Below are 115,343 nucleotides of genomic sequence, written 5' to 3'. Positions count from 1 at the left end.
GGCTGTGAGAAATCGGTGAGTTCATCGCAGCTTAAACAGTGAAACATCTGCGATGCGTCCTGAAAGTGCATGCCGCACAAGCAGCCACAAAACGGGCAGCACTCTTCAAGCTCGAGGTTGCTCCAGTCCCAGACGCCGAGATATTCAGGTGAGCCGTCACGATCGTGACCGACGACTTCAAAGGCATCTGCATTCCTTTTCGACGAAACCCTTGATGCCCGCGCGTTTCAGATCCTCGAGAATGTCGGCGGGTTGAAGGTAGAACCACTCTCTCGCGCTACTCCCTCCATGCCGGCCAATGTTATGCGCTGCATATTTCTCGTGGAGCCGCCTTTCCGTTTCGGCCTCATTCTCCGCTTCGATCCACCCCACTACCTTTAGCGGGCGCGAGCTGCCGGTCTGTAAGGCACCTCGACGACCTCTAAGGTTCGTCGCGCGACCGATCTTCATCCGCCAATCGGCGTTATTCTCCTCGAGGATGAAATAAAGGGGCATCGCTAATCGCCTCCCATGTCAAACAAGCTACGCGGCTCTTACGCACTCACATGTTAGACGTTAAGGTAGAATTTTCGTGCGCCCCGAAAATCGGCGGGGTATGCCCATCCTCTATCCGGCCGCCGCGCTTCACCATTCAATAGGCCGCACTGCAGGGGTCAGCGTGTAGGGTGTGCGCAGATATTGCATCCTGACTGCGAGATCCAACGATTTATGATAGTATTCCCGAAACGTCGCTGGCGGGCCGGGGAATGAGTTATGACTACGATGAGCGTAAGTGGTTTTTTGAACGCCGTACTGACAAGACGATAATTAGTAAACGTATTCCTGGAATGGCTCCCGGCCAGCATCTGCGTATCGCTACACACATCGTAGAAGGAGAGGCCGGCCTCGTATTTGGAACGATAAAGGACGAAGTCGTCCTCCGCCGAACGCCGGCCGGAAGATACGAGCTAAAGGCCACGTTCCTTGAGGACGATCGATCGATCTCATCGCTGACTATTCAGAAACATCTTAGTCGGACAGGACCGCACGATAAGCAGCATTTCACGCTGGTCGGGCCGGAGATCAACACGCTGATCGGGTTCCCCGCAGGCCTTGAGACCATACCGCTCGACGACGCGTCAAAGGTTCACGTATCGGATGATGTGGTGCGCGACCTGGTGCTTAACCAGGCGCAAGCACGTCGCATCTTCGAGAAGAATTCCGACGTTTTCCTCGAACTGGCCCAGAACGAGGAAGTGGCAAGAGATTTGGTTGCACTCGGATATCGCCGAAAGCAGCTCGCTCACTTCGATCGACTGCTTAACGACAACGCATTCTTCTCCGCAGAACGGCAACGGCTCGGGTGCCGACCGGAAGACGTGTGGCAACGCTTCTTCGAGGCCAACACATGGATATTTGGGCACGGCCTGTCGTACCAGTTTCTTTCTTAGCTTAACGAGAGGAAACTGGAACAGATTGTGCGCGGTAACACGCTTGATGGCGCTGGAAAACGCGTCGATGGATTAATGAAGACCCGCGGCATTATCGGTTCACTGTGTTTTGTGGAGATCAAGCGGCACGACACGCCGCTTCTGGCTTCTTCGCGCTATCGCCCGGATACTTGGCAGCCTTCGTCCGAGCTTACCGGTGGCGTTGCACAGATGCAGGCAACGGTTCATGGTGCCGTCGAGCAGCTGGGATCTCTTTTGACGCCCAGCTCCGCGGACGGCGACCCGACCGGTGAAGCGCTATCAACATCGAGCCGCGATCCTGTCTCGTCATCGGTTCGCTGGCCGAATTTCAATTTGATCGTGGGACGAATCTCCCGAAGTTTCGCTCATTCGAGCTTCACCGGCGCCACACCAATCGCCCAGAAATTGTCACGTTCGATGAGTTGTTGGAGCGCGCGAGGTTCATCGTGGAACATGGTCCAGAGCAGATGGATCAAGGTTGATTGTCAACAGGGATGCTGCGTGTAGTGCAGGCCTCCGCTCACCGCGCTTGACTACCCATAATCCGACCTACCCGTGGTCGCCTGCTGACGCGCAACTTTTGGCTGTTAGAAGCCGACACGCCAGCTCAGGCCCACCCCATCGCGTTGCGAATGTCTCGGATACTTCAAACCAGCTGCCGTCATTGCCTGCACCATGGTTCTCGACCATGCAGGAACATTCGCAATCGTGCCCAGTTGCGTTGAGGCAAGCAGGGGAACATTTCTCCTGCTCGCGGTACGGCTGAATAATGTAAACGCTGCGGTAGCGTACAAGCGCGCGATCGACGAAATCATTTAGCCAGGCTTTCGGCAAGTCCCAGCAACGCAGCTCCTCGATCCATTCCGGGCGATGCCGGCGTTCATTGCGCAGCCACTTGCGATTGCCTTCTCCGTAGGGCAACCGCACCCGTAATTTCTCGCCCTTACCGATGCGTCGCAAGATGACCGGGATGGCTTCTTGATTCCACACCCGCTTCAGCTGCGCGTCGTCGAACAAAAGGTCCATGTCATCTTTCCCCGAGCGGCCGTTATAGTACGCGTTCGTTGTGCCGCAAGCGAGGTCGCCCTGGCTGGCCTTGCGCCTTGCAGGAACGCGATGCGGTCGTCGAGCGCTGGCCTCGCGAGGAGGTCGCGCCGACCTATGGCCGCGTGAGGGCCGATCCAAGCTGCGGCATCGCTGCCGCTGACGCGCTCGCGGACCATGTGAAACCGCGCGAAGTCATCCTTTTGCCCGAGACCCGACACCCTCATTGCCGAATGCGGTGCAGCCGAAAAAGCTTCTCGAAGAAATCCGTGATCCTCGCCTCGGCACCGCTACCGACCAGTTCATTCGCGCCGAACCGGTAGACCTCATATCCTGCAAGGCGCAGTTCACGGTCAGCCGACACCATGTCGGCATAGACATTCAATGATGGGAGGTCGTTTTCCGAGAAATGGTGCTTGCCATCGACCTCGATCACGATGCGTTGACGGTTGCGAAGTAACATAAGGAAGTCCATGCGCTGACGCGGCAGAGGCAGTCGATGACGCAGGGTCTTCACCACTGCAGGGTCATAGTGAAGATAGACTTGCGGCAGGAGTGCGGGCAACTCCTCGCCGAGGGCGGAGCGATAGGACTTGAAGTAGGTCGCGAAAAGCTTGCGTTCCGCGTCCGAGGCCAGCGATTCCTGAAGGCGCGCCCCGAGTTTTGCGGCATCTGCTCCCGGCGCAACCTCGCCCCACCAGGCGACGAGCTCCGACCACAGAAGTCCGCTCGCGCCGATCGGCCGGTCGTAAACAAGGCAGCTCTCTTCGCCGGACAGTATGACGATGTCGTTGTTGATCGCATCGGCGAAGCCGATCTCCGGCTTTGGTCCCCGCGAGGCAAAGATCAGGTTCTTCGGCCTGCCACCGACCCCGCGCACAACAGAGCGAAAACTGAAGAGCGGATGACCGGAGATTTCGCCATCCTGGGCCAGCTCATATCCATCCCGCGAAAGGACCTTGTTCAGGGCATGGACCGTCTTCGCCTGCTCATCGCCAGATCGGGAAAGGGGGTGAACAGCCTGTTCGAGCAAAGCGCCGAACCTGGCCCTTGAACAATCGAAGGCCCCGATCTTTCCAAAAAGGTCTTCCACCGACCAGTCGCCGGGATGTTGATCCATGTGCCGGATGATCTGGTCGCGCAAGCTCGGGCCCTTGCTTCCGAAGAAGGCTTCAAATGGAGAGGAAAGCGGGAAGTAGACCTCGATCACTTCAACGGTGCTGCGCTCGCCAGCGAGATCGTCGCCGAGGATCCGCGCAACGTCTCGCCGTGTGATCTGCGTCAACGGCGGCTCGGCCGCCTCGAGCACCTTGCGGCCCGCTTCATCGAGCGGGATGTCATCGCGGGCCGCAGCGAATTTGAGCGCCAGCTGAGCCAACTCTTCCTGCGTGAGCTTCTCGAGCGCAGCTTCGACACGCTGCCGCTTCGAGTAGCCCTCCGGAGCTGGCACGACCAGCCCGGCGATCCGTTCCGGCTCTTCGCTCGATTGCGTGTGGCCCATCCCGTGCAGAAGCCCGAAGACAAGCCCGTAGAGGTCATCCGCCACGCCCCGTCCCCTTCAGGATAACGCGCACGAATGCAAACATCCGCGTAAACAGGTAATCGACATGATCCGGAGAGATCAGCACCTCCTGCGTCGTCTCGGAATGACGAATGCGGAAGCTGTTCCCGATCGTCGTCAGCTCGGCAGCCTCCCGGCCAAGAGCGTTCCGGAACCCAGAGTCCTGAGTGGCGACGCGGTCCAGCAGCGCATCGGCCTGGGCGCGCTTATTGGCGCCGGGTTCCAGCGTCTTCAGCCGTTCAAAAGCATCCCACAGCTTCTCCAGCGCGTCCTGCCGGTTCTCGGGCTTTGGCGAGAGAAACCGTTGCCGAGCGGCTTCGAGCAGCCGGTCGGTTTCCGCATCGCCCGTCTGAAACATCGCCCAACCGAGCGCATTGGCGATCGGCTGGGGGAGGAGGCGGCGAGCCTGCCCGATCGGTGTTAGCTCATAAGCGACCGCGTTGCGACGAAACAGGAGATTCACGTCCGCCACAAATCGCGTGAGGCCAGCATCGCGGTTCCAGCTCAAGTGATGGTGGCCGAAGTAGGAGTGATAACTGCCCTTGATCGGTTCGCCCACGGCGCTGGCGCAAAACTCGAGCAGATCGAGGATCACCGGCGTATCGGGCACTTCGTTTGCGGAGAGCGGCCACAGAATCCACGGCACCTCGGCGCCCAGCACCCGGCTGAAGGCCTGAGCATCACATCCGTACGGACCGTTGCCGTCGGGACACTTTTCCGGAAAGCGCAGGCCAAACGAGCCGTCGCCGATCCTCGTCTGGATCAAGCTGTAAAGGCCAGCCCACAGACGCGCATCAATAACGTAAATGGTTGCGGGACGTGCTCCGTATTCCCGATCGGTAAAATAGGTCGACACCCTTTCCCCCATCATCGCTTCTCAGCACGGTTCTCCTCCTGGCAATGTCTGCGCATCGCTTGATCGGCGTCTCGAAGGCTCCGCGTGGTCCAGCAGCAGGCCGCTCCCCACCTCAGGAGGAAATTGCGAGGCGGTATTGTTAATTAACAGCAGTTGGAGTCAGCAGATCATTACGCTCTGCTCTCGATCTACAAAGGATGCGCATGTTTCACAAGCGGACAGGAAGCGCGGCGCGTGATGAAAGGCTTCAGCTTTGAATTCCAACCGGCCACCCGTAGAGAAACAACGGCGTTGAGCATTAACGGGCCTGCCCGAACGGCTGATTTTCCCCAAAGGCTGTCGTCGATAGATCGATGGGGTCGCCTGCCGAAGGGCATCTATCGGCTGGGCACGTCCTATAACCGGACAGTCCACTTGCGGCCCCAATCATACCGCCCCCACGGCCAGGGCATGGCATGCTGGACGGAAAGTCACTCTCGTTTGCTCCAGCCGATTGCGATGTTGCCACTGTTTGGCTCTCGGTTCGGTGCTCGTGCAAATTTGCAGCGGTTATTTTCGCTCTGTTTCCTGACGGACGTTGTCGACCACCACGACTGATTGGTCAGTTCTCGTGCGCAACCAACCCCTCCGCCGCTCGTTGGTTCGTTGCTTTGCGAGAATCTCCCCTTGGCCGTTCAATACCGTCGACCTCGATACGCAAGTTCGACTATGACCGTAACAACAGGGTACTCTCGGTTTGGTTTGTCGCCAGCGGGAAGCACTACGAGTTCTCGGACGTACCGCCTGAGATCTTTACCGCGTTCAAATCTGCCTTCGCCAAAGCCGTTATTTCAACGAGCACATCCGCAATCACTTCCGGCACCGCTTAGTCGGACCTGCGAGTTTCAAGGATTAGGGGCTTCTCGCCGCTGCGCGAGGCGCTAAATCGCCTGCAGGCCGAGCGGCTGGTGACGACGGAATCGCTGCGCGGTTTTCGCGTGGTGCCACTCTCTCTCGACGAGTTGCGCGATGCTATGTCGGTGCGCATGATGGTCGAGACGCAGGCGCTGCGCGCTGCGATCCGCAATGACGACGATGCCTGGGCGACGGGGATCGTCTCGTCGCTCTACGCCCTCAACGTCCAGGCTGGACGCACCGGACCTGAGGCTGACATCTGGACTCTCGAGGCGAGGCATTACGCGTTCCACCGCGCCCTGTTGGCGGCGTGCAAATTACCGTGGACGTTGGAATTCGCTTCGACCGCCTCCACGCGGCGACGGAGCGCTACCGCATCCCGATCCTTTTGGCCGCCTCGCACCCGGCCGGCCGCGACGTGCAAGCCGAACACAGCGCCCTAAGAAGAACTGGCTTAATCTTCTCGACGTGATTTCAAACCCCAGCGCATCCAGCACAAACTGTATCGATCGGAGCAAAGGCCGCGCCGCCTTTATCCAGTGATGGCTTACCGTGATTGCCGCCTCTGGCGCATCTGCAAACGGATGAAGGGGCGTGTGGTGAGCAATACGGTGTCCTCTCGATCGACTGACAATGCAGACCTCGATAGGCTCGAAGGCGAGGCCCGTTTGGCCGAAGCTAGAGCCAAGTTGCTCACGGCGGAACATGTAACGCAGGATGGCAACAAAAAGACATGGTGGAAGAATGGGCAACTCAACCTGTCAATCATTGGTGGTATCGTGACGATCATGGGCAATCTCGGGGTTGCCGCCTACAACGGTTATAAACGCGCTCTGAAGATAGATTGAAGGCCGTTAACGATCTCGACTTGCAGCGTGAAACGGCAAAGTCAGACCTGCTGTTAAGTGCCATGCGGACCAACGATTCGAAGGCGGCGCAACAGAACAACCTGTTTTTTATTGATTCTGGACTTATTGCAGACCCGGGCGACAAATTGAAAAAAGCAGTCACGAAGTACTTTCCGGTTTTGCCTGCCCCCAGCGGTGCTGTGCCATCCTTCCTCGACCCTTCTGACTACGCGCAAGCCTTCTGGCAGGTTTCCCTAGACGCCAGCCAGATGTCCATGATCGACAACGAAGCCAACAAGATCACGGCCGGGCGCCAGACATTCAAAACCGTAGCCAAAGCAACCCATGCCCCTTGGTACGTCGTGGGCGTTGTATGGATGTTGGAGACCGGAGGCGATTTCAGCACTCACCTTCACAACGGCGATCCGCTCACGGCCCAAACAGTTCATGTCCCCGCCGGACGACCGCTCCAGGGGCAGCCTCCGTTTACGTGGGAGGCAAGCGCGATCGACGCGATCAAGCTTTACAAATTGGACAACGCTGACACGCTCGACCTAGGCGACATGCTAGATCGGCTCGAGGGATACAATGGCTATGGCTACCGTCGCCATCAGGTGTCGTCGCCGTTCCTTTGGGCTTTCACGAGTGGCTACGCTGGTGGATCGTACGTGGCAGACGGCGTCTTTGCGTCAGATGTGAAATGGGCAAGACCGGGAGCCGTTGCCTTGCTGCGCCGTCTCCAGGATCGCAGAGCGATTAACTTGAAGGGGACAAACTAGACTGGCTAGCTGCTTCGCGCCGCTTATCCACACCGACATCAGCTTCGCGAGACAGTGTATTGGGCCTGTTGTCCTATTTGCATAGGGGCTGATTGAAATTGGCGGGTGGGATTACCGGCGTATGCGTGTTGTAGAGCCGGACTGACGAGATGGAAGAAGAAGCAAGGATGACGACCGGCCAGATTTGCATCGATGGAAACCACTCCCGTGGTGCTCATCAATCACCTTGCATGTTGCGCTGACATTGGGCCGCGCGGCCGACCTGTTTCAGGACAACGCCTGACGAGCAGGTATCGGTCTAGCCATCTTTCAGAATTTCGCCCCGATGGGACCTCTATGGTACCGAGGATCATCAGAAACGCAGATGCGGCACCCGATCGAAGTAGCAAGCCGAATATTACCCGAAAAAGCCTAAGCGAACGCGGATACCATGCTTTAAGAAAATTTGACTTGTGCATCGACCCGTAGCTGTCAAATCGAGCAATTGCTGTTATCAGAGTGTAGGCTAGGAAGATCGCGATCGGGGGAGGCGATGCCAACTGTAATTGTACCCGGCGCCAGCACTGAGGTTCGAACTCGGGTAGAGTCCCTCTTGGCCTCCCTCTTTGAGCAGGCATTAGGAATTGAGAGTCTAATCCTCAGCCCGATATGCGCCCACGTCCTGCTCGAATGCGCGAGGTATTTGCCGGAGAAGGTCAGAGAACGCGAAATACTTTCCACGTCGACTGTATTTTTGACAACCCTCCTTATGGCCCGCAGGCTTGCCACTACTGTTTCTGACGATGCCGAACGGTTGAGCGACGAGTTCGATCAATTACGCCGTTGGGGCGAGCTCGTTCGGGGGGGCTTCTCCAGTCGCCTCGACGCCGCGGCCGAGAGTTTCTTTCAAAAAATCCCTGTACCGGACATTGAGTTGTTCAGGGGGATCGCGCCGGCAACTAGCCTCGTGGGCGTCCGCCTTGGTCCCGGGTTGACACATGTCTTCCAGGCCTGCGGCAGCAAGCGAGAAGTAAGGCTAACGGATATCGTCCTGCGAAGTCTCGATGACCCGGAAGCTCGCCTGCCGACGCGTATCGAAGAATGGCAGTTGGGTGCCCTGGTGAGGGGGATGAAGGGAGTCGCGAAGACTAAGGCGGGGCGCATCCCAAGGATGGTCAGGGAGGCAGATGACAAAGAGTTGTCGCTTTTCGTTCAAGATTACGCAGAAGCTCTGGCAACAATCCTGCGCAGCGCTGAGGACGAATTCACTTTTGCCCTCTTTGGGCCATGGGGCAGCGGAAAGACCACGCTCACGCGGCTGCTGAAGCCTTTGCTAGAATCCCCGGAAGACTTCGTCACACAGACTGGAGCACCCCAACAACCGTTTGCTAAGCTGCGCTACGAGGTCGTAGGCCACAATGCCTGGAAGTACCGTCAGGCGCCTGAAGCATGGGTGTACCTCTACAAGAGCCTCGTCGAGCGTGCGGGGGCCAGCCTGCGCAGTTTCGATAGGATGGCTCTGGCGGCCAGAGCGTCCCATTTTCGCTATGGGCCATGGCCGCTCGTCGGCGCGCTGATGTCGCTCGCCCTATTGGCGATCCCTCTCAGCGCAACTTTGCAACTCGCAGCTGTACTGGGAGCCCTGATCGGGACAGGCGCGCTCGCTCACATGGCCGTAATCGCTCCCAAGGTGCAAACCAAGGTCAGAGCCATTTTCGCGAAGAACGCCAGGCTGAGCACTGGGCCGGAGCGGCTCGGTATGCTGGCATTGGTCGGGGAGGACGTGAAAGCGTTGCTGTCGGCTTGGACGAAGAAACCGCCCGACGTTCCGTCGGAGGGTGACGGAAGGAGCGAGTTTCCATCGACCAACGGGCAGAGGCGGTCCGTGCGGACCACGCTGGTGTTCCCCCTACTGATATTGGCAGCCGTGGCAGTTGGCTGGGCCTACGGTCTGTGCACATCGCCCCAGCCCCGAGAGGGTGGCTTTCTCATCCGGAGCCTTGAGGCGATCGCCCAAATCCTCGACGGCGGCGTTGGCGAAGGATTGCATAATGAAACCGTGGGGCCCAAAAGCGCGCACAACCAGAAATCCGAAGAGCGTGCGGCAACCAATCCGGAAAACTGGATACTCTTGGCCTGGATTGGACTTGTCTTGGTCACCATCCTGGGCCCCTGGTGGATTTCCGCGCCCGGACCAGACCGTGTGCTGTTGATCGTCGACGACCTAGACCGATGCAGCCCAGACGACATGCTGACTGTAATTGAGAACATGAAATTGTTGGTCGACGACCCGGTTCTCAGGAACAGATTGCAGGTGCTGATGCTGGTCGACGAACGGGTTCTGGCGTTTGCTATTGCCAAGCACTACACGGACATGATCGACGAACGCGCCGCCGACATTGTCGGAGCTAGTGCCGCTAACGCCAGGCTGATTGCGAAGCAAGAGATCGTTGCCGAGCAGAACGAAAAGCTGTTTGCCTGCCACCTCCGCTTCCCGGCGCTGAGTGATCGCGACGTAGCGGCCTTAGCCGTGAAGCTTTCCTCGCGCGAGCTTGAGGAAAGCGAAGAGCAGGAAAAGCAGGACGCGGAAGGGCGGCGAATTGACGAGCTGCAAAGGGCGGAAAGGGTTCTGCAAAATGCGGTAGCCGCCAAAGCCAGTGCGAAGTCGACCATCGAACTTGTGCGTGAAGGGCAGAAACGACCATTTGTCGATATCGATGCACCATCCTCAAAGCCGGTGCCAAAGCACTTGCGGGATATGGGATTGGCGGATGCCTTCTTTCCCCCATCGGAGCAAGAAAAGACCGTCAGGATGCGACAGAACGCAGCGGCCGAGGAGTTTAACCGCAAGCTCGAAGCCCTGTCGGCTGAAGAGCGACTTGCCCAGAACCCCGACGTGATCAAGCGCTACGATCAGACCGTCGCGATGGAGGAGCAGGCCCGAGCGGACCTGGAACGGGTTCGGAAACGATCGGCTCAGGCCGAAACCATTCAGGCAGACGCGCCGACGTTTCCCTTCAACGAGGGCGATGTCCGCTTCACAAAGGATGAGGTCGGCGAGCTGGGGCAACTTGTGCCAGGCTACTTCCGAGCGATCAACAGGCGCCCGTCACCACGTGCTATCCGCAACCTGCTCTTCAAGATCCAGCTCTTCCGTTTGTTGCTGCAGGTCCGCACGCCGAATCTGCCATTGGAAAGTCTCTCGATTGTTAGCATTTTGGACGCGTTCAAGCAGGCGGCGCAGATCGAGCCGACGGCAACGCAAGACGAAGAGACCGTCTCGATCGCGAGCCAGGTAATCTAATGCGACAATACCGCAGATCCCGTGCTCGCGGCCGTGCCTCCCGCCACTAACGACCCATCAGCCGAACCGGACGGCTTGCGCTTCCGTGCCCGTGCTGCGGCGGACGCATGATCATCATCGCGATGTTCGAACGGGGAGGCAGTTGCTCAGACCGCCACACCATTTTGTGATGCGATCTTTCAAAGAACGGCAAGTTGAAGCGCCATAGCCGACGCCTCCCGCGAGATTCTGACCTTCCTATGCATTGCACCCACAGGTGAAGAGACCGTCGAGATGGATCTTTCGTTCAGAAGGAAACTGCCATGCGAACCACCGAACGTGATCGACCGCCTTCCGGCTGGTTTGTGGTCGACGTGATGCGCCGCGAAGCCCGGAAGTGGGACTGGACGGCGCTTATGACCGATACGCATCCTGATGACGATCTAGAAGCTCGGATCTTTGCGAAGCAGTGCTGGGTCCGCATTCCCGGCAAGCACCGAAACCGAGATGAGGCTTGGGATATGTTCGAGGCGATGTCAGCCACGCGGCACTGACTGACTTTCATTCCGCAGAAGAGAAACGAACAGCCCGCTGCCGCTGGTGGCGGTGTTTCATGTCGCCTTTCATGTCGCGCACCATTAAAAACCGTTGAAAACCAAGGATACTCAGTTGCAACATGAAACGCGGACATTTCTGCATTTGAGGGTGCGTTAAGATGCTAAATTCACTACAGAAAGAGTTGTGACCAGAGGCAAATGAGGAAATATGTCTGTGCCTTCAGGTGTTACCACTCTCAAAGAAACCAAGAAATACAACAATATATTTCTGTGGCTTATTTCATTCCTCCCGGAATGTCCGACTGATTTGGTCCGACAGCGGCTTCACAAAATAGGAAAGCGCCGTACGCTCGCCCGTCTGGACCATCGCTTCGGCCGGCATGCCGGGCACGAGCGTCAGGTCCTTGAGCTTCGTCAGTTCCGCATGCGGAACCGATAGACGCACCAGGTAATACGAAATGCCGTTTTTTTCGTCCGTCGCCAGATCTGCTGCGATCCGGCTGACATATCCGTTCAATTCCGGCGTGGTTCTCAGATTGAAGGCTGACATCCGCAGCACGGCCTTGTGACCAAGCTGGATTTGGTCGATGTCCTTCGGGGTGATCCGTACTTCCAGCGCAAGATCGTCGCCTTTCGGCACGATTAGCATGATCGGATCGGCGGGCGTAATCACTCCGCCGACCGTATGAACTGCGAGTTGTTGAATGGTGCCTGACTGCGGCGCGACGATATCGATCCGTCGCAGTTCCTGTTCAGCCGCCACCTTGCGCTCACCATACTCCCCGATCTGCGCCTGAACCTCTCTGAGCTCCTGGCCGACTTCGGTCTTGAAATCCTGATCGATCTGCGGGATCTGCAGGCGCGTTTCGGCTATGCGGGCTGCTGTCTGTGCCTGATGTGCGATCTTCTCACCGCGTTCACCACCGAAAGTGGCAACCTGGATCTTCAGGCTGTTCAACCGTTGGTCCGAGACAATGCCTTGGTCGCGCAGCCCACTCAGAACAGCAATTTCCTTTAGGAGAACCTCGATCCTTTTTTCACAGGCAATTTCCTGCGCCTCGAATCCTTCGATCTCGTGGTGATATTGAGTAATGTGTTCCGCCAGTTGCGCCTGCTTTCCGTCGCGGGATTGTCTGCGGAATTCGAACAGCAGCGTCTCGCTATGTATTGCCGAAGCTACGTCCGGAACATCTCTTCGGGCGAGCAGCCAGTCCGGGAAGGCGATCTCCGCGAGATCGTCACGTTCAGCATCGAGTCTTGCCTGGTAGGCGGCGAGCTCATCGAGCCGCTTGGTGACTATGGCGAGATTGGCGCGCGTCTGGGTGGCATCGAGCCGCATGAGGATGTCGCCGGCTTTCACTTTATCGCCTTCGCGCACCAGGATTTCTCCCACCACCCCGCCGGTCGGGTGCTGCACCTTCTTGACATAGGAATCGACGACAAAGTGTCCGGACGCGACAACCGCACCGGAGAGATTCGTGAAGGCCGCCCAGGCTCCGGCTCCTCCCACAAAGATTACGCTCGCCAGAAGGCCCGCCACCAGGTGGCGGCGAATGGAGCTGGAAACGTCATTGTTCTGATGAATGCCGGACACCGGGATCCTCCATGCCAGCGCGCTCTCCCAGGTGATCCTGTGTAGACTCGATAGCGTTGACGCCAGCGCCTCGTGCCATCGCTGTCCCCTTCAGGACTTTGGAAAGCGCTTCATCACGCGCACCGAATGCTCGCTGCCGTCCACCTTCCATCACCAACACCAAATCCACGGCGCGGATGGCGCTGGGCCGATGGGCGACGACAACCGCAATGCCCTTGCGCTCGCGCACGGAGGCGATCGCCTTAATGACCGCAGCCTCGCCTTCCGAATCGAGATTGGCATTGGGTTCATCCAGCACAACAAGGAAAGGGTCTCGATAAAGAGCACGGGCAAGACCGATACGCTGGCGCTGCCCGGCGGAAAGTGCCGATCCGGCCTCACCGATCGGAGTTTCGTAGCCGTGCTCAAATCGGAGGATCAGTTCGTGCGTGCCCGCTGCTTTCGCCGCGGCGACAATAGCCTCAGGGTCAGGATTATCTTCAAAACGAGCAATGTTTTCGGCAATGGTGCCGTCGAACAGTTCAACACCTTGCGGCAGATAGCCGATATGACGGCCTAGTGCTTCCCGGTCCCATTGATCGAGGCTTGCGCTGTCGATGCGAACTTTTCCGGCGACCGGCGCCCATGCGCCGACGATGGCGCGCGAGAGTGTCGACTTGCCCGAGCCCGATGCACCGATGATCCCGAGTGCGCTTCCCGCCTGAATGGCAAACGCAAGGCCGGTCACGGTCGGCTTCCTTGCGCCGGGCGGAACGATTGTCACGCCTTCGAGGCGCAGTTCGCGTTCAGGTGCAGGCATTGGCATAACGGCAGCGGATTCAGGAACCTTTTCCAGGAGTTCCTCCAGCCGCGCCCAACCCTGGCGCGCCATGAGGAAAGGTTTCCAGCTTGAAATGGCCAGATCGACCGGAGCCAGCGCGCGCCCCATCATGATCGAACTGGCAATCATAACCCCGGCCGTAGCCTCCTGTCTGATGACAAGGTACGCGCCGACGGCAAGAATGGCCGATTGCAGCAGCACGCGCAGCGATTTTGAAATGGCACCCAGCCCACCTGCCACGTCCCCAGCTTTCCGGTTGGCGGCCAGAAACTTGGCATTGGCCTTTTGCCATCGGGCAGCGATCCGCTTTCCAAGACCGAGAGCTTGCACGACCTCGGCATTGCAACGCGCTGCTTGCAGCAGACCATTGCGTGCCATGTTGTGGGAAACGGTATCGCTTATCGGCCGTTGCGAGAGAGTGTTGGCAAGGAGTGTCAGAGATGTGAGGCCGACCGCCCCGATAAGTGCCGTCATGCCGATCCAGAAATGAAGGAGGAAGCAAATGCCAAGATAGAGCAGCATCCATGGCAGATCGAAGAACGCTGTCGGACCGTTTCCACCTAAGAAGCCGCGAACATTGTCGAGATCGCGAAGCGGCTGTAAGCCGTCGCCCGGCATGCGCGTTGAAAGCGGAAGGCGAACGATCGCATTGTGAACGCGTCCGGAAAACTCTCCATCGAAACGCTCGCCAATCCGCAGCAGCACGCGGGCGCGCAAAATGTCGAGCAAGCATTGGAACGCATAAAGCCCCGCAGCAAGCACCACGAGCCCCACCAGCGTCGATACGCTGCCACTTGCCAGAACGCGGTCATAGACTTGAAGCATGAACAGCGGCGAGATCAGCGCAAGCACGTTGACCACGCCGCTGATCAACAGAATTCCCCAAATAGCGGAAGTCAGAGGGAAAGGTCTCAAAGCTGAATCCTTCAAGGAATGGTTACTCACGTAGGTCTCCGTGAGGATCTGGCGACCCAGCTCCCTATATTGCTCCCCGAGCGGCAACCGACTCGCTGATTCAGGATCAGTGCTCCCGCCGAATATGTTTGGTTTGGCATCTAATGGAGCGGGTCAACAACAACACCGTCCGGCTGAAGGTTTGGAAGGGATTCATCGTGGCCGGCCGCAAGGGCCCGAACAGACGCCTTCAGGGAGGTTTCGGTGTACGACCAGCGCGACGTGCAGGGCTTCGTCAAGCTGTACACGCTGCGACTGCTCCCGGCGCCCCGGCCCATCGCAAGTAGCGGAGACGGAAAGCGCCCGCCCAGGGGGCGGGGCGCTGTTCCGTATCGTTTTTCTGGATCAAACGAAGGTGAAGTCCGACGCGGTCAGGCCTAGGTCGGCCACGGTGACCACACCGCCCAGGTGGGCGAACTCGTGCGCGCTGCCGTCGGCGGTGACATAGGCCAGAGTTGCGACTCTGTCGGTGTAGCTGCTTTGGTAGACAATGATGTCGCCGGCGTGCTCGCCGGAGATCGCACTCGCTGCCTCATTAGCAGAGTTGAAAGATTCGCCAGTGATTACCACGACATGTTCGCCGTTCGCACCCGAGGCCGCGCCACTGTAGAAGCTGCTCACCGGGTAGCCGGACTGTATGCTGGCGTTGTTGACGAAGTTCGCGCCAAAACCGTCGTTGTAGAGGCCCACCGCATCGAAGGCGAACTTGTCCTCCGCCGGGTTGAAATCGGTGATAGTGGTAATGTCCGGCTTCGACCCGACACTCGGATCGACCCCAGGCACCGGATTGTGGAACTGGAACACGAACGTGTCATTGTCGGTGCCCCCGGTCAACGTATCCTGGCCGTCACCCACGTAGAGGACATCCTGGCCGGGACCGCCGCTGAGCCTGTCATTGTCCTCACCGGAGACGCGCGCGTTGAAGCGGCCGTTGTCGCCGGAGAGATCGTCCCAGCCATCTCCGCCGAAGATGCGGTCGTTACCCTCGCCGCCAAGGGCTCGGTCACTGCCCGGGCCAGCCGAGATCTCGTCGTTGCCGCCACGACCGTCAATCCAGTCACCGCCCTGGAAACCCTCCATCCAATCTTCACCCTTGGTGCCGAGGAGTGTTTCGGCATCCGGGCTACCCTCGATAATGTTTGCCATCGAAAAATACTCCTAATGATGCACCCTGCCTGACGCGTTCATATTGCTCATCGGGTAATTAGAGAAATCGATTGCTTGGATAGACACACATTTACGAAATGGATGCATTCACGTTCACTTCGCCCTTCCGCTGAGCAGGGCTCGCAGGCGGCGGGGACGCGCCCAGACGATCGACCCGAACATTCACACTCAAGCGGACGAGGAGAACTTGGTAACCGGCCGCCCTGGTTGGGCCCAAACCTCTCTCTGTTTGCTCGACGCCGGCATACCCGCACCGTAAGCGCTGGACGTGGACAAGTGGCGGCGGGTACGGCGCGGCTCAGCGATGAATGGGGGCCGGAGACGGTTCCTTCCCCGACACGCATGCTGCTACCGCGCAACAAGGGGAGGGCAATTTGCCGCCAATGGTCTCGTGATAGCGCCTTTCGCCGACAGGCTGTCGAAGTTGACCGAAGCCGAGCTGAAACGACAACTGACGGGTCCTCACAGCTGCGTTACGCATTCGCTCACCGTCAAGCCGGCCTCGGAAGAACAGGCATAGGGCTGTGTTGCCGAGTATCTCGCCAGCACTGCCCATTGCGAGCAATGGAACATTAGGGAGCGCGTTCGCGCGAGCCGAGAGTTCAAGGATCTCGGAACGACAGCTTCCGCACGTCGGCCGCACGGGCTCTACGCGACGCGGCCTACGCCAAGCTAACAGAATTACTTTCATTACTCGTGGAATGCCCCGACTGATTTGGTCCGACAGCGGCTTCACAAAATAGGAAAGCGCCGTACGCTCGCCCGTCTGGACCATCGCTTCGGCCGGCATGCCGGGCACGAGCGTCAGGTCCTTGAGCTTCGTCAGTTCCGCATGCGGAACCGATAGACGCACCAGGTAATACGAAATGCCGTTTTTTTCGTCCGTCGCAAGATCTGCTGCGATCCGGCTGACATATCCGTTCCGGCGTGGTTCTCAGATTGAAGGCTGACATCCGCAGCACGGCCTTGTGACCAAGCTGGATTTGGTCGATGTCCTTCGGGGTGATCCGTACTTCCAGCGCAAGATCGTCGCCTTTCGGCACGATTAGCATGATCGGATCGGCGGGCGTAATCACTCCGCCGACCGTATGAACTGCGAGTTGTTGAATGGTGCCTGACTGCGGCGCGACGATATCGATCCGTCGCAGTTCCTGTTCAGCCGCCACCTTGCGCTCACCATACTCCCCGACCTGCGCCTCGCTGGACGAGGACAAGTTCCGCTGGGCGCGGGTGGAGAACGGCGTGATCCGGCTTGCCGCGCCCAACTGATGGCGCTCGTCGAAGGCATGGACTGGCGCGCTTAAGCCGAACGGAGACGGCGTCCGACGTCGGCCGGATAGGCCGTGGCGAAGTGACTCAGGCGCAAAAGGCGGGCCTCTGGCCGTGCAAAATAAGCTTTTGTCGGCGTCATGAAGAGAAGCGCTTTGGCCCGTCTCCACGAAATCGTTCCGCTCAAGGCGATATTCGTCCCCATGGCGGCGGAGAAGGCCGAACTGCAACAACTCCGGAGCGAACACTCAAGGCCGAGATCGTCCGGATGGCGACACTCAACGAGCGTGCCCAGGAGAGGCTCGCCGACCTTCAGGGATCGTCAAGCAGCTGGAGCGCGGCGCTTCGGTCGCAGCTCCGAGAAGCTCGAACGTGCCCAGCAGGCCTTCGCCTTCGAATCCAGACCGGGCTCGGCGCGATTGAGTCCGAACTCGAGGCCGCAAGGCCGCAAGACCGACAGGCGAGCCGCGACGTGCTGCGCGACCGCGCAAGGCGTTCCCGGTGCATCTGGAGCGGGTCGAGATCGTCATCCGGCTCGACCCATGGGGGAAGAAGCGCTCCCGCAGCCAATCGTCCAGTCCGTCAAACGCCGTCGGCCGCACGGGCTTGCGAAACGGAACAGTCCCGCCCTCGCTTAGATGCCGATGCACGGTGTTGCGCGCGCACCCGAATTCCTTCGCCCGTCGGTTCCCCGCCAACCTCATGCCGCCGCTGCATCGCTGCCACCTCTTCAGGCTGAAGGATCTGCTCTCCCTGCATCGTTCTCGACAATGCAGGAATCGCCCAATCCCAATCGCCATCCATGCCTCCTCCCATAACCGAGGGGTCAGTTTCTCAATTCGGCCGACAACTGAGACGTCCGGTGCTCTTAGGCAGGGCAATCATACGAGATGCCTCCTGCAACATCATTTCCCGCATCCATAGGCTTGCCGGATCATTATTGTGAAGCGCAGGCCATTGGACGGCCTCCGTGAATGCGGCAGGAAGTGGCGGCGGAAGTTCGACAATCCGCAAGGGTGTTAATTTCGCGAAATGCTGCGCCAGCCGCAACGGCATGGTCCCGATGCGGCTGGTGCCTGATAGAAGGGGCGGGATCATGCTAAAGCCGTGTACGACGACCTCGATACGTCTCTCGAAACCGTTCTCGAGCAAATACCATTCCTCGATGGAGGGCTGCCGGGTGTCCCCGAATTTAAGCACAACCTGCCCCATCGACAAGTATCGGTCGAATGTAAGTGGCTCTGACAGCTGCTTGTTCGTGCCGCAGCCTACGCATACGAGCATATCTTCGAACAGGGCTGCGCGAGGATGTTTCGACATGAACACTTCCGGCATAATCAGAAAATCAACGTCGCCGCGCCGGAGAAGCTCCTCCGGGTCGTCGGAAATAGGCAGACATTCGAAGCGGACGGCGGGAGCTTCCCGCGCAGCACGCTTTACGATTTTCTTAAAAAATACGAGTGTGAGGTAATCGGAAAGGATGATGCGGAAGCGACGATCCGATCCGACCGGGTTAAAGGGGTCCCAGGAAATAATCGACAGCTGGATGTGCAGCAATGCCTCCCGGACTGCTGTGGCGAGCCCCTCCGCGCGCGGTGTCAAAATGAGTTCGCGGCCGTTCATCGTAAATAGCTCATCGCTGAAATAGGCGCGTAACCGACCGACGGCGGCGCTCATGGCCGGCTGACTCAGGTTAATACTGCGGGCTGCGGCGGTGACTTTACGCTCCCTGATCAAAGCGTCCAGCACAACGAGGAGATTTAGATCGAGTCCCTTAAAACGCATGCATTGACCTATCCGACGCGTGGATGGGTATCGCCCAAACAATCAATTTCACGAATGGTGACAGCGTCAACGCATCAGCCGACGACGAAACAGAGCAACCGATAGGAAGAACGGCAAAACCGTGTATATGCAAAGCGCGCCGATATGCAGGCCCATGCTGCCGGCGGGACGGCCAAGCATCGCCGGACGAATGAGGTCAATTGCATGTGCGAGCGGCAACAAGGAGGCGATGTCCTGAAAAGCGCCGGGCAATTGGTTGACCGGAAACATCGCGCCGCAAAGGAACAGCATGGGTGTTATAACAAGCGTATTATAAAATATGAAATATTCATAACTGGGCGCAAGCGCCGTGACGACCATCGCTAGACTCGCGAAGGCGAGGCCACTGAGAGCGATGACTGGCAGCAAGCAGAGGATGGATGGCCACGATGCGTAGCCTAGCGTGGTCGCAACAATAGTGATTGCTGTGCCCGCCATCAGGGCCTTGGTGGCTGCCCACGCCAATTCGCCGAGTAAGATATCGCCGAGCGTCAGCTGAGTGCATAGCATTCCTTCCCAGGTGCGCTGGTCGCCCATGCGGCCGAAACTCCCGTAAACCGTTTCAGCGGTCGCCGATGCCATCGCGCTTGTGGCAACCATGCCAGCCGCGAGAAACGCAATGTACGAAGTGCCCTCAACAGGACCTATCATTGTTCCGATTCCAAAGCCGAGACCGAACAGATAGATCATCGGATCGGCGAGGTTGCCGAGCACCGATGCAAGCCCGATTTTCTTCCATCCAAGATAGTTGCGGCGCCAAACCGCGACCCAATTCCACGCATTGGCGGGCATGCCCGCCGCATAACGTTCGCCCATTGTTCAGTCCTCCATCTCGCGCCCGGTTAGCCGCAAAAACACATCCTCGAGATTGGGAGGACGCTGCAGAAGGCGTAGACCCGCGCGCCCGCGTAGCTGCGCCAGCACCTGCTCCGGATCGGGTGCATAGCAAAAAAGCGTCTCACCGCTCACCTCAATGCGCTGTGCGTACGGCCGGATCAGCGCACCCAGTTCATGCGGATTGCCGCCGTAGACCTCGACCACGTCACAGCCGATCTGCTCGTCAATGAGTGCGGACGGGCGGCCTTCGGCGATCTTGCGCCCCTCCTCCATAACGCACAGCCGATCGCACAGCCGCTCGGCCTCTTCCATGAAATGGGTAGTCAAAAGAATAGTCTTGCCCCGCGCCAGCAGCGATCGCAGCCGTTCCCAGATCAGGTGGCGGGCCTGCGGATCGAGGCCGGTGGTCGGCTCGTCCATCACCAGCAAGTGCGGGTCATTGATCAGCGCACGCGCGAGCGTCAGGCGCCGCTTCATGCCGCCGGACAGTTCGGCGACGCGCGCATCCGCTTTGTTCTCGAGGCGGGCGAACTCAAGCAGCGATGGTATGACCGCATCGATCTGGCGTCTGCTCATCCGGAAGTAGCGCCCGAACACCAACAGGTTCTCGCGTACAGTGAACGCGGTATCAAGATTGTCGAACTGCGGGACCACGCCGATGCGCATACGTGCCAAACGCGCGCGCGCCGGCACTGGAACGCCGAGCACAGTAATCTTCCCCGCATCGGGCGATGTCATGCCGAGGACCATACGCGCAATCGTGCTTTTGCCCGCGCCGTTCGGTCCCAAGAGCCCGAAGCATTCCCCCGCCGCAACGCGGAACGACAGTCTGTCGACAACGAGCTTGTCATAAGTTTTGCTTACGTCAGTAAGATCGATCGCTACCATGGACATGGGTTCATTTTACCGAGAGGGACGCCAAGACTGGCGGTTGCTTGGTTGCCTGCCGGACCTGAAACTGTGACTCGTCTTCGCCATCCCAGCCGTCGATAACGAACTGATCGACATCACAAGGATTTAGCCCCTGTTCCGGTAAAGCGGCGACAATTGCGTAGAGATTATCGATGGCTTGGTAACGCGGATCGTTGTGCCGCTTTTCCTGGTCAACGCAGAAGACGAGCCGTCCATCCTCGACCAGGGCGATCGCCCCATCATGGGTCAGCTTGATACCAAAGATGCGCATAGTGTCTCCAGGTTAACGGCGATAGATTCGATTCATCAGGAAGCGGAAAGCGGGTTTCGGAAACGCACGAGCAAGCAGTCTTCGTTGACCGACTCGCCCCGACACTCAAGACGCTCTACCTCGATCAACGTTTCGTTCAGCATGGCGATGACCGGCTCAGCACCAGCGGCGTGGCCCCAGCGACGGCAATTAGCATCCCTTGCCGATCCGAAGATCAGATGCCCGCCAGGCGCAAGCACCCGCACCAGGTTTTTGACGGCCGCGCGCATCTCGGCTATGTCTTCGAGATAGTAGAGGACCTCCGCCACAACGATCAGGTCAAACAACTCGTCGGTCGAAAACTGTTGAACATCGGAGACTATCCAGTTGATGCGCGACGGCTCGTTTATCCGTTGACGTGCTCGAGCAATCGCTTGCGCCACGACATCGATGACGGTGAGCCCTTGGCAGTAGGGGGCTAGTTTTTCCGTGAATGCGCCGGCAGCGCACCCGACTTCGAGGGCATTTGAAATGGAGCCTTGGGCAAGCGCCAGCTGGAGCATTTGCGTGTGGCGCTTCCGCTCGAACGGATTGCCGTCGAGAAGCCACGGATCGTCTGCGGCCAATTCCCGATCAAGCAACTGATGATTCACGTTCTGGGTCAAACTCGTGCACCTCTCGTCCACTAGGTAATTAGCGATCACTCGTCGCCGCAAATGTTGCCCGACAGCACTAATTCCGAAGAATCCCGCGCAAGATTGAGCCTGCGAAGCGGAGCCGCATGCGGCGAGAATTCTGCCCTGCTGGAACCAGTGATCGGAGTTTGGGTGGGGGCCTGTTTTCCCCCAGTGTTCGATGTAGCGACAGCAGAGCCTCGCGACAGCCAATCGCTATTGCTCAATGTACACAGCGCGTAGGCTTTCAACGGAAGCAAGAGAAAGATGTTGATGAACGTGTGCAGCGAAAAGCCCAAAAATCGAAACTGTCGGGCACGAAATGCTACCACGCTGCATCGGAGCATGGTCATGGACACAATCATCAGTCCTGTCCACCAAGGCACAGAGCCTGTCAGTGCGAAATGTGCGAGGCCCGTTAATACCGATACGGCGAGGAGTAGCGCGCCGAGATTCTGTCCGACCACGTCCAATGTGAGATAGCTATTCAGGCTGGGCAGCAAGCGCAGCCCAAGCAGCGTGTCCCGGAATGTGCTTCGTGCCCAACGGAGTTGTTGGCGCAGATACGGTCCTAGTCTGTTCGGGACGACTGTGGCCGCGATGGCGCTCGGAACGTACTCGGTTCGAAAGCCTGCTTTCAGCATCAGGATAGTAAGATGGCGATCCTCACCGAAGTCACTTGGCTTGCCCCGAAAAAACTGCGACTCATACTGGTCCAGTAACAAAAGGAGCGCAGACCGGCGGTACATGGCACATGGGCCGCAACAGCACATAACGGCACCGAAGCGAGCCTGCGCCGCGCGCTCCTCGTTGCAAGCCAGCCAGTACTCCATGTCTATCAGCCTGGTCAGCCAGCTCTCGGTCCGGTTACTGGCCGTCAACTGACCCATGACTGCGCCGACCGCTGAATCTCGCATCTTCGGTACAAGCTTGGCAATGACGTCGGACGCGAGTAACGTGTCTGAATCAACGTTAAGCACCAGATCCCCTGATGAGCGGCGTATCGCGGCGATCTGCGCCTTGCGCTTTCCAACATTCTCGGGAAGCAAAATGATGTCGAACCTAGGGTCGCGCGCGTAGGCTTCGTGGACAGTTCCTAAGGCTTCGCGATTTCCAGAACCGTCATCAACCACATAGACCCGAAGTCTTCCGGCGTATTCTTGGTCGGCAATGGAAGCCAGGCACTCTGAAAGCGTGCGCGGATCCTCGTTGAAGCAGGGGACGATGACATCCACGCTGGGCAGTTGATCGGAGCCGACGAGAACCTCCAACGCCGATGAGTCGTTTGTCGGCAGAGCATAAAGCCCCTGCATGCTCTTATAAGCAGTCGAGAGCAGCGCATAAAGCGATATGGCCACAGTGCTGGTTGTACCAAGAAGAGTCATGGGATCTCGTTTGTTCAGTGATGTTGAGGAAGTGAGCGGATTACAAATCCGCGCTCACGCAATGCTGGAATCAGCCGGGACAGCGCCGTGACCGTCTGGTCGCGCAGACCGGCGTGAGCGCCCCGGCCCAACTCGCCGGGAGGGCATCCGTCGTGCAAGAGTACGATTGCGCCCGGCCGGACAGAGGCGAGCACTTTATCGATAATCGCGTCGACCCCAGGGCGAGACCAATCTCGAGGGTCGACGGACCAATGGAGGGCCGCCAGCCCGGCGATCTGTGACGCTGTGAAGACTTCTTCACTCCAGGCGCCGTAGGGCGCGCGAACATAGCGCACCGAGGCCTGCGGGCACGCTCTCATGATGGCGTCGTTCGCTTCAAAGACCTCACGTTGCACTTCGCCGAAACCGCATTGGTACAGATCCGGATGAGACATCGTGTGGTTGCCTACCTCGTGCCCTTCTGCGATCATCCGTTGGATTAGATCTGGGTGCTCTAAGGCGTAGGCGCCGATGACGAAGAAAGTCGCCGGCACCCGCTGCTCTGCCAGCACATCGAGAATCTCCGGTGTGAAAAGTCGATTGGGACCGTCGTCAAACGTCAGATAAACGCTGCGACGGCCGGTGCCGTCAGAGCACTCACGGCGCACTTCGTACAAGCAATCGGGACGGCTCATAGCTCTGGTCCGTTCCGATCTATCATCGTGCCCGTGGGCCATTCGCTGATCGGCCGTCCAACCGGCAGAACAATGGTGAGTGCGTCATCGATGCGTGTGGGCGGCAGGTCGAGGCGGGCCTCTGGTCGGGTCGAGCGCACGCGAATTCCCGACAAAACGGCCAAAGGCCTGTATCGCCGCCCGAACCTCTCAACATGATTCCGCAGCGCGTCCCGGACCGTTCCGAAAGCGAATGGAACGCCAAGCTCCTGCAGTATTGGAAGCATGACATGGATTGAATGGGCGATTCCGAGACCCTCAAGGTCCGGGCGTACCCCGTACAGGCCCAGCTCAGCCACCAACAGGTCGACCGCGTCAACCTTGATGAAACGGCGCAGTATGCCCATGTGAGCCGCTACACCACTTGAATCATAGGCGATCACGCGGAGTTCAGGCCTGGCTCCGGCCCAGCTTCGACTACCTTCGAACGGTTCTGCGTTGGACGCCCCAGTCGGCCCGTACGTATCACGAAAGAACTCGGCGAGCTCAACGTGATCGGAGAGCTGCAATTCGTTTTCCCAGCACAACTTCCACTGCACCTGATGGCGCATTCAGGACCTCTCTTCATATTAGTTTTTTGCGGCCGCATTACCCGACCAAAGCGGCGCTGTTGGCTGCATTCAGCCGTTGTCGTTGGCGAAGGTGAGCCAGACGCTCTCTCGAAGTTCCGGCCCGTGTCGTCGATTTGAGCTTGACGTCGCTCATTAACGTTCCTCTAATGCATGGCTCGTAAATTCGTAAAATTGATTGTTTGAATGATACGCATCCACGCGTTGGATAGAACATGACATGCGTTTCAAGGGACTCGATCTAAATCTCCTCGTTGTGCTGGACGCTCTGATGAGGGAGCGTAAAGTCACTGCCGCGGCTCGCAGTATCAACCTGAGCCAGCCGGCCATGAGCGCCGCCGTTGCTCGGTTACGCGCCTATTTCAACGATGAGCTATTTACGATGAACGGCCGCGAGCTCATTTTGACACCGCGCGCCGACGGGCTCGCCACAGCAGTCCGGGAGGCATTGCTGCACATCCAGCTATCGATTATTTCCTCCGACGCTTTCAACCCGGCCCAATCGGATCGTCTCTTCCGAATGATGCTTTCCGATTACATCACGCTCGTATTTTTTAAGAAGATCGTAGAGCGTGCTGCGCGGGAAGCTCCCGCCGTTCGCTTTGAATGTCTGCCTATTTGCGACGACCCCGAGGAGCTTCTCCGGCGCGGCGACCTTGATTTTCTGATTATGCCCGAAGTGTTCATGTCGAAACATCCTCGCGCAGTCCTGTTCGAAGATATGCTCGTATGCGTAGGCTGCGGCACGAACAAGCAGCTGTCAGAGCCACTTACATTCGAGCGATACTTGTCCATGGGGCATGTCGTGCTCAAATTCAGGCACACCCGGCAGCCCACCATGGAGGAATGGTATTTGCTCGAGCACGGTTTCGAGAGACGTGTCGAGGTCGTCGTACAGGGCTTTAGCCTGATCGCGCCCGTCCTGTCAGGCAGCAACCGCATCGGGACCATGCCCTTACGGCTGGCGCAGCATTTCGCAAAAACAACACCCCTGCGGATTGTCCAACTTCCGCCGCCACTTCCTCCTCCCGCATTCACGGAGGCCGTCCAGTGGCCTGAGCTTCACAATACTGATCCGGCAAGCATGTGGATGCGGGAAATGATGTTGCAGGAGGCATCTCGCCTGGCGCCTTTGCCTGAAATCAATGAGCGTCTCGGGCACGCCGATCCGACCTTGCGGTTGTTGGTACCGACTGCCACCTCGATTTCGCGTGCGAAGTCCCGGAAGATGTTAAGCCCCACTTAAACACCGGGCCTTTGCCCAGCAGAGCGGCGCAGTTGCTCGTCAAGTGAGAGGGCCAGGAACGAGCAGAACACACGCCCGGGGTAGCTACTGAATTGACTGCCGCCTCCGATTTTGCTTGCGGAGTCCCAGAAGATGCTCGGCCCCACTTAATTGCCAACGTCGCAGGCCTTGCCGCGGCTTTTCACGCGCGGCCAGGCGAGGAGATGGCGGCCGACGTGGTCGATCCAATCTGTGCCAGCCTCGCTCGGCTACTGGCGTCGACCACAGTCCCCTGCACCGAGAAAGTCGGGCACTTGGCAATGAAGCCGGTCGAGCTTGACGCCGCGGACCCAGGCAATTGACCCCGCGCTTCTGCCTGAACGCGTGGCCGATCCGTTCATCTAATCGGCGCTACATTCTGCCCGGCTGAGGTCCGTGGGTGCGGCCACCCCGCGGGATGGGATCATCATTCAACTTTCTCTCGTTTATGAAAGGAAACTCCCGCTCACGATAGAGTCCATGAGTTTCATATATTTTCCGGCAGATGGATGTCGAACGGGAGAAATGTCTGTCCGGGTGTTTCAGCGGTGCCGGTCTCGATAGCCCGCGTCATCAGCGTTATCAGCTCCCGGCAAAGTCGGCGCATTGGCGTGGCGACCGCCATCGTGACGATATTATCTGCGAGCGCCGCCCGAGACTCCGGCGTTATTTCATTCACGATCGCGACGAGATCGCGACTTTTGCCCTCTTCTCGGAGCGCGGAGATGGCGCCCTCCATGCCGCCGCCGGCGACATAGAAGCCGACGAGCTCGGGCTCTCGCTGCATGAGATCAAGCGTTGCCTCGTAGGTGATCTGCCGTTTCTCGAGGTTCATGACAGGATCCAGCACCTCGAACGTGGGCGCGTTCTCACGGCAATAGGAGCGAAAGCCGACGTCACGGAGCTCGTGCCCCTGGAAACGATGGCTGCCGACAAAAACCGCCACTTTGCCGGGCCGTTTTGCGACCTTCGACACCATCCAAGCGGCCGTGCGCCCCACCTTGCGGTTGTTAAGGCCGATATACCCCTGTCGCACGCCGGCGGCGAAGTCGGAAAGCAGCGAGAAAACCGGAATGCCTTTGGCCTTGAGGTCCTCAACCGCTGCTGTAATTTTCGGGTGGTCCGGTGCCACCATCGCGATCGCATGGCAGCGTGCGCCCAAATCCTTGAGCCGCGCGATCAGGTCGCTCGGCATATGTGACGGGGCGAATTCGACGAGCGGAATGCCGTGGAAGGACTGGGCCAAATTGACCGATGCTTCGACCTCGCGCGCAAAATCTTGGTAGAAATGCTGGGCCGGTTTTCTCAAGATGAAGCCCAGACGGTAGTGCGGTAGGTCTCGCCGCAAGCGCTGCTTGATTAGCCCGGCAGCATGATAGCCGATCGCGTGGGCGGCGTCGTGGACCCGCCGCGCGGTCTCCTCGCGCACCGGATGGCGGGCGTTCAGAACCCGATCGATCGTTGCTACGCTGACTCGGGCTTCGCGGGCGAGATCGGCAATTGTGGGGCGCTTGGTCATAGGTCCTATTCTGATCGGTTTTTGACGCGGGCCGGATCTCTGTCGCCTAACGCGTTTCGGTTTCGGGTGGCAAAGTGAAAACGTCCCATACGAATGGCCAACAGCGTGTTGGACGAACATCATTCCAGACGTAAACCGGCCGGGTATACTGGAAGGCTCATTCGCTTAAAGGGCGGTGACGGTTTGCACTCACACATTTAGCGCTTCGGCTACATGGTCCGTGAGGAGCCGTTTAGAGGCTGCGGGTCGGTCGTTCAGTTCATGTGACCAGCTAGGCGACTTAACAGGTCGTGGGCCGCCCACCTTATTGGGAGGAGGGTAGCCGGTTTGATGCCTCGGCAAGCTGATGACCGCAGAAGGCGGCTTTCATCTGTGCTCGGTCCAATTCTCCTTCCCAGCGGGCGACGACGAGGGATGCCACTGCGTTGCCGACGCAATTCGTCAGCGCCCGGCATTCGGACATGAAGCGGTCGATGCCGAGTATCAGTGCCATCCCAGCAACGGGAACACTCGGTACTACGGCGAGCGTAGCCGCCAGGGTGATGAAGCCCGCGCCTGTGACACCTGCAGCGCCCTTGGAGGAAAGCATTGCTACGAGCAGCAGCAGCACCTGATCGCCGATGGACAGATCCGTGTTCGTCGCCTGCGCGATGAAGAGGGCCGCCAGCGTCATGTAGATATTCGTGCCGTCCAGATTGAATGAGTATCCGGCCGGGATGACGAGACCCACAACCGAACGCCTGGCGCCCGCCTTCTCCATTTTCTGCATCAGCGAAGGGAGCGCCGCCTCCGAGGAGGACGTTGCGAGGACAAGCAGCAGCTCTTCCTTGATGTAGCGAATGAGAGAACAGATCGAGAAGCCGTTGTAGCGACAGACCGCGCCGAGAACCCCGAACACGAAGAGGAAGGCGGTGAAATAGAACGTCGCGACCAGCATCGCGAGGTTGACCACCGAACCGATGCCATATCTGCCGATGGTGAAGGCCATTGCGCCAAAAGCGCCGATCGGCGCGGCCTTCATCAGAATTCCAACGAGCTTGAAGACAGGCGCGATGAGCGCCTGAAGGAAGCAAACGACAGGCTTGCCCGGCTCTCCGGCCATCGCAAGCGCCATGCCGAACAGAACCGAGAAGAACAGCACCTGCAGGATGTCGCCTTCCGCGAAGGCACCGACGATCGTTGGCGGGATGATGTTCATCAGAAAGCCGGTGACCGACTGCTCGCTGGCTTTTGCGGCATAGGTATTCACGGCCTGGACATCGAGCGAGGCCGGATCAATGTTGAGGCCGGCGCCAGGCTGGACGACATTGGCGACGATGAGGCCGACGATCAGCGCGAGCGTCGAGAAGGTGAGGAAATAGACCATTGCTTTACCGGCGACCCGGCCGACCTTATGAAGATCGTTCATGCCGGCAATGCCGGTGGCAATTGTCAGGAAGATGACAGGCGCGATGATCATCTTGACCAGCTTGATGAAGGCATCACCCAGCGGCTTCAGGCTCTCGCCGGTCTCCGGATAAAAATAGCCAATTGCGACGCCGAGCGCGATGGCGGCAAGCACCTGGGCGTAGAGCTTGGTGTAGAAGGGTTTGCGGGGCGCGGGACTCGCGCCGCGAACTTGTGCAGCTGACACTGTTTCTCTCTCCCTGACCGGATCGAGGTGGCGTGACTTCTCCCGGGCTTCTCCCTATCGCGGCGCTCCGGTCGAACGCTGCACCAACGCCGCCGCAATACCCATGCCAGATGAATCCGCATGACCTGAACTGACGTGGGCTCGCCAATGCTGGAGGAATGCGGTGTCAGACCAGCGGGATAGGCCGCGGTCCGGCACGCCCTTGATGGTCTCTGGCAGAGTGCTGCCGGTCGATCCCTCTGGCTAGCGGTTTTGCTGCACAGAGCGTGCTGGGTTCCTCGTTTTAGCCGGCTTTGGACCGCGCCGCATCGCTGGCGCCAGCGCGTACCAAATAGGTCGCCTGTTCATAAGCCCTTCCAGATGACAGGCTAACTTACCCCTGGAAGCGCTCGTTTCTTGACAGCCTACGACTATGCAGCCACTGCAATGCACAGAATAATTTGGATGGGCCTTTGGACGACCCATTTTGGCAAATCAACGCCCGCAGCAGGGGCAGCCGCTTCCAAGCGGTCCCATCGTAATCTGTTCAGACTTTTCGATACGCTCATTGAGTGTGCCGATTTCGGCGCCAGGCCGGGTGATCCGTGTTACAAACTCTTTCCGATCACCCAGAGACAACTTCGTATATCCCCGGATAACCTTGCGCAGTTCATCGTTCATCATCTTCTCCTTATTTAGTTTCCGCCGCAAACGGCGCATTTCTTTTTTGGCCACCAACGCAAACGTCGAGAAATGGGGATTTCGTTACACACCGCACATAACCTTCGATACTCGATCAGCCCGTTTCGCATGCCTAGGTTCTTTTCTTCGGACGTTATGTCCTTCTCGATGTCATGGGAATCTATGATTTTTTGTTGATCGGTCCGCATCCTGAATTCGAGAGCGATATCGTCGACTCGACTTTCGCCGATTGCACGCCAGGCCTCCTCCATTTCATATGAATCGCGCATGGCACGTGAGCTATAGGCCAGATCGTCGTCCCATCGGCTGAAGACTGCCCAAAGAGCGAAAAGCAGTTGGATTACCGCGGCCACCGCGAGACCAATCTTAAGCACCGTCAGGTAAGTCGCTGGCAGTCCGAATGCGTCTGAGCCCGCAATAGCGCCAAGAATGATGGGAATTGCGAACGCCCAGAAATCGCGCAGCCTCGTAAGAAGCTTAAGTCGCCTCAGACGGCGCGAAAAAACGGTATATGTGCCATGGCAGTTCAGCGCAGAATTCCACGCTTTTGTGCGCATCTCAGCTTCAGTGATCATGTCGGCTCGATGACAAAACATTAACTCAGTGGGAACTGCCGGTCGGCCGCCTCGAATAACATGTGGAAGTGAAGCACGGTAGGTTGTGAATGGAAAAAATATCCGTACTTTACTGCTATTCACAGAGGATAAATCTTCATGACAAAGAAGCCTGACAGAACGGTTTATCAGCGCCCTGCCGACAAAAAGTGGGTAGACAGACGAAATGACGCCGATCGCGGCTTCGTGCATGATACGCAGAAGGACGCAATTCAATCCGCCAAGGAAAAGATCACCAATCAGGGCGGTGGCGAACTGACGGTGAAGGGCCGCGACGGAAAAATTCGTAGCAAGGACTCGGTCGGCGGCGGTAACGATCCCAATCCTCCGAAAGACAAAGAACATTGATGCCTTCCACGCTGCGACGCCGCAGGCCTAATATGGTTGCTTTTCCAGGTCGCCTGCCTGCACGGCAGGTGAGCATCATATTTGCCTGAATTGGCACTACGCCAATTCGCTTGGCGGGTATAGGTTTTCAGCATCGACGCATCCTGCCCTTGCGTGTTCCTCAGGCACTTCCGTTCCGGCCATTCCGCCGCGGTTGTGACCACGGCTCTAGGGAACCCCTGACGGGCTTCCGGACATCGTGTGACAATCCCTTTTGTAAGAGGCGAGTTCCTCTCGCCGGAACGCCTGCGCCACATGGCGCAAATCCGTTCGTCTAGAGGAGGCCGAGAGCTTCGCTTTCCCTGACTAGCCGTGGCACCCATGATGGGATGAATGCGCTGGCACAAGGCGGGAATGACGAGGGTCCAGCACGACCCGTTGATGTTCACTGACAGAGTGCTGCCGGTCGATCCCTCTGGCTCGCGGTTTCATCGGTGGCATCAGAGCGGAGAATTGCTGTGCTCTTTGCAGCGCTCCCGCTGCATGAAAGCGACGTCGAGACGTAGAGCTTGACGCCGCTGGTGATGACCACGACGATGTGATTCAGAAATTGCGAGCACCGCCTACGAAGCCGTACTCGACGCCAGCTTCGCGCCTTCACACGCGACACCGCCGCCGCATGATCAACTCGAGAAAAATGGCGGTTGCCGCAACCGACCAGTGTCGTTGGCGGTTATTGTCGCTCCAGCCCCTCCTTCGCAGGCGCTGGTGAATGCACGGCCCGGCATTTACACTCGGCGCGGTCAGCCGCTCGGGCACCGCATCGCCGGCGCAAGTATTTCCGTCGTTCAACGGCAAAAACAGAATTGATGTATTCTATCATATGCCGCGAGGTTTCCTTTCACGAATGAAAGAAAGCTCGATTGACTATCCCGCCTCGCTCCAGTCTGTTGAAAACAACGTGTGGTTGCCTTGGTGCAAGCCGAGACCATGGCCAAGCTTCGTGGAGGGGAGAGCCAAGCGATGCATCAGGGTTCGATCCGCTTCGCACTCGACCAAACGGCGGCACGAGTTCACGTCGGAGTATTTTCGGGCCTGCTCGCGACGCCGCGGGCGCACATGCCGCCGGCTTACGTTTGATGGCGCGAGATCGAGGATCACATGCACCACAACATTCGCAAATCAGAACAAAATGCCAGCGAGTGCGGCATATCGCTGCCGGATGCGATAAGAGGTTGTCCAACGTCCGAGACGAATCCTGCGAATGGGGTATTGCACGAGCGCGCCCTCATCGGAATCTTCGAAATATCGAAAATACTCACCGGTCCCGCCCGGCTCGAACTCACGTTGGCCAAGGTCGTTGATCTCCTGCACTCGTTAGTGCAGATGCGGCACGGCATCATCACTCTCTGCGATGCCGAGGCCGGACTGGACATCACCGTGGCCAGCGACTGCGACACGAACAGCAATGAGCCCTCCCGGTCGCGCGTGCCGCGCAACGCCATCGATCAGATTGTGACGACGGACACGCCGCTCATCGCCGAGGACATAGCGATGCATCCGGCCTTCACTGCCGCTGACATCGAGGTGCTTGGGGCCTCCGATACCGTGTCCTTCATCGGCGTTCCCATTCGTGTTGATGGGAACGCCGTAGGCGCGCTGACTATGGACAGGGCTTTGGAAAGCAGGTCAAGCTATCGGCTCGATTACGATGTCCGACTGCTCACCATGATTGCCAACATGGTGGGACAGACAGTCAAGTTGCACCGCTTCTCCGCGGGGGACCGCGAGCGACCGCCGGAGTTGGAAGACCGGCTGCAAACGAAATTTTCAGATGTTAAGCACCCTGCACCCCGGCGCAAAAAAGTTCATGTCGAGGGGATGATTGGTGACAGTCCGGCGATAAGCGCGCTGCTGGAGAAGATCGCGGTCGTAGCCAAGGCAAAAACCACGGTTCTGTTGCGAGGCGAGTCCGGCACCGGGAAGGAGCTGGCTGCCAAGGCAATTCACGAGTTGTCGCCGCGCGCCAAGCGGCCCTTCGTTAAACTCAATTGTGCAGCGCTCCCAGAGACAGTCCTGGAATCCGAATTGTTCGGTCATGAGAAGGGTGCCTTCACAAGCGCGTTCAATTCCCGCAAGGGGCGCTTTGAGCTCGCTGACAAGGGGACGTTGTTTCTGGATGAGATTGGCGAGATCTCGGCCTCGTTCCAGGCAAAGCTACTGCGCGTGCTGCAGGAGCAGGAGTTTGAGCGCGTCGGCAGCAATCAGACCATTAAGGTCGATGTTCGCGTGATTGCCGCCACGAACAGGAACCTGGAAGAGGCGGTTGCAAGGAATGAGTTCCGCGCCGACCTATACTACCGCATCAACGTGGTTCCCTTGCTGGTACCAGCATTGCGCCAGAGGCGCAGCGATATTCCGCTGCTCGCAGCTGAGTTTCTCAAGAAGTTCAACGACGAGAACGGCTGTACGCTTACCTTCGATCCATGTGCGATTGAAGTGCTGATGAAATGTGAGTTTCCCGGCAACATTCGCGAGCTTGAAAATTGCGTGCACCGGACAGCGATCCTGGCCGAGGGCCTATCAATCGGGAGAAACGACTTTGCCTGCTCGCAAGGCCAATGCTTTGCCGAGGCGCTGTGGAAGTGCAGATCGGGCAAGGCCGCGCTGCAACCAGCGCCGATCCTGCCGGAGTCAGTGAATCCGGCCACGCCGCCGGATGCGGCAGCCTGTTCGGCCGCGACCACAGTCCCGCGTGCCGGCGCAACACACCCAATTGGCGCGAGGACCCCCGACATAGAGCGCGTCATTGCTGCCATGGAAAGATGTGGCTGGGTGCAGGCAAAGGCAGCGCGCCTCCTTGGACTGACCCCGCGCCAGATTGGCTACGTGCTGAGGAAATACGGCGTCGAGATCAAGCGTATCTGAAACCGAGGAGATGAGCTGAGCTGCATAGCGCCTTGCGGCAGCGATGCAGATCCGCGTCCGCGTCCACTCGATTCACCGAGGACAGCCTGGCCGAATTCCCGTGTCTGCGTTGCGACCATCGTGTGAGAGGCAACGCTTCCATCGTCAATCCTGTCCGCCATGTTGCTTTCGTTGCGAGCTCATACGGATCCCCCTGACTGAAACGGAGTTAAAATATGTCCGATGCAAAACTGCAAACTGTGCTTTCGGCTCTTCCGCCAGTGACGCGACAGTTAGATCCTCTGCCGTCCAACGGACCAGCGCCGGACGGAAATTTTGTCAAGCTGAATACGAATGAGAACCCGTTTCCGTTGCCGCCAATCATAATGCAAAGTGCAGTAGCGGCCCTCAAGTGCCAGTATCTATATCCGGATGACGATAACATCAGCTTGAGGGAAGCGGCGTCCAGCACCTATGGCGTTTCCAAGGATCAGGTCATCGCAGGCAACGGGTCGTCTGAACTGCTCGGACTCATCTACAGAGCTTTCCTCGCGCCTGGCGACAAGGTTGCGATGATGTCGCCAGGGTTTTCGTTCAACCGCAAACTTGCCATGATTCAGGGCGCCGAGTTTCTCGAAATCGGATGTCAAGCTCATTCCCTGCCAATGGAGCAATTGCTTTCCGGTCCGGCAAAAGACGCCAAGTTCATTATGTTGGCCAATCCAAACAATCCGACCGGAACATTCCTCCCGATAAGCGATATCGAACGCCTCGTAGCACAATCGGACCGCTTGGTTGTCCTTGATGAAGCCTACGTCGACTTTGCACCCGATCATGGCCTGCGCCTCATCAACCAGTATCCGAACGTTCTGATCTTGAGGTCATTCTCGAAAAGCTATGCCGCCGCCGGCATTCGCGTCGGTTTCGGTTTCGGTCACCCTGAAATTATTGGCAGGCTGCGAAACATCCAGAACGTCTTCAACATGAACGTCATCGGGCATGCCGTTGGTATCAGCGTGCTTGCGCATCGCGGCGCCTACGCAGAGAACCACAAGCACATCAAGGATGAACGAGAGCGAGTGACAGTCGCGCTGTCGCAACTCGGATTTTCCGTAACGCCCTCCCGCGCAAATTTCTTGCTGGCCCGTGTGCCCGCGGGACAGGACGGCTCATGGTGGCAAGCAGCATTGGAAAGGCAAAAGATACTTGTCGCGTTTTTTCCGGACAAAGGCTTGGAACACTGCATCCGCGTCAGCATCGGCACAAAAGAGCAGATGGATGCATTTCTTGCTGCCGCTGGCGACATTGCTGGAAGCTTAACGGTGCCAAGCTCCAAGGGCAGGGAAGCGTCAGGCTCTGCTTCTTCGTTACGCTGACGCTAATCGGCGATCACACACATCTCTTCCGACTTGCTTGGTCATCCCAGCAAGAGAACAGCCTGCTTTTAAAATCGGGGACTTATCGAGTGACAAACGTCTTTCCTTCAAACCTAGCTTTCGGCATCTTCGATCATCTGGACGAGGATGGCCGCGACATCGGTCGGCAGTACGAAGATCGCCTGATATTAGCAGAGGCGTGCGATCAGCTAGGGTTCTATGCCTATCATCTCGCAGAACACCACTGTACTCCCCATGGGAGAGGTCCATCGCCGAATCTGTTCTTATCGAGCGTCGCCCAGCGCACCCGGCGCTTGCGTCTCGGACCCTTGGTGATGCTGCTTGCGCTTTATCATCCGCTGCGTGCGTTCGAAGAGATCTGTATGCTGGACCAGTTGAGCGGTGGCAGGCTCGAACTGGGCATAGGGCGCGGTGCTCTCCCGATCGAATTGGGCTACTTCGGGATTGGTGCGGACGCGGTGCCGGGCCGTTATGCCGAAGCCAGCGAAATCCTCATGGAAATACTTGTTAATCCGATGAAGGTCGGCACGCTATGCTATCAAGGCCGCCATTTTGATCTCAATGACGTTCCTTTGACGCTAAGACCTCATCAGCGTCCACATCCGCCGACATGGGTCGCTGCCAATCGACCCGAGTCCGCAGCTTGGGCGGCTGCGAATGGAACAAATATCGCGTGTGTAGGACCTTCCTCTTCTGTTCGCAAAACTACTGATGCGTTCCGCGCCTATCGAGAGGACAACGCTGGCGCGGGGGATCAGGCGCAATTTATCGGATTGCTCCGCATGGTCGTGGTTGGGCGTTGTGACACACATGCCTATTCGCTCGCGGCACCTGCTTACGAACGCTGGCTCAAGAGCTTCCAATTCCTTTACGAGCTTAACGCTATCCCCACTCCACCAAACCTGCCGCTGACCTTCGATGCGGCAGTCGAGAGTGAATTGTGCGTGGTAGGATCAGCAGAATCTGTGCGAAAAGCTCTGTTAGGTCAGTTGGAAGAGGCAGGTGCCAACTACCTGCTTTGTCAACTGGCATTTGGAAATCTGCCGCTAGATGCTTCCCTGTACACTGCGACGACCATTCAATCCGAAATCATGGCTCGATTTGGCTGACCATGAAATTCGCGGTCTGAGGTTGAATCGTTGTACAGCGCTCCCTCACATCCACGTGCTCGAGCGTGCACGTGATGGGGACGGGCAATCGGGAGGGAGGCCAAACTGACGACGAGCCGGCGGCACAGAATACCAGGTTTGTGCGTTGGCTGGCGTCCGGGCCATCTTGTGAACCTGCATGATCCTAAGGAGATGATGGCCGAGCGCGTCACGATGCAGGCACGCGTCTGCTCGTCGCGCTCGCGCTACCCGTTGCCCATAGCCCGCCGCAGAGGTTCTTCTCGCCCGGGGCGGCGTCGGTGCGGCGCCTCCAGCTTCATCAGCGGCCCGGCGGTAGCAAAGCCGCCACTCGCTACGGCGCTGTTGAGGGCGCGCTCGCGAGCGGCTTTGCTACGCCCAGCCACCAACGGGAGCGAGCTCGCCCGATGATGGGGTGCACCGCGGTCGGGATACGATGCTGGAGGAAATCGTTCGCAGCCGGTCTTCACGAACTGCGAGGAGTGCTTGTCCTTGAATGCTGCCTGCTGGCCGTCTGCGGTGCCTGAGTGGTCCGCCGACGCGCCCGAAAGTCAACGCCACTACCACAAGGCCGCCAAAAAGTCAGGTCTGGGAGCCAGCTTGCACGGTGGTCTCGTGTTCGGGGATGTCGTCGAAGGAGGCGTAGTTGAGATAGTAGAGTTTGGAATACAGTCCGCCCATGGCTATTAGCTCATCGTGGTTGCCAGTCGCAACAACTTGGCCATTCTGAAGCACGATGATGCGGTCGGCCCCCCGGATCGTGGCGAGACGGTGGGCGATGACGAGGCCAGTCCGCCCTTCAAGCAGCTTGATCAGAGCCTTCTGAATCTGCAATTCCGTGTAGCTGTCGATGTTGGCGGTAGCTTCGTCGAGCACGAGGATCTTGGCGTCAGCGACGAGGGCGCGGGCGAAACTGATAAGCTGGCGCTGGCCGAGAGATAAGTTGTCGCCGCGTTCGCCAAGTTGGGTCTCATACCCGTCGGCGAGGCTCATGACGAAGTCATGCGCGCCGACCGCCATCGCCGCCTCGATCACCTTGTCGCGCGTGGCTTCCGTCTTCTGGTATCGAATGTTCTCGAAGACCGTCCCGGTGAACAGGAATGGCTCCTGCAGCACCATGGCGACCTGTCGGCCGAGCGATTCTTGGGTGAGGTCGCGCACATCATGCCCGCCGACCAGCACCTGACCCTGCTGAACATCATAGAAGCGGTGGACCAGGGCCATCGCACTCGATTTGCCAGAACCGCTCGGTCCGACCAGTGCGACCGTCTCGCCGGGGTTGACCCTGAAGGAGACATTTTTCAGAACCGAACGGTTCGGATCGTAGCCGAATGTGACGTCCCTAAACTCAACCGAGCCGTCCATTTCGGGCGAAAGTACCTCGGCATTGGGTTTGTCCTGAACATCGATCTTGACATCGAGCACATCGGTCAGGCGCTTGCCTGAGGCCATGGCGCGCTGCATGATCGAATATTGCAGGGTGAGTGAGCGGATCGGGTCAAAGAAGCGCTGGATGTAAAACAGGTAGGCTACCAACACGCCCACATCTATACGGCTATTCACGACCATCGAGCCGCCGACCACAATAACGGCGGCCAAGGCGAGGCCGGTGAGGCCATCGACGATAGGCACCATGACCAGTGCATATCTGGCAGCGATCAGTTGGGTCCTGAGGTTGGCATGGGCCCGGTCGTCGAAAAGAATGAAATTCACCTGCTGGCGATCCATTGACTGTATGGTCCGCACGCCGTGAATGGCTTCGGCCAGCGCGCCATTGACGACGGAATTGGTTTCGTGTGCAGCCATGAAGGCGTCGCGGGCACGCGGCAGCCAGACAATGCGGACGATCACCAGGATCGGCAGAACCGACAGCGTCAGGAGGCCGAGGCGAAAGTCGAGCCACAGCATTACGAAAACGATGCCGAAGAGAAGCGCAACATCACCTAGGGAATATACCGAGGTTTCCAGGAACTCCTGTATGGAGTTAACGTCGCCTTGCAGCCGCGACATCAGGCGTCCGACCTCAGTCTTGTCCATGAAAGAGAGCGAAACCTTTTGCAGATGGCCAAACATGGCGCGGCGGATGTCGAACAGGACAGTTTCGGCAATTTTCCCATCCAAGGTTTCCTGCATGTAACCGGCGGCGAAATTGACCAAAATCGCCGAAAGGAACGCGCCGACGGCCGCAAGCTGGGCTGAGCGATCGCTCGCTGCCGGGTTCATGCCCTGGTCGACCGCGTAGCGGATGATCAAGGGGATGAGAAGCTGCGTCCCGGTGAAGATCAACATCGCGACAATCGTGACAACTACCTTTGCCCGATAGGGATGGACGAAGCCCCAGATCCGGCGGAGGATGCTCTTGTCGAAAGCCCGGCCGAACATCTCCTCCTCGATCCGGTGCGAGCCGACGACCGCGCGCGGAGGGCGTCTGCCGTCGTCACGTTCGGCTTCGAGTTCGCCGGGGCCCTGGTCCATCAGCGGGCGCCCCCATACTGGGTCATATGCTATCACCTGGGCGCGTCTGGAGATCGTAAAGGGCCCTGTAGCGTCCCCGCTTCGCCAGAAGCTCTTCATGCGTGCCGCGTTCTACGATTTCGCCGTTATCGACAAAAAGGATCTGATCGGCATGCATAAGCGCACTCAGCCGGTGCGCGATGATGATCGTCACCCGATCCTTGGCGAAGCGCCGCGTCGCCGCGCGAATGCGCTGCTCGGTGCCGGCATCGATCGCGGCCATCGAGTCGTCGAAAACGACGACAGAGGGGCGCAGCATCATGGTGCGAGCAATCGTGAGACGCTGGCGCTGGCCGCCAGAGAGAGAGACGCCGCGTTCGCCCACGACCGTCTCATACCCTGCTGGGAGCCCGAGGATGTAGTCGTGGAGCTGGGCGAATTCGCCAGCGCGTTCAATTCGCTGTCTCTTCGCCCAGGGGTCGCCATAAGCGATGTTGTTCTCAATCGTGGTGGTGAACAGGAACGCATCCTGCTGTACAACAGCAACCGCCTTGCGAAGGCTCTCGAGGGTGACATTGCGTATGTCCTGGCCGTCCAACGTGATGGCGCCACCGGTCACGTCGTAAAAGCGGGGGATCAGATGAGCCATCGTCGATTTGCCGGAACCCTGCGGACCGACGATCGCGATCGTCTCGCCTCTCCGGGCCTCAAAGCTGAGGTTCTTCAGAATGGCGCGGTTTTCGACATTGGGGTACGCAAATGAGACATTGTGGAAGCGCAGAGTGCCGTCGCTTATCTCAAGCGGTCTGGCCTCGAGAGCATCCCTGATCGTGATCTCCTGATCGAGGAGACCGAAAAGCCGCGAACCGCAGCTGGAAGCGCGGGCAAAGGCATTGACCATGAGGCCGATCTGGCGGACTGGCATTTGCAGGATGGTCATGAAGGTCAGGAAGGTCGCCATCGTTCCGACGCTGATCTCGCCAGCGATGAGCTTGTTGCCACCGATCCAAAGCACCAATCCCATTGCGAAAAAGAAGGACAAGGTCATCGCCGACGTGCTGGGTACGTAGATGTCAACGAGATCGTTGGCGAGGCCGAGCGCGGTCTTGGAAGCGCTGTCGAACTTCAGCATCTCATAGGATTGAGCCGCAAAAGCGCGGACCACGCGGATGCCTGCGAGATTTTCCTTCATCACGCGGCTTAGTACCGAAAGGCGCTCATAGAGGTCGAGCCAGGTGGCGCGCAGCCTAAGCTGTGTGGTCGATGAGCGCCAGGCGACAAAAGGCACGAAGCTCAGCGCGACCAGGCCGAGCATGAGATCGATCGAGATCATCATGTAGGCGCCGATCCCGATCAGCATGGTGAGCAGGACCACGCGAACGAGCGCGGTGGAAAAATACATCCGCACGCCTTGGAGATCGAGCATTCCGATGGTGATCAGATCGCCTGAATGGACCCGATCGTGAAAGGAAAAGCTGAGACGCTGGATCTTGTCGTAGTAGGCGAGCCGCAGTTCGTACGCGACATGATGCCCGACGGCTTCGGCAAAATAGTTCTGCGCCATCGTGAAAAGGCCGCGTAGCGCGCTGACGGCGAGCAGCAGGAGAGCCGGGGTCCAGAGCGCTTGTCCTGCCGCGCTCCCGGCGACACCGCCCCCGATGGCTGTCTGGGCCTGGTCGACAGCCCGGCCGAGAAGCTGGGGAATGAGCAACTGGAGGATTGCCGCCATGACCGTCGAGCCCATAGCGAAGGCGACCTGCCAGGGATGCCGAAAATTCATGCGCGTTATGCGCAACAGCGTACTCAAATCCCGGCCCCAGCGCGCCGCTTCAACATGGGTCAACGAATTCAGAGCGTTCGTTGCGCTGCCGACAGCATCACTGTTCACGGGTGTATTCCCGACTGCATTTTGCGCCTTCGAGGAAAGCCGAAGGACGCATCATCAAAGGCGACCGCCATTTTAATCCTGTCCACAACCTGCAGCCTTGCCCGTTCCCAGAAGCCGAGCCGCCGCTTGACTAAGTGGCATGTCGATCACCGTGATTCCGCTTGCCGCAAGGAAACGCGCTTCGTTTCTGGTCAGGGTTTCCGCGTCCATTACGGTGCAATAGGGACCGCGGGAGCGCTTCATGATCTGTCTGGCGTAGGTGCGCAGCATCTGATCGTTGAAGCGGCAGCCAACGAAGAAAAATCCACGGGTGATGCGCCGTTCCTTCACCACGTCAGGAATAGGTGTCTGGATATCAATTTCGGTCAGGACTTCGACATAGTCGGAATCTGCGACGAGAAAGTTTTGCGAGGGCCTACTACTCCCGTGAGGTGCATAGAGGACCGTCTTTGCCCCCGATCGGGCGTCGAGCTCCCTCCCGGACAAATCGTAGGTTTTTGTCCAAATGTTGCCGATTTCGTTCGCCCGCGTGACGCCTTGTATCTCAACGACGTCCGTTCGGCCGGTCTCCACGAGAGCCGTGCGCATCGCGCTGTCATACCAGCTGTCGATGATGAGGGAGAGCGGCAGCCTTGCGAGCCAGGCGTGGAGGAGGGTTGGCCTCACCGGCGCTGCGAATATCTCGGTCATCCAAGCTTGAAGCGTCCGGCGATGCCGGCGCTGTTCGATGAACTGCGCAACCGACCACATATTGGTGCGGATCCTGGAAGGGGCGGGCGCCCGTGCATTGAGTGCCGCGGCAACGACCTCCGGAGTATGCGGCACAGGCGGTTCCGCACAGTTGAACCCAAGAAGACCCGGACCGAGATAGGGGATCACCTCATCGGCGGCGAGCGCTGCCTTCGCCAGGTCAAGCAGCTTATCGGCAAAACTGTCCCGCACTATGACAAGGTGGCCCGATGTCAGGATCGTATTCATGCTCGTTTCCTCGCGACGCACTTAGCGGCAGCATCAGTCCTCTTCGGAAACCTTCCTTGCCTCGACAGTGATCGGCAGACGCGTATCCCGTGGGAGATCGGGTAAGACGAGCCGCCACCCGTTCCGGAGCGTGATAGTTCCGCCCCACAACTCTTCCTTCTCGAGCTTGATGATCGGCTCTTCGAGGTCCTTTTTGGGGACATAGGCCGACAAGCCAGCATCGGTCCTGCGGATCATGACTTTCATCTGGCCGTCCCTTCATTGGTATTGCTTTCAGCACTGCAGGACTCGGCTTTCTCGAGGCTCATCAGTTCACGCGCTCGCATGCCGACGACGGTGCCACGGTCGATCCACTCGACCGCATAGATGAAGAACTGCTGGAGAAAGGTGCCGATGTCGCGCACATATCCCTCGTCGCCCTTCCGCACGAGATTTTCCCCGATTTCCCTGCCGGGATAGGTGCCGTCATTCTTTATGTGGCGAGTGGCACGTACCCGCTCTCCCGGCATGAATCGTGGAGGCCTGCGGATTTCGATCTCCTCTTCGCGTCCGAGCGACATGTCCGTTCCCTGATTCTCTTGCGGCTGCAGATTGTGAACAAGGCGTTCCAGGCGTCCTGCATAGGCAGCCCCAACCATGTCGGCAGCCCATGTGGTCACGCAGGAACGCAGGTCTTCGGCACCGGGCATACCGAGGCACATTGCTGCGCATCGAAGACCCCCTCGCATTCGGTGCACTTCTGTGACTCGATCACGTAGCTCTCGCCTTTGAACTTGATCGCGCCGGAAGGACATTCGAATTCGCAGGCGCCGCATTGGGTGCATTGGGATGCGATGATCTTGAAAGCCATTTTAACTCCTGGTCCGAATGAAATGAGACAGCTCAGGCCGTCGCCGCGAGTGGCGGGGCCCCTGACGCGGCGGTGTAAATCGCGCTGATTGCCGTCTCGATATAGTCATGGGCAAAAGCATCGGTCGCTTGGATTCCAGCCTCCGCGAGCTGATCCTGCGGGCAAGTTCCAATCCTGGCGCACAGCACGATATCTATGCCTTGAAGGGCTGCGATGATGCCATCGAGGGCGGCTTCCTTGCCCAAGCCGCCGAGGCAATACTTCTCCGCCTTCCGATGCCCGACAAAGCTGATCCCCCTCGGCGAGGCTTGATAAACCTGGAATTCCTTCGCATGGCCGAAATGTTCGTTGACGCGGCCGCCGCCCTTGGTCGCCACCGCGAAGAGGACGGCTTTGCCGGGCCTGGCTGCCTTGACCAATCCGATCGCTTCACTTCTGGCCGCCAGGTGATCACGGCGCTCCTGCGCGACCAGCTCCCGATAGGCGTTACGCTTGCTGGCATCGTAGGTGACCTCGCCGGGAATCCGGTCGGCCCTGAATTCCTGGCCACGATCCTCGCCAAGCATGCCGACGGCATCTGCCCGGCACTGCCGGCAGTGGCGCATCAACTGGGCGCCGCCTTCGAGACGATCCTGAAGAGCCTTCAGCTCCATTGCGTTTGGGCCGCGCTGCCCACTCAGTCCGTAGTGCGTGCCGTGCGCCGGGTCCGAAATCAGCGGCATGAGGTTGTGCAGGAACGCGCCTCGCTCCTTGACCCATCTATTCACCTCGATCAGATGCTCATCGTTCACGCCAGGAATCATCACCGAATTGATTTTGGTGAGGATGCCGCGCGCGGTCAGCATCTCCAGGCCCAACATCTGCCGCTCGTGCAGCATCCGGGCGGCTTCGAGGCCGACGTAGCGGCGATGGTCGTAAAAGATCCAAGGATAGATCTTTGTACCGACCTCAGGGTCGACCATGTTGATGGTGATCGTCACGTGATCGACATTCATGTCGGCAAGCTCATCGACATGGTCCGGTAGCGCGAGCCCATTCGTGGAGATGCAAAACTTGATGTCTGGGATTTCCCTGGCGACCCTGGCGAAGGTCGCCTTCGTCTTCTTCCAGTCGTAACAGGCATCGCCCGGTCCGGCGATGCCGAGCACGGAAAGCTGCGGCACCTCGCTGGCGACCGCGATCACCTTGCGTAGCGCCTGGTCGGGCGTCAGCTTTTCAGAGGCCACCCCAGGCCGGCTTTCGTTGGCGCAGTCATATTTGCGATTGCAGTAGTTGCACTGGATGTTGCAGCCCGGCGCGACCGCGACGTGCATGCGCGCGAAATAGTGATGCGCCTCTTCTGAAAAGCAGGGGTGATCCTTGATCTTCTCCCAGACAGCCGGATCCGTGTCGTCGGGCTTTGTCGACGAGCCGCAGGATGACGCGCAGCCACCGGGTTTCATGGTGCCAAGCAACTGGTCACCGAATGTCGTGCTGAGGCTCTCAAGCGAAATTGCCGGTGCAGACATGAACGGCTCCGTTGCTGCGTGATGTCGCAGTTCAAAGCGCAAGAGCTATGCCAGCTCAAAGAGCTGTTTCGGTTCACGAATAGGCTTGTCGTGTCAGATTCCTTCGGATTGCTCCGACACACCTTTGTCGGGCTTACGACAGTGGACACGCAAATAGGGTCGCGAGGCTACCAGCCTTGGGCGCGCAAAGTGTGAACGAGACCACTCCGGGCTGCTTACGGTTGACGTCATCACGACGTCTAGAATTTCTTCACCACGATACCATGCCGGCGCAGGGCGTAGCCGACTTGCCGCGGCGTGAGGCCGAGGATACGAGCCGCCCTGGCCTGAACCCAACCGGCCTTGTCCATCGCGTCGATCACCCGGTCGCGTTCCGCCAGACGCGGGGGACAAGTGGGATCGTTCGGATCGCCTGCCGTAAAGGGAGATATCTTGCCTGCGGAGGCACCGATGCAACTGGCCGGCAGCCGCAATCCGACCGGCGCTGCGTTGACCCGTGCGAGATCGTCGATGGCATTGCCGCCATTCGAGCGGTCGGCTCGCTTCCAGAGGAGCCAGGAAAGGCACTGGCCCTTCTTACAGGCGAAATCGGATGGAGTGATCGTCCTTGAGCGCGCAAGTGTGGCCGTCCTTTGGACGCAGTTCTCCAGCTCGCGGACGTTACCAGGGAAGTAACATTGCGAGATCAGGTCAAGCGCCGGCGCCGCGAAGGCTAGTGCGCGATCGTTCTCCTTGTTGAACCGGTTGAGGAAGGCGTTCGCAAGGCGTGGAATATCGCCGGTTCGCTCTCTGAGCGGAGGCAGGATAATTGGCACGACATTGATGCGGTAATAAAGGTCGGCCCTGAACTCCCCTTTTATGACGGCCGTCTCGAGGTCCTTGTTGGTGGCGCATATGAGGCGCACGTCGACCTGTAGCGTTTTGGTGCCGCCGACTCGCTCCAACTCGCCTTCCTGCAAGACACGCAACAGCTTGGCTTGAAAGGCCGGCGAAATCTCGCCGATTTCATCAAGTAGCAGCGTTCCCTCATTTGCCAATTCAAAACGACCGGCGCGCTGGGAGATAGCACCCGTGAAAGCGCCCTTTTCATGCCCAAACAGTTCTGACTCCAGAACGCTTTCAGACAGTGCGGCGCAGTTCAATTTGACGAAAGACTTCTTCCTCCGACGTGAGAGCTTATGGATGGCCTGCGCAAAGAATTCCTTGCCGGTGCCGCTTTCACCCCGCAGAAGCACGGTGGAATTGGTCCCTGCTACGACCGAGACGGTTTCGAGCACCTGCTTGAGTGCGGGGCTTTCCCCGATGATCCCGTCGATTTTGGCATCCGCATGCCGGGCAGGGTCGTAGGTCCTCCCCTCGTTGGGCGATTTCTCCGGTCCCGATTGCCCATGGCCACACCGCTGACGATCTGTACTCAGGGCGCGATGGAGGCGGATGGTCCGGCCGACAAGGTTGGCGACCATCGTCAGGAAATAAATGTCCTCGTCGTCGCGAAAGTCGGTGGCGCCGTCTCCGGCGCGGTCGATCGACAATGTCCCAAGGATATCATGATCAGCCTTTAGCGGGATACCGATAAAGGCAATTGGGATGGTTCCGATGCTCGAAGACGTTTGAAGGTCAGCCTGAAATAGTTGGGACTTGCGCACGTCCGGTATGAAGAGCGGCGTCCCCGTAGCGACGATTTGATCTGTTGCGGCCTGTGGTATGACGCGGCGAGTGCCTGATTGACGTACGTGGGTATTGCCGGCAGTCGCGGCAATCTCCAGCTCTCCTTCAGCGTCCAGGACGACGATTGCTCCGTGACGCATCTGCAGAAATGAAGGCAGGACGTTCACGACATTGGCGAGCGTAATCTCCAGCTCGCTGGGGGCGGTCAGCACCTTCGATATCTCGTAGAGTCCTCTGAGCGCGATATCTGATTGGGGCATGCTTTTGATGGGCGGTTCAGGGCGGGTCTCCCGAGGTCCAACCTCGTCGACCCGATCTTGCGGTCCGTGGGTCATGGAAACACCTCAGGGGTTGTCGTCCAGAGTGCTCCTCCTTTTTTATCTGAATTCTGAAAGCACAGTATTCACGAGCTTCTCTTCGTCAAAGCGACGATCGAAGCAAAGAAAATAGACTTGGCGTTGGGCGAGACCTAAACTGTATCAAGATCAACCCTCTTAATACGTGCGTGCGTCGGTCATCCGAATTTGAAGAGGACTCCGAAACCGCCGCGTGGATAGTTCCACTCGATCTCGCCACTGGTCTCACACAAAATCCGGCAGGTGCCGCACTCCATGCAGCCGTCAGCAGTGATCTCCACTTGACCTTTGTCGTTCAACTCATAACATTTCGCCGGGCAGACGTGGGTAAGCGCGAGCAAGTTCGCGCTTGGCCTCTCGTGCGGTCGCACTTTGATATGCGGGCGGCCGGAATCCACCAAGTAGCGGTTCTGGTAAAGCTTGTCCTCGACACGTGACTTTGTCACTGCGATCGTCATTTCGTCTCCCTTCAGCGCCACGCCAATGCAAGGCGGACCGCGTCGCTGACCAGCCCCCAACGCGAGCGCGCCTTGATGAAGGCCGCCGTGGTCGCCTTTTCCTTCTCGATCTTCGGCGTGCCGTCGACACGCATGAAGTTCTGCGCGGCTTGCGACATCAACCGCGGATAAGTTGTGAAGTAATTGCAGGAATTGGTGTGGAGCAGGGCCGGCATATCTTTGTATTTCTTCAGGTCCTTGACCACGAAGGACTTGTCCAGCATGGCTTTGTAAAGAGCGAGATTTCGTTTGGTCATAGGAGCGTTGCGGCTGTTGACCTCGATGATTGCCTCAGCCGCGATGCGGCCGGAGGTCATGGCGAGGTTCGAACCCTCGCGGTGAATGGCGTTGTTCAGTTGCGCGGCATCGCCGACCACGACCCAACCGTCGCCAAACAGCTGCGGAATAGCCTTGTAGCCGCCTTCGGGAATGAGGTGTGCGGAATATTCTTTCACTTCCGAGCCGGCGATCAGCGGCCGGATCGAAGGATGGCTCTTTAAGGCATCAAGGAGAACGTAGGGGCTCTCGACCATCGCGGCAAAATCGGAGACGAGGCAGCCAATGCCCAGTGAGATCGACTCCTTGTTGGTGTAGAGGAAGCCGAGCCCGGCCATGCTGCGGGAGGTCGTGCCCACCGCCTCGATCACGCAGCCTTCATCGCCCTTGACGCCGAACCGCTGCTCAATGACCTCTTCGGGCAGGAAATGCATTTCCTTAACGGCGAGCGCCACGGTTTGTGGCTTCGGCATCTGGCGCAGGCCGGCTCGCGTGCCAAGCAGTCCGCAGACACCTTCTGCGAGAACGACCACGTTCGCGTAGATGGCTCCGCCGGCCCGATCTGTGCGGACGCCGACCACCCTGTCCTTGGCGTCACGGATGAGCTCCGTCACGGTCGTCTCGCACAGAACCGTCGCGCCGGCCTCGCGCACCTTACGCGAAAACCATTTGTCGAACTGGGCACGGATGATTGTGTATCGGTTGGGCTTGGCCTCATTGAAGTCGTCCGACCGATAGTGAATCCCGGTATGGGATGTGTCGTCCATCACCCAAAGCCGCTGTTCAACCAAATGCCGCTCGAGAGGCGCATCGTCCCTGAAATCCGGGATGATCTTCTCCAGCATGTTCGCGTACATGATGGCACCTTGGACATTCTTGGAGCCCGGATATTCACCGCGCTCCAACTGCAGCACCTTCAGGCCATGGCTGGCCATGGTGTAAGCAGCTGCGTTTCCGGACATGCCTGCCCCAACAACAATGGCGTCGAAGTTTTCCTCGATCATGTCCGTCCCTTAGCTCGCAAGCTTATCGCGACTGTGGGGCGACAGCCGCCGGGTGAAGGCTTCCGTCAGTGCGGGCAGGAAGCGGATCGCGTCGGTGACGATTCCGAGGTGAGCGAAATCGAAAATCGGCGCGTTCGGGTCGGTATTGATGGCCACGATGAGATCCGCCCCCTCGACGCCAACCCGATGCTGGACGGCGCCGGAAATCCCGGCCGCTATGTAAAGCTTCGGCCGGATGGTCTTGCCAGTTTGGCCGATCTGCCGATCAGCTGGCATCCAGCTCTTCTGGACTAACGGGCGCGAACAGCCATGCTCGCCGCCGATTGCTCGCGCGAGGTTCTTCACAAGCTGCAGGTTCTCCGCCGCGCCAAGACCAAGGCCTCCCGCAACCACGACGTCGGCATAGGCAAGGTTTGCCTTTGCCGACTGATTGTCCGGCAGGAAGCCGAGGACTTTGGTAGCGATCTCGTCCTCGGCAAGCGAGAGCTTGTGCCGGATGACACGCCCGACCGGTTTATCCGTCCGCTGCGGCATGGGCATGACTCTTGGCCGCACTGTCGCCATCTGAGGGCGGAAATTGAGCGTATAGATCGTGCACAACAAGGAACCGCCGAAAGTCGGACGCGTGGCGGCGAGCGAACTGTCGGTATCCACATCGAGTTCGGTGCAGTCGGCCGTGAGCCCTGTCTGCAAGGTCGTCGCCACGGAGCCGGCAAGATCCCTGCCGAGTGTGGTGGCACCGAGAAGAAGGATTTCGGGTTTGTGGGTATCGACCAGATCCGTCATCGCCTTGGTGAAAGGCTCGTTCCGATAGTCGGCGAGCAGGGGCGCCTCGGCGATGTAGACAAGGTCAGCACCATAGGCGAATGCTTCGGCAACGGCGTTCCCGATGGCCTCTCCCGGCGGTCCGAGCACGACGCCTGCAAGCTGGACCTCAAGCTTGTCTGCTAATTTGCGGCCTTCGCCGAGCAGTTCGAATGATACGGGGTGGACCTGGCCGCGTTCGAGCTCGATGAAGACCCAGACGTGCCGGTAGTCCTTGAAATGGGCGGGCAGCTCCTTCTTTATGCCGGAGCGGCCGGCGGCAGGGCGAGGGGTTTCTCGGTTCGCGGTCGACATCGTTTTACTCCTTGCCGTCACGCGCCGCCGTTGAAGGCGAGCTCATGTTCCAGCGCCGGCTGGCGGGTGAAGATTGCGGTGATGAGTTCGTCAGCGACATCGCGCAAGGCCTTCTCGGCGGTGTCGATTAGTGCCGCCTTTTCAGCTCGCGCAGCAGGGGCGAAAACACGCTTGACGACCGTCGGTGAGCCGCGCAGGCCGCATTTGGTGAGATCCTCAATGCCGGCGTCGGCCGCACTCCATTTCAAGACCTGGTTGCGCGCGGCGCACAAGGCGTCGTGGATCGAGCCCCGGCGGATCTCGTTTGTGCCTTCCAGCATGGTGATGAGGCAAGGCAGCCTGCTCTTCAGCATCTGTGTGCCACCTTCGGAGCGGCGCTCGACCTTGATCTCGCCTGCAGCAAGGTCAATAGAGGGGATCTTCGCGACATAGGTCAGTTGCAGGAGTCCGAGGCGCTTGGCGATGCCGGGCCCGACCTGGGCGGTGTCGCCATCGATCGTCTGCTTGCCGGTGAAGACGAGGTCTGGCGTGCCGAACGTCTCGCCGACCTTCGCGATTGCCTGGGAAAGGGCGAACGAGGTCGCCAGCGTGTCGGAGCCGGCAAAATAGCGGTCGGTCAAGAGCACCGCTCGGTCGGCGCCGTAGCCGAGCGCCTTGCGCAGCGCGTCCTCTGCCATGGGCGGACCCATGGTGAGCACAGTGACTTGCCCGCCATAGGCATCGCGCAGTCTGAGCGCTTCTTCGAGGGCGAACAGGTCGTAAGGGTTGATGATGGTCGGAACACCCTGGCGCATGATTGTGTTCGTCACCGGATGGACCCTTATCTGTGCCGAGTCCGGCACCTGCTTGATGCAGATTACGATGTGCATTGGCGGTTTCTCTAGGCTCCTGTCCGGGTGCGGGCATTGCGGTTATCTCCTTGATCCGCATAATTCGTGCCAAGTCTCTTGCGCTGCCCCCTTCCTACAACTTCGGCTGGTTGCTTCTGACGGCGCTGTGGTGATGACCGGATTTGTCGGCTGCTCGACATTGTCGCGTCGCAACCCTTGTCGCCGCTCATTCCCGTCCGAACCGCTTCAGCACCGAGTCGAACGGGACAAAGGTGTGACCCGGCGCGGCAGGTTTGTTCGGATCGTGGTCTTTGAGCACCTTGAAGACCCGATGCGTGAGCGGCGAGGAAATCGCAAAGTCCTCGTAAGCGCGTTCGAGCGTCGCGCGCACCCTCGCGGCAATCACCTGGTCGGGCAGACCGGAGAAATCTTCTTCGGCAAGGTATTGGCCCACGCGCTTCATTATATGGAGCCGCGAGACATTCAGCACCTTGGGGTCATAGGAGACGCCAAGGACTGAGAAGAACTCCTCCGCGGCCGACAGGCGCTTCAGTCGTGCGAGGATGTCTGTGACATCGATGGGGCGGCTGTCAGCGGAACAATTCATTGCATTCTCCCTGGTCGCAAAACTGTGGCCTTTGCGCGCGCGCGCACGGCTGACCTGGACCCGCACAGCTCGAAGAGGGACGCCTCGCTGCACATTTTATCGTAGAGCTCGACCAGTTGAGTTGCAGTGAGCGTCGATTTGGTCTCGGCCGCCTCGCGCCGGACGCGGGCCACCATCGCGGCTGCCAGATCCGGGTCGAGATCGCGACCGCTTTCGCTCAGCACATGGGCAATCGCAGTGGCGCCGGAATGCTTGCCGATGACGATCCGCCGGCAGCGGCCCACCAGAGCCGGATCAAGCCCCTGATAAGTACGCGAGTCCTTCAGCAGCCCTGCGACGTGAATGCCGGATTCGTGGGTGAAAACATCGGCGCCGACGACCGGCTTAGTGGCCGCGGTCTGCCGGCGGGCGGCCCAGGCCACCTCGGCGGCGAGGCCGGGCAATGCGGTCAGCTCGATGCCGGTATCTGCGCCGCCGAAGACCGCCATCGCGGCGGCCACCTCTTCCAGCGCGGCATTGCCCGCACGCTCGCCGAGCCCCAGGACGGTGACGGAGGCATGGCGCGCGCCTGCGCGGATCGCGGCTAGCGTGTTGGCGCCAGCAAGTCCGAGATCGTTGTGCGCATGAAATTCAAGGTCGATTGGAGACTGCACCACCAGCTGGGCGACAAGTTCGAAGGTTGAAAACGGGTCGAGAACACCGACTGTGTCGGCCAGCCTCACGCGGCTTGCGCCGGCGCGTGCGGCCGTCTCGATGACGCGGGCGAGATGATCCCGATTGGCCCGCGAGGCATCCTCGCACCCCACCGCGACGAAGAAGCCGGCGGCGGCGGCGCGCCTGACCATATCATCGATGACCTGGAGCGCTCCCGCCTTGTCGAGGCCGAGCTTGGCGGCAAGTTGGATGTCCGACGCAGGCAGCGACAAATTGACCGCTTGGACGCCGCTCTCGATCGCTGCATCGAGATCCAACGACGTCATCCGGCACCAGGCCATGAGCCGAACCGGAAGACGCCGCGCGACCACGGCGCGAATTGTTTCGATCTCGTCGACGCCCATGACCGGCGTGCCGATCTCGATCTCTGTCACGCCGGCCGCCGCAAGAGACTCAGCGATCTCCAGCTTTTCCGTCGTGGTAAAGGCGACGCCCGGCGCCTGCTCGCCATCGCGCAAGGTCGTATCATTGAGAGAGACATGACGGGTCATGACCGGCAGCCTGTTCTTCTGCCGCTCACGCATAGACCGGATTACCCGGCCCAGAACCGAAAAAGCTGCGCAGCTTCCCCACAATTCCCGGCATGGCCTCGAGCACCCGGTCGATATCCTCTTCGCTGTTGTCCCGCGCCAAGGAGAAGCGGACTGCCGCGTGCGGCGTTTTCATCGCGCTTAGGACATGGCTTGGCTCCAGAGAGCCGGAGGTGCAGGCCGAGCCAGAGGAACACGCGATGCCAATGCGGCTGAGGAGAAGTGGAATTCCATCACTGTCGACATGTTCGAAGGAGATGTTTGCGGTGTTGGGCAACCGTTGCAGGGGATCACCAGTGACACAGGTGCTTGGGATGCGCTGGAGGATCCCGCCCTCCAGGCGATCGCGGAGCGACTTTACCCGTGTGGTCTCGTCGTCCATGAATTTCAAGGCGAGTTCGGCCGCCGTGCCGAGCCCGGCTATGCCGGGCGTATTCTCGGTGCCAGCACGCCGGTTGTGTTCTTGGTGACCCCCCTTGATCAGCGAATGGAAATTGACGCCACGTTTTACGAAAAGCGCACCGATCCCTTTCGGCCCGTGCAGCTTGTGGCCGGAGAGCGACAGCATGTCGATTGCGGTCGACTTCAGGTCCATCGGAAGCTTGCCGACCGCCTGCACAGCATCGGTATGGAATAGGGCGCCCACTTCCTTGGCCAACTCGGCAAGCCTGGCCACGGGGAAGATCACACCAGTCTCGTTGTTCGCCCACATTATTGATACGATTGCCACCTGTGGTGTGAGGGCGGCCATATAGGCGTCGAGGTCGAGCCGGCCACGGCAATCCACCGGGATCCTATGCACCTTGACGCGGCGGGTCTTCTCAAGATGCGCGCAGAGCGTCAGCACGGCGGGATGCTCGACCGCGGACGTAACGATCTCGGTTCGGTTGGGCGCAGCCTCGAGCGCTGAAAGAAGCGCTGCATTGTCGCTTTCTGTCCCACCCGAGGTGAAGGTGATCTCATCGTCGAACTCCGCGCCGATCAGCGCTTGCAACTGCCTCCGCGCCTTTGTCACCGCCGCACTGACTGAGGCGCCAAGAGCGTGCGCCGACGAAGGGTTGGCGAATTGATCCCTAAAGAACGGCAACATCGCTTGCAGGACCGCAGGATCGACCCGTGTGGTTGCGTTGTTGTCGAGGTAGACAGGCTTCATAGGTGCGATCCTCAGTTGACCAGAATGACGCGGCGCGGACCGACTCGTTGAGCCTCTGGCGCATGCCGTTGATGATAATGGGCCTGAACTGGCAGCCCGCGCAGACGCCCGGAGTGTTTGACGCAGACCGGATCTCCGTCGAGATGGACATGTTCGCAGTGGCCGCCGTCAGCCGTAAGGACGCCCGAACGCGATAACGTTATCGATGAGCCGAATTTGGCACAGCAGCGCGATCTGTCCGCAAGCAGCTCGGGTGACACCAGGACCCGAGCTGTTTCGGGAGGCGGCGTTCTTTGCACCTTACCGGAAGCGAATGGCGGTCCCGAGATCCGTTTTCCTTGGTCTTTAGGACGGGGACATCTGTCGTGCCGGCCATATAAGTCTCCTCTGCCGCAAAATGAGTCCGACGGCCGCATAGGCGCTTCGGGCGTTTAACTGAAGGACTTGCCGCAGCCGCACTTCTCGCGCGCATTGGGGTTATCGAAGACAAAGCCGGAAGATTCGAGCCCGGTGAGGAAGTCAACGGTCATGCCGGCGACATGTGGTTGGGAACCCGCGTCCACGAACAGCTTGATCCCATTTGTGCCAGTGATCGCGTCGCCCTCGCGCGACACGCTCTCCAGGCCCATTAAGTATTTGAAGCCGGCGCAGCCGCCGGCCTCGACCATGATGCGAAAACCTTCCGCCGGCTCGCTGGCGCGGGAAAGAGCAGTCTTGAAGGCGGCAACAGCGTTGTCGGTGAGCGTAATCATGGCTCCATTCTCCTCAGTCCGGGACCTGCTTGCGCATCACGTCGCATGCACCGTGCCAAAGCGAAAAAAACGTTTCAACACAGCGCGGCATCTCTGACACTGCCGTGCTTCTTGTGAGTGCATTGCTGCGAAGCTGTCGGCCAACCGACACGTACTGTCGGGTTTGTCGGGTCTGCCACGAGGGATGTTGGGCCTGAGTTCTTGGTTGAACTCACATCACCAAATACAGAACTTCTTCTGAGCTTGCTTCGGCGCAATTGGCACGGTTTTTGAGGCTCCGTTTGGCGAGGCGGCAAGAGCATGCCGATCCGCAATCATGCCGTGGGTGCCCTCGCGATGGATGGGGCGAAGCAAGGGAGCAACATGTCAGGACCGGGTCAGATACGCCTTGCTTGGCAAAGCAGCGCCGCCCGTGGCATCCGAATGCCCGCGTGGCCGATTGCGACAACACCCACACTCGCTCACCACCGCCCAGTAGCCGCCGACCGGCTCAACGGGATGCCATCGGCATGTGCCTGCTCGCCGGTTTTCGCGCGGGTGCGACGCCGTGTGCACGCTGTCCAGCGACACTTTGTTCATGGGCCAGCAGCAGATCAGGGGCGAGCATTACGGCCGCCCTATCGGCTGAAGATTCCCCGGCAGGGCAGCTGATCCTTACACGTAGGTAGAACCAGGGGTAAGACATGGACCAGCGCGAGAAACCGTCGCCGGACGAAATCCGGTGGGCGTGCGAAGACAATCCGAAAATCCGGGAGCATGATCTCGCCGCTCGATTGGGCATTTCGGAAGCCGAATTGGTCGCGGCGCATTGTGGTCACGGCGCGGTGCGCATCGAGCCGCGCGTCGATGATCTGCTGACCGGCCTCGAAGCGGTCGGCGAGGTGATGGCGGTCACCCGCAACCAAAGTGCCGTGCACCAAAAGATCGGCGTCTACGACAAAGTGGTCACCGGCAACCCGCATGCCATGGTGCTCGGCGACGAGATCGACCTGCGCATCTTCCCGAAAGCGTGGGCGTATGGCTTCGCCGTCGAGAAGCGCGAGGGAGCCGAGATCCGCCGCAGCCTGCAATTCTTTGATGCCACCGGCGAGGCGATGCACAAAGTACATCTCAGGCCCGCCTCGAACCTGCACGCCTATCAGAATCTGGCGGCAGAGCTTGTATCCTCCGACCAGGAGCCGATCATATCGGTCGAGGCGAGCGGGGCGCTCGATAATGCAGTGAGTCCAGACCAAGCCGCCACGGTCGACGACCTACGCGAGCACTGGAGCCGGCTGAGCGACGTGCATCAGTTCTACCATATGTTGAGGACCCTGAAGCTCAGCCGCTGCCAGGCGATGCGTATGGCCGACGAGGATTACGCCTGGCTGCTCGACAATGATGCCGTTGGCGCCCTGTTCCAACAGGCGGCCGAAGACGAGATGCCGATCATGTGCTTTGTCGGCAATCGTGGTTGCATCCAGATCCATTCCGGCCCGATCAAGTCGGTCAAGCAGATCGGGCCGCGGATCAATGTGCTCGACGAGAACTTCCATCTCCATCTTAGGACTCATCACATCCGCGAGGTCTGGGCCGTGCGCAAGCCGACGAGGGACGGTCACGTCACGTCCGTTGAAGCCTATGGCGCCGACGGCAAGATGATCGTCCAGTTCTTCGGCACGCGCAAGGAAGGCGAACGCGAGCGCAGCGACTGGCGGTTTCTGGCCGAGAGTCTGCCACGCGTTCCCGGTCCGACCGACCGGGATGTGTAGAGTGCCGACAGGCCCTCGGATTGACCGGCCGCCATAGGACTCGGCACCACGTTCCGACAGCGGCTCGCGAGGAAATATAGGTCCATGTGCCATAGAGCTTGCCGTGTTAGCGCATACGCACGGTCAGGTGTGCACGCCGGAATTGACCGCATCGATACAGTCAGGCTCGTCGCCGGCCGGATCGCTGCGCACGAGTGCATCGCTCGTCTGACCGGAAATCCTTGCAGCGGCTACAACAACGCATATGCCATCAGCGCCGAACCGAAGCGGAAGCGCGGCCGGGTCTTGTCGGACCGCACCCGAACCTTGCGCTGGATCGCGTCGTTGCTCAATCCGGGCCGTGCGAGCGATCTCCTCGCTAGTCGACCGGAAGGCTGTGCAGCAGCAGCCAAGCCGAACAGCCCGATGTCGCGGACTCGACAAAACCGACCACGGATGTCGGTTGTCGGACGTTGTCCTAAGAATGATGGACAGGTGATCATCAGCGGCGGGCCTAGTGCAGGCTGGCATTGCTTGGTACAGCGCCATGGGTACGCCTATCCGGCACGCGACTTGCTTCGACAATTTGATCAGCAGGGCATCAGCAGTGCGTCACGGAGCTCAGAGGTGATTGACCAGCCTCACAACCCTAACGGGGATAAGCGGCGGCTTTGCTTCATGACCGCAGCGCGGCGGAGATGCCCCTTCTGATCGACTTCGCAACCGATCTCATCCGCGCTGGTGCAGGTGGGCTGTATCAGGCGACAGAATCTAGAAGGCGCCCGACAAGAGACGTGCCCATGCTGGAAATCGACTTTATGAACAGCAGTGCAATCTCAATCGAGCCATGAACGCCAATGTAGAGAAAACAAAATGGCGACCAACCCCGTTCCAGATCATGTCCCGCCCGAAATGGTGAGGGACTTCAGCCTGTTTACATCGCCAGGGATGCCACCAACACCCAACGGGGATCCACACGCAGCTGTCGCTCGCGTACATGACGGGCCTCCGATCTTTTACTCCCGCTACAACACGCAAGATGGCCGGGGTACCTGGGTCATCACCCGTGCCGCGGACCAGCGGAAGGTGCTGCAGGACGCAGAGACTTTTTCCAGCCATCGCAGCATCTTCTCCTCCATACTGGGTGAAAACTGGCCCACGATCCCGCTTGAGCTCGATCCACCGGCCCATGGCGTCTTTCGCTCACTGCTCAATCCGCTGCTTTCGCCAAAGCGGGTGTTGGCTTTGGAACCGGCTGTCCGCGAACGGGCGGTCGAGCTGATCGAAAGGATCGCCGCGTCGGGCACAAGCTGCGACGTGATGAAGGATTTTGCATTTCCTTTCGCGGTGAGCACCTTTCTTCGCTTTCTGGGGTTGCCTGATGACCGACTCGATACATTCGTCGGCTGGGGGAAAGATCTGCTCCACGGCGACGATAAGGAACGACCTGTGGCTGCCCGGACGATCGTGGCATTCATCGACGAACTTGCAGCCATGCGCCGCGATGAGGCGGTTGACGATTTCATGACCTTTATCGTGCAGGCACAGGTCGAGGGCCGCCGGCTGACGGACACCCAAGTCCGCGGCATCGGCGTGCTTGTCTTCGTCGCTGGGCTCGACACGGTCGCAGCAGCTATAGGCTTTGACTTGGCCTACCTCGCGCGCAACCTCAAAGATCAGCAATTGCTGCGGAGCGAACCGGACCGCATCCCGCTCGCAACCGAAGAATTGCTGCGGGCCTATCCGCCCATTCAGTTGATCCGCGTGGCCACGAAGGATATCGACTTCGAAGGCGCGCCGATCCGGAAGGGGGACTATGTTTCCTGCGCCACCATGATTGCCAATCGTGACCCGGCGGAATTCGAATGCCCCAACACGATCGATTTGGAGCGGGAGGACAACCGCCACGCCGCCTTTGGTTATGGTCCCCACCGTTGCCTTGGCTCACACCTTGCCCGGCGGGAGATTGTCATTGGCCTGGAGGAGTGGCTGGCGCGCATCCCGGCTTTCAGGATCAAGCAGGGTACGGCACCGATAACCTCTGGCGGCCATGTGTTCGGGATCGAGAATTTGATCCTAGACTGGTCCTAGGCCCGCCCCGAGCCGGGGCACCGACAATGGAGGCAGCGCCATGCGCATCATCGTCCAAAATGCCAAATGCCAGGGTCACGCGCGATGCGCGGCGCAAGCGCCGGACATCTTCAAGCTTGATGACGAGGGTTACATCCTGCCTGGTGACATTGAAGTTGCGCAAGGGGAGGAGCTGCCTGCATCGCGAGGCGCGCGATCCTGTCCTGAACGTGCGCTGGAACTCACCCGCTGCGCGTTTTGAATCGGACTCATTCAACCGTGAGTCTGGCGGCTTGAACCATGTGGCCGCACTCAGCACGCGACCTCTGTCCCGCACGGTTCACGTCCAACTCTGCGGGGGCATTCCGGCGCCTGTGTTCCCCGTGAGGCGCAAACGGCAGGGCCGGGGTTCGCGAAACGCCTCCTTCCAATCACAGAATTTGCGACAGAGCCGAGTGGACCAGACGAAAATTTCCGAACTACTCGACCGCGAGGCGATCCGCGACTGCGTACACCCGAAGAACTGCCCGACCCATGTTGCGGCAGGCCGGGTCGCTGCATGAATTGATAGGGACAAACCAGGAGAACGCACCATATTTGCTCAACATTATGCCCGGCTCAGCACCGGCCAATCGCCGCAGATCGAGCTGGACCAGCATGTGCTTGCCTGTGTGCTTTCACGTGCGCTCGAGGAGATCGAGGCCGGCGAGGCGACTGTGACGGAGGCAACCGGACTTTCGCGCGCCGAGCTGCGCGATGTCCTGTCCCGCTGTTTTCCTGCTATTCCTATCAACGCGTTTGCCTTGAAAGAGGTGAGCGAGCCCGAGCCGGATCTGGAGGAAGAACTGCTGCATGGACTGCTGTTGGCGCATGCCCGTCCTGGCGACCCGACGAGCGCCCGCTTCGCCAGGATCATCGCCCGGCGTGCCATGCGCAATGACCACCTCTGGCAGGAGCTTGGCCTTTTTAATCGGACCGAGCTCGGCCGCCTGCTCGCCTCGCATTTTCCGACGCTGGCGGCCGGCAACACCCAAAACATGAAATGGAAGAAATACTTCTACCGCAAGCTCTGCGAGGCCGAAGGTTTTTCGCTGTGCAGCGCGCCCAGTTGCCGGGAATGCAATGATTTCGAAAGCTGCTTCGGCCCGGAGGAAGGCGAAAGCCGGCTCACACGGATCAAGAACGGCATCGCCTCGGATTGAGAACCGCTTTCGTCTGTCGTACAGCCGCAGCGCTCGCGCCGCGCCATATGTCTCTTACGAACGTCGACTGACGCCTTCGGGGATTGAATGCTGTGCCTGCTGTCCGATTAGTCGCCATGCTCACTTCGGCGGGCGCCGTCATGATGGCGGTGCGGGATGCGACCCGCACTATCGCCGCCGACCAACTGGTGTTCTCCGGGCCGTTGCTGCTCGCCTGCCTGGCGGTTGCGGCGCCTGGGCGGCCGCGGTTCACCGCCGTCATTGTTCGCGCTGGTGCACAGTTTCGCCTCGATCAGCCATTGGGGCGGCCAGATTGTCTCCGGCGTCGCCATCAATTTCGTTGCTGCCGGTTCCGCCATCATTCTCGGCCAGGTTCCGGCGGCGCGCGCGCTGGGGTTCCTGGAAGCTTTTCGAACTTTCTGCCTTGCGCCTCCAGCTGAATTTCGCGCGCTCATGAAGGAAGTTGACGGCCCTGGACATACAGTGATGCAAGCATGATCGAACCGCTTATTCGGGGGGTCGAGTCGGGAGAGGGCTACCGCCAATACAGCGCTGTTGTAGAGATCGTCTGCTAACGGACCATTCGCGGTGAGTTTATGCGGTTTAGATCTGGTTTTGCTTCAACCGAGTCCCGGCGCTGGTATCTAGGGACTCAGACGGCCGCACCGGCAGAATCGCGTATGTTCGCGCACCCTCTTCGACCTTTCTGAGTTGCACCCAAGCCCGGTAGCGCGGGTCAATACTAGCCCCGAATATTTTACGTTTAATTGGCTGCTTTGCGCCTCATCTGCCCACTCAGGATCAGCGCGTCGGTGAGCGACCACTCCCGGTCACTATCCTCCACCGCTCGGGCATAAGCCCGGCGGCGCATATGTACGCGGTAACTCGGCTCGGGATGATCCTCGGCAAGGGTCAAAATCTCCCGATAGGTTGCTTCGCCTGGGATCGCCGAAAGGAGATTGAACAAACTGTTACGGGCATCTTGGGCATCATCGCGCGTCGTGGGCGAATAGACGCGGCCGTTCGCACGATCGAGGTCTTCCCTCGATCGGATATGTTGGTGCATCAGCACATAGAGCGCTTTGAGAAATTGCGGACTTTTCCAGGCGCTAGTCGACAAGCCCGACTGATAACTGCCGCCTACGAGAGAGACGACGAACTCCTCGGCAAAGCGTGCGTCGTCGGGCGACGAGAGCGAGTGGAGATGAGCGTCGAGGACCGGGATCGCTGCGTCGGGAGCGCAATCCACCCACATGGCGAGCCAACTGGCAAACTGGTTCGCGGGAGTAGTCGCGTCCTCAACACGACGACGGGCGAGGGCGGCGAGAGAGGCGGTCGAAAGTCCACCGCTGATCATGATCGTGCATCCATGGCGCAGGCAATCGCCATTCGCGGCACCATGCTCGGACAGCCAATCATGGATCGACGGTGCCAAGGCCGCGTGTAGCCAAGGCGCGTGGTAGACCAGGTCGTGGAGCATGTAATGCATCGGCTTGGCACCGCTATTGGCCAGTTCCCAGCGCGTCTCGCCCCAAATCAGATCGAAACCGGCTTCAGGATGGGCACGGTAGAGCGGTTCAAGCCAGTGCGGAAAACCATTCAACTCGGAGAAGACGTAATGCAGGGCATGCAACGCATCGTCGTTGCCGAGCTGGGTCAGGCCCCTCCCATCATCGCCGGACTCGATCTCGAGCCCTGCCATTGCGAAGATCAACGCATAGGGAATGGAGTTGCTACCGCCATTTTCTGAGCGCAGGGTTGGGCGATAGGCGCGCCAATGTAGCTGAGCACCATCGCGAAAAGCCACGGCGACCGCCTCGCCGAATTCGGGAATGAGCATCTGCCATTTGCTACCAGCGCCGCGGCTGATTCGCATCCCATCGCCCTCAACACTCTGCAGCAGATGAGCTTGGTCCCAACTCATCTGTCCGGGTTCTAGGCCAGCCGGCTCGCGCACGAGGTCGGGATTTGCCTTGAGTCGTGCGACGAGCGCCGCCCGGCCGGCCGCCTCATTCTCGTCGCGCCTGCGGCGACGTTGTGCCCATTTGCGCTCATTGGCGCGCCACCGCCTCCGCTCTGGCGACGCCATCGGGCGCATTAAGGTCTTGAGTTTGGATTCCAGAATAGGATCGCCGCCAACCGACCGCCACAGAAGCCGGCGCCAACTACGAGGACGCCGGTTCTGCGCATAGGTACGAAACGTCCGGGACAATGCCAGCGAACGATCATCAGCTAAGTCTCGCGTTCTGGTCCAACCAAGCGTGCGCGAGAAGCTTGGTTCGTCAAATGCCCAGAAGTGACCCATCCAACTGACGGTCCAGTCGTCGTCCACCGGCTTGTCAGTGTCCTCACGTGCTTCGCGTACCATCGCGACCGTGTGCCAGAACAGTGCATCATTCAGTGCCGTCCACCGCGGGACTAACTTGTTAAGCTTGGTCCGATGCTCGTGTTCTTCGCTGGCGCCCCAATGTCGCAGGGCAGGCGCCTGGCTCAGTACCGCCAGCGGGGCGGGGTCGAAGCAGGCTTGCGAGCGGCTGACGATTAGGCGTTCGACGGCATGCATTGCCGGCGCCATCAGCCAGCGGAAGGCTTCCGAGATCTTGCATTCGCGTCGTTGGATATGCGGTTCGCGCGCGAGGAAATCGGCCAATCCCTCGATGAGTCGAACTAATGGCCGCTCCGGGGCAGTGTCGCTGGTTAGCGGTAGCCGATCGATCAGACTGCGAATAGCCTGACTAAGGCCTGTGGTCTCGAATCGTTCGTGCGACTCGACCGTTTCTAGTGACGCGAGCAAAAGGTCGACCGAAGCGAGATCTGGTGGCGCCCCATCGACAAGTTCGCCCAAAAGCCGGCGCGGCAGCACTACACCGGATGCATTCAGCGCAGACCATAACTCCCTGCCAGCGTCAGCACCGCCGATCGTCGAGACCGCACGGGTCGAAACAATACGCGCGTAGATGCCACGGTCAGGATCACGCGCGACTGGGGACAGTCGTTCGGCGGCGACCGCCATAGCACCCTGCCACACCAACCGGCCGAGGAAGAAGATGACGTCATCATTGTCACCATAGGCGCCGAGCAACGCCAACGTCTCATCGGTAAGGTCGGGTTGTGCGATCCTGGCAATCGCGCTGTTGTCGCCACCGCGTGAGTCTCCAGTGGCTATGCGCTCGACAAGATCGCGCAAGATGCGCTTCCGAACCTCGATCGGCAGGCGGGCTGGATCGCCGCCTTCGGTGATGATCTCCGGTTGCAAAGCGAGAGCCCGATCTCGTACGCGCTCATCGAAGAGGATGAGCCATGGTAGCAGCGGACGCGTGCGCGGCACGACCACGGCTTCCCCGTAGACTTCGCGGAATAGCAAAGCCTCAATCTTGGCGCGAAGCTCGGGGTTCGCCAGCGCGCCGGCCAACTCCTGCGCCGCCAGCAGTTCGCGGCTCTCGCGATGGCGGAAGCGCACCATTTTGTAAATCGCGTCGGTGAACACTCCCCGGCCGAGCAGCTCAAGGATCTCGGCGATCGTCCAGTCATGCAGAACTGCGACGGCATCGATCCCCCCGCCAGAGGCCCCGGGCATCTGAATGTTGGCCTCGCCGGTGAGTGTCGTTGCAATCGCGATGCGGCGGGCGCCTTCCACCGCCTTTTCTAACGATAGTGTGACGAGCCTGCCGGCTGAAGGCGCAAGTCTGCGCCGGAGACCGCGTTCGAGTACCGCCAGGCGACTGTCAAGCGAGCCGGTCTCCCCCCAGACGGCGAGGATGTCTTCCAGATCGAACGGAAGCTGGGCGATGACGAATAGATCGGTGCGTTCGAGCGCCTCGATCAACGCGTCGGCATCGCTCACTCCCCGATGGCCGGCAAAGATGCGGATATCGTCGGGGTCAAGTGGAGCAAGTCGAAAGAGTTCAAGGCCCGGCTTGGCATCGTTCTTGGCCGCTGACACCTCGGGCTCGGCCTCATCGCCGGTCGCCTCGCGTACGGGCGGCTCATAGGGCAGCAGTTCTTCTATCAACGCACCGTCGATCCTAGATCGCCAAGCGTATGGCCGGCTCGAAATATAGACATGCGCGCGCTGCCGTGCATCGTGGATACGGCTGGCAAAGGCGCGAATGGCCGTCTCGAACGCGCGCGGCGCCTCGAGCCTGACCTCGTCCACGGAATCGAGGAAGAACCAAGCTTCGCCGGTTCCCGCTAGCCACGCCTCGAAAGCCTCCGGCTTGCCGACCTCGAACGCGGCCCCAAACGCCTCGTCGATATCCTCGATCCTGATGAAGAAGGCATTGCGGCCACGTGCCGCAAGACGCTCCGCCTCCGCCTTAAGCTCAAACGTCTTGCCCGCGCCGGCATCGGCAAGGATCACGCATCGATAAGCGTCGCGAAGCGATCCCCATTCAAGGCGCTTACCCCGATCGAGGATCGTCCAGATGTTTTCAAGATCGACATCTGCGTCCTGATAATGGCGGGAGATCGGCGTGAACCGTCGGATAAGGGGGACGGCGCCGATCACGGCCCTGACCCTGCATCGAGCGGATAAAGCCTCGGAAACCAGCGCTCGGCTATATTGGCCGGAAAACCCAACCGAAGCGGTGCCCGACTGCTCGACGATGTCAGCATGCCCCGATCGATCAGCGCCGAACTGATGATCCGCGCCGCGCGTTCCTCGTAGCCTGTGAGAGACGGCACCCGGCCGCGCTCGACCTCGCCATTGAGCGCTGCCTCTCGGAGTACCACGAAACTACCTCGTGGCAGCCGCTTGGCACGGACTTCTTCCTCGATATGCAGTTCCATCCGGCGCAGTAACACGTCGGGCTCAAGCAACTCGCTCATGAAGGCGATCTGATCGAGCGCGCGTTCAAGAAAGAATCGTGAGAAGGCGACCAAACCGCGCTGTGTCAAGTTCCCGCGCCCGTCGCGGTCGCCTTCCCGAGGACCATCGGCCGCCATCAGCAACTGTTTGTAACGGGTCTCTTCACGCGCAAGGCCGCGCGCGACCGACCAAAGACTTGTGCCAATGCCAAGCCTTTTCAGGAGCGCGTGTGACATCAGTCGCGCAACACGCCCATTGCCGTCGAGAAAGGGATGGATCCAAAGGAAGCGATGATGGACAGCGCCAACAGACTGGACCTGACGTAGGCGCGATAGAGTTGGGGCCGTATAAGCCTGATCGAACCGGGCGAGGAATCGTGGCAGGTCACCGTGAAGCGGAGGTTCGTGACGCCCAACACGGACATCGCGGGTTCTTAACTGGCCAGGCACCACTCGGAGCCGTTCGCCCGTGTCAGGATTCTCGACCCAAAGGAACTCTTCTGGCAGCCGCTCACAAAATCGCTCATGCAGCCAGCGAGCGTAGGTTGCAGTCGCCGGCCAGATCTCCGGATCCTTTTGCTCATCGATCAACTGCTGCACGTAGATATGCGCAACAGCCTCCTGCTGGAGTTCGCGCTGCTTGGGTTCACTCGAAAAGTCATTTGCTAGCGCACGGTCGATGTCGCGCGGATGAGTATCGTGGCCCTCGATCAGGTTGGAATAGTAGCAATTCATCGAGCGCACGAGCGCACCAACAGTCTCCCGCACGATCGGGTGCATGCGGCCGGCAAGGCGGCCGGCATCCAACAGCAACTGCGCTGTCGTGTCCTCAAGATCGCGCACACCCTCTTCGGGTAGCATCGGTTCCATCGCGCTAGTGCCCATGCCGGAAATTATGCCGCATTTCATGCCGCTTGTATATGCCGGATTTCATGGGAAAAGATGCGAATCATACCGCTATCTATGCCGGTTATATTTCCGGTTAGCTCCGTGGACCACCGCATGGGCTGAGAGGAGTTTCGCAAATCGCCCTTTTCAGCGCACCAACACGCGCATCCCGCGTCCTCCTATGCGAGCGAGATCCCGTAAACCTCGCGTTTCAGAGGCAACTAAGGCTGGCAGCAGCGACTTTCTCAAGCCAAACTTTCTGAAGCTTTCAAGCTAACTGACGAATGAAGAACGCATGCTTCAAAGTAGCGGAGCTTGGCGGTCAAGCGGCAAGTTGATTTTACGCCAACGTTTAGGTAAAGAGTTTCGCTACGTCGTTTTCCTCGTCGAGCGTCAGCTTCTTAACGCGACTCACGTGCGGCGATTGCAAACCAGCATACATTTGAGTGTCGTTGAAGATCAGAAAAGCCATCAGTCTTTTTGTATGACCCGCGATGCGCCGCCAACTGCGCCGATCGACAAAGGACGGTTCGGCTACTCCGCCTGGGTGTGTATGCCATTCGCCAACCCAATCGATCGTCTGCCCCGAGCGCACCCACTCTCGAAGGGCCCGAAGCTTGTGACCTTGCTCAGATCTCCGGAAGAGGGTTGGAGTGGCATAGTCCCACCGCCCCGGGAAGGTAGCGCTGTCGATCTGAATTGCATCGTTTTTGCGGTAGCCGAGGAGAAGACCGCCGCGTTCGCTTAGTCTCGGCCAGTTATTTTCGTGTTCGCGAATTTTATCCAAGACCGATTTCGGCACCAGTACCTGCGTCATGCTGACGTTCGTCTCGACGCACATGCGGGGCAGAATTCAGAAGGTCTCGGAAAACGTGGTCCTTGCACCCGCCCGCGGCGCAGATCGACCACAGCGGACCTGAGCCGCGGACCCGGATGGCCGTTAGCCCAATCGAGCGCCGCACGCGTTGTCAGACTGGCTGCCATCATCGGCGCGTCGATCGTGAAGGGGATGAATGAGCCGTCCCCACAAGTCGCAGGCTGCAAATTCAGTTCGTCCTTCTCGTCTCCGACCGGAAAGCGCCAAGGTCCATCGAAGACGGGCTTCAAACACCGGAAGCAACTGAACTCGTCTCTTAAATTGAGAAAGCTCTGCACGCCCGCGCCGTTCATAAACACCCAAGAGTGAAGAAGTGCGCTAGTCTGAATGGCGGAGTTATCTAGATACCATTCGTTGATGGCCGACTGTACGTTCCAGGAACCTGTCGCATCGATTATCAGATCATGTTTAGCCAGCACGTCCAAATGTTCGAGCGCATCTTGCTCGTAGGCAGCTACATGCACCTGCGGGTGAAACCGCTCTAGCTCGGCCGCGACAGCTGAGGCTTTTGGTTTTCCGATGTCGGTAAAGCCAAGCAAATGTCTCCCGATGTTGCCTTGGGCCAAAACTTCGTTGTCGAAGAGGCTAAAAGGCTTGCAACTGCCCGCGCCTATCTGGACGAGCATGCGAGCAAGATTGCTACCGATCGTGCCGCAGCCAATGAGGGCTATCGATTTTTGCTGCAGGGTATTTTCGCTTTGATTGTTTCGATTTGTCACGTCAGTCAGACTCGACCACTGACCCGAATATCTGTCCAGAGTGATTTTGGTGGCTAGCGTTTCTGCGATACCAAGCAGCGCCTGTTGACGTATATTACCTTTCGACACTGCATGCTTGAGGTCTTGCGGAAAATTGACGGAAATGCCAAGCAGAGCGTTTGGCGCGGAGATAAAGAGACAGTTGTCCGCACATAGGAACTGCACAAGCCTTCGCCAATCGCGGTGCAGATCAGGATGTCCTACCAGCCACTTCTTGAGGTCTGCGAGCGTCCGCGGCGCCATCATGATACCTATAGGCCCAACGAGCTTTTCCGTTCGCCAGAACTCAACTGCGCGGGGAAATGCTGACTCGTAGCCGCGTAGTTTCTCTTCACTTGAGATGCATAGAAATTCCACCTTGCCTTCACGCTTGGCAAGAAAGAGAGTTGCACGCCTGCCATCTGCAACCTCATCTCGCGGAAGCATGCAGCGCACTGTCAGGTCTGACTTCCAGTAAGATTGGTATTCGTCTATCAACTCGGCGGGGCCTTTCCCTCGGTAGGAAAGCTCCAGTGTCCTGCTCGCTTCTTCGAGCACTCGCAAAATCGCCTCGCCAGGCTGATATAGATCTAAAGGAAGCCCAGCCCCGGAGGCATAGCAAATCCCGGTCTCCTCTTCGATATGCGCGAGAGTTTCGACCGGAATCTGAGTGCGATCTTTGAGTGTGATCCGAGGGCGAGTTGCAAAGCGCATATCGGGGATCGATATGGAAACATCGACGGGCCTGCCATGCACTCTTATCTGGCCGTCATAATCGGCTGGCCCTACACCGGCAGGAGCGAAGCCGGCATTGCGCAAGGTCGCATCGACGATAGCCAGTGCGCCCCTTGAATTCATTAGCCCGAAGTCGAAGCAATAATACGCGGTGCGGGGACAACCGCGGCCGCCGCCTTTTGGATCGCTGAAATTTTTGGCGCCATTTTAATCGCGTCGGGCCGATAAGGGATGCGCGTGCCGAAACGGTTCCGCAGTTTCAGCACAACCTGTTCTGCGTCGCCCGTGCGTTCGAGGGCGGCTTCCATTTCACCTCGAAGCGCGACCGCGCCTCTTACGATCTCGTTGCGATCTTGGTCGCTCCAGTCATTGATGCAAAGATGCCACAGAACCGGGTTGACGATCGTTCCGTCGAATATACCGGGCAGGCGCTTCGCAATCTCCAGTATCAACTCATCGTCGCGATCGCCTCTCGGAAGGCCCGGGAGTTCCGAGAGAGCCATGTCGATTGCACGCATCAGGCAGATCGAGGAGAGCACCGACTTCTCCCAAGTGTAGTCGCGCCAGCCCTTGAAGAAACGGCAAAGACGTCGAAACGGCGGCCCGTATCTCTCCGATCGGCCGTCGACCCAATCGTGTATCATCTGCGGGTCGGACTGAACCCAACTCCCGTCTCGTTGAGCCAACATGATCTTATCTGAAGGTAGTTTCCAGCCACCTTTAACGGAACCGCGTGTTGCTACGGCTATATGCGCCTTTGCGAGACTTTCACGAAGTTGATTGAAGCGGTCCTGTGGGATTGAATAGATCGGAATGTCGATGTGAGCCCCCGGCCACAATTTCACCCTTGCACAACAAGCTTTGGTCGTATCACGGACCCAGCCTCGCGCGTCGCAAAGCGGTATCAGCACTGAATCCACAAACTCGAACAAGCCTTTCGCGGCAAGTGCGGGTTCGCCGTTGGCGATGAACTGGACGGGCACGTACATGCCGTCGTCAAGGTCGATTTCTTGCTTGGGCTTTTGCGCGGGCTCGTTGAGCGTCCGGTAGGCGAAGCTGCCTTGGGTCATGAACTTGACTTGGATTTCGGGTCGTTGCCGCCAGCTGACTTTCTGACGATACGAATCCTGCCAGTAGTTGTCGGTCAGTTGGATTTGTGATGCCGCGGCCTTCAATGTCGCGCGAATTTCACTGCGCGCTTCCATCAGTTGTGCGCGTTCATCGTCGCTTACATCTAGGTTCGCCAGATAGCTCGGCTCGGCTTTGAGGCCGTAAAAAAGCGCGTGCGCATTTGCTAGAGTCATTCCCCACCTGGCCGATTCTTACTTTGATCTCAACATGGGCGAGGCAGGCAGGGGATTCAAGGAGTATAGGCGCGATATGTACAGGAGTCTGACGAAGGCTTGATTTTTTGCCGTTTTGACTGTTTGTGCTAGACCTTGCGCCACTTTCAGATCCGATCGGGTCCAGGATGGCGCGCCAGGACAGGCTTGGTCTGAAAGTCGAATGGATTTCTACCATGCGCCTCTGGACCACCCCAGCTTCAGGTAACCAAAAAATTGGGCAGATCAGCTCGCACAAACACAATGTTGTAACGGTTTGCATTCGATTCCAAAAGCGCGCAGTTCAGCACCATGACGTCGGCCGCACCCAAAAAATTGATCAAGCAACTGGTGAGCCTTCTTGAGGAAGTCGACGTTCGCGCAGGGTCAGATTTCTCCGGAATTGGGTTGATAGTGGCGGAATCTCCTGAATACTTGCCGATCATTTCGCTGCGCCCGACAAGCAATCTCACCGATGATGCCGAAACTGCAACAGCGTTGGCGGCGATCTCGCATCCTTGGCATGAACTTCATGATGGCTTTCATGTTCTTAAGCCAAACCTCGAAGTGACCAGGGTTGCTCAATATTTTTCGCCACCTATCGTTCCTGCGGCACGCATTGACAGAAAGAAACGCTTCGGTGGGCGTTATCTCGCAGCGTTGTTTGGATCGACGCTCCCCGGGGTGCTGGCCACCGGCATTTCGAGTCGTGACTTCGGCTTGGCCGTGTTCCATCGAGGTAAAGAGGAGTTCTACCGTGCTGCACGCGATCGCGGCCGGGAGTGAGGGGGCTTTGCAATGATCTTCGCAATGAGTCGCAGTCTGATTCTGAGTACGCTCGTGCTGGTAATCGTGGCGTTCTGCGTGGGAATTCTCCATTTTGGCTATGCGGCAAGTCCCCGAGATCTTTTTGAATGGACTTCCAAAATTGCACTATTCATCAGTTGCACGATCGTGCTGCTTAGTATCCGACCAATTTTGCGCGTTCTGCACTGGATAACTTTTGCGAAATACTGGTGGTTTCCATGGCTTGACGGGGAATGGCGTGCCGAAATTCGGTCCAACTGGCCCAAGGTGCAGCGCTTGTACTTGGCCGCTAAGCGCGAAGCTCCTTCCTTTGATGCTCTCGCCACGGGACTGACACAAGCCGATGAATTGGTTACCAAGGCGACTGTCACGATAGAATCGAGCCTGTTCGACATTTCGATCGAAATTACGCCGGACGGAACAAAAAAAGTGAGCCGCACTCGCTTCGTTCGTCCACGCTGGGCAAAGCCAGATCGGCCAGAGCTGAGCTACGTCTATGAACAGTTGGATAACACCAGTCTTGAACCGACTGACGTGAGACAGCATTACGGGGCCGGCATTGTCGAGTTCATCGCAAGGACCGGCGAGCTCTCTGGTCACTACTGGACCAACCGAAAGGCCGAAGCCGCATTGAGTACGGCCGGCACTATTGTCATGCGCCGCGTGCCAAGACCTGGCTTTTTCGCGCGGTTCTTAGGCTAAAAATCCGCGTAGCTTAAGGCCGGACTGGGTGGTGCGTGTGTCCGCCAGCCCTTTCTGGCCTGTTTCTCAAACCCTTGGTCTCAAGGGCTGTACAAGCCTGCAGATCTCAAAATGGGTGGTGGCGCCTAGAGACGAACGCGTTGATCCAGATTTCTAGCTTACGGAGGACCGATCGAAAGCTTGCCTCGTCTCGGCAGAAGATGGTGGCTGTCGAGCGATTGTAATCCTCATCTCTGTCGCTCAGGAACGCTTCGGCCTCATCCTTGCTCAATCGCTGTTCAACCGCTTTCCGCAATTTCTGACGCCACAAATTTGCTTCGGCTAGGTTGTCACGGTCAGCCCGTTGGCGGCGTTCAATCGCGGAAAGGATTTCACGCGCCTTCCCGGCGGCGTGATAGCCATGATAGGCGGCCTCCGAAGGCGAGCGACCGTCAAGATCAGGATGTGACTCGTTCAGCCATGCGCCGGGCTCGTTGAGTACCGTTTCGGCGTACTCCGCAAGCTCTTTCTGCCGATTGATTTTGATTGTCTCAGCTTGCACGGCAGCTCTGGCCTTCTTCTCCGCCTCCTTCGTGGCAACAACAGCCAGGCGACGATCGCATTCGTTTGCAATCGGAAGGCCCAAAAGTTCACGTACGTCAGTGCGAGTGCCGTTGAAAAGGCCAACGATGGCGCGCAACTCAGCTTCAACTGGTTGCATCGTGCGCGTGCTTGCCAGCAGGGCGGCGTACGGTTCAGCTGTCTCCGGGTTGATCATGTTCAGCCAATCCTCGACCGTCATACCGCCGCGTTCTTCGTCAGGCAGCTGGTCAAGAAGCCATCGTACCGTTTCTTCGATCCCCGTTCGGGCGGAAGACCTGCTCATCTCTTCCATGACTTGATCGAACCAAGACGAGGCCACGGCCGGCGAAATTGCGAAACCGTGCGTCCAATCCAGCGCGACGCCGACTCCGGTAAGATATTTCAGATAGAATTCCACAGCCTTCCATGGCGCAGCAAAGCGATTGTCTAGCGCCTCGATGGCCGCCTCAAGGTCGTTGCTCATCCATCTGAATTCCGGGCGGACAAGGCCCTTGCTTACAAGGTGCTTCGTCGCTGAAATCGCTGTTGGCAGCTTCTTTCCGAGTCCTTTGCCGTACAGGACATCGGCCAGAACAATCGCTTGCCAGTTGCTGGGATGCGTGGTGAAGCAGCCATACCCGGCAACCTCTAACCCGATGTGTTTGTCCAGGCCGATTCCACGCAAGACATCGATGGTCGATATGGGTAGAGGTTCCGGCATTGAGTCCAGAGCGATGTTGTAGGCGCGGGCTTTCTGTCGAGCGTCGGCCGTCAGTTTGTTCGCAGCGGCCACCATTGCTGCGGTAGCTTCTTTTTGGAGCTCCACAACAGCGCGGTCGATCGCCTCGTTAAACAGCCATTTCCTGGGGGCCGAGCGGATTACGGCGTCGGCAACCACCTCTAGCGCGGCATCCCTAGGTATGTGCGAAAGGTCGATTTCTATCGCCGCAACGCCGTGTTGGCGGATGCGTCGAATCTTTTCTTCGCCGCAGGGGTGGGTCACCGCAATTTCTACAAACAGCTTTCGTCCGCCGAGGGTGACATAGAGATCGGGGACTATCTGCTGCGGGTCACGGAATTCGAGAGTCGCCGACTCGAGTTGTATTTTTTCTCGACCTGGAAGGACCCGTTCAACGCTCCCGTGGTTCGCGATCCGCCTTGGGACGAACAAGAGCAGGCGTTCCTTGATGATCTGCTTGGCTAGCTTGTGCAGGGCAGTTTCAGGCCCTCCGCCACAGGCATCGCGATGATGGTGCGCGAAATGTGGCGTCTCTGCCAATGTCCTGGCCACGAGGCGACTGCCGCACCTTCCGGGGCAGACGCAGTCGCACCTGAGCCCGTGGACGGCCATCGAGATGTGCACCAAACTGCCGTCAGACTGCTGCCCATACACAAGCTCGGCGCGATCCGAGCCGAACTTAGTGCGCAGAGGTCCATGGCCTGAACGAACTGTCATATATCAACCGAAGCGGCATCGAGTTGTTTGTCGGTCACGTCAAACTACGGCAAAGCTTGGCTAGTGATCACCTAGATCTGGTCGGAGGACCGTGCCCACACTCTTCCATCGAAATGCACTTGCCCCATTTCCGGCTGGAGGCCTCTCTCGTCGATATCCAACAGCACGAACCCAAATCGATGGCAGTCCAGTTCACTAGGGAGTGCCCCTCCGCTGCTACTCCGGCTTACGACTGACCAGGAAAATGCAAACGGCACACGCGATGCTCACAACCAACTCAGCCTGGTCGTCGTCCGGCATCTCTCCTTCCCGGAGATGACGTCCGTACTGTGAAGCGAACCCCCAGAGCTTGTCCAGAGCTTGGTCAAGCGGCTTGGGCAAATCGAGTGCGTCGACGAGCTGTCCGAGGTTCTTGTTCGGCTGCCCAGTGAGATGGCGTGCGGTTGCTTCGAGGGCGGCAACTGCATGTTGGATTGCGCCCGTGCGATCTGGAATTGGGCGGCGTGAAAGATCACCCAGTGCTTCTCTAATTTCGTTGGCGGCTGTCGCTCTGTCACTTTGCTTGAGCACTTGCAGCGCCTTCGCTGTAACGGCCGAAAAGCCCTCGCTGCCTCGGAACGTAAGGCCTTTGTGCTCCTCCAGCTGCCAGCCAATGCCTTTTTCGCGGAAGAACCGGTTGAGCTCCTCCCGATATCGATCCTGATTTTCTGGGTCGTCACTAAGCCCGCGCCAAAGGGTCTCAGCGATGTCATACACCTTGAACCATTGGCAATCGGCGATCAGGCCAACGACTTCACGACGGACATTCGCATCGGACCAATTGTTGTCGTCTGGAACTTCAAAGAGCACCGCACAAACCTGCTCACGAATCCACTTCCAACTGCTCCCTGTGTTGTGTGCGATCTGAACGATTGCGAAGCGAAGACTCTCTGGGGCATCCTCGCGGAGTGTGATTTCAGCATCAGGACCGCTGTAGCCAAAGCGTTCAGAAAATGGTCGATTCATTCGTTGAATCCGTCGTTAGGTGGGCGGCGCCGCAACCTTAGCGTCTCCCGGTCGCCATCCGAAGCGATGATCATAATCCCGTTGGTGGCCAACGACACGCCCCAAGTCCGACGATCTGGCTGCGGTCAAAACGAGCATTCATCAGCTAGCCTCGTCAAGCATCTCAAATGTATTGTAGCGCCGCTGAGCGGTGCGAGTGCAGTTCGAACTCATGTCGGCCGCATTTTTCTCGGACGCCGACTGATCTAGGAGATCCGCTCCGGCGAATGGGACAAGATGCAGACAGGAACGACGGAGCGCACGTTGTGCTGCCTGCGGCAGTGCGATCGCGAGACGGCCGGACCGCGCCGGATTGCCTGTGACGATGCTCCGTCAGTCCGATGGAAAAGTGCGCCGCGACGGTTTCGGCGCTGCGAATTAGCAGCGCAACTACCCGTCGCAGAGCGCGGAAGTTTGCACGGCGCATCAGAGCTCGACGCAAGAGTACGAGATCGTGGCATAGAGCATATAATATTGTATTATCATAGATTTGAGGAGGAACGACGATGGCAACCAAGTCTCCCGAATTACGACCGATTAAGATGGCAAGATAAAAGGGCGCACATTGTGCTGCGGTCGGTTGGTTGTTTTTGCTAGGATTTTTTGCGCCCTCGGCACATTGTGAGGTTTTGCCGCAACGTGCGCTCCGATCCGAAACAATTGTTTTAGCTTAACAATTTACAATGTGCTTCTCAATCGGCGATTGCGATTGTCCACGGATATTTGGAAGCGGTTCCGCACCGCCGCGAGGTTAGGCCCTTGATGGCTGTCGCGTTTTCATGAGGGCAGCCTGCTCGACATCCGAGCGACGAAGCGAAACGGCAAGAGTGATCTGACCGAGGTCAGGATTGACCTTTACCCGGCGCCATGAGCGTCGTCAGCACTGGTGGGATACCAATTGCAACCTTCGGCGCTTCGGCAGCCTTTTTCGGTGGAAAGAGATCCCCATTGTTGCCTGGATCACCGGGTTTCGCCGGCTTTGTGAGTTCGCTAACGAGCAGATCCACCCATGCGTCGTTGTAGGTATAGCCATCATAAGCCTTGTGAAAGATGCAGTACGTCCTGTTGGTCTTGTCGCCTTTGGCAGGACGCACCTTGTGCCTTTTCCAAGCGTCGGTGTGGTCGCTGAGCGTAAAGCGTTTGGACGTTTTTTTGCTCACCATGGCAGCCACTTCTCCGGGCCTGTAGGGATAGAGCTCATCGGAGATCTTGTACTTCTGCAGAACGTTGTGGACGCTTTTCCCCTCCTCGGATTCCGGCGTGAGGAACTGGATATGCGCACTACCCTTGGATGCGCTGTCGAATGTATAGACGACCCGGAACTGATATTCCAAGTCGGCCAGCTCCTCTTCGGTGAGCTTCGCGGTCAGTAGCGCGTCCAGTGCGGCTATGTGCTGGGGCACGTCATACTGGTGCAGTTGGGCGGCCTGATCGATCTGGAGCTTGCCGAACTGCAAGGCAACGGAAATCTCGTTCTGCAGGCTCAACCGCCGGCCGTGTAGCTCAACGATCGTCTTATCGAAGTTGAGGCAGCAGGCCTGGAATAGCGATAGCCAGCGCGGATCACTACGCCCCAATAGCTTGTGTTCGACCTCGTCCCGAATGGCCTTGATGGTCGCGAGATTGTTTTTAATGCCTTTGGAGAGCGGGCAGTCTGTTCTGCTAAGCATATCGCTCAGGGCAAAGGTGGTCCCATCTGCGTTCAGGATCGAACCATCCTTGCGCTGGTGGAACTCGTGAAGAAGATAGGTCCATGCGATGTTCGCGAGAATGGCGAACATGCCGGTCTTGAATTTGTAGGTGCTGCTGTTGAAGATGGTGACAGCAAGGATCATTGCCTCGCGCGCCCTTATTAACCGCTCGTCGTCGTAAAGATTCAGGCCGGTGACGGGGTCGAAGGACTGCTTCCGCTTTTTGTAGAACTCAATCTGCTCGTCAGTAGCAGGAACAATCTTCTTGTCTTTCTTGACCCCGGAAATACGGCCAAAATTGATGGTCGGCGTGCGCTGGTAGTTGATGAGAGCGTGAATATCCTGGTTGCGCTCCCCCTTGGCCAGCAATGCCTTGACGATGCTCTTCTCAAGAGCGGTCAATCCTCCTCCGGCCATCATGCTCCCCCAAGCGGCTAAATAACGGAATTTCGTTCAAGGTGCAGTGTAGCGCTGTATTTCCGGAAGTTAAAGTAACCGCGCATGTAGGGCGCGCGGAATACATGAAAAGCAAAGTGCTGCATAGCGCTCGCCGAATAGATAACCGTAGGTGACACCGAGAGCGAGGCAGATCGGCTCGAGCTCGCGGTAATCCGGTTTCAGCGGGTTGGCCTGGAACAGCTGCCAGCGATGCCAAGGGACGCCTGTGGCAATGGTTATGCGACCGCTGTCCATTGCGTTCTGGGGGATTGCCAATGGCCGCCAAAGCCGTTCGCCATCACACCCCCAAACAATATTGCGGCTTTCAATCTTGGCTGATACTTCTCTGTTTGAGGGAAATGCGATGAATGGCTGGGTTATCTTTTGGCTGGCAATAATAGCCTTCGTCGCTCTTGTGTGGGCAAATTCTCGCGGCACTCAGCGGTGGCCTGGGTTCGACGGGTTCCAAGCGATTGTCGCTCCAAAGGCCGGTGACTCCGCTCACGGCTTTTACAAGATTCTTGTCGTGTCGGTCCTGATCGTCGCCGGGATCTTTATCTTTGGGTATGCCAAACTGGATAAAGCGGAAACGCTTGCATGGTTTGGGGACTTCGTCGGCGGCGTCATTGGCCCGGTTCTGACGTTCTTGACCTTCGTCGGGCTGCTAGTCACCATTATCCTTCAGCAGAACGCCAACAGGGAGGCGAGAGCCGAGGCCGCAAAGGCCGAACAGGCATTCGAAAAGCAGCTGTCGTCGCAGAAACGCGAGAGCTTTGAATCCACCTTTTTCCAGATGCTCACCTTGCACAACACGATCGTCACTTCCATCGATATTCGAAGGTCGGATATCAAGCTGGGAGACATCAAGGGTCGGGACTGCTTCAAGTTCTTCAGCCAAATCCTGCGAGCCAAATTCGAACAGGACAAAGAGCTTGGATTGACCGATGGGGATGCCATCAGGATCGCTTATTCAGCATTCTGGATTGAGTGGCAGCAGGACCTCGGCCACTATTTTCGCTACCTGTACAATGTCATCCGCTTCATTGATGAGGCGAATGTGCGTGCTCGGTACATGAAGCTGCTAAGGGCGCAGCTCTCGGACTTCGAGCTTGTGATCATGTTTTACAACTGCCAGACCGAACAGGGTGCAAAACTAGGAAAATATGCTGAGCAATACGCAATGTTCGATAACCTACCTAAACATCTCTTATACTCACCTACTCATGCTGGTCTGATGCACGGCTCGGCCTTTGATGAGACGCTGTTGCCACAACAGGCGGTTTATGGATGACGCGTCCCTCACTCATTGCCGGCTGGTTCCCACAGGCATGGGCTCGGCCAACCGAGGCTCGATCTGGACCGACGCCGCCTGAGCTTCAGTCATCATTTGTTTGATGTCGTCCAGCCGCTGCCAATACCATAGCTCAGCGCCTACCGTCTCGCGGAGCCGTTCAATCGACATGGGTTCGGCCGCGCCAGCCTCCCTCTCGAACGCCTCTAGGCGCCCAATACGCTCCGCAATATCCGAAGTGCCTTTGCGAGTTGGCGAGCCTTTGGCCTGGCTCAACATCCAACGTTCCAGTCAGCTGCGCCTTTGGACTGGTTGCACGGCCCGCAGGACGGCACCAGATTGCTGGTGGTGTGGAAATGGCCTGAAGGGCGCCCAGCCTTCACCAAACCGCGCAAATGGTCCTTGTCGGTGGCCAGCGCGCCGCAATAGACGCATTCTCTCTCTTTAATGCCGGCTGCAGCAAACAGCTCGGCCTGGGCGATCGGGTCCACATCGCGCGGAATGATTGCATGAACGAACGCATGGGCAAGCGACGTGCTACGTCCGGTAATAGTTGGTCTCGCGGCCATTTACTTCTCCGAGAACTCCTCGCTCTAACTTGGGATAAGGTAGCAAGATGCCTACGATCGGCGAATCCGTAGCTAGGCTGTAGTCAAGCGCCAGGAATTCAGGGGAGCTGTATCGAAGAGTCCCAATAAAAGGTCGTTGGAAAGCGTCGGTTAAGTTCGACAGACCCACCGGGAGGAGCACTCCGAGGTCTAGGAGGATGGCCCTTTCTGAATCATCAGTGACGGCAATGTTCTCGGGCTTGATGTCTCTGTGCGCGAGGCCGAGATCCTCAAGAAACCGCGCGGCGGAGGCGACCTGTGAAATCAGGGTGCCGTATTTTTCCGGTGCGATTGCTGAAAGTGAGGCATGGAGATTTTCATAAGGGAGTCGCTCCATCACCACAAAAAGGTGCCCGGTAACTGAGCAGGCGCCACCGTCCAGTATAGTGACCAGGTGCGGGTGGCTTTGACCAATGAGGCTCTTTTCACGATCAATCCTTGCGAGTTGGACATCTCGCCCGTATCGCTCGATGAGTTCGGGATGAAAGATCTTTATCGCCCCTTTGACCCCATCCATCTCTGCAGAAAAAACAACTGCGGATTTTCCGTTGCCGAAGGTGGCGTCTATTGTCCATCCTCCTACATTGCTTCCCAGCAAGCTCTCAGCGAAGATTTTGGCTTGAGCGCTATCCATTTAATTCCCCCACCGCACGATACCCCAAAAAACATTTCATCGATGAGCATAAATAAGGGCCCAAGCAACCCTGAACTCACTGTAATCTGTCGCTAATATTAGCTTCTCAGGGTTTATCACCAAGGAATCTGCGAGGGTTGGCGTGTCTCCAGTCAGGCCTCTCATTCATCGGAGGCTCTGGCGGTGGAACCGGGCAACCGTGATGATCATGGAAATTGAAAACGATGTAGGAAACTAGTCGACTGGTGCAGAATGCCCATGTTTCAGCCGAATGGAGGATGGGTCCGAACGGCCCGATGAAGTCAACTGATGAATGGCAACGATCCGGTGGGGGCCACTCGGAACCGGACAGTCCGGAATCGGCCCACAGCCGCCGGGCTGCAATGCGCCTCATGCACGAACATGACGTAATCGCGAAAGGGGTGGCCACCTGAGATGTGGCGGCGATGTTCGAACATCTAGCCGGCTGGCTGTCCTCCGATAGGATGAAGAACGGGCTGTCGATGGACACCGGGCCCAGCCACCGAACGGAGGACAGCCATGGAACACTATATCGGTATCGACGTATCCATGAAAAAGACGGCAATATCGATCCGGCAGAACGGTAAGAGGATTTGGCGGGGCAAGTGCGCGTCCGATCCGCAACTGCTTGCGGCGGTGATCCGCAAGCGCGCACCGCATGTCCGACGGGTCGTGTTCGAAACGGGGCCGCTGTCGGTGTGGTTCTACCATGCGTTGACGGCAGAGGGCCTGCCGGTGATCTGCATCAACGCGCGGCATGCCAAAGCCGCGCTCGACATGGCCGCGAACAAGACCGATGCGAACGATGCCGATGGCCTGGCACATCTGGCCGAGGTCGGCTTCTACCGAGAGGTTCGCGTCAAAGGTTTCGACAGTTGCTGATCCGCACGCTGATCGCCGCGCGGCGCCAGCTTCTTAAGATGCGTTTGCAGATATCCAACCAGATCCGTGGGTTGATGAAGACGTTCTGCCTCGTCGTGCCCAAGGGCGCCGGCAGCGTGTTCGAGCGCAACGTTCGCGACCTTCTGCAGGGCGAAGAAAAGCTGGCGCGCATCGTCGCGCCAATGCTTCAGGTATGGAGTGATATCCGGTACCAAACAGCAGAGCTGAGCAAGCAGCTGGCCGCGATGGCGCGTGAGGACCTGCACTGTCGTCTGCTCATGTCAGTGCCCGGTGTAGGCACCGTCACAGCCACCGCCTTTGCCGCAGCCGTGGAGGATCCGGCGAACTTCAGGAACTCGCGCGCCGTGGGTGCGTGGGTGGGCCTGACCCCGAGGCGCTACCCGTCCGGCGAGGGCGATAATGACGGACATATCTCTCGCCGTGGCGACAATCAGTTGCGCGGGCTGCTATACGAGGCGGCCGCAGTCATCCTGAACCGGTCGACGGATACTAGCACACTGCGAACCTGGGCTTTGGAGCTGAAAGAACGGCTTGGCTTCAAGCGAGCGGCCGTGGCTCTGGCGCGCAAGCTGGCGGTGATCATGCATGCGATGCTCCGGACGGGCGAGCTGTTCGATCCGCACGGAGGAACGCCTGCCGCAGCCTGATCCTGCATACGCTTGCCGGCGACGATTTCCTCACGTCATTCAACCGATAGCGTTCTTCCAGGACGCACCGAGCTGTCCCTGCCGGGACGTGCCTGAGATCATTCCGCGAAGCGGGAAGCAACTGCCTCGGTAAGCAGATTGCGCCTCGGCCTGAGATGGCGCGACTGCCATTTGACTTGAGCGGGAAGAGGCGTCGATCTGACCATGGAGTTCCGTTCAACGAGAGGAACTCGCCATGGCTACCCTGTCGACCGATGCACCAATCTCTCCGCTTCGCCAGCGCATGCAGCACGACATGCTCATGCGTGGCCTGGGCTCCCATACCCAGCAGGACTACGTTCGTCACCTCCGGCGCTTCGCTGTGTTCCTTGGCCGCTCGCCCGACACGGCGACGGCTGCGGACATCCGTCGATTCCAGCTGCATCAGCATGAGAGCGGCGGCGGCCCTGCGACGATCAATTGGCGCGGTCTCGGCACTGCGGTTCCTGTTCCTCGTGAGGCTGAAGCGTCGGGATCTGGCGCGTGCGCTGGTGATCATGAGGTATTAGCGCAAGCTGCCCGAGGTGCTGAGCGTGGAGGAAGCGGCGCGGCTGCTCGAAGCCGCACCCGGCATCAAGTACAAGGCCGCGCTCGGCGTCGCCTATCGCGCGGGCCTGCGCGTGTTGAAGTTGCGCACCTCAAGATCGACGACATCGACTCGGCACGCATGCTGATCCGCGTCGAACAAGGCAAGGGACGCAGGGACCGCAACGCTATGCTCTCGCTGCAATTTCTGGAACTGCTCCGGCTGTGGTGGCGCGAAGGCAGGTGGCGCGGGGTGATGCTCCCCCATGGCTGACTGTTCCCCGGGGCGCAGCTTCACCGCGCCGATCTCATCGAGGCAATTGCACCGCGCAGTCCAGGAGGCAGCCAAAGTCGCCGGCATCCGCAGCTCACACCTATGTCGGCCTCCGTTACCTTGCCGCGAGCTGGCTTAACTAGGACGTTGCTCATACCTACTCCTCGCATGGACGAGAGCATCTCGCCCCCATCGGTAGTCTTTAGCCGAACAGAGTGAGGTCAGCCGGCGCGTGCGGCCTTTGTGCGATTACGTCCACCTGCCGCTCTTTTAACACGACGCACGGAGACGGCTTTGGGAGCCACGACGTCGCCGAGCCGCTCTATACGGAGGGGCGCGCGCGAGGGAAGGCGAACGACGAGTTCGAGTTGCCCCCCGATCGCCTCGACGTAGCTTTTAAGAGTAGACAAGTACATGTCGGCTTGTTTCTCGATCTTCGAGACCGAAGGCTGCTTGATCTTGAGGACCGAAGCGATTTCGGCCTGGGCCTTTCCAGCGGCACGCCGCAAATCGCCGAGACTCTCGACTTCTCCCCTTAACTCTTCGAAACGCGCGTCGACCCGCTCCCGACGATCCTCGGGGAGCGCAGCGATTAGGTCATCAAGCTTGCGTCCCATCACTTCTTCTCCTTCTTCGCCGCCGCCAAACGGTCGAGATGCCCTTGATAGCGCTTGTCCGCCTTGGCGATCAGACGTTTATAGAAGCCCTTCTCACTCACGCCCGACTTATCGCCGGCGACGAGCAGGATCGCCTTCCGCTTCCGGTCGAATGCGAACGCAACCCGCCAGACACCATCATCAGCATCGAAGCGAAGTTCTTTCATGTTCGCGAACGACGAGTCATTCAAGGTATCCGCATGCGGTCGCCCCAGCTGGGGCCAAACACACCGAGCAGCTTAGCGGAGGCCAATAGCTCATCTTGGACTGTCTGGGGCAACGCCTCGAACTCCCCATCGAACTCATCGCCAAAAACGACTTCCCAAGTCATACATAGCTCCTAGGCTATGTTGTCAACATCATCAAGCTGCCGAACGATAGTCTGCGGCCGAAACAAGGTAGGCGCGGTCGACGATAATCCGGCCGCCGTTGACACGACTGGCAATTCGCGACCTGTCTGCGCTATCGAGCGGCATCGTCACCGGCGTTCTAACGGGCATGGCCGGCGCGTAGCTGTCGCTTGCCCAGAATGCCGGCTTGTCGTAAAGGATATGACCGCCAGCAAGGGTTCCATCGCGCCGGCAGCGCTCACCGACGCCAAATGGAAACCGGTGCCGGCGAGGTTCGCGTGTCTGGCGGCGAAGGTCGCGTGGCCCGGAGGTGAAGCCGGCGAGGCGCTTGCGCTGGTCCATGCGTAATCGTGCGGAGGACCGCGCCGCGCCGTGCATCGCATCTCTTGTCCCGCTGCGCTGCTGAGACCTCTCTCCTGTCAGGCGGTCTAGGTTTCGCGCTTCGGGCCGAGCACGAACACTATGAGGGCAGCGACGAACGTGGCAACAGCACTGTAGGCAATGGCGCTGGTAATCCCCGCATTCTCCACCAATAGTCCGCCGAAAATCGCGCCGGCGGCGATTGCCACTTGGAATACTGTGACCAGCAGCACACCGGCGCTTTGGGCCTGCTCGGGAACAGCCCTCCGTACCATCCACGTCTGCAATCCCACTGGCACCGCGCCGAAGGCAAACCCCCACGCGGCAACAGCAATCGCCGAGGCCAAGGCCGATGCTCCCGCCGTCAGCAGCGAAACAGCGGCTATCGCTATGAGCAGCGGTGCAAGGGCCGCGACTGCCTTGAGACTGTACTCGGCCAGAAGCCCGCCGGCCAGATTGCCGAAAAATCCGCCGATGCCAAAAGCAAGCAACACAAGCGAGATCGTTTCTACATCCAGCGCGGGAATCTTCTCGAGGAAGGCGCGGATATAGGTGATTCCGGCGAAGTGGCCGGAAGCGACCAGCAGGACGACCAAAAGCGCAATTTTGACCATCGGAATCTTGGCCACATCCAGCAGGCTTCGGAAGCTAGCCACTCCAATCGGAGGCAGTCTCGGAATGGTTATGAGTTGCACCAGCAGTGTAGCGGCGCCGCCGACTGCGGCGAGTATGAAGGCGCTTCGCCATCCCCAGATATCGCCGACATAGGCGCCGATTGGAGCTGCGCAGACGGTAGCTACGGAAACGCCGGTGAGGATGATCGACATAGCGCGCGGCAGGAGGTGGCTTGGAACGAGCCGCATCGCCAGTGCTGCCGACATTGACCAGAAGCCTCCGAGCGCTATGCCGAGCACGACGCGTGCAGTCAGGAGAACCGCCAGCGACCACGCGCCGGCCGCCAGAACGTCCGACAGGATCAGCAGCAGCGTCATGGTCCACATGACGGTCCTGCGGTCCAGGCGCTTTGTGATGATGGCCACCGTCGGCGCCGAGATCGCCCCGACGATAGCTGTCGCCGTCATCGCCTGTCCAGCCGCTCCCTCGCTGATACCGAGATCACGCGCGAGGGGCGTGAGCAGGCTGACAGGCAGAAACTCTGCCGTGACCAGCCCGAAGGTGCCCAAGGAAAGCGAAATGACCGCACCCCATGCGGGACCAGACGGTGGGACGGGCTTTTCTGGGTGCAGAACAGCGTCCATGACACCTGCTGCGGATTGGGTCATGAACGAAGTCTCCACTTTGATGCAATGCAACGTGATGTTGGCTGCCTTGACCCAAATCTAAAAACACAAGCGCATTTCCCGGCGGCGTTGCACGGAGGAGGGTATGTTCATTGCTTCGCGATATTTTGTGACGGTGCGGCGCGCAACATCGATGCCGGTTTCCTTCAGCCGGACAGCGATGTCCTCATCGGAAAGCACGTCGCCGGGAGATTCTGCGGCAATGATCGCTTTGATCCGATGCCGGACAGCTTCGGCGGAGTGCGCATCGCCGCCTTGGCAGGACGCGATCGCGACGGTGAAAAAATACTTCAGTTCAAAGACTCCGCGCGGGGTAAGCATGTACTTGTTCGAGGTCACCCGGCTTACCGTAGACTCGTGCACGCCGATCGCGTCAGCGACGGTTCTAAGATTGAGAGGCCGCAGGTGGGCGACGCCATGTTCCAAAAAGGCATCCTGCTGACGCACGATTTCAGCCGCAACCTTAACAATGGTCTTGGCGCGCTGATCGAGGCTGCGGATCAGCCAGTTCGCATTTTGCAAGCATTCGTCGAGAAATGCTTGATCTTTCGAATTTTGGGCAGTTTGACGCGAGACTTCGGCATAGTAGCTTTGATTGATCAGCAGCTTTGGCAGCGTGGCGGGATCAAGTTCGATCTGCCACCCGCCTTGCGGCGAGGGCGTGACCCAGACGTCGGGTATGATTGATTCAGACGCACCGGATTGGAATCGGTTCCCAGGCTTGGGATCGAGCGCCCGAATCTCATGCATCATGTCGAGAAGGTCTTCTTCATCGACGCCGCAATGCTGCTTCAGTGCCTCAAAATCGCGTCGTGCAAGCATTTCAAGATTGGCAACCAAAGCTGCCATTGCCGGGTCGAGCCGGTTTCGCTGGTGCAACTGAATCTCGAGGCATTCTCTGAGACTTCGCGCAAAAACTCCCGGTGGATCAAATTGCTGCAAGGCTCCGAGAACCCGTTCCACAACAGCCTCATGGATATTCAGGCTCTCGGCCAGCTCCAACAGGTTTGCCCGAAGATAGCCAGTGTCTTCCAGATCGGCGGCAAGCTGGCCAGCGATCAGCCGCTGCTGTGGTGTGAACGCAGTGAGGGCGATCTGACGAGCGACATGGTCGTGCAATGTTTCGGCGAGGGTGGCATACTCGTCGAGGGAAGGGCCATTGCCGGGCGGGTTGTTGGTCGTGTTGCGAAGTGATTTCCATTGCCCGAGCCGTTCAGGCGAACCTGCCCCGGTCGGTCCTTCAACGGCGTTTGCCCCAGGGCCGACAGGCTGATCCGCTCCCGAAATCGAAACGTCGTCAAAAGGCCCGCCATCGCTTGATGCAGATTCCAAGAGCGGGTTCTTCTCAATTTCCCGCTCCACGAACTGATGCAGTTCAGTATGCGCCAGTTGCAGCAAGCGAATCGACTCAATGAGTTGAGGCGATGCCACCATGGATTGCTTCTGGCGTTGAAGCAGGCTTGCTGAGGATTGCATGGTGAGCGCGATAATCCTGTCGAGGAGCCTCTTGGGGCCGGCACTGGCACCAGTGAGACGTTTTCTAGGTCAAGCGGCGGCTTTCAGCGTTTCGAGAACGTTTTGCGGGGATGAGACGCCATAGGGGTCGGCCTCGCAGTTGTCGGAGAAACCTTCCTCCTCGAACCAGTGCTCCACCACGCCATTGTTGATCAGGGCGGCGTAGCGCCAAGAGCGCATCCCGAAGCCGAGATTGTCCTTGGCGACCAGCATGCCCATTTTGCGTGTGAACTCGCCTGAGCCATCGGGGATGAGCTCGACCTGCTTCAGGCCCAAGGACTTCCCCCACGCATTCATAACGAAGGCGTCGTTGACTGAGAGGCAGTAAATCGCGTCAATTCCCTCCTTCTCAAACTCATCATAGAGCTCTTCGAACTGGGGCAATTGGTAGGTCGAGCAGGTTGGTGTGAAGGCGCCAGGCAGCGAGAACAGGATGACCCGCTTGCCGGCAAAGTAGTCGTCAGATGTCTTTTCTTCCCAGCGATATGGATTTGGCCCCTGGACTGACTTATCGTGAACGCGCGTGAGAAAGGTGACGAAGGGAACTTTCTTTTGAACTGTCATCAAGTTGCTCCTAAAGAAGAAAACTGCCGTTGAATTCTGGCATAGGCTGGCGCAATTCCGAGCAAAGGCTCGTATGCTCGGGCACGGAATGAGGGCCTCGGCGGCTCGCAACTTCCTTTTCCATCCCGACGTATGGGAACGTCTTGGCGGCTGGTCTTGGCCACGCGAACGCAATCGATCTGAGCGAGCTGGACACCGTCGAGCCGCTTGCTTTCCACGGCTATGGCGCCGGAAGCGGGATCGGTCACCCGCGATCGTGCCCGGGGAAAAGGGATAGCGGCCGGAAGTAGCCAATATCGCAAGCATGTGGGGGCGTGAAATGTCACTTCACGCCGACTCGGGTCACTGGACTGGTTCAGCGTGTTGTCGATATGTGGCAGTGACCCGCCGGCCTTGGCTTGGGTGACCCTTTGAGGGGGCTCTTGGGCACTCACATGCTGAATAGAATCGGTAAACGGCAATTGCGCGAGCGGCCCGTGTTGGCGTGCCGGCATCGGACCAGCCATGCGCAAAGCGGCCACCGAGAACGGACTTCCGGAGGAGACGATGTCCCGATGTTCAGCGGGAACGGGCACCGTCTCCTCAGGCCACGGTTTGGAGCTTCGCGCGTCGGGCATGGTGCAAGTCGCTTTCATCGTGATTTGATGGGCTCTAACCAGGAGCAGCAAGCGGCGTGCCATTTCAAAAAGAGGTGCTGTTGGACCGCCCCTTTCTTCTCGGAGGCCGTGTCTTGGAAGATCGGGCGTGCGCTATGCCGCCTCGTCACACAGGCAACAACGATGCTGTATGGTGCGGATATTCGGCGCTTCAGCCCCGGCTGGGCAAAGAAGAACCGGAAGCCGAGCCGATGCACTACCTGAGGCTGGCGGGCACTCCAGTCGTAGCGTGTGCCGCTAGCGTTCATGGGTGCGCAGGCACGGCTAGCGCGAACACGCGCCTGTCGCAGCAACATGAGCGCGCGGTCTTGGGCAAGCGCCCTGGCGCCGTGAGGATCGAATTCCCCAATCGTGTCTGTTTGCCGCCCTCTTATGTTCGAAACTGGACCAGAATGTCGCAGGCCCGACCCAAAGGTCGCCCGAGGCGTTCTGTCCGACACTGTTCCGTCGCCTTTGTTGGCCCGCGACACCGGCTTATTTCGCCTAGCTCTTCTCTGGCCTCAGGCTGAGCCGCTGAGAAGCTGCCACAATTTTTTTCTGCTGCGGCCAAATTGGCACGAGATTTGAAGCACCTTCGTTGCGGGCCGGGAGCCGCCGACCGACTTTCATTTCGTGGATGACACGAATGGAACGAAGAAAGAAAAGCAAAATGTCAAATCCGCGTCGGATAGCGTCTATGGGCAGGGGGTCCTCGGCGAAACCGCCCTTACCCAACAGCTCGCCGCCCTTGTCGACCCTTGCGCAGGAAATCTTGGCCGGCGGCGAGTCAAAGGCCCACCACACGGACTTTATCCTGACCTCGAAGGTACAGGATAATGTTCTGCATCTCGCCGCGCGATGTGCCTAGACAGTTACGCGTTAGCCGATCTTGATAATCAGGCCGGCCTTCGGAGGACGTCATCTGTATGCCGTCTTAGGTCTTCGCTGCCGCAGCGTCCGCCGGTCACCTTCCGCCCTTCCATCGCTACCGAGTGAAGTGCCATCATGCCCGAACAACCTTTGCCGACGCTGCCGATGTGGCGCGTCGATCACATTGAGCCCTCGCCCGAGATGTTGGCGCTGCGGGCCAACGGTCCGATCCATCGCGTGCGCTTCCCGTCCGGGCAGGAAGGCTGGTGGGTCACAGGCTATGACGAGGCCAAGGCGGTGTTGTCCGACGCGGCGTTCCGGCCCGCGGGAATGCCGCCGGCCGCATTCACCCCGGATTCGGTGATTCTCGGTTCGCCAGGATGGCTCGTCTCGCACGAGGGGGGCGAGCATACGCGGCTACGCACGATCGTGGCGCCGGCCTTCAGCAACGGCAGGGTGAAGCAGCTCGCCCAGCAGGTCGACGCGATCGCCGTGCAGTTGTTTGAGACGCTGGCGGCCCAGCCCCAGCCCGCCGATCTGCGGCGCCACCTCTCCTTTCCGCTTCCAGCCATGGTCATTGGCGCGCTGATGGGCGTGCTCTACGAGGACCACGCCTTTTTCGCCGGGCTGTCCGACGAGGTGATGACGCACCAGCATGAAAGCGGCCCGCGAAGCGCGTCGCGCTTGGCCTGGGAAGAACTCCGCGCCTACATTCGCGGCAAGATGCGGGACAAGCGCCAGGATCCGGGCGACAACGTGCTGACGGATCTGGTCGCGGCGATCGACCAGGGCAAGGCGACCGAGGAAGAGGCGATCGGCCTGGCGGCGGGCATGCTGGTGGCGGGGCACGAGAGCACCGTCGCGCAGCTCGAATTCGGCCTGCTGGCCATGTTCCGCCATCCGCAACAGCGCGAACGCCTGGTCGGCGATCCATCCCTGGTGGACAAGGCGGTGGAGGAAATCCTGCGCATGTACCCGCCGGGCGCCGGCTGGGACGGCATCATGCGCTATCCGAGGACCGACGTGACCATCGGGGGCGTGCATGTTCCCGCGGAGAGCAAGGTGCTGGTCGGGCTGCCGGCGACGTCGTTCGATCCGCGCCATTTCGATGACCCGGAAATCTTCGATATCGGACGTGACGAAAACCCGCACCTGGCGTTCTCCTACGGGCCCCACAACTGCGTCGGCTTGGCGCTGGCCAGGCTGGAACTCAAGGCGGTGTTCGGTTCGATCTTCCAGCGCTTTCCCGCGCTGCGCCTGGCCGTGGCACCCGAAGAACTGAAGTTGCGCAAGGAGATCATCACTGGCGGGTTCGAGGAGTTCCCGGTGCTCTGGTGATGCGCGGACGCCACCAGGAATCCCGATGTTCTCAAGTTGGCGGCGCGCCTGCCGCGCGCCGATCAGATCAGCCAGCCAACAGGTGACCAAGATGGACGTGCAAGAAACCATGGCATCATGCCGGGACGCCTTCGCCGAACTGGCGTCGCCGGCGTGCATTCAGGACCCGTACCCATTCATGCGGTGGTTGCGCGAGCACGATCCGGTACATCGCGCGGCGTCGGGCCTCTTTCTGTTGAGCCGCCACGCCGACATCTACTGGGCGCTCAAGGCCACGGGCGATGCTTTTCGGGGGCCGGCGCCAGGCGAACTGGCGCGCTATTTCCCGCGGGCGGCGACCAGCCTGTCGCTAAGTTTGCTGGCGTCCACTTTAGCGATGAAGGAACCTCCAACGCATACGCGTCTGCGCCGGCTGATCTCGCGCGATTTCACCATGGGCCAGATCGACAAGCTGAGGCCGACCATCGCTCGCATCGTCGCAGCGCGCCTGGACGGCATGGCGCCCGCGCTGGAGCGCGGGGAGGCGGTGGACCTGCATCGGGAATTCGCGCTGGCCTTGCCCATGCTGGTTTTCGGCGAACTGTTCGGCATGCCCCGGGACGACATGTTCGGGCTCGTCGCCGGCATCAGCGCCATTCTGGAAGGCCTGAGCCCGCACGCCAGCGATCCCCAGCTCGCCGCGGGGGACGCGGCCAGCGCCAGGGTGCAGGCCTACTTCGGCGACCTCATACAGCGCAAGCGCACCGATTCCCGCCACGACATCGTGTCAATGCTGGTCGGCGCACACGACGACGATGCCGAGACGCTGTCGGATGCGGAATTGATCAGCATGCTTTGGGGCATGCTGCTGGGCGGCTTCGCGACCACTGCCGCGGCCATTGGCCATGCGGTCCTGGCGATGGTGGCGTATCCCGAACAGCGGCACTGGCTGGAGGGAGATGCCGGAGGGGTGAAGGCATTCGTCGAAGAAGCCCTGCGCTACGACGCGCCTGCCATGTTCAGCTCCATTCCGCGTATCGCCCAGCGCGACATCGAACTGGGCGGCGTGGTGATCCCGAAGAACGCGGACGTGCGCGTGCTGATCGCGGCCGGCAATCGCGACCCGGACGCCTTCGCCGATCCCGATCGCTTCGATCCCGTGCGGTTCTACGGCACCAGTCCTGGCATGTCGATCGACGGGAAGATCATGCTGACCTTCGGCCACGGCATCCACTTCTGCCTTGGTGCGCAACTGGCCCGGGTGCAGTTGGCCGAGAGCCTGCCGCGGATCCAGGCGCGCTTCCCCACGCTGGCATTGGCCGAGCAGCCGACCCGGGAGCCCTCCGCGTTCCTTAGGACATTTCGCGCGCTGCCGGTACGGCTGCATGGGCAGGAGGGCTGAGATGCGCGTCGTAGTCGATCAGGATCTGTGCGGAACGACCGGGCAGTGCGTGCTGACGCTGCCTGGCACCTTTCGCCAGCGCGAACCGGACGGCGTGGCCGAAGTGTGCGTGGCGACGGTCCCGCAGGCGCTGCACGCCGCGGTGCGGCTTGCGGCCAACCAGTGCCCGGTCGCCGCCATTCGTGTCATCGAAAGCGACGCTGGCCATGACGAGCGCGCCAGCGCCGACCCTGCGCCTTCTCCGGTGGAGGCCGAGCGGCATGCTGCGAAAGACCAATGCAATTCAGGAGACACGATGGGACGGTTTGAAGGCAAGGTGGCCGTGGTGACCGGCGCTGGCGCCGGCATCGGCAAGGCATGCGCTCTCGCCATCGCGCGCGGGGGCGGCAGAGTGGTGGTGGCCGACATTGATGGCTCGGCGGCCATCGCCTGCACCGCGCAGATCGCGGCCGAAGCAGGCCACGCGCTGGCCATAGCCATGGATATCGCCGATGAGCAGGCGGTGGCAGCGCTGTTCGAGACGGCGGAGCGGCACTTCGGGGGGGTCGACCTGCTGCTGAACAATGCGAGCGCCATGCATCTGACCCCGCGCGACCGCGCGATCCTCGACCTGGACCTGGCAGTCTGGGACCAGACAATGGGGACCAATCTGCGCGGCACGCTGCTCTGCTGCCGGCACGCCATCCCACGGATGATCGCCCGCGGCGGTGGCGCGATCGTCAACATGTCGTCGTGCCAGGGGCTCAGCGGTGACACGGCGCAAACGTCCTACGCCGCGTCGAAGGCGGCGATGAACATGCTCTCGGCTTCGCTCGCCACCCAGTACGGTCATGCGCAGATCCGCTGCAACGCGGTTGCGCCGGGTCTTATCATGACCGAGCGTCTCCTCGCCAAGCTGGACGAATGCATGCAACTGCATCTGCGCCGGCATCAGCTCCTGCAGCGCGTCGGCCGCCCCGAGGACGTGGCCGCGCTCGTGGCGTTCCTGCTCTCCGACGATGCTGCGTTCATCACCGGCCAAGTCGTGTGCATCGATGGCGGCATGCTGGCGCATGTGCCGACTTACGCCGACGGCGGCAACAGCTGCGCCGCGCGCCCTGCAGGCGACACCGAATCGGCGGCGGCGGCGCGCTGCTGATGGACATGCTGCTCAACCCGCTCAACCGTCGGCACCGGCTGCGGTGCGACATCCCGGTCATGCCTGGCGCTTTCCCCCTGGTCGGGCATCTTCCCGCCATTGTCTGCGACCTGCCGCGCCTGCTGCAGCGAGCAGAACGGACGCTGGGCAGCCACTTCTGGCTGGATTTCGGCCCTGCCGGACATCTGATGACCTGCGTGGATCCGGACGCATTCTCACTGCTCAAGCACAAGGACGTGTCCTCGGCGCTGATCGAAGAGATCGCGCCCGAATTGCTTGGTGGAACGTTGGTCGCCCTGGACGGCGGCGCGCACCGGCAGGCGCGCGATGCCATCAAGGCAGCGTTCTTGCCCAAGGGACTGACCAAGGCCGGGATCGGCGACCTGTTCGCGCCCGTCATCCAGGCGCGGGTGCAGGCGTGGCGCGCCCGCGGCGAGGTAACCATCCTGCGCGAAACCGGGGACCTGATGCTGAAGCTCATCTTCAGCCTCATGGGAATCCCCGCGCAGGATCTGCCGGGATGGCATCGCAAGTACCGGCAATTGCTGCAATTGATCGTAGCCCCCCCGGTCGACCTGCCCGGACTGCCCTTGCGGCGCGGCCGTGCCGCCCGCGACTGGATCGACGCGCAGTTGCGCCGGTTCGTCCGCGATGCGCGCGCGCATGCCGCGCGCACCGGGCTGATCAACGACATGGTGAGCGCCTTCGACCGCAGCGACGGTCCGCTCTCCGATGACGTCCTGATCGCGAATATTCGCTTGCTGCTGCTTGCCGGTCACGACACCACTGCCTCGACCATGGCCTGGATTGTGATCGAGCTGGCGCGGCAGCCTGTGCTGTGGGACGCTTTGGTCGAGGAGGCGCAACGCGTGGGCGCGGTGCCGACCCGGCACGCGGATCTGGCGCAGTGTCCGGTCGCCGAGGCGCTGTTTCGCGAGACACTGCGCCTGCATCCGGCGACCACGCTCCTGCCGCGTCGCGCGCTGCAGGAATTGCAACTCGGCCAACGGCGCATTCCCGCGGGCACCCATCTATGCATCCCGCTGCTGCATTTCTCGACCTCGGCGCTGCTGCACGAGGCGCCTGATCAGTTCCGCCTGGCGCGGTGGCTGCTACGCACAGAGCCGATCCGGCCCGTGGACATGCTGCAGTTCGGTACCGGCCCACACGTCTGCATCGGCTACCACCTGGTATGGCTGGAAATGGTGCAGTTCTGCATCGCCTTGGCGCTGACCATGCACAAGGCCGGGGTGCGGCCGCAGTTGCTGAGCGACGTCGAAAAGGTCCGGCGCTATTACCCGACCGCACATCCGTCAATGAAAATTCGAATAGGCTTTTCATGAGCTGGCATCGCATGCCCCGTATGGCAACGCAGCGGCGCCGGCGGGGCGCGGCATTGCGGCACTCAGCGCACGCACTCGTGTGACGCCGGCAACACCGTGACGACTTGCGCTCGCCGTGGCCGTCTCAGCTACAAGGACATCAACAACATGCAGACCGGTTCCACTCCACGCGACCGAATTGGCGTTTCCGCATTCGGCGGATTGGGCGCGCAGGCGCGCGGCGCATCTGGCGGGCTGCTCCCCGAGATCTGGATGCAGGACGGCGCAAAGCGGGTCGAACAGGCTCTGGGGCGTCTGCTCTGCGCCGAAGACGACGGTGAGACAGAGCTGATGGCGGCCATGCGCTACGCCACCTTGCATGGCGGGAAGCGCACCCGCGCCTTACTCTGTCTGGCTGCCGGCGCACTGGCGGGCACACCGGCGCACATGCTCGACGACGTCGGTGCCGCCATCGAGATGATGCACGCCTGTACCCTGGTCCACGACGACCTGCCCGCGATGGACGACGACGTGCTTCGCCGCGGCCTTCCGACCGTGCACGTAAAGTTCGGCGAAGCCACTGCGATCCTGGTCGGCGATGCGCTGCAGGCCCACGCCTTCCTCACCCTGGCGAGCCTGGATGCGCCGGGCGACAACCGTATCGCGCTCGTGCGCGAACTGGCGCAGGCGGTGTCCGCCGAGGGTGCCGCAGGCGGGCAGGCCATCGATCTGTCGTTGGTCGGAAAGCATGCCGGGCTGGACAGGATCCTGGCGATGCATGGGATGAAAACCGGAGCGCTAGTGCGCGCGTCGGTTCGCATGGGCGCGCTATACTCCATCGCGGAGGATGCCGCGCACGCTGCGCTGTATGCTGCGCTCGATCGCTACACCGCCTGTTTCGGCCTGGCGTTGCAGGTGGCCGACGACATTCTCGACGCGACGGCGGATACCGCGACTCTTGGCAAGACCCCCGGTAAGGACGCGGCGGCGCAAAAGCCGACCTGCGCGTCGATCATGGGGCTGCAGGCTGCGCGCCAGTTCGCCCTGTACTTGTTGCACGACGCCGGGGAGGCCATCGCCCCTCTGGGGCCGCGTGCGGAAGGGTTGGCGCAGATGCTGCAGCGGGCCAACGTCTATCTGTCCGCGCCATACGCATGAGCGGGCCCATCCGTAAGGACTCGCCCCTGTGCTGCTGCGATCGGCCGGCGGGCGCAGCATGCTGCACTGTGTCCGTGTCGGCGGCGACGTGCGCGGCGTCTGCCCGTTTCTGTTCTCGTTAGCCCTCTGCAGAAGGAACATACCGCGTGAACGCGCTGTCCGAACAGATCCTTTCCGAAATGCGCCACCTGCTGAGCGATATGAGCGACGGCGGCAGTGTCGGTCCGTCCGTCTACGACACGGCGCGAGCTCTGCAGTTCCACGGCAACGTCACCGGTCGGCAGGACGCATACGCGTGGCTCATCGCGCAGCAACAGGCCGATGGCGGATGGGGAAGTGCGGACTTCCCGCTGTTTCGCCATGCGCCCACGTGGGCGGCGTTGCTGGCATTGCAGCGTGCCGATCCTCTTCCTGGCGCTGCCGACGCAGTCCATGCTGCAACCCGGTTCATCGAGCGCCAGCCCGATCCCTACGCGCATGCGGTGCCGGAAGACGCGCCCATCGGCGCGGAGCTGATCCTGCCGCAGTTGTGCGACGAGGCCGCATCCTTGCTGGGTGGCGTGGCGTTTCCGCGCCACCCGGCGCTGTTGCCGTTGCGGCAAGCACGCCTGGCCAAGCTGGGGCCAGTTGCGACGTTGCCGAGCGGCCATCCGTTGCTGCACTCCTGGGAAGCCTGGGGGACGTCGCCGGCCACCGCATGCCCGGACGACGACGGCAGCATCGGCATTAGTCCGGCCGCCACCGCGGCGTGGCGTGCGCAAGCCGTGACACAGGGAAGAACGCCGCAGGTCGGGCGCACCGACGGGTATCTGCAGGCGGCATCGCGGGCGACGCGCACCGGCATCGAAGGTGTCGTTCCCAACGTCTGGCCAATCAATGTGTTCGAGCCATGCTGGTCGCTGTACACGCTGCATCTGGCCGGTCTGTTCGCGCATCCCGCGCTCGCCGAGGCGGTGCAAGTGATCATCGCGCAGCTCGACGCCCGCCTCGGCGTGCGCGGTCTGGGCCCGGCCTTGCACTTCGCGGCCGATGCGGACGACACCGCCGTTGCATTGTGCGTCCTTCGCCTTGCAGGCCGCGACCCGGCGGTCGACGCGTTGCGCCATTTCGAAACCGGCGAGCTGTTCGTCACCTTCCCCGGCGAGCGCAATGCCTCGGTGTCGACCAACATCCATGCCCTGCATGCGTTGCGAATGTTGGGAAAGCCCGCCGCCCGCACCAGCGCCTACGTCGAGGCCAATCGCAACGCGCACGGTCTATGGGACAACGAAAAATGGCACGTTTCCTGGCTGTATCCAACCGCGCATGCGGTCGCTGCGCTGGCGCAAGGCAAGCCCCAGTGGCGCGACGAGCGCGCGCTGGCAGCGCTGCTGCAGGCGCAGCGCGACGACGGCGGCTGGGGCGCCGGTCGCGCGTCCTCATTCGAGGAAACCGCCTATGCGCTGTTCGCGTTGCACGTGATGGACGGGAGCGAAGAGCCGGCAGGGCGTCGGCGCATCGCGCAGGCGGTGGCGGGTGCGCTGAAGTGGATGCTCGCTCGCCACGCGGCGCATGTATTGCCCCAGACGCCGCTGTGGATCGGCAAGGAACTGTATTGCCCCACGCGGGTGGTGCGCGTGGCCGAACTCGCCGGGTTGTGGCTGGCGCTTCGTTGGGGGCGGCGCGTCTCGGCCGAGGGAGCAGGAGCCGGGCCATGATCCCGACCGATCGCGCGCTGCAGCAGGTGCTGGAATGGGGGCGTTCCCTGACTGGGTTCACCGACGAGCATGGCCTGGAAGCAGTCAGGGGCGGCCAGTACATCCTGCAGCGCATCCACCCGAGCCTGCGCGACACCAGCGCCCGCACCGGCCGCGATCCGCTGGACGAGACGCTGATCGTGGCGTTCTATCGCGAACTGGCGCTGCTGTTCTGGCTCGACGATTGCAACGACCTTGACCTGATCGCGCCGGAGCAGCTCGCCGCGGTGGAGCAGGCGCTCGGGCAAGGCGTGCCGTGCGCGCTCCCCGGATTCGAGGGCTGTGCTGTGCTGCGCGCTTCGCTCGCCGCGCTCGCCTACGATCGTCGCGACTATGCTCAGCTTCTCTACCATACCCGGTGCTACTGCGCGGCGCTGCGTGCCGGACACGCGCAGGCGGCAGGGGCAGAGCGCTGGTCCTACGCCGAGTACTTGCAGAACGGCGTGGATTCGATCGCCTACACGAACGTGTTCTGTTGCCTGTCCTTGCTGTGGGGGCTGGACATGGCGACCTTGCGCGCGCATCCGGCGTTTCGCCAGGTCCTGCGGCTCATCTCCGCGATAGGGCGCTTGCAGAACGATCTGCATGGACGCGAAAAGGATAAGTCGGCCGGCGAGGGAGCTAACGCGGCGATCCTGCTGCTGCAGCGCTATCCGGCTATGCCTGTGGTGGAGTTCCTCAACGACGAGCTGGCCGGCCATACCCGCATGCTGCACCGGGTGATGGCGCAAGAACCCTTTCCACCGCCGTGGGGACCGTTGATCGAAGCCATGGCGGCCATCCGCGCGCAGTACTACCAGACCTCAACCAGCCGCTACCGCAGCGACGCTGCGGGGGGAGGCGAGCGTGCGCCGGCCTGAACGCGCGGGAAACGGCGGCGTGCGCGCGCTGCCGTCGGTCCGATCCGACGCAACGCCGTCGCCCGATGCGGCGGATGGGTCGAGCATCAGCGACACCAAGCTGAGCCGGCGCAAGGACGACCACCTGGACATCGTGCTGGATCGGCGAGCGGCGTGGGCCAAGGCCGCCGGCTGGGAGTGCATTCGTTTCGAACACTGCGCATTGCCCGAGTTGGACCTGACGCAGATCGACCTCAGCGCCTCGCTGCTGGGCAAGACCATGCGCGCGCCTCTGCTGATCAGCTCCATGACCGGCGGCATGCCACGCGCCGAGGCCATTAACCGGCATCTGAGCGAGGCAGCGCAAGCCTTGGGGATCGCCATGTGCGTCGGTTCGCAGCGCGTGAGCCTGCAATCCCGCAACTCCCAGGGGCTGACGCGCGCGCTGCGCCGCCTCGCCCCAGACGTTCCCTTGCTGGCCAATATCGGCGCCGCGCAACTGCGCGAGGCCGACGGCCTGGACCTCGCGCGCCGGGCGGTGGGTGCACTGGAGGCCGATGGACTCATCGTCCATCTCAATCCGCTGCAGGAAGCGGTACAGCCGGAAGGCGACCGCGACTGGCGCGGCGTCCTGGCGCAGATCGCTCGCGCCGCACGCAGCGTGGGCGTGCCGATCGTGGCCAAGGAAGTCGGGTCGGGCCTGTCCGCCTCGGTGGCCTGTGCCCTCGTAGAGGCGGGCGTGGCGGTGATCGATGTCGCCGGCGCCGGCGGCACCAGTTGGGCCGCGGTGGAGGGCGAGCGCGCCCGCGATGCCGCCGACCGCGCAGTGGCGATGGCGTTCGCCGATTGGGGGATTCCGACTCCGGCCAGCGTGCAGGCGGTCCGTCGGGCGCTGCCAGCGGTGAAGCTGATTGCGTCGGGCGGGATCAGCGACGGCGTCGACGTGGCCAAGGCTATCCGCCTGGGCGCGGACATCGCCGGGCAGGCGGCTGGCGTGCTGCGCGCGGCTACGGTATCCACCGAGGCGGTTGTCGCGCATTTCGAGATCGTCATCCGCCAGTTGGCCGTCGCCTGCTTCTGCACCGGCTCGGCTGATCTGGCGGCTTTGCGTCAGGCGCGCTTGTTGGCCTCGGCGCATCTGCCCGCCGGTTGATGTCAGCCTCGATCGCACGTGGCGACGGGCGCCTAGTCTCACTGAGTCAGAAAGTCTCGGAAGCGGGGATTCGCGCTGGTCGCGGGCTTGTTCGGGTGCTGCTTTGTGATCAGGGAGGCGCCCCGCCGTAGCCGACTGGGGCATCTGAGAGTGAAGCCGCATTCGACGCCATGTCGCGCTTTGATCGGGGTGATCGGTCACGCCAACCGAGTTGAGCCCCTGAAGGGGCCGGGGGTGCTGGAGGCCGGCTACGCTTGGACCGCATCAACCCCTCGGAAAGCTACAGCGACGGCCACGGCAAGCATACCAACATGGTGGAGAGCTATTTCAGCCGCCTTCGCCGCATAGTCGCCGCCAGCACCACCCCGTTTCGCACCGCTATCTCTACCAGTACGCCATCATGCAGCATGGCTGGAAGATCACCCTCGCAATTCTAACGGCGATAACGCATTTAGGCTGCTTGGCCGAGCGATGCAGCATGGAGTGGCGTACGTGGAAACGTTATTGGCAGCGAAACGTGGACAAAAATAATTCGCAAATTCCCGCATTTCGCCAAATTAGCAACCAAATTGCTACGTACGCATTTATGACGCACCAGATTGCACGTTGCATGTTTGCAGAAAATTGACAAATATGTGCGTTGCTTGTATGGCGCGCCCAACTAGCATTTACCCCGCTGGGCCAGGGAACGGGAGAACGACGCATGATGATGGAGAAAGGTGTAAAGCCGAGGATCGCTGAAAGATGCGCTCTTCCGCGTGACATTTCAAGATTCAAGAAACTGCACGAAAACGGTCGCGCGGTTATCAAGCCGAATCCTGACAAGACTCTCGGTTATGTGTCTACCGCTGAATTGGTGAATGAAACGGTGAAAACCGCTTCGTAACCCTGATTTCTATTTGCTTTTAGAGGGCGAAGGTTTACCAACCTTCGCCCTCTTGCTGTTTGGGGCGGCTGGGAGTTCGATTTGAAATGATTCCGTTTGATGAGACAAAATTGGATGAATGGCTCTCCGACTACGAGTCGTTCAATTACGCGTTCCGTCAATTTTGCTACGCGAATTTCAAGGTCCATGAGCTCGACGCGCAATTCATTCCCAACGTTATAAAGCAAATTCACGCCCAGTGGGTCAGCGACAACGAAAAGTGGCTGAATGAAGAGACGCCCGAACATACGACTAGGCTATCGCACGTAAAAATTCTCGCCTTGCTTCTTTATAATCTGAACGCGGAACCGTTTCTCGGCAATTTCTTCGATCACGAATATCAGGAAGACGTCCCTTACGCTTTCAAGGGAACCGACGAGGAAAAGGCCGCTGCGCGCCGCGATCTCATAGATGGCCGTGAAGCAATTTTGGCTTTGGACTTCTGCCTTCTGATCATCAACTGGTTTGAGAAGAACCGGATGGATCGCGCGATCCCGTACCGACAGCCGATGACGCCCGACATGCGCCACGATCTTCTCGGGTACCTTTTGAATGGGAGCGTTGACCGCAAGGCCCTTTACCTGATTTTGAAGGCCATGTATCTTCGGCCAAGCAAGGGCGGCTCCGCCAATTAGCAATCCTTCCCTCTTTTAACGCTCTCCGCTGCCTTGGCTTTCCGCTTCCGCGAACCTTCGTGGAATTGACGCCCTGTCTAATCGGCTCGACAAGGAACGCGTCCGTCCCAGCCCTTCGGCCTGAACGACCCGCTGGGCCCTCTCTTTGTTTGACTTGCTGCCTTCCGCCGCGGGCTTCATGATAACCCTGCAAAGCTCTCCGCCGAAGCGGTTGGGTTTGCGCCGCAATGGCCTGATCCGCGACGGGTCGCCCGTGGCTATATGATACGCGAACAGATCATAGAGTTGTGACTTGCTTGTCGGAGATACCTTTGCGTATCATCGCGCATTCGAAAAGATCGTTTACGTATCATAATGGATTCTCAATCGGAAATTCTTCTCGAAATTGGTGGGCTTTTCAGGCAGGCCAGGCTGGCGGCTGCGATGACGCAGGAGCAGGTCGCTGATTTGGCGGGTATATCCCGTCCCCGATATCGCGACATCGAAAAGGGAGCCGCAGCCGCGCGTGCGACAACGCTCATGAATATTGCTCGAGCGCTCGGTCTGGAAATGATGCTGGTTCCGCAAGCCATGGTGCCGGCTGTTCAGGCTCTATTGCGTCCGCATCATGATGACGATCGACCGGCCTTTGTTTCTCAACCTGACGATGACGATCATGCCTCCAGTCTTTCGCGCACCTAAGACGATCCCGTCGCTGGACGTGCTCTTGAAGGCAGTGAAGATCGGCACAATCGTCAGGACGCCGGGCGATATGCATTCAACTTCGATGAGGCCTACTGCGCGACGGGCGGCTTTCCGGTTGTCAGCCTCTCGTTTTGGGCAGCGACGGGAGTGTTGCGGAAAGATCCGAAGCCTGTGCCAAGCGCCTTGCCCGCTTTGTTCGCGAACCTCCTGCCGGAGGAGAAATTGCGCAGGCGATGGAAGGCACCACGAAGGCAATGTGCGGCCAGGCAATGATTTCGACCTTTTAGCGGCGCTGGGCGCCAATCTGCCGGGAGCCGCACGGGCGTTGCCCAGTGACGGCGCGATAGCGGTTTCGCAGGATGCTTCAAAGGATCAGCCCAAGGCACGGTTCTCGCTTGCCGGCGTGCAGATGAAGCTGTCGGTCATGAAGAACATTGGAAAAGGCGGCGGCCTTACCTTGCCGATGGACGACGAGCAGGGCCGGTACATTGCCAAGTTCCCTTCGACGGCCTTCCCGGGCTTTTCCGAGAACGAATTCGCCAACCTGGCGCTGGCAGCAGCAATCGGCATGGACGTTCCTGAATGCGAACTGGTCGAGAAGTCCGATTTTGAGGGCGTTCCCGAAGAATTCAATACGCTGTCTGACGGCAAGGTCCTTCTCGTCAAACGCTTCGATCGCGGCGCCGGTGGCGAGAGGATACACATCGAGGATTTCGCCCAGGTCTTCGGTGTCTACCCCTCGCGCAAATATGAGGGGGCTGCTTATCACGACATAGCCTTGGCTCTTGGCGTGGCCGTCTCGCCTACGGCGGCTCTCGAGTTCGTCCGCCGCATGGCACTGACCGTCATCACCGGCAATGGCGACATGCACCTGAAGAACTGGTCTTTGATCTATCCCGGTAACGGCGACAAGCCGGCGCTTGCACCAATCTACGACCTCCTATCCACCGTGCCATATATTCCCGCCGACGCCATGGGGCTGTCGCTTGGAGGAGAGCGCTCGTTCAAGGCGCTAGCAGCACCGCGATGGAAAGCATTTGCGAACCGTGCACGGCTTCCGGAGCCAGCAGTCCTGAAGGCAGTGGTCGAGACGGTCAAACTCGTCAACGAGTACTGGTGGCATCTGCCTGAGCGCGACGTTGTCGCAGCGAAAGTGCTCGAGCGGATGACGAACATGTGAAGGCGATGACGCCGATACTGAACTCCTGTGCCGACAAGTGAGCCGAGACCCCTCGAATTGCTGATATAGCGGGACCATCCGCCTGTGGCACCGGATGAGTGGCCGCGGACCGATGGTATGCCAGCGTCGCGCGCAGGATTCTACGCAGTCTCGACGAGGACACGCGAGACGAAGCACGTCAGCTCGCTGGCACAAAAAGTTTCGCAGCTTCCCGCAAGTAGGTTGAGATGCTGTTCGTCCACGTCAACACAACGACGCGGTGCAAACGAATTCGGTGACTGAGGATCGCGATCCGACGCTTTGTGTCGCCAATGTCGCGTCCGCTACACGGGCTGTTCCGACGATCCTTTTCTTGGAACTCAAGCTAAACCCCTGAAAAACAAGCATGAAATCATTCATCGGTTGGATCAGCCAAATTGGCATGAGTCTTGAGATCCTTAGGTGCGAGGCGGCTAGAGCTGCCCGACCGGCATTCAAGTCGCGGCAGCCGCGATGAATGGGAACGAAGGAAGGAAAGCTACATGTCAGGTTTGCGTCAGATCGCCTTTTACGGCAAGGGCGGCATCGGCAAGTCCACCACCTCCCAAAATACGCTCGCCGCCCTGGTCGACCTCGGGCAGAGAATCCTCATCGTCGGCTGCGACCCCAAAGCCGACTCCACCCGCCTGATCCTGAACGCGAAGGCGCAGGATACGGTCCTGCATCTTGCGGCAGAGGAAGGTTCGGTGGAAGACCTGGAACTCGCGGACGTGCTCAAGGTCGGGTACAAAGGCATCAAATGCGTGGAGTCCGGCGGCCCTGAGCCGGGTGTCGGCTGCGCCGGCCGCGGAGTGATCACCTCGATCAACTTCCTCGAGGAGAACGGCGCCTACGACGATGTCGACTATGTCTCCTACGACGTGCTCGGGGATGTGGTGTGTGGCGGTTTCGCGATGCCGATCCGCGAGAACAAGGCCCAGGAGATCTATATCGTCATGTCCGGCGAGATGATGGCGCTCTATGCCGCCAACAACATCGCCAAGGGCATCCTGAAATACGCCCATTCGGGCGGCGTGCGGCTCGGTGGCCTGATCTGCAACGAGCGCCAAACCGACCGCGAGCTCGACCTCGCCGAAGCGCTGGCTTCCAGGCTCAATTCCAAGCTTATCCACTTCGTGCCGCGCGACAACATCGTCCAGCACGCCGAGCTCAGGAAGATGTCTGTGATCCAGTATGCGCCGGACTCGAAGCAGGCCGGGGAATACAGGGCGCTGGCCGAGAAGATCCATGGGAATTCGGGCCAGGGCACCATCCCGACCCCGATCACCATGGAGGAGCTCGAGGACATGCTGCTCGACTTCGGCATCATGAAGACGGACGAGCAGATGCTTGCCGAGCTTCAGGTCAAGGAAGCGGCCAAGGCGGCCGCACAGTAGCGACCGCTGCCGACATGAGGCGCCGCCCTGACCTGGTGCGCCTTTCAAAGAACGGCGCCTCGTCGGTGAGGCGTCACCCTGAACCTTGAAAGGGGTCCCATGAGCCTGGAATACGAGAATGACGGTGCCCTCCATGCGAAGCTTATCGAGGAGGTGCTGTCGCAATACCCTGACAAGTCGGCGAAGCGCCGCAAAAAGCACCTCAGCGTCGCAAAGAGCGGCGACGAGGCTGGCGAGGAAAGCGAGGTCCTTTCCGAATGCGATGTCAAATCGAACATCAAGTCCATCCCCGGCGTGATGACGATTCGCGGCTGCGCCTATGCCGGCTCGAAAGGCGTGGTGTGGGGTCCAGTCAAGGATATGGTCCATATCTCGCACGGGCCGGTCGGCTGCGGGCAATATTCCTGGTCTCAACGCCGCAACTACTACGTCGGCACGACCGGCATCGACACGTTCGTCACCATGCAGTTCACCTCCGATTTCCAGGAGAAGGACATTGTTTTCGGCGGCGACAAGAAGCTCGAACGGATCATCGACGAGATCGAGGAACTGTTTCCGCTGAACAAGGGCATGACTGTGCAATCCGAATGCCCGATTGGCCTGATTGGCGACGACACCGAAGCTGTGTCCCGCAACAAGGCTAAGGAGCACGAAACGACAATCGTGCCGGTGCGCTGCGAGGGCTTCCGCGGCGTCTCGCAATCCCTCGGCCACCACATCGCCAACGACGCGATCCGCGACTGGGTGTTCGAGAAGAAGGACCTCGAGTTCGAGGCCGGCCCGTACGATGTCAATGTGGTCGGCGACTACAACATCGGCGGCGACGCCTGGGCTTCGCGCATCCTGCTCGAGGAGATGGGTCTGCGCGTGGTCGGCAACTGGTCGGGCGACGCTACGCTGGCCGAAATAGAGCGAGCGCCAAAGGCGAAGCTAAATCTCATCCATTGCTACAGGTCGATGAACTACATCTGCCGGCACATGGAGGAAAAGTATGGCATCGCCTGGATGGAGTACAATTTCTTCGGCCCCTCCCAGACTGAAGCCTCTCTGCGCAAGATAGCCAAGCACTTCGGGCCGGAAATCGAGGCCAAGGCCGAGGCGGTCATCGCCAAATACCGGCCGTTGGTCGATGCCGTAATCGCCAAGTACCGGCCGCGCCTCGAAGGCAGGACGGTGATGCTCTATGTCGGCGGGCTGCGCCCCCGTCACGTCGTCACGGCATATGAGGACCTGGGCATGGTGATCGTCGGCACTGGCTACGAATTTGGCCATAACGACGACTATCAGCGCACCGGCCATTACGTGAAGAAGGGCACGCTAATCTATGACGACGTGACTGGTTACGAGCTGGAGAAGTTCATCGAGGGGATCCGTCCTGATCTCGTTGGCTCCGGCATCAAAGAAAAGTACCCGGTCCAGAAGATGGGCATACCGTTCCGTCAAATGCATTCCTGGGATTATTCCGGCCCGTATCACGGCTACGACGGCTTCGCCATCTTCGCCCGCGACATGGATCTGGCCATCAACAACCCAGTCTGGAACCTCTACGACGCCCCCTGGAAGAAAAAAGCCGAGCCGTCGGCGGCGATCGCAGCCGAATGAAAACCTGGCCTCCCGGAAGCCGGGAGGCCGTTGAACGCCTGTGGCCCTTTGTCCGCGGGAGACCTGAAACTTTTCGACGTCCCTGTGCCGCCGTATGGCGCGGCCAGTTGGAGAAGAGGTAACCACCCATGCCGCAGTCGGCTGAAAAAGTTCTCGACCACGCGCCCCTGTTCCGCGAGCCGGAATACAGGCAGATGCTCGCCGAGAAGAGGCTGAATTTCGAATGTCCGCACTCGGACGAGGTCGTTACCGACCAACGCGAATTCACCAAGACGTGGGAATACCGCGAAAAGAACCTTGCTCGCGAAGCGCTTGTCGTGAACCCCGCCAAGGCCTGCCAGCCGCTCGGCGCGGTGTTCGCGGCCGCGGGCTTCGAGCGAACCATGTCCTTCGTCCACGGCAGCCAGGGCTGCGTGGCCTATTACCGCTCGCACCTGTCGCGCCATTTCAAGGAGCCTGCTTCGGCAGTTTCCTCCTCGATGACCGAGGACGCGGCAGTGTTCGGTGGCCTGAAGAACATGGTCGACGGGCTCGCCAACACGTACCAACTCTACGACCCGAAGATGATCGCCGTCTCGACCACTTGTATGGCGGAGGTCATTGGCGACGACCTGCACAGCTTCATCGAGAACGCCAAGGACGAAGGCTCGGTCCCGCGCGACTTCGACGTGCCCTTCGCCCACACGCCGGCCTTCGTCGGCAGCCATGTCGACGGCTATGACGTTACGGTCAAGGGCATTTTGGAGCATTTCTGGAAAGGCGAGGAGCGAACGGAAGCCGAGGGAACCATCAACATCATTCCGGGCTTCGACGGCTTCTGTGTCGGCAACAACCGGGAACTCAAGCGCCTGCTCGATCTGATAGGCGTGTCCTATACCTTCATCCAAGACGCCTCTGACCAGTTCGACACGCCGTCGGACGGCGAATACCGCATGTATGACGGCGGCACGAAGATCGAAGACGTGAGAACGGCACTCAACGCCGAGGCGACACTTTCGCTACAGCATTACAACACCCGAAAAACTCTGGAGTATTGCGAAGAGGTCGGGCAGGCGACGGCCTCATTCCATTACCCGCTCGGCGTCCAGGCAACCGACGACTTCCTGGTGGAGGTCTCCGCGATTTCTGGCAAGCAAATCCCCGAGGCAATCCGCCTGGAGCGCGGCCGACTTGTCGACGCCCTGGCGGACAGCCAATCCTGGCTGCACGGTAAGAAATACGCCATCTACGGCGATCCGGACTTTGTCTACGCCATGGCCCGCTTCATCATGGAGACGGGCGGCGAGCCGACCCATTGCCTCGCCACCAACGGCACCTCGGCATGGGAAGCCGAGTTGAAGGAACTGCTTGCATCATCGCCCTTCGGCAAGGATGCTCAAGTCTGGGCGGGCAAGGACCTCTGGGCGATGCGCTCGCTGCTCTTCACCGAGCCGGTGGACCTGCTGATCGGCAACTCCTATGGCAAGTATCTGGAGCGCGACACCGGCACGCCGCTGATCCGGCTGACGTTTCCGATCTTCGACCGCCACCATCACCATCGGTTTGCGCTTATGGGCTACCAAGGCGGGTTGCGCGTCCTGACGACGATCCTCGACAAGATCTTCGACAACCTCGATCGCGAGACAAGCGAGACGGGCGTGACGGACTATTCGTATGACCTCACCCGCTAAGAGTGGCAGCCGGCTCTTCGGTGAGGCCGGTCGTCTTCCCATGGACTTTGGAGATCGACGCAATGTCCTCGTTCAGTGCCAAGATCCAGGATGTCTTCAACGAGCCCGCCTGCGAGCAGAACCGCGGCAAGGATGCCAAGGCGCGCAAGGAGGGCTGTTCGAAGCCGCTAACCCCCGGGGCGGCGGCCGGCGGCTGTGCCTTTGATGGCGCCAAGATCGTGCTCCAGCCGATCACCGACGTCGCGCACCTGATCCATGCGCCGCTCGCCTGCGAGGGCAATTCCTGGGACAACCGCGGTGCGGCTTCGTCCGGGCCAACGCTGTGGCGCACGAGCTTCACGACCGACCTCACCGAACTCGACGTGGTGATGGGGCAGGGCGAGCGGAAGCTTTTCAAAGCGATCCGCGAGATCAAGGAAGCGTATGGGCCGCCGGCGATCTTCGTCTATTCGACCTGTGTTACCGCGCTGATCGGCGACGACATCGAGGCCGTCTGCAAGCGGGCGGCGGAAAAGTTCGGCCTGCCGGTGGTGCCGGTCAATGCGCCGGGCTATGTCGGCTCCAAGAATCTCGGCAACAAGCTTGCCGGCGAGGCGTTGCTCGAGCATGTCATCGGCACGGTAGAACCGGACGACGCCGGGCCCTATGACATCAACATTCTTGGCGAATTCAACCTCTCGGGCGAATTCTGGCTGGTGAAGCCGCTGCTGGATCGGCTCGGGATCCGGGTGCGCGCCTGCATTCCGGGTGACGCACGTTACGTCGACATTGCCGGCGCGCACCGCGCCCGGGCGGCTATGATCGTGTGCTCGACCGCGCTCATCAATCTGGCACGCAAGATGGACGAGCGCTGGGATATTCCGTTCTTCGAGGGCTCCTTCTACGGCATCACCGACACCTCGGAAGCGCTCCGACAGATCTCTCAGCTGCTCGTGAAGCAGGGTGCTGATCCGGAGATCCTCGGCCGCACCGAGGCGTTGATTGCAGAGGAGGAGGCGATCGCTTGGAAGAAGCTAGCCGCCTACCGGCCGAGGCTCGAAGGCAAGCGCGTGCTGCTCAACACCGGCGGCGTGAAGTCCTGGTCGGTCGTCCATGCGCTGATGGAGATCGGGATCGAGATCGTCGGCACCTCTATCAAGAAGTCGACCGTCGAAGACAAGGAGCGGATCAAGCATATCCTCAAGGACGACAACCATATATTCGAGCAGATGGCAGCGCGCGAGCTTTACGCCATGCTCTCCGAACACAAGGCCGATATCCTGCTATCAGGCGGGCGCACGCAATTCATCGCTCTGAAGGCCAAGACACCCTGGCTCGATATCAACCAGGAGCGCCAACATCCTTACGCCGGCTATGACGGCATGGTGGAACTCGTACGCCAGATCGACCTGGCCATTCAAAACCCCATCTGGTGCCAGGTGCGGGAACCGGCACCATGGGATTGCCAGCCTGCGGTGAGGCAGGAACTGCCGCGCACGAAAAGCCATACCGCGACCTTGCATGTTGTCCAGGAATTCGCCGGCACGACGGCCGGTGATTTCGGCGATTGTTGAGGAGAGCCGATGGTCCGCATCCTTCCCCAGACCAAAGCGGCGGCGGTCAATCCGCTGAAGTCATCGCAGCCGCTGGGTGCCGCCTTGGCCTTTCTTGGCGTCGACGGCGCGATGCCGTTGTTCCACGGCAGCCAGGGGTGCACCAGCTTCGCGCTCGTGCTGTTCGTGCGGCATTTCAAGGAAGCCATCCCCTTGCAGACGACGGCGATGGACGAGGTGGCGACGATCCTCGGCGGGGCGGACCATCTGGAACAGGCGATACTCAACCTCAAGGCCCGCACAAAGCCAACGCTGATCGGGGTTTGCACGACCGCGCTGGTGGAAACCCGGGGCGAAGACTGCGCAGGCGATATCGCCAATATCAGGCTGAAGCGCAGGGAAGAACTCGCGGGTACGGAGGTGGTGCTAGCCAACACACCGGATTTCGATGGCGCGATCGAAGAGGGCTGGGCCAAGGCTGTCACCGCGATGATCGAAAGGATTACGCGGCCCGGCGAGCAGGCGCGGCAGTCGAAGAAGATCGTGATCCTGCCTGGCTGGAACCTCACTGTGGCTGATATCGAGCATTTGCGTGAGATGGTTGAAAGCTTTGGAATGAAGCCGGTGATTCTGCCGGACGTCTCCGGCTCGCTCGACGGTACGGTGCCCGACCGGTGGGTCACGACCACCTATGGCGGCACCAGCGTCGAGGATATCCGCGAGCTTGGCATGGCTGTGCAATGCGTCGCGATCGGGGAGCATATGCGCCGCCCGGCCGAGCTGCTGCAGAGGCTGACCGGCGTGCCTTACGTGCTGTTCCGGTCGCTGACTGGATTGAAGGACGCCGACCGGTTCGTCTCGCTGTTATCCGCGGTTTCGGGCGCGGCGGCGCCGGCTGGCGTGCGCCGTCGCCGGGCGCAGTTGCAGGACGCGTTGCTCGACGGACATTTCCACTTTGGAGGCAAGAAAATTGCGATCGCTGCTGAACCAGACCAACTCTACCAACTCGCGAGCTTCTTCATCGGAATGGGCTCCGAAATCGCGGCGGCGGTCACCACGACCGACATGTCGAAAATTTTGGAGGAAGTACCGGCGCAGTCGGTTCAGATCGGCGATCTCGGCGATTTGGAAGCTCTTGGCGCCGGCGCTGATCTTCTCGTCACCCATTCCCATGGCCGCCAGGCGGCGCAGCGCCTCGGCATTCCGCTCATGCGGGTCGGCTTCCCGATCTTCGACCGGCTCGGCAGCCAGCACAAGCTCACAATCCTCTACCAGGGGACCCGCGACCTGATCTTCGAGGTTGCCAACATTTTTGAAGCCAACCGGCACGCGCCGACGCCTGAGGCGCTTGATCCACTCCGTAAGCGAGAAATGCCAGATGAGCTCCGTTCGTCGCCTCTCGCTCGTCACTGACGAGGTTCACGCACCGACACCGGAACGCCAAGCCGGCGCATTGCGCGTGGCGATCGCCACGCAGGACATGAAGAACCTGAACGCCCATTTCGGTTCGGCCAGGCGCTTTGCTGTCTACGACGTGACGCGCGAGGAGTGGAATCTCGTCGAGGCCGTGGCCTTCGATGACGTTTCCGATGAGAGCGGGGAGCACCGAACTGAGGGCGACGACCGCATCACCCCGAAGGTGGAGGCGCTGAAGGGCTGTCATCTCCTGTTTTGTCTGGCGATCGGCGGACCTTCGGCAGCCAAGGTTGTTTCGGCAAAAATTCATCCGATCAAAGTGCCGCACCCCCAAACCATCCAAGAGGTGCTGTTGCGCACGCAGATGATGCTCAGGACGTGTCCTCCCCCTTGGCTGCGCAAGGTGCTGGCGCAGGCAGGTGTCGCCGAACAGAAACCGTCCTTCGAGGACAAGGACTGAAATGAGGAGTAGGCGAAATGTCTGACGCCGTGGTTAGCCCTGCTGTCGCCGAGGACGAGGCGGCCCTTGCCACCCCGTTCGTCAAATGTCTCGTGCGGCTGGTCCGGGCTCATGATTCCCACGGGTCTTGGGAAGGCAAATCGGAGGCCGAGCTGCTGGGCGACTTCATCATCACCAGAAAACAGCGCCGTGCGATCCCGATCATCGGCGATCCCGATCCGGACGTGCTGTGGAGGCTTGAGATGTTTTACACTGCCGTCGGGCTTGCGATCGAGGAGCGCTCCGGCCTGATGGCATCGCCGATGATGGAGATGAGCCATGAGGGCTTCGGGCGCGTGCTTCTCACGGCCGGGCGGTTGGTCGTTCTGTCGAAGACCCTGCGCGACGTCCACCGGTTCGGCTTCGAGACGTTCTGGAAACTCGCCGCGGCCGGTACCAAACTGGCCGACGATGCCACCGCAGCCATTGAGGCTCATCCCGAGGTGGCGCGGGCGTGATGAAACCGATTTTCGATCAAGGGGATCATGTCAGGCCTTGAGGACATGCGATGGCCAGCCCACTCAACCGAGGCGGTCGAGGCCGATTTGGTTCTTGGGGTAGCGCTGATGAAGCCACTGGTCCTGATCTGTTCGCAAGATGCTGAGTTGTATCTGTTCCTCAGCCACATTCTGGGAGTGGACGGCTTCACGAGTGAGCCGGCAGGCGGCGTGAAGGAAGCACTTGCATTGGCCGATGAACGGGAGCTCCAGGCGGTAGTGCTGGACTGCGGGCCAGCAAGCGCGACAGGCTCCACAATCTGCGCCCGGCTCAAGGGGGAGCCCCGGACCGGCGGCCTGCCGGTTATTGCCCTGATCGCGCCCGGCGCCGAGAACCAGCACCTCGATCTCTTGAAGGCAGGCATTGACGAGAGCTTTGTGCGGCCGATCGCGCCGGCCAAGCTGCTTGACTGTTTACGGACGAAGCTGGCGCTGCCGAAGCCGGGTTCAAACGGGATTGAAAACGGCGGCTGGATCTCCTGTGGCGACCTTGAGATAAGGCTCGATGCCCACCGGGCTCGGGGTAATGGCCACGAAGTCCACCTTGGGCCGATCGAGTTCAACCTGCTGCGGCTTTTGCTTGAGACTCCCGGCAAGGTCTTCACCAGAGACGAGCTGATCAGCGCGGCCTGGCCGGCCAATATCCATGTCGGTGTACGCACCGTGGATGTCCATATCAGCCGGCTCAGAAGGGCGCTGAAGGCGGCCTCGCCAGGTAGCGTCATTCGTACCGTCAGGTCGGCCGGCTACTCGCTCGAGTGGCCGGACGGCTGAATAGATAACCGATGTGGTGCCACTCCGCATTTCCGCCGTGCTGAGGGCAAGTCTTGCGGCTTCGAAACGCGCCGGCAGGTACGACATATTCAGAAAGAAGCAGTCAAATGGCTTTCAGAAGCGTACTCAGTGTGACGGGAGCGGACCACTCCGATCAGGATATAAGAATAGCAGCCGGCCTGTGTGCCGAGGTCGGCGCGTATCTTTCCGTACTGATTATGTCGCCTCCGCGGCTCGTTATGTCGCCTCCGCTGCTGGGCGATGGCATCCCCGCGTGGCCTGCGCAACGCGCACAGGCCATTGCCAGACTGGAAAAACGATATAGGCAAATCGAGAGATTTTCACACGACATGGTCAGACTGGAAACGACATTCAGGGAAATTCACAAACTGCTGAGAGCCACGTGGCGGTGCTATGATGTCGATATCGCCAACTGCGATCAGGCCAGCGTCGGTGACGCGGTGCGACAGCGGGCGCTCTGCAGCGACCTGACAATCGTCGGCCCCGCACTTCTCAACGACATTAATCTCGGACCCCTTGTTATCAACGGCAGCCTGTTCGATACCGGAAAGCCGGTGCTTGTCGTGCCGGAGGGCGCTGAGGCGACTCTATCGCCACGGCGCGTGCTGGTCGGCTGGGATTCGCGAGTCGAGGCGTCCCGTTCGGTTCGGGAAGCGCTGGATCTGCTAGCCGGTGCTGAGGAAGTTCGTGTCGCATTAGTCGATCCGGAGGCGACCTGCACCGGAAACGGTACCGAGCCGGGAGCCGACATCGCCGCCTATCTCACTCGGCACGGTGCTTGGGTGTCGATTGACCGGCTGGCGAGCGCCGGCAAACCAGTGGCCACGGTGCTCGCGCAGCACGCAATCGACACGTCTGCCCACATGATAGTCATGGGCGCTTATGGCAACCGCAGGCTACGTGAGCGACTCTTCGGCGGCGTGACGAGATGGATAGTTGGGAAGCCGTCATTGCCGTTGTTTTTGGCTCGCTGACGGTTCCAAGCAAGCACCGACGCTGTTCGAAGCTCTACCCCCTTGGGTCACCTATCCTGATGCCAAGTCGGAGGAAGATCGCGCAAAGCGCAAATTTCGCGAGGCTCGAATCTACAAGCGCCGTCGCCGAGACATCCCGGACGTCTCTAACGCGCGCTCGGGGGTTCTCCTCGCCCGAGATGATCCGTAACGCGGAGCCCAAAGGCCGCGCAGAGGTACAGGCGCTCCTCAATGCACTCAAAACCACCGCTTCAGGTCGGCGTCAGGTCCAGAAAGAGAGTCGCTTCAGCGCGGCAGGCCGCGTTCGGACCGTAGCCGCATCGTATTGGCGTTATCACGATTTCCCTCACCACTGGCCGGGAGCTGACCACCGCAACGACGGTGCAGTGGCCAAGGCGCACCGACCTTAGAGTCGGGACGGTCGGGCTCTTGCCGGTGTCGGCGCGAACGATGGCATGAATCGCCTTGTCATCTCTGGGATGGTAGCCCGGGTTAGTGGCGGACAGCCGCCTCTCCAGCGTTCCCGTTGGTCCGGCCCAACCTGCGTGGCGACCGAGCGGTCTTTGGGTTTGCAATTCCGCCAACGCTCACGTCGCACGGCGAGGTCCCGTTGCACCTGAGCACCGGGAACACAGAAGATAAACACAAAGCAGGGATCCCGCAGAGTTCACCGGCCGGCACTCATCCTGGCCTTTTCGCCATGATCATCATCGTCGTTCTGAGGAGCGGTATTGGCGAGCTACAGCTGGACCGGCTTCGGTCGTGAAGAACTCCCATGACGCCAGCCCAGGAATTCAATCGCAAGGCGGGCGAGGGGGCACAGGCTGCGCTCGGATGGAGCGGCCCCTTACAATCGCAAATGGCGAGATCGCTACCGCCTCCGGACCGGAACGGCAAGACGCTCAAGCCGGTGGCGTGAAGCGGACGATGATGACGAGCCTCACGATAGCCAACGCAGTCATGATGGCCATCGGCCTCGTCCCTCGGCCCGAATGCATATTGAGTCGTCCGGGCCACGCTTTTCTGCCGACGCGAAGCGGGTGATGCTTGTCGAAAACCTGACAGCGGCAGAAAACATGTCGGCTTCAATACAACCGGCCATCATGGCATTTGAAGGTTTTTCTAGCGATTGATGCGCTTACTGCCCGCTGAGCGCGCTGGCACGGCCTTTGCGGATTGTGATGCGGCAACACTGCGTGAAAGCTGACTGCACACAGACGCGCGAGACGAGCGATGCTCTCCTTTTCCTGCCCGTGTGCCCCTCTCTAAAGAGGGAAACAAGCTTGCGCGTAAAGTCGCGCAACCTGTGGCAACAGCTTTGGATAGCAGCATGGTATTGCAGATGAAGTCACCGGCTCCTTCGATCAAAGTTGACACCTGGCTGCGTGGCGAGCCCCTGACGAATTTCGAACCCGGCAAAGTGTATATCGTCGAATTTTGGGCAACTTGGTGCGAACTATGTGTGGCGGAGATGCTCCAGCTGATGCGGCTCCAGGAAAAATACAGGGACAGCGGACTTGAGGTCGTCGGAGTCGCGGCTAATGAAGACGCTCCAACGGCCGTTGAGGCTCGCACCAAGTTGGACGCGTGGTTGACCGAAAAGTGCTCGCATCTGAGCTATCGGATCGCGTTCGACCACACAGGTGAAATGAACAAGCTTTGGATGAAACCCAGCTTTTCCGCCGGGATTCCGACTTCGTACGTGGTCGACCGAGACGGCCACATCGCCTTTATCGGTCATCCCAGCCAACTCGATGAGGTTTTGCCGAAAGTGCTCAACGGCAGCTGGCGCATCAGCGATAAAGCTAAAGCCGCCGATACGGAGCGGATCGCCACAAGCGAACCCTTGGCGCGCGAACAAGCGTTGAAGCAGCCGATCGATGACAGATTCTGGGCGGCCGTGAAGTTAGAAGATTGGAAGACGGCGCTCTGGGCGATCGAAGAGGGCATCGCCTTGATGCCCGACGACATCAATTTCCGCCTGGCTCATGCGCACCTGTTGCTTCACAAAATACAAGATATGTGGACCGGCCTGCCCGTTATGCGCGAATTCGTGCGCGACGCGATCGACAAGAACTCCCAGGATTGGATGGTTTCGGCGCTAGACCAGCTTTTCCATCCGGCCAATGACCATTCGCGCCTTCCCCCCGCTGAGCGCTTCGCGATGGGCAAGGAGCTGTCCGAACACATTCTGGCACTGAATCCCCCGCAAGGCGACAGCCCTAAGTTCCGGTCCTATCCCGCGGTCGCCCGGTACTATCACGAGAACGGCAACAATGATCGCGCGATCGAGTTGGTCGAACTGGCACTGACGTCGCTGGACGGTCCGGAGCCTATCCCGGCCGAATTGAAAGAGCAGCATCTGCCGGATTTGCTGCAGGCCCTCGCCAAGTACAGGGGTGGGAAGGTTTGTTGCGGCGCTCTCTTTGCGGCTCCGCAAAATAATTTCCCGAAGGTGCCAAAGCGCGGTCGGCCGAGGAGGAAAGATAAAAAAGGGTAATTGGTCGAAATGGCTTACTGGCCAATTCGTCCATTTCCCTGGCGTGACCGCAGCAGGAGGGTCCATGCAGCACTTGGTCGATCGTTTGCAGCAGGATCGAGGCTCGAATCTTCATGGCCTCCGGCCGCATTGCGGCGGAAGTGATGTTCGCCGCGAATTCGCGTGGAAGACTTCGCAGTCGAGGACATGTTCAAGGTCGGCCAGAGGGACATCAATCGCGTGGAATCAGCCGCGCCGAGCCGGGCGTCGGCTGCGCAAGTGTGCCCGAAGTAGGCATCCCAGAAAACAGACATCGTGCTTCGAGGAAGAGGACTGAAATGAGGAGAAGCCGAAATGTCTGATGCCGCGGTCAGCCCGGCTGTCAACGAGGACGAGGCGGCCCTTGTCATGCCTTTGTCAGATGCCTCGTGCGGCTGATCCGTGCTCAGGATTGCCTCCGGGTCACGGGAGGGCAAATCGGACGCCGAACTGCTGGGCGACTTCATCATCACCAGAAAACAGCGCCGTGCGATCCCTATCATCGGCGATCCCGATCCGGACGTGCTGTGGAGGCTCGATATGTTCTACACGCCCGTCGGGCTTAGGATCGAGGAGCGCTCCGGCCTGATGACATCGCCAACGATGGAGATGAAACCCATGGGGGCTTCGGACGATTGCTTTTCCGCCGGCGGCTGGTCGCTCTGTCGAGACATCCACCGGTTCGGCTTCGAGACGTTCAGGAAGCTCGCGGAGGCGGGTACGAAACTGGTCGACGATGCGACTGCAGCCATCGAAGCCTATCCCGACGTGGCACGGGCGTGAAGAAACCGATTTTGAGGAAGGATTTATGTCAAAGCTAAATGAGATGGGGAAGAAAGTCCGAAAGCTTCAGCTGCGCGCGGCAGTTGCCAAGATGAAATTGCGCCACCTTGCAGAGAATCTCCCGGGAAAATGGACAGAGATAGACGACGTTGCCGAGGAAACGTCCGCCGTTTTTGCCGAGTTGGATGGTGCCAAGAGAGAGCTCGCTGCAATGAAGAAGTTACGATGAGGAGCACATTCACCACCCGCGACGGCTCTGGATGGATGCCGGAATATCTCACCGCTATAGACGGCACGACCTGCATCGGCTGCGGCCGCTGTTTCAAAGTCTGCTCGCGCGAGGTCATGCATCTTTACGGCGTCGATGACGCGGGTGAAATCCTCGGCGCCTGCGACGGCGAAGACGACGATTTCGACGGCGAGCTCAATCGCATGATCATGGTCGTCGACCATGCCGGCCGCTGCATTGGCTGCGGAGCCTGCGGCCGGGTCTGCCCAAAGAACTGCCAGAGCCATGTTGCGGCCGACCAGGTCGCAGCATGATCTGAGGAGAGCCAGGAGAACGGCGTTGCCCTTTAGAATCTTTTGTCGCGTCCTGGGGCTGGTGCTGTGCAGCACCGCGCTGACTGTCTACTTCGCTGCTCATTCCATCGGCACAGTCGTCGTCACGACGCTGACTTGTTCGCTGCTCCTTCAGCTGGCGTATTTCGCAAGCGTGCTCCTTCTGATCTGGCGGTCTGGCTGCGTTAGCCGAGCTGGCCAAAGGGCTGAGCATTTCGGCAGTTGCAAGGAAGTTGGATCCGAGCCGCCAGACCTTGATGAGGTGACGAATGAATCCGCAGATTTGCTCCAGCGCGATCAAATGCTGGCCATATCGCTGCTGCTGCCTTGAGGCGCCGTGACAAGGTCAGTGCTCAAGTTAGCGCCCCACCCATAAATTTGAGCAGATAATGGAAGGAATACTGGCTTGAGAAGTCATTCTAGTTAATCCAGGAGATACAGTTCTTGAATCCCATAGGGATTGCTAGCCTCTCGCAGCACGCCGGCGTGCGGTTGCAAGTCTCAATGACGAACGTAGGCGCTGGAAATAGTAATGGGACTCTTCGGGCGCCGGATAACCCAGACGACCTCAAATCAAGTCGCCTTTAGAATGACTCGTGAATGGCTAATTCAGCTTCATCGCGTGTCGCCGGAGAGAAAATGCTGGAAAAGTTCGAACGCTATCCGCTCACATTTGGACCCACGCCCATCGAGAAGCTCGACCGCCTCTACAAGCATTTGGGGGGAAGGTGGAAATCTACGCCAAACGCGAGGACTGCAACTCCGGTGTCGCGTTTGGCGGAAACGAGCTGCGAAAGCTCGAATACATCATCCCCGATGCCATCGCGTCAAATGCCAATACGCTCTCCATCGGCGGCGTGCAGTCCAACCACCCGCGGATGGTCGCTGCGGTCGCCGACAAGATCGGCATGAAATGCCTCCTGGTTCAGAAGAGTTGGGGTTGCCATGAGGATGCGGTCTACGGTAAGCGGTGTTTCCGGACCACCTTTCAGGAGTGGTCTGGATCTGTGAGGTTGCCGGTTCTGTAATGGGATCGGAGATCGACTTGTGTCTGGACTTGACCTTACGCTTGACCCGGAGCGGCAGCCTCGACGTTTCGAGGTGATCAACGGTGCTGGCGGCCGGCGTCAGTGGTCGGTGGATGACAAAACGCGGATCATCGCGGAGACGCTGGAGCCGAACGCAATCATTTCCGAGGTCGCCCGCCGTTATGGCCTGAGGCCGCAGCAGGTGTTCGCCTGGCGTCGGGAAGCGCGCAAACAGGCCGCTTCGGTGCAGCAAGATTCTCCTGCCTTTGTGCCGGCGGTTGTGGCGGCGCCCACAACCGAACCCACAGCGAAGCGCCCAGGACGACCATGGAAGCAGAAGGCGGTCCGCGACGCCGGCGTGATCGAGCTTGAGATCGACGGCATCGCCATGCGCGTTGGCCGTGGTGCCGATGCCAAGACGGTGGCTGCTGTAATTCGCGCGCTGAAGGCAACAGCGTGATTGGCCCGACGGGTGCGGTCAAAGTCATGGTGGCGACGAAGCCGGTAGACTTCCGCAAGGGCGCGGAGGGGCTGGCCGCACTGGTGCGCGAGACGATGGGCGCCGATCCGTTCAGCGGCGCCGTCTACGTCTTCCGGGCGAAGCGGACGGATCGGATCAAGCTGATCTTCTGGGATGGCACCGGCGTCTGCCTTTATGCCAAGCGTCTTGAGGACGGCGAGTTCCGCTGGCCGAAAGTGCAGGACGGGGTGATGCGGCTGACGGCCGCGCAACTCTCGGCGCTATTGGAAGGGCTGGACTGGCGGCGGGTCCACGAGGCACGCCAGACCCGCGTTCCAGCCCAGGCGGGCTGACCCGCGACGAAGTGAATCAGCCTGGATTCCGCTGTCGCGGGCTGTCGGCGAATATGGTCTGATCCGCTCATGGCGATGACGGCTGACCAGCTTCCCGACGATCCGGACGCGCTGAAGGCGATGGTCCTGGCACGCGACGTCGAGAATGCCCGCCTGATCCAGATCATCAAGGAATTGCAGCGTCACCGCTTCGGTCGCCGCGCCGAGACGCTTCCCGAGGATCAGTTGCTGCTGGGGCTCGAAGAGGCCGAGCAGATCGAGGCGGCCGGCGAGGAAGAGGCCGAGGGGGCCTCTCCGGACCAGCGACAGGCAAAGACTACCAAACGCCGGGCCAACCGGGGTGCCCTGCCGGCGAATCTTCCTCGTGTCGAGATGGTCGTCGACATCGAGGACCATGCCTGCCCGTGCTGCCTCAACGGCCTGCATCGGATCGGTGAGGACGTGAGCGAGCGGCTCGACATCGTTCCGGCGCAGCTGCGTGTGATCGTCGTGCGCCGGCCCAAATATGCCTGCCGCGCCTGTGAGGATGTGGTGGTTCAGGCTCCGGCGCCCGCCCGGCTGATCGAGAGCGGTTTGCCAACCGAGGCGACGGTCGCTCAGGTGCTGGTGTCCAAATATG

Annotated in this window: 100 protein-coding genes and 9 pseudogenes; 55 read left to right on the top strand and 54 right to left on the bottom strand. The window is 59.8% G+C overall.

Going from position 1 to position 115,343, the window contains the following annotated elements; translation table 11 throughout:
• Window positions 1-177 precede the first annotated feature (177 nt).
• The gene (locus tag NKI99_RS23440) at window positions 178-495 is read right to left on the bottom strand and encodes a GIY-YIG nuclease family protein (protein ID WP_352612180.1); all 318 of its coding nucleotides are present in this window, start codon (window positions 493-495) and stop codon (window positions 178-180) included.
• A 251-nt stretch (window positions 496-746) separates the two neighbouring features.
• Here NKI99_RS23440 and NKI99_RS23435 point away from each other — a divergent pair, with 251 nt between their 5' ends.
• Window positions 747-1,430 carry a hypothetical protein gene (locus tag NKI99_RS23435; RefSeq protein WP_352612179.1) on the top strand — a complete coding sequence of 228 codons (684 nt, stop codon included), beginning with the start codon at window positions 747-749 and terminating at the stop codon, window positions 1,428-1,430.
• A gap of 27 nt (window positions 1,431-1,457) precedes the next feature.
• Window positions 1,458-1,958 carry a Shedu anti-phage system protein SduA domain-containing protein gene (locus NKI99_RS33905; RefSeq protein ID WP_156933225.1) on the top strand — a complete coding sequence of 167 codons (501 nt, stop codon included), beginning with the start codon at window positions 1,458-1,460 and terminating at the stop codon, window positions 1,956-1,958.
• 42 nt (window positions 1,959-2,000) lie between these two features.
• On the opposite strand, the gene NKI99_RS23420 is transcribed toward NKI99_RS33905, so the two are convergent.
• The 3 genes from NKI99_RS23420 to NKI99_RS23410 form a co-directional block, all read right to left on the bottom strand.
• Window positions 2,001-2,477, bottom strand: a complete 477-nt coding sequence (locus NKI99_RS23420) for a hypothetical protein (protein WP_352612177.1) — start codon at window positions 2,475-2,477, stop codon at window positions 2,001-2,003.
• 241 nt (window positions 2,478-2,718) lie between these two features.
• Window positions 2,719-4,041 (bottom strand): AbiJ-related protein, encoded by a 1,323-nt coding sequence (locus NKI99_RS23415; protein ID WP_352612175.1) that lies wholly within the window; start codon window positions 4,039-4,041, stop codon window positions 2,719-2,721.
• Window positions 4,031-4,912, bottom strand: a complete 882-nt coding sequence (locus tag NKI99_RS23410; protein WP_352612173.1) for a hypothetical protein — start codon at window positions 4,910-4,912, stop codon at window positions 4,031-4,033. Before NKI99_RS23410 ends, NKI99_RS23415 begins: the two co-directional genes overlap by 11 nt.
• Window positions 4,913-5,367: 455 nt before the next feature.
• Here NKI99_RS23410 and NKI99_RS23405 point away from each other — a divergent pair, with 455 nt between their 5' ends.
• The 6 genes from NKI99_RS23405 to NKI99_RS23380 all read left to right on the top strand — a co-directional run bounded on the left by NKI99_RS23405 (window position 5,368) and on the right by NKI99_RS23380 (window position 11,249).
• A complete protein-coding gene (locus tag NKI99_RS23405) occupies window positions 5,368-5,781 on the top strand; it encodes a KTSC domain-containing protein (protein ID WP_352612171.1) in 414 nt (137 codons plus the stop codon).
• 78 nt (window positions 5,782-5,859) lie between these two features.
• Window positions 5,860-6,249, top strand: coding sequence for an FCD domain-containing protein (locus tag NKI99_RS23400; RefSeq protein WP_352612169.1), 390 nt, complete (start codon window positions 5,860-5,862; stop codon window positions 6,247-6,249).
• A gap of 156 nt (window positions 6,250-6,405) precedes the next feature.
• Window positions 6,406-6,654 carry a hypothetical protein gene (locus NKI99_RS23395; RefSeq protein WP_352612167.1) on the top strand — a complete coding sequence of 83 codons (249 nt, stop codon included), beginning with the start codon at window positions 6,406-6,408 and terminating at the stop codon, window positions 6,652-6,654.
• Window positions 6,651-7,433, top strand: a complete 783-nt coding sequence (locus NKI99_RS23390; protein ID WP_352612165.1) for a hypothetical protein — start codon at window positions 6,651-6,653, stop codon at window positions 7,431-7,433. Before NKI99_RS23395 ends, NKI99_RS23390 begins: the two co-directional genes overlap by 4 nt.
• Before the next feature lie 748 nt (window positions 7,434-8,181).
• Complete coding sequence (locus NKI99_RS23385) at window positions 8,182-10,716, top strand: P-loop NTPase fold protein (RefSeq protein ID WP_352612163.1); 2,535 nt, start codon at window positions 8,182-8,184, stop codon at window positions 10,714-10,716.
• Between the two features lie 302 nt (window positions 10,717-11,018).
• The gene (locus NKI99_RS23380) at window positions 11,019-11,249 is read left to right on the top strand and encodes a hypothetical protein (protein WP_023736267.1); all 231 of its coding nucleotides are present in this window, start codon (window positions 11,019-11,021) and stop codon (window positions 11,247-11,249) included.
• Window positions 11,250-11,532: 283 nt separating this feature from the next.
• Here the strand turns inward: NKI99_RS23380 and NKI99_RS23375 are convergent, their stop codons facing one another.
• The 12 genes and pseudogenes from NKI99_RS23375 to NKI99_RS23315 form a co-directional block, all read right to left on the bottom strand.
• A complete protein-coding gene (locus NKI99_RS23375; RefSeq protein WP_352441440.1) occupies window positions 11,533-12,846 on the bottom strand; it encodes an HlyD family type I secretion periplasmic adaptor subunit in 1,314 nt (437 codons plus the stop codon).
• Entirely contained in the window at window positions 12,821-14,596 is a 1,776-nt protein-coding gene (locus tag NKI99_RS23370) for a type I secretion system permease/ATPase (protein WP_352612203.1), read from the bottom strand. The genes NKI99_RS23375 and NKI99_RS23370 overlap by 26 nt, the downstream gene beginning before the upstream one ends.
• A 369-nt stretch (window positions 14,597-14,965) precedes the next feature.
• Complete coding sequence (locus NKI99_RS23365; RefSeq protein WP_023766920.1) at window positions 14,966-15,766, bottom strand: calcium-binding protein; 801 nt, start codon at window positions 15,764-15,766, stop codon at window positions 14,966-14,968.
• A gap of 727 nt (window positions 15,767-16,493) precedes the next feature.
• Window positions 16,494-16,986 (bottom strand): annotated as a pseudogene (locus tag NKI99_RS23360) (beta-barrel domain-containing protein); the annotation flags it as partial.
• A gap of 904 nt (window positions 16,987-17,890) precedes the next feature.
• Entirely contained in the window at window positions 17,891-18,841 is a 951-nt protein-coding gene (locus tag NKI99_RS23350) for a LysR family transcriptional regulator (RefSeq protein ID WP_023736274.1), read from the bottom strand.
• A gap of 66 nt (window positions 18,842-18,907) precedes the next feature.
• Window positions 18,908-19,696 (bottom strand): ABC transporter permease, encoded by a 789-nt coding sequence (locus NKI99_RS23345; RefSeq protein WP_023770906.1) that lies wholly within the window; start codon window positions 19,694-19,696, stop codon window positions 18,908-18,910.
• Between the two features lie 3 nt (window positions 19,697-19,699).
• Window positions 19,700-20,611 (bottom strand): nodulation factor ABC transporter ATP-binding protein NodI, encoded by a 912-nt coding sequence (nodI, locus tag NKI99_RS23340; protein WP_023736276.1) that lies wholly within the window; start codon window positions 20,609-20,611, stop codon window positions 19,700-19,702.
• Window positions 20,612-20,654: 43 nt separating this feature from the next.
• Window positions 20,655-20,900 (bottom strand): annotated as a pseudogene (locus NKI99_RS23335) (carbamoyltransferase N-terminal domain-containing protein); the annotation flags it as partial.
• A gap of 35 nt (window positions 20,901-20,935) precedes the next feature.
• Entirely contained in the window at window positions 20,936-21,544 is a 609-nt protein-coding gene (nodS, locus tag NKI99_RS23330) for a nodulation methyltransferase NodS (protein WP_023770905.1), read from the bottom strand.
• A gap of 35 nt (window positions 21,545-21,579) precedes the next feature.
• A complete protein-coding gene (gene nodC, locus NKI99_RS23325; protein WP_023784692.1) occupies window positions 21,580-22,938 on the bottom strand; it encodes a chitooligosaccharide synthase NodC in 1,359 nt (452 codons plus the stop codon).
• Between the two features lie 14 nt (window positions 22,939-22,952).
• Complete coding sequence (nodB, locus tag NKI99_RS23320) at window positions 22,953-23,612, bottom strand: chitooligosaccharide deacetylase NodB (RefSeq protein WP_023766912.1); 660 nt, start codon at window positions 23,610-23,612, stop codon at window positions 22,953-22,955.
• A complete protein-coding gene (locus NKI99_RS23315) occupies window positions 23,609-24,202 on the bottom strand; it encodes a NodA family N-acyltransferase (protein WP_023736281.1) in 594 nt (197 codons plus the stop codon). Before NKI99_RS23315 ends, nodB begins: the two co-directional genes overlap by 4 nt.
• A 238-nt stretch (window positions 24,203-24,440) precedes the next feature.
• On the opposite strand from NKI99_RS23315, the gene NKI99_RS23310 reads away from it, so the two are divergent.
• A complete protein-coding gene (locus tag NKI99_RS23310; RefSeq protein WP_352612161.1) occupies window positions 24,441-25,466 on the top strand; it encodes a LysR family transcriptional regulator in 1,026 nt (341 codons plus the stop codon).
• Window positions 25,467-25,971: 505 nt separating this feature from the next.
• Here NKI99_RS23310 and NKI99_RS23305 read toward each other — a convergent pair.
• From NKI99_RS23305 to NKI99_RS23290, 4 genes are all read right to left on the bottom strand, one after another.
• A complete protein-coding gene (locus NKI99_RS23305; RefSeq protein ID WP_023736284.1) occupies window positions 25,972-27,003 on the bottom strand; it encodes a LacI family DNA-binding transcriptional regulator in 1,032 nt (343 codons plus the stop codon).
• Between the two features lie 304 nt (window positions 27,004-27,307).
• Window positions 27,308-28,636, bottom strand: coding sequence for a dicarboxylate/amino acid:cation symporter (locus NKI99_RS23300; protein ID WP_023770900.1), 1,329 nt, complete (start codon window positions 28,634-28,636; stop codon window positions 27,308-27,310).
• A 474-nt stretch (window positions 28,637-29,110) separates the two neighbouring features.
• The gene (locus NKI99_RS23295; protein WP_196815355.1) at window positions 29,111-29,296 is read right to left on the bottom strand and encodes a hypothetical protein; all 186 of its coding nucleotides are present in this window, start codon (window positions 29,294-29,296) and stop codon (window positions 29,111-29,113) included.
• A gap of 14 nt (window positions 29,297-29,310) precedes the next feature.
• Entirely contained in the window at window positions 29,311-29,892 is a 582-nt protein-coding gene (locus tag NKI99_RS23290) for a mobilome CxxCx(11)CxxC protein (protein WP_352486883.1), read from the bottom strand.
• A gap of 138 nt (window positions 29,893-30,030) precedes the next feature.
• Here NKI99_RS23290 and NKI99_RS23285 point away from each other — a divergent pair, with 138 nt between their 5' ends.
• The 4 genes from NKI99_RS23285 (at window position 30,031) to NKI99_RS23270 (ending at window position 35,671) form a co-directional block, all read left to right on the top strand.
• Window positions 30,031-30,279, top strand: coding sequence for a DUF2188 domain-containing protein (locus NKI99_RS23285; protein WP_023813721.1), 249 nt, complete (start codon window positions 30,031-30,033; stop codon window positions 30,277-30,279).
• Window positions 30,280-31,419: 1,140 nt separating this feature from the next.
• Window positions 31,420-33,186: a nif-specific transcriptional activator NifA gene (gene nifA / locus NKI99_RS23280; protein WP_352612159.1), complete on the top strand. Its 1,767-nt coding sequence runs from the start codon at window positions 31,420-31,422 to the stop codon at window positions 33,184-33,186.
• Between the two features lie 215 nt (window positions 33,187-33,401).
• Window positions 33,402-34,541, top strand: a complete 1,140-nt coding sequence (gene hisC / locus NKI99_RS23275; protein ID WP_352612157.1) for a histidinol-phosphate transaminase — start codon at window positions 33,402-33,404, stop codon at window positions 34,539-34,541.
• 89 nt (window positions 34,542-34,630) lie between these two features.
• Window positions 34,631-35,671 (top strand): LLM class flavin-dependent oxidoreductase, encoded by a 1,041-nt coding sequence (locus tag NKI99_RS23270; RefSeq protein ID WP_352569645.1) that lies wholly within the window; start codon window positions 34,631-34,633, stop codon window positions 35,669-35,671.
• 600 nt (window positions 35,672-36,271) lie between these two features.
• Here the strand turns inward: NKI99_RS23270 and NKI99_RS23265 are convergent.
• The 16 genes from NKI99_RS23265 to NKI99_RS23190 form a co-directional block, all read right to left on the bottom strand.
• The gene (locus NKI99_RS23265) at window positions 36,272-38,164 is read right to left on the bottom strand and encodes an ABC transporter ATP-binding protein (RefSeq protein ID WP_352612155.1); all 1,893 of its coding nucleotides are present in this window, start codon (window positions 38,162-38,164) and stop codon (window positions 36,272-36,274) included.
• Window positions 38,165-38,186: 22 nt separating this feature from the next.
• Complete coding sequence (locus NKI99_RS23260; RefSeq protein ID WP_352612153.1) at window positions 38,187-40,031, bottom strand: ABC transporter ATP-binding protein; 1,845 nt, start codon at window positions 40,029-40,031, stop codon at window positions 38,187-38,189.
• 72 nt (window positions 40,032-40,103) lie between these two features.
• Window positions 40,104-41,009 carry an SIR2 family NAD-dependent protein deacylase gene (locus NKI99_RS23255; RefSeq protein WP_031213722.1) on the bottom strand — a complete coding sequence of 302 codons (906 nt, stop codon included), beginning with the start codon at window positions 41,007-41,009 and terminating at the stop codon, window positions 40,104-40,106.
• Window positions 41,010-41,042: 33 nt separating this feature from the next.
• Window positions 41,043-41,255: a putative nitrogen fixation protein NifT gene (gene nifT / locus NKI99_RS23250; RefSeq protein ID WP_023813715.1), complete on the bottom strand. Its 213-nt coding sequence runs from the start codon at window positions 41,253-41,255 to the stop codon at window positions 41,043-41,045.
• Window positions 41,252-41,569: a nitrogen fixation protein NifZ gene (locus NKI99_RS23245; RefSeq protein WP_352554113.1), complete on the bottom strand. Its 318-nt coding sequence runs from the start codon at window positions 41,567-41,569 to the stop codon at window positions 41,252-41,254. The genes nifT and NKI99_RS23245 overlap by 4 nt, the downstream gene beginning before the upstream one ends.
• Before the next feature lie 95 nt (window positions 41,570-41,664).
• Window positions 41,665-41,859 (bottom strand): 4Fe-4S dicluster domain-containing protein, encoded by a 195-nt coding sequence (locus tag NKI99_RS23240; RefSeq protein ID WP_023672218.1) that lies wholly within the window; start codon window positions 41,857-41,859, stop codon window positions 41,665-41,667.
• Window positions 41,860-41,891: 32 nt separating this feature from the next.
• Window positions 41,892-43,367, bottom strand: a complete 1,476-nt coding sequence (gene nifB, locus NKI99_RS23235; protein ID WP_352612151.1) for a nitrogenase cofactor biosynthesis protein NifB — start codon at window positions 43,365-43,367, stop codon at window positions 41,892-41,894.
• 239 nt (window positions 43,368-43,606) lie between these two features.
• Entirely contained in the window at window positions 43,607-45,370 is a 1,764-nt protein-coding gene (gene nifA, locus NKI99_RS23230) for a nif-specific transcriptional activator NifA (protein WP_502905558.1), read from the bottom strand.
• A 179-nt stretch (window positions 45,371-45,549) separates the two neighbouring features.
• Window positions 45,550-45,849: a ferredoxin family protein gene (locus NKI99_RS23225; protein ID WP_023678245.1), complete on the bottom strand. Its 300-nt coding sequence runs from the start codon at window positions 45,847-45,849 to the stop codon at window positions 45,550-45,552.
• Between the two features lie 11 nt (window positions 45,850-45,860).
• Window positions 45,861-47,168 carry an FAD-binding protein gene (locus tag NKI99_RS23220; protein WP_023813709.1) on the bottom strand — a complete coding sequence of 436 codons (1,308 nt, stop codon included), beginning with the start codon at window positions 47,166-47,168 and terminating at the stop codon, window positions 45,861-45,863.
• Window positions 47,169-47,177: 9 nt separating this feature from the next.
• Window positions 47,178-48,287, bottom strand: coding sequence for an electron transfer flavoprotein subunit alpha/FixB family protein (locus tag NKI99_RS23215; RefSeq protein ID WP_352612150.1), 1,110 nt, complete (start codon window positions 48,285-48,287; stop codon window positions 47,178-47,180).
• A 17-nt stretch (window positions 48,288-48,304) separates the two neighbouring features.
• On the bottom strand, window positions 48,305-49,156 hold the full coding sequence (locus NKI99_RS23210) for an electron transfer flavoprotein subunit beta/FixA family protein (RefSeq protein ID WP_352612148.1): 852 nt from the start codon (window positions 49,154-49,156) through the stop codon (window positions 48,305-48,307).
• Between the two features lie 187 nt (window positions 49,157-49,343).
• Window positions 49,344-49,724, bottom strand: a complete 381-nt coding sequence (gene nifW / locus NKI99_RS23205; protein WP_023736300.1) for a nitrogenase stabilizing/protective protein NifW — start codon at window positions 49,722-49,724, stop codon at window positions 49,344-49,346.
• A complete protein-coding gene (nifV, locus tag NKI99_RS23200) occupies window positions 49,721-50,929 on the bottom strand; it encodes a homocitrate synthase (RefSeq protein WP_352581873.1) in 1,209 nt (402 codons plus the stop codon). Before nifV ends, nifW begins: the two co-directional genes overlap by 4 nt.
• A gap of 25 nt (window positions 50,930-50,954) precedes the next feature.
• The gene (gene nifS / locus NKI99_RS23195; RefSeq protein WP_352612146.1) at window positions 50,955-52,121 is read right to left on the bottom strand and encodes a cysteine desulfurase NifS; all 1,167 of its coding nucleotides are present in this window, start codon (window positions 52,119-52,121) and stop codon (window positions 50,955-50,957) included.
• A gap of 431 nt (window positions 52,122-52,552) precedes the next feature.
• On the bottom strand, window positions 52,553-52,873 hold the full coding sequence (locus NKI99_RS23190) for a HesB/IscA family protein (protein WP_023766895.1): 321 nt from the start codon (window positions 52,871-52,873) through the stop codon (window positions 52,553-52,555).
• A gap of 683 nt (window positions 52,874-53,556) precedes the next feature.
• Here NKI99_RS23190 and NKI99_RS23185 point away from each other — a divergent pair.
• From NKI99_RS23185 to NKI99_RS33900, 5 genes and pseudogenes are all read left to right on the top strand, one after another.
• Window positions 53,557-54,624, top strand: a complete 1,068-nt coding sequence (locus NKI99_RS23185; protein WP_352612144.1) for a hemin-degrading factor — start codon at window positions 53,557-53,559, stop codon at window positions 54,622-54,624.
• An 852-nt stretch (window positions 54,625-55,476) separates the two neighbouring features.
• Window positions 55,477-56,694 (top strand): cytochrome P450, encoded by a 1,218-nt coding sequence (locus NKI99_RS23180; protein WP_352612142.1) that lies wholly within the window; start codon window positions 55,477-55,479, stop codon window positions 56,692-56,694.
• A gap of 40 nt (window positions 56,695-56,734) precedes the next feature.
• A complete protein-coding gene (locus tag NKI99_RS23175) occupies window positions 56,735-56,935 on the top strand; it encodes a ferredoxin (RefSeq protein ID WP_352486899.1) in 201 nt (66 codons plus the stop codon).
• A gap of 331 nt (window positions 56,936-57,266) precedes the next feature.
• Window positions 57,267-57,875: a nitrogen fixation protein NifQ gene (locus NKI99_RS23170; RefSeq protein WP_352612198.1), complete on the top strand. Its 609-nt coding sequence runs from the start codon at window positions 57,267-57,269 to the stop codon at window positions 57,873-57,875.
• A 264-nt stretch (window positions 57,876-58,139) separates the two neighbouring features.
• Window positions 58,140-58,328 (top strand): annotated as a pseudogene (locus tag NKI99_RS33900) (ABC transporter permease); the annotation flags it as partial.
• A gap of 310 nt (window positions 58,329-58,638) precedes the next feature.
• On the opposite strand, the gene hyoA reads toward NKI99_RS33900, so the two are convergent.
• The 5 genes from hyoA to NKI99_RS23140 form a co-directional block, all read right to left on the bottom strand.
• Complete coding sequence (hyoA, locus tag NKI99_RS23160; RefSeq protein ID WP_352612140.1) at window positions 58,639-62,382, bottom strand: NACHT domain-containing antiphage protein HyoA; 3,744 nt, start codon at window positions 62,380-62,382, stop codon at window positions 58,639-58,641.
• Window positions 62,379-63,551 carry a Fic family protein gene (locus tag NKI99_RS23155; RefSeq protein ID WP_352441421.1) on the bottom strand — a complete coding sequence of 391 codons (1,173 nt, stop codon included), beginning with the start codon at window positions 63,549-63,551 and terminating at the stop codon, window positions 62,379-62,381. Before NKI99_RS23155 ends, hyoA begins: the two co-directional genes overlap by 4 nt.
• Before the next feature lie 370 nt (window positions 63,552-63,921).
• Entirely contained in the window at window positions 63,922-64,386 is a 465-nt protein-coding gene (locus NKI99_RS23150) for a Mov34/MPN/PAD-1 family protein (protein WP_050593865.1), read from the bottom strand.
• Complete coding sequence (locus NKI99_RS23145; protein ID WP_352612138.1) at window positions 64,383-66,041, bottom strand: ThiF family adenylyltransferase; 1,659 nt, start codon at window positions 66,039-66,041, stop codon at window positions 64,383-64,385. The genes NKI99_RS23150 and NKI99_RS23145 overlap by 4 nt, the downstream gene beginning before the upstream one ends.
• Window positions 66,041-67,222 carry a CBASS cGAMP synthase gene (locus NKI99_RS23140; protein ID WP_023724569.1) on the bottom strand — a complete coding sequence of 394 codons (1,182 nt, stop codon included), beginning with the start codon at window positions 67,220-67,222 and terminating at the stop codon, window positions 66,041-66,043. The genes NKI99_RS23145 and NKI99_RS23140 overlap by 1 nt, the downstream gene beginning before the upstream one ends.
• A 330-nt stretch (window positions 67,223-67,552) precedes the next feature.
• Here NKI99_RS23140 and NKI99_RS23135 point away from each other — a divergent pair, with 330 nt between their 5' ends.
• Window positions 67,553-68,026, top strand: coding sequence for a hypothetical protein (locus NKI99_RS23135; RefSeq protein ID WP_023724567.1), 474 nt, complete (start codon window positions 67,553-67,555; stop codon window positions 68,024-68,026).
• A gap of 12 nt (window positions 68,027-68,038) precedes the next feature.
• On the top strand, window positions 68,039-68,749 hold the full coding sequence (locus tag NKI99_RS23130; RefSeq protein WP_352441418.1) for a hypothetical protein: 711 nt from the start codon (window positions 68,039-68,041) through the stop codon (window positions 68,747-68,749).
• 106 nt (window positions 68,750-68,855) lie between these two features.
• On the opposite strand, the gene NKI99_RS23125 is transcribed toward NKI99_RS23130, so the two are convergent.
• The 3 genes from NKI99_RS23125 to NKI99_RS23115 form a co-directional block, all read right to left on the bottom strand.
• On the bottom strand, window positions 68,856-70,589 hold the full coding sequence (locus tag NKI99_RS23125; protein ID WP_352441417.1) for a competence protein CoiA family protein: 1,734 nt from the start codon (window positions 70,587-70,589) through the stop codon (window positions 68,856-68,858).
• Between the two features lie 393 nt (window positions 70,590-70,982).
• Window positions 70,983-71,771 carry an AbiJ-NTD4 domain-containing protein gene (locus NKI99_RS23120; protein WP_352612136.1) on the bottom strand — a complete coding sequence of 263 codons (789 nt, stop codon included), beginning with the start codon at window positions 71,769-71,771 and terminating at the stop codon, window positions 70,983-70,985.
• Window positions 71,772-72,652: 881 nt separating this feature from the next.
• Complete coding sequence (locus tag NKI99_RS23115; protein WP_352612135.1) at window positions 72,653-73,903, bottom strand: DUF3644 domain-containing protein; 1,251 nt, start codon at window positions 73,901-73,903, stop codon at window positions 72,653-72,655.
• 274 nt (window positions 73,904-74,177) lie between these two features.
• Between NKI99_RS23115 and NKI99_RS23110 the strand changes: the two genes are divergently transcribed.
• Window positions 74,178-75,230: a putative phage abortive infection protein gene (locus NKI99_RS23110; protein ID WP_352441414.1), complete on the top strand. Its 1,053-nt coding sequence runs from the start codon at window positions 74,178-74,180 to the stop codon at window positions 75,228-75,230.
• A 12-nt stretch (window positions 75,231-75,242) separates the two neighbouring features.
• Here NKI99_RS23110 and NKI99_RS23105 read toward each other — a convergent pair whose 3' ends face one another.
• The 3 genes from NKI99_RS23105 to NKI99_RS23095 are packed head-to-tail and all read right to left on the bottom strand — an operon-like array spanning window position 75,243 to window position 76,472.
• Window positions 75,243-75,509: a hypothetical protein gene (locus tag NKI99_RS23105; RefSeq protein WP_352441413.1), complete on the bottom strand. Its 267-nt coding sequence runs from the start codon at window positions 75,507-75,509 to the stop codon at window positions 75,243-75,245.
• Window positions 75,503-75,799, bottom strand: a complete 297-nt coding sequence (locus tag NKI99_RS23100) for an HNH endonuclease (protein WP_352441412.1) — start codon at window positions 75,797-75,799, stop codon at window positions 75,503-75,505. Before NKI99_RS23100 ends, NKI99_RS23105 begins: the two co-directional genes overlap by 7 nt.
• Window positions 75,768-76,472, bottom strand: a complete 705-nt coding sequence (locus NKI99_RS23095; RefSeq protein WP_352612132.1) for a protein kinase domain-containing protein — start codon at window positions 76,470-76,472, stop codon at window positions 75,768-75,770. Before NKI99_RS23095 ends, NKI99_RS23100 begins: the two co-directional genes overlap by 32 nt.
• 540 nt (window positions 76,473-77,012) lie before the next feature.
• Between NKI99_RS23095 and NKI99_RS23090 the strand changes: the two are divergent.
• Both NKI99_RS23090 and NKI99_RS23085 read left to right on the top strand, forming a co-directional pair.
• Window positions 77,013-78,043 (top strand): annotated as a pseudogene (locus NKI99_RS23090) (IS110 family RNA-guided transposase).
• A 235-nt stretch (window positions 78,044-78,278) separates the two neighbouring features.
• Window positions 78,279-78,881 carry a phage integrase N-terminal SAM-like domain-containing protein gene (locus NKI99_RS23085; protein WP_352441410.1) on the top strand — a complete coding sequence of 201 codons (603 nt, stop codon included), beginning with the start codon at window positions 78,279-78,281 and terminating at the stop codon, window positions 78,879-78,881.
• A 221-nt stretch (window positions 78,882-79,102) separates the two neighbouring features.
• Here NKI99_RS23085 and NKI99_RS23080 read toward each other — a convergent pair whose 3' ends face one another.
• From NKI99_RS23080 to NKI99_RS23050, 7 genes are all read right to left on the bottom strand, one after another.
• On the bottom strand, window positions 79,103-79,498 hold the full coding sequence (locus NKI99_RS23080; protein ID WP_352441409.1) for an XRE family transcriptional regulator: 396 nt from the start codon (window positions 79,496-79,498) through the stop codon (window positions 79,103-79,105).
• Window positions 79,498-79,728, bottom strand: a complete 231-nt coding sequence (locus tag NKI99_RS23075) for a type II toxin-antitoxin system RelE/ParE family toxin (protein ID WP_023724558.1) — start codon at window positions 79,726-79,728, stop codon at window positions 79,498-79,500. Before NKI99_RS23075 ends, NKI99_RS23080 begins: the two co-directional genes overlap by 1 nt.
• Before the next feature lie 171 nt (window positions 79,729-79,899).
• Window positions 79,900-80,229, bottom strand: a complete 330-nt coding sequence (locus NKI99_RS33895; protein ID WP_502905111.1) for a hypothetical protein — start codon at window positions 80,227-80,229, stop codon at window positions 79,900-79,902.
• 86 nt (window positions 80,230-80,315) lie between these two features.
• Window positions 80,316-81,530 (bottom strand): MFS transporter, encoded by a 1,215-nt coding sequence (locus tag NKI99_RS23065; RefSeq protein ID WP_352612130.1) that lies wholly within the window; start codon window positions 81,528-81,530, stop codon window positions 80,316-80,318.
• Between the two features lie 57 nt (window positions 81,531-81,587).
• Entirely contained in the window at window positions 81,588-83,024 is a 1,437-nt protein-coding gene (gene rpoN / locus NKI99_RS23060) for an RNA polymerase factor sigma-54 (protein ID WP_352612128.1), read from the bottom strand.
• A 69-nt stretch (window positions 83,025-83,093) separates the two neighbouring features.
• Window positions 83,094-83,627, bottom strand: coding sequence for a peroxiredoxin (locus tag NKI99_RS23055; protein ID WP_023766875.1), 534 nt, complete (start codon window positions 83,625-83,627; stop codon window positions 83,094-83,096).
• Window positions 83,628-84,766: 1,139 nt separating this feature from the next.
• Window positions 84,767-85,066 (bottom strand): hypothetical protein, encoded by a 300-nt coding sequence (locus NKI99_RS23050; protein WP_352612126.1) that lies wholly within the window; start codon window positions 85,064-85,066, stop codon window positions 84,767-84,769.
• A 201-nt stretch (window positions 85,067-85,267) separates the two neighbouring features.
• Between NKI99_RS23050 and NKI99_RS23045 the strand changes: the two genes are divergently transcribed.
• The 32 genes and pseudogenes from NKI99_RS23045 to NKI99_RS22890 form a co-directional block, all read left to right on the top strand.
• Entirely contained in the window at window positions 85,268-86,470 is a 1,203-nt protein-coding gene (locus NKI99_RS23045) for a cytochrome P450 (protein ID WP_352612124.1), read from the top strand.
• A 91-nt stretch (window positions 86,471-86,561) separates the two neighbouring features.
• Window positions 86,562-87,851: a cytochrome P450 gene (locus tag NKI99_RS23040; RefSeq protein ID WP_352612196.1), complete on the top strand. Its 1,290-nt coding sequence runs from the start codon at window positions 86,562-86,564 to the stop codon at window positions 87,849-87,851.
• Window positions 87,835-87,978: pseudogene (locus tag NKI99_RS23035) on the top strand (ferredoxin); the annotation flags it as partial. The gene NKI99_RS23040 and the pseudogene NKI99_RS23035, both read left to right, overlap by 17 nt.
• 168 nt (window positions 87,979-88,146) lie before the next feature.
• On the top strand, window positions 88,147-88,989 hold the full coding sequence (locus tag NKI99_RS23030) for an SDR family oxidoreductase (RefSeq protein ID WP_352612194.1): 843 nt from the start codon (window positions 88,147-88,149) through the stop codon (window positions 88,987-88,989).
• Entirely contained in the window at window positions 88,989-90,332 is a 1,344-nt protein-coding gene (locus tag NKI99_RS23025) for a cytochrome P450 (protein WP_352612122.1), read from the top strand. The genes NKI99_RS23030 and NKI99_RS23025 overlap by 1 nt, the downstream gene beginning before the upstream one ends.
• A gap of 147 nt (window positions 90,333-90,479) precedes the next feature.
• Window positions 90,480-91,469: a polyprenyl synthetase family protein gene (locus NKI99_RS23020; protein ID WP_352545586.1), complete on the top strand. Its 990-nt coding sequence runs from the start codon at window positions 90,480-90,482 to the stop codon at window positions 91,467-91,469.
• Between the two features lie 146 nt (window positions 91,470-91,615).
• Window positions 91,616-93,166: a hypothetical protein gene (locus NKI99_RS23015; protein WP_352612120.1), complete on the top strand. Its 1,551-nt coding sequence runs from the start codon at window positions 91,616-91,618 to the stop codon at window positions 93,164-93,166.
• The gene (locus tag NKI99_RS23010; RefSeq protein WP_023775465.1) at window positions 93,163-94,065 is read left to right on the top strand and encodes a terpene synthase family protein; all 903 of its coding nucleotides are present in this window, start codon (window positions 93,163-93,165) and stop codon (window positions 94,063-94,065) included. The genes NKI99_RS23015 and NKI99_RS23010 overlap by 4 nt, the downstream gene beginning before the upstream one ends.
• A 28-nt stretch (window positions 94,066-94,093) precedes the next feature.
• Complete coding sequence (gene fni, locus NKI99_RS23005; RefSeq protein WP_502904778.1) at window positions 94,094-95,197, top strand: type 2 isopentenyl-diphosphate Delta-isomerase; 1,104 nt, start codon at window positions 94,094-94,096, stop codon at window positions 95,195-95,197.
• A gap of 254 nt (window positions 95,198-95,451) precedes the next feature.
• Window positions 95,452-95,711 (top strand): annotated as a pseudogene (locus tag NKI99_RS23000) (transposase); the annotation flags it as partial.
• Window positions 95,712-95,900: 189 nt separating this feature from the next.
• The gene (locus NKI99_RS22995; protein ID WP_352446513.1) at window positions 95,901-96,083 is read left to right on the top strand and encodes a hypothetical protein; all 183 of its coding nucleotides are present in this window, start codon (window positions 95,901-95,903) and stop codon (window positions 96,081-96,083) included.
• 86 nt (window positions 96,084-96,169) lie between these two features.
• Entirely contained in the window at window positions 96,170-96,757 is a 588-nt protein-coding gene (locus tag NKI99_RS22990; RefSeq protein ID WP_352446515.1) for a hypothetical protein, read from the top strand.
• A gap of 354 nt (window positions 96,758-97,111) precedes the next feature.
• Window positions 97,112-97,438 (top strand): helix-turn-helix domain-containing protein, encoded by a 327-nt coding sequence (locus tag NKI99_RS22985; protein ID WP_352446517.1) that lies wholly within the window; start codon window positions 97,112-97,114, stop codon window positions 97,436-97,438.
• Window positions 97,413-98,662, top strand: a pseudogene (locus NKI99_RS22980) (type II toxin-antitoxin system HipA family toxin). Before NKI99_RS22985 ends, NKI99_RS22980 begins: the two are co-directional and overlap by 26 nt.
• 480 nt (window positions 98,663-99,142) lie before the next feature.
• Window positions 99,143-100,036, top strand: a complete 894-nt coding sequence (nifH, locus tag NKI99_RS22975; RefSeq protein WP_023706403.1) for a nitrogenase iron protein — start codon at window positions 99,143-99,145, stop codon at window positions 100,034-100,036.
• A gap of 99 nt (window positions 100,037-100,135) precedes the next feature.
• Window positions 100,136-101,638, top strand: coding sequence for a nitrogenase molybdenum-iron protein alpha chain (gene nifD / locus NKI99_RS22970; protein ID WP_352607321.1), 1,503 nt, complete (start codon window positions 100,136-100,138; stop codon window positions 101,636-101,638).
• A gap of 128 nt (window positions 101,639-101,766) precedes the next feature.
• The gene (nifK, locus tag NKI99_RS22965; protein WP_352612117.1) at window positions 101,767-103,308 is read left to right on the top strand and encodes a nitrogenase molybdenum-iron protein subunit beta; all 1,542 of its coding nucleotides are present in this window, start codon (window positions 101,767-101,769) and stop codon (window positions 103,306-103,308) included.
• 62 nt (window positions 103,309-103,370) lie between these two features.
• Window positions 103,371-104,861 (top strand): nitrogenase iron-molybdenum cofactor biosynthesis protein NifE, encoded by a 1,491-nt coding sequence (gene nifE, locus NKI99_RS22960; RefSeq protein WP_352612115.1) that lies wholly within the window; start codon window positions 103,371-103,373, stop codon window positions 104,859-104,861.
• A 9-nt stretch (window positions 104,862-104,870) separates the two neighbouring features.
• On the top strand, window positions 104,871-106,253 hold the full coding sequence (gene nifN / locus NKI99_RS22955) for a nitrogenase iron-molybdenum cofactor biosynthesis protein NifN (protein ID WP_352612113.1): 1,383 nt from the start codon (window positions 104,871-104,873) through the stop codon (window positions 106,251-106,253).
• Window positions 106,219-106,716 carry a nitrogen fixation protein NifX gene (nifX, locus tag NKI99_RS22950; RefSeq protein WP_352542102.1) on the top strand — a complete coding sequence of 166 codons (498 nt, stop codon included), beginning with the start codon at window positions 106,219-106,221 and terminating at the stop codon, window positions 106,714-106,716. The genes nifN and nifX overlap by 35 nt, the downstream gene beginning before the upstream one ends.
• Before the next feature lie 17 nt (window positions 106,717-106,733).
• A complete protein-coding gene (locus tag NKI99_RS22945; protein WP_352612111.1) occupies window positions 106,734-107,213 on the top strand; it encodes a NifX-associated nitrogen fixation protein in 480 nt (159 codons plus the stop codon).
• Window positions 107,214-107,321: 108 nt separating this feature from the next.
• Window positions 107,322-108,026 (top strand): response regulator transcription factor, encoded by a 705-nt coding sequence (locus NKI99_RS22940; RefSeq protein ID WP_502905557.1) that lies wholly within the window; start codon window positions 107,322-107,324, stop codon window positions 108,024-108,026.
• 107 nt (window positions 108,027-108,133) lie between these two features.
• Entirely contained in the window at window positions 108,134-109,021 is an 888-nt protein-coding gene (locus tag NKI99_RS22935) for a universal stress protein (protein WP_352612107.1), read from the top strand.
• Window positions 109,022-110,351: 1,330 nt separating this feature from the next.
• On the top strand, window positions 110,352-111,521 hold the full coding sequence (locus NKI99_RS22930) for a TlpA disulfide reductase family protein (protein ID WP_352612105.1): 1,170 nt from the start codon (window positions 110,352-110,354) through the stop codon (window positions 111,519-111,521).
• 333 nt (window positions 111,522-111,854) lie between these two features.
• Window positions 111,855-112,322: pseudogene (locus tag NKI99_RS22925) on the top strand (NifX-associated nitrogen fixation protein).
• Between the two features lie 25 nt (window positions 112,323-112,347).
• A complete protein-coding gene (locus tag NKI99_RS22920) occupies window positions 112,348-112,551 on the top strand; it encodes a CCE_0567 family metalloprotein (protein WP_352612103.1) in 204 nt (67 codons plus the stop codon).
• Entirely contained in the window at window positions 112,548-112,865 is a 318-nt protein-coding gene (gene fdxB / locus NKI99_RS22915) for a ferredoxin III, nif-specific (protein WP_352612101.1), read from the top strand. Before NKI99_RS22920 ends, fdxB begins: the two co-directional genes overlap by 4 nt.
• A 25-nt stretch (window positions 112,866-112,890) precedes the next feature.
• Window positions 112,891-113,214 (top strand): exopolysaccharide production repressor protein, encoded by a 324-nt coding sequence (locus tag NKI99_RS22910; protein ID WP_352612100.1) that lies wholly within the window; start codon window positions 112,891-112,893, stop codon window positions 113,212-113,214.
• 308 nt (window positions 113,215-113,522) lie between these two features.
• A pseudogene (locus NKI99_RS22905) lies at window positions 113,523-113,851 on the top strand (pyridoxal-phosphate dependent enzyme); the annotation flags it as partial.
• 79 nt (window positions 113,852-113,930) lie between these two features.
• Window positions 113,931-114,371 (top strand): IS66-like element accessory protein TnpA, encoded by a 441-nt coding sequence (tnpA, locus tag NKI99_RS22900; protein WP_352612098.1) that lies wholly within the window; start codon window positions 113,931-113,933, stop codon window positions 114,369-114,371.
• A complete protein-coding gene (tnpB, locus tag NKI99_RS22895; RefSeq protein WP_192357246.1) occupies window positions 114,368-114,724 on the top strand; it encodes an IS66 family insertion sequence element accessory protein TnpB in 357 nt (118 codons plus the stop codon). The genes tnpA and tnpB overlap by 4 nt, the downstream gene beginning before the upstream one ends.
• A gap of 69 nt (window positions 114,725-114,793) precedes the next feature.
• Window positions 114,794-115,343 (top strand): IS66 family transposase zinc-finger binding domain-containing protein (locus tag NKI99_RS22890; RefSeq protein WP_352612096.1); only part of this gene is annotated, 550 nt, incomplete at its 3' end.

This window comes from Mesorhizobium sp. M0239 (assembly GCF_040321815.1).
In the GTDB taxonomy this organism is placed as follows: domain Bacteria; phylum Pseudomonadota; class Alphaproteobacteria; order Rhizobiales; family Rhizobiaceae; genus Mesorhizobium.
The sequence above is the reverse complement of the archived record's forward strand: the minus strand, read 5'-3'. Positions and strand labels throughout refer to the sequence as shown.

Bases quoted from the DNA above. Each gene is read 5' to 3' on its own strand.
- nifN (WP_352612113.1), top strand. From the start codon at position 104,871: ATGGTCCGCATCCTTCCCCAGACCAAAGCGGCGGCGGTCAATCCGCTG.
- NKI99_RS23150 (WP_050593865.1), bottom strand. From the start codon at position 64,386: ATGACGCAGGTACTGGTGCCGAAATCGGTCTTGGATAAAATTCGCGAA.
- NKI99_RS22990 (WP_352446515.1), top strand. From the start codon at position 96,170: ATGATTCCGTTTGATGAGACAAAATTGGATGAATGGCTCTCCGACTAC.
- NKI99_RS23080 (WP_352441409.1), bottom strand. From the start codon at position 79,498: ATGGGACGCAAGCTTGATGACCTAATCGCTGCGCTCCCCGAGGATCGT.
- NKI99_RS23420 (WP_352612177.1), bottom strand. From the start codon at position 2,477: ATGGACCTTTTGTTCGACGACGCGCAGCTGAAGCGGGTGTGGAATCAA.
- nodC (WP_023784692.1), bottom strand. From the start codon at position 22,938: ATGACTCTTCTTGGTACAACCAGCACTGTGGCCATATCGCTTTATGCG.
- NKI99_RS23350 (WP_023736274.1), bottom strand. From the start codon at position 18,841: ATGCGTTTTAAGGGACTCGATCTAAATCTCCTCGTTGTGCTGGACGCT.
- NKI99_RS23065 (WP_352612130.1), bottom strand. From the start codon at position 81,530: ATGACCCAATCCGCAGCAGGTGTCATGGACGCTGTTCTGCACCCAGAA.
- NKI99_RS22930 (WP_352612105.1), top strand. From the start codon at position 110,352: ATGGTATTGCAGATGAAGTCACCGGCTCCTTCGATCAAAGTTGACACC.
- NKI99_RS23040 (WP_352612196.1), top strand. From the start codon at position 86,562: ATGGACGTGCAAGAAACCATGGCATCATGCCGGGACGCCTTCGCCGAA.
- nifB (WP_352612151.1), bottom strand. From the start codon at position 43,367: ATGTCTGCACCGGCAATTTCGCTTGAGAGCCTCAGCACGACATTCGGT.
- NKI99_RS23220 (WP_023813709.1), bottom strand. From the start codon at position 47,168: ATGATCGAGGAAAACTTCGACGCCATTGTTGTTGGGGCAGGCATGTCC.
- NKI99_RS23140 (WP_023724569.1), bottom strand. From the start codon at position 67,222: ATGACTCTAGCAAATGCGCACGCGCTTTTTTACGGCCTCAAAGCCGAG.
- nifH (WP_023706403.1), top strand. From the start codon at position 99,143: ATGTCAGGTTTGCGTCAGATCGCCTTTTACGGCAAGGGCGGCATCGGC.
- NKI99_RS23290 (WP_352486883.1), bottom strand. From the start codon at position 29,892: ATGATCACTGAAGCTGAGATGCGCACAAAAGCGTGGAATTCTGCGCTG.
- NKI99_RS23030 (WP_352612194.1), top strand. From the start codon at position 88,147: ATGGGACGGTTTGAAGGCAAGGTGGCCGTGGTGACCGGCGCTGGCGCC.
- hisC (WP_352612157.1), top strand. From the start codon at position 33,402: ATGTCCGATGCAAAACTGCAAACTGTGCTTTCGGCTCTTCCGCCAGTG.
- NKI99_RS23110 (WP_352441414.1), top strand. From the start codon at position 74,178: ATGCGACCGCTGTCCATTGCGTTCTGGGGGATTGCCAATGGCCGCCAA.
- NKI99_RS23385 (WP_352612163.1), top strand. From the start codon at position 8,182: ATGGCCCGCAGGCTTGCCACTACTGTTTCTGACGATGCCGAACGGTTG.
- nodB (WP_023766912.1), bottom strand. From the start codon at position 23,612: ATGAGCCGTCCCGATTGCTTGTACGAAGTGCGCCGTGAGTGCTCTGAC.
- NKI99_RS23285 (WP_023813721.1), top strand. From the start codon at position 30,031: ATGACAAAGAAGCCTGACAGAACGGTTTATCAGCGCCCTGCCGACAAA.
- NKI99_RS23045 (WP_352612124.1), top strand. From the start codon at position 85,268: ATGCCCGAACAACCTTTGCCGACGCTGCCGATGTGGCGCGTCGATCAC.
- rpoN (WP_352612128.1), bottom strand. From the start codon at position 83,024: ATGCAATCCTCAGCAAGCCTGCTTCAACGCCAGAAGCAATCCATGGTG.
- NKI99_RS23020 (WP_352545586.1), top strand. From the start codon at position 90,480: ATGCAGACCGGTTCCACTCCACGCGACCGAATTGGCGTTTCCGCATTC.
- NKI99_RS23215 (WP_352612150.1), bottom strand. From the start codon at position 48,287: ATGTCGACCGCGAACCGAGAAACCCCTCGCCCTGCCGCCGGCCGCTCC.
- NKI99_RS23175 (WP_352486899.1), top strand. From the start codon at position 56,735: ATGCGCATCATCGTCCAAAATGCCAAATGCCAGGGTCACGCGCGATGC.
- NKI99_RS22935 (WP_352612107.1), top strand. From the start codon at position 108,134: ATGGCTTTCAGAAGCGTACTCAGTGTGACGGGAGCGGACCACTCCGAT.
- NKI99_RS22920 (WP_352612103.1), top strand. From the start codon at position 112,348: ATGTCAAAGCTAAATGAGATGGGGAAGAAAGTCCGAAAGCTTCAGCTG.
- NKI99_RS23365 (WP_023766920.1), bottom strand. From the start codon at position 15,766: ATGGCAAACATTATCGAGGGTAGCCCGGATGCCGAAACACTCCTCGGC.
- NKI99_RS23185 (WP_352612144.1), top strand. From the start codon at position 53,557: ATGGACCAGCGCGAGAAACCGTCGCCGGACGAAATCCGGTGGGCGTGC.
- NKI99_RS23180 (WP_352612142.1), top strand. From the start codon at position 55,477: ATGGCGACCAACCCCGTTCCAGATCATGTCCCGCCCGAAATGGTGAGG.
- NKI99_RS23225 (WP_023678245.1), bottom strand. From the start codon at position 45,849: ATGACGATCGCAGTGACAAAGTCACGTGTCGAGGACAAGCTTTACCAG.
- fdxB (WP_352612101.1), top strand. From the start codon at position 112,548: ATGAGGAGCACATTCACCACCCGCGACGGCTCTGGATGGATGCCGGAA.
- NKI99_RS23135 (WP_023724567.1), top strand. From the start codon at position 67,553: ATGACGTCGGCCGCACCCAAAAAATTGATCAAGCAACTGGTGAGCCTT.
- NKI99_RS23105 (WP_352441413.1), bottom strand. From the start codon at position 75,509: ATGTTGAGCCAGGCCAAAGGCTCGCCAACTCGCAAAGGCACTTCGGAT.
- nifX (WP_352542102.1), top strand. From the start codon at position 106,219: ATGAGCTCCGTTCGTCGCCTCTCGCTCGTCACTGACGAGGTTCACGCA.
- NKI99_RS23085 (WP_352441410.1), top strand. From the start codon at position 78,279: ATGGCTACCCTGTCGACCGATGCACCAATCTCTCCGCTTCGCCAGCGC.
- NKI99_RS23265 (WP_352612155.1), bottom strand. From the start codon at position 38,164: ATGGACCAGGGCCCCGGCGAACTCGAAGCCGAACGTGACGACGGCAGA.
- NKI99_RS23120 (WP_352612136.1), bottom strand. From the start codon at position 71,771: ATGAATCGACCATTTTCTGAACGCTTTGGCTACAGCGGTCCTGATGCT.
- NKI99_RS23130 (WP_352441418.1), top strand. From the start codon at position 68,039: ATGATCTTCGCAATGAGTCGCAGTCTGATTCTGAGTACGCTCGTGCTG.
- nifT (WP_023813715.1), bottom strand. From the start codon at position 41,255: ATGAAAGTCATGATCCGCAGGACCGATGCTGGCTTGTCGGCCTATGTC.
- nodI (WP_023736276.1), bottom strand. From the start codon at position 20,611: ATGTCCATGGTAGCGATCGATCTTACTGACGTAAGCAAAACTTATGAC.
- NKI99_RS22945 (WP_352612111.1), top strand. From the start codon at position 106,734: ATGTCTGACGCCGTGGTTAGCCCTGCTGTCGCCGAGGACGAGGCGGCC.
- NKI99_RS23315 (WP_023736281.1), bottom strand. From the start codon at position 24,202: ATGCGCCATCAGGTGCAGTGGAAGTTGTGCTGGGAAAACGAATTGCAG.
- nifA (WP_502905558.1), bottom strand. From the start codon at position 45,370: ATGACCCACGGACCGCAAGATCGGGTCGACGAGGTTGGACCTCGGGAG.
- NKI99_RS23155 (WP_352441421.1), bottom strand. From the start codon at position 63,551: ATGGAACCGATGCTACCCGAAGAGGGTGTGCGCGATCTTGAGGACACG.
- nifA (WP_352612159.1), top strand. From the start codon at position 31,420: ATGCACCACAACATTCGCAAATCAGAACAAAATGCCAGCGAGTGCGGC.
- nifS (WP_352612146.1), bottom strand. From the start codon at position 52,121: ATGAAGCCTGTCTACCTCGACAACAACGCAACCACACGGGTCGATCCT.
- NKI99_RS23100 (WP_352441412.1), bottom strand. From the start codon at position 75,799: ATGGCCGCGAGACCAACTATTACCGGACGTAGCACGTCGCTTGCCCAT.
- NKI99_RS23010 (WP_023775465.1), top strand. From the start codon at position 93,163: ATGATCCCGACCGATCGCGCGCTGCAGCAGGTGCTGGAATGGGGGCGT.
- NKI99_RS22985 (WP_352446517.1), top strand. From the start codon at position 97,112: ATGGATTCTCAATCGGAAATTCTTCTCGAAATTGGTGGGCTTTTCAGG.
- nifV (WP_352581873.1), bottom strand. From the start codon at position 50,929: ATGACCCGTCATGTCTCTCTCAATGATACGACCTTGCGCGATGGCGAG.
- NKI99_RS23095 (WP_352612132.1), bottom strand. From the start codon at position 76,472: ATGGATAGCGCTCAAGCCAAAATCTTCGCTGAGAGCTTGCTGGGAAGC.
- NKI99_RS23295 (WP_196815355.1), bottom strand. From the start codon at position 29,296: ATGAACGATGAACTGCGCAAGGTTATCCGGGGATATACGAAGTTGTCT.
- NKI99_RS23025 (WP_352612122.1), top strand. From the start codon at position 88,989: ATGGACATGCTGCTCAACCCGCTCAACCGTCGGCACCGGCTGCGGTGC.
- NKI99_RS23305 (WP_023736284.1), bottom strand. From the start codon at position 27,003: ATGACCAAGCGCCCCACAATTGCCGATCTCGCCCGCGAAGCCCGAGTC.
- NKI99_RS23405 (WP_352612171.1), top strand. From the start codon at position 5,368: ATGCTGGACGGAAAGTCACTCTCGTTTGCTCCAGCCGATTGCGATGTT.
- NKI99_RS22940 (WP_502905557.1), top strand. From the start codon at position 107,322: ATGAAGCCACTGGTCCTGATCTGTTCGCAAGATGCTGAGTTGTATCTG.
- NKI99_RS23435 (WP_352612179.1), top strand. From the start codon at position 747: ATGAGTTATGACTACGATGAGCGTAAGTGGTTTTTTGAACGCCGTACT.
- nifE (WP_352612115.1), top strand. From the start codon at position 103,371: ATGTCCTCGTTCAGTGCCAAGATCCAGGATGTCTTCAACGAGCCCGCC.
- NKI99_RS23255 (WP_031213722.1), bottom strand. From the start codon at position 41,009: ATGAATACGATCCTGACATCGGGCCACCTTGTCATAGTGCGGGACAGT.
- NKI99_RS23190 (WP_023766895.1), bottom strand. From the start codon at position 52,873: ATGATTACGCTCACCGACAACGCTGTTGCCGCCTTCAAGACTGCTCTT.
- nifD (WP_352607321.1), top strand. From the start codon at position 100,136: ATGAGCCTGGAATACGAGAATGACGGTGCCCTCCATGCGAAGCTTATC.
- NKI99_RS23240 (WP_023672218.1), bottom strand. From the start codon at position 41,859: ATGGCTTTCAAGATCATCGCATCCCAATGCACCCAATGCGGCGCCTGC.
- NKI99_RS33895 (WP_502905111.1), bottom strand. From the start codon at position 80,229: ATGGACCAGCGCAAGCGCCTCGCCGGCTTCACCTCCGGGCCACGCGAC.
- NKI99_RS23055 (WP_023766875.1), bottom strand. From the start codon at position 83,627: ATGACAGTTCAAAAGAAAGTTCCCTTCGTCACCTTTCTCACGCGCGTT.
- NKI99_RS23380 (WP_023736267.1), top strand. From the start codon at position 11,019: ATGCGAACCACCGAACGTGATCGACCGCCTTCCGGCTGGTTTGTGGTC.
- NKI99_RS23245 (WP_352554113.1), bottom strand. From the start codon at position 41,569: ATGTCGCTCGGACGCGAAGAGGAGATCGAAATCCGCAGGCCTCCACGA.
- NKI99_RS23145 (WP_352612138.1), bottom strand. From the start codon at position 66,041: ATGAATTCAAGGGGCGCACTGGCTATCGTCGATGCGACCTTGCGCAAT.
- NKI99_RS23345 (WP_023770906.1), bottom strand. From the start codon at position 19,696: ATGGGCGAACGTTATGCGGCGGGCATGCCCGCCAATGCGTGGAATTGG.
- nifK (WP_352612117.1), top strand. From the start codon at position 101,767: ATGCCGCAGTCGGCTGAAAAAGTTCTCGACCACGCGCCCCTGTTCCGC.
- NKI99_RS23310 (WP_352612161.1), top strand. From the start codon at position 24,441: ATGCGTTTCAAGGGACTCGATCTAAATCTCCTCGTTGTGCTGGACGCT.
- NKI99_RS23210 (WP_352612148.1), bottom strand. From the start codon at position 49,156: ATGCACATCGTAATCTGCATCAAGCAGGTGCCGGACTCGGCACAGATA.
- NKI99_RS23440 (WP_352612180.1), bottom strand. From the start codon at position 495: ATGCCCCTTTATTTCATCCTCGAGGAGAATAACGCCGATTGGCGGATG.
- nifW (WP_023736300.1), bottom strand. From the start codon at position 49,724: ATGAATTGTTCCGCTGACAGCCGCCCCATCGATGTCACAGACATCCTC.
- NKI99_RS22995 (WP_352446513.1), top strand. From the start codon at position 95,901: ATGATGATGGAGAAAGGTGTAAAGCCGAGGATCGCTGAAAGATGCGCT.